Origin of the sequence: Rhodanobacter ginsenosidimutans, assembly GCF_042655685.1 — a bacterium.
GTDB lineage: Bacteria > Pseudomonadota > Gammaproteobacteria > Xanthomonadales > Rhodanobacteraceae > Rhodanobacter > Rhodanobacter ginsenosidimutans.
On the sequence record NZ_JBHSMM010000004.1, the window covers coordinates 111,816 to 193,235 of the forward strand.

The 81,420-nt window shown below is 66.8% G+C and carries 61 protein-coding genes (1 of these 61 cut by a window edge); 41 read left to right on the forward strand and 20 right to left on the reverse strand.

From position 1 onward, the window contains the following. Positions 1-233 carry the 5' portion of a glycoside hydrolase family 17 protein gene (locus tag ACFPK0_RS14145; RefSeq protein ID WP_377341642.1) on the reverse strand. Its footprint begins 1,363 nt before the window's first position, so only the first 233 of its 1,596 coding nucleotides appear in the window; its start codon is at positions 231-233; the stop codon falls past the left edge of the window. Between the two features lie 122 nt (positions 234-355). On the opposite strand from ACFPK0_RS14145, the gene ACFPK0_RS14150 reads away from it, so the two are divergent. The 5 genes from ACFPK0_RS14150 to ACFPK0_RS14170 all read left to right on the forward strand — a co-directional run bounded on the left by ACFPK0_RS14150 (position 356) and on the right by ACFPK0_RS14170 (position 8,134). Next, positions 356-2,407: a transglycosylase SLT domain-containing protein gene (locus ACFPK0_RS14150; RefSeq protein WP_377341644.1), complete on the forward strand. Its 2,052-nt coding sequence runs from the start codon at positions 356-358 to the stop codon at positions 2,405-2,407. 2 nt (positions 2,408-2,409) lie between these two features. After that, complete coding sequence (locus ACFPK0_RS14155; protein ID WP_377341646.1) at positions 2,410-3,348, forward strand: complex I NDUFA9 subunit family protein; 939 nt, start codon at positions 2,410-2,412, stop codon at positions 3,346-3,348. An 89-nt stretch (positions 3,349-3,437) separates the two neighbouring features. Next, the gene (locus ACFPK0_RS14160) at positions 3,438-4,604 is read left to right on the forward strand and encodes a beta-alanine-activating enzyme beta-propeller domain-containing protein (protein ID WP_377341648.1); all 1,167 of its coding nucleotides are present in this window, start codon (positions 3,438-3,440) and stop codon (positions 4,602-4,604) included. Positions 4,605-4,648: 44 nt separating this feature from the next. Beyond that, positions 4,649-5,884 (forward strand): multifunctional CCA addition/repair protein, encoded by a 1,236-nt coding sequence (locus ACFPK0_RS14165; protein WP_377341650.1) that lies wholly within the window; start codon positions 4,649-4,651, stop codon positions 5,882-5,884. 72 nt (positions 5,885-5,956) lie between these two features. Next, complete coding sequence (locus tag ACFPK0_RS14170) at positions 5,957-8,134, forward strand: LTA synthase family protein (RefSeq protein WP_377341654.1); 2,178 nt, start codon at positions 5,957-5,959, stop codon at positions 8,132-8,134. A gap of 27 nt (positions 8,135-8,161) precedes the next feature. Here the strand turns inward: ACFPK0_RS14170 and ACFPK0_RS14175 are convergent, their stop codons facing one another. The 3 genes from ACFPK0_RS14175 to ACFPK0_RS14185 all read right to left on the reverse strand — a co-directional run bounded on the left by ACFPK0_RS14175 (position 8,162) and on the right by ACFPK0_RS14185 (position 12,003). Beyond that, on the reverse strand, positions 8,162-8,572 hold the full coding sequence (locus ACFPK0_RS14175; RefSeq protein WP_377341656.1) for a VanZ family protein: 411 nt from the start codon (positions 8,570-8,572) through the stop codon (positions 8,162-8,164). An 8-nt stretch (positions 8,573-8,580) separates the two neighbouring features. Further along, positions 8,581-9,774, reverse strand: a complete 1,194-nt coding sequence (locus tag ACFPK0_RS14180) for a class I SAM-dependent methyltransferase (protein WP_377341658.1) — start codon at positions 9,772-9,774, stop codon at positions 8,581-8,583. Between the two features lie 93 nt (positions 9,775-9,867). Further along, positions 9,868-12,003 carry a TonB-dependent receptor gene (locus tag ACFPK0_RS14185; RefSeq protein WP_377341660.1) on the reverse strand — a complete coding sequence of 712 codons (2,136 nt, stop codon included), beginning with the start codon at positions 12,001-12,003 and terminating at the stop codon, positions 9,868-9,870. Between the two features lie 265 nt (positions 12,004-12,268). On the opposite strand from ACFPK0_RS14185, the gene ACFPK0_RS14190 reads away from it, so the two are divergent. Then, positions 12,269-13,099: a hypothetical protein gene (locus tag ACFPK0_RS14190; RefSeq protein WP_377341662.1), complete on the forward strand. Its 831-nt coding sequence runs from the start codon at positions 12,269-12,271 to the stop codon at positions 13,097-13,099. A gap of 77 nt (positions 13,100-13,176) precedes the next feature. Beyond that, positions 13,177-13,923, forward strand: coding sequence for a pteridine reductase (locus ACFPK0_RS14195; RefSeq protein ID WP_377341664.1), 747 nt, complete (start codon positions 13,177-13,179; stop codon positions 13,921-13,923). Between the two features lie 161 nt (positions 13,924-14,084). On the opposite strand, the gene ACFPK0_RS14200 is transcribed toward ACFPK0_RS14195, so the two are convergent. Then, the gene (locus ACFPK0_RS14200; RefSeq protein WP_377341666.1) at positions 14,085-15,983 is read right to left on the reverse strand and encodes a M61 family metallopeptidase; all 1,899 of its coding nucleotides are present in this window, start codon (positions 15,981-15,983) and stop codon (positions 14,085-14,087) included. 280 nt (positions 15,984-16,263) lie between these two features. Here ACFPK0_RS14200 and ACFPK0_RS14205 point away from each other — a divergent pair, with 280 nt between their 5' ends. Then, the gene (locus ACFPK0_RS14205; RefSeq protein ID WP_377341668.1) at positions 16,264-17,361 is read left to right on the forward strand and encodes a GGDEF domain-containing protein; all 1,098 of its coding nucleotides are present in this window, start codon (positions 16,264-16,266) and stop codon (positions 17,359-17,361) included. 40 nt (positions 17,362-17,401) lie between these two features. Here the strand turns inward: ACFPK0_RS14205 and ACFPK0_RS14210 are convergent, their stop codons facing one another. The 3 genes from ACFPK0_RS14210 to ACFPK0_RS14220 form a co-directional block, all read right to left on the reverse strand. Then, positions 17,402-18,889, reverse strand: coding sequence for an amino acid permease (locus ACFPK0_RS14210; protein ID WP_056084421.1), 1,488 nt, complete (start codon positions 18,887-18,889; stop codon positions 17,402-17,404). Positions 18,890-18,956: 67 nt separating this feature from the next. Continuing rightward, on the reverse strand, positions 18,957-20,000 hold the full coding sequence (locus ACFPK0_RS14215; protein ID WP_377341670.1) for a glycerophosphodiester phosphodiesterase: 1,044 nt from the start codon (positions 19,998-20,000) through the stop codon (positions 18,957-18,959). Further along, complete coding sequence (locus ACFPK0_RS14220) at positions 19,997-21,745, reverse strand: alkaline phosphatase (protein WP_377341672.1); 1,749 nt, start codon at positions 21,743-21,745, stop codon at positions 19,997-19,999. The genes ACFPK0_RS14215 and ACFPK0_RS14220 overlap by 4 nt, the downstream gene beginning before the upstream one ends. A gap of 163 nt (positions 21,746-21,908) precedes the next feature. On the opposite strand from ACFPK0_RS14220, the gene ACFPK0_RS14225 reads away from it, so the two are divergent. From ACFPK0_RS14225 to ilvA, 15 genes are all read left to right on the forward strand, one after another. Next, positions 21,909-23,894: a bifunctional 2',3'-cyclic-nucleotide 2'-phosphodiesterase/3'-nucleotidase gene (locus ACFPK0_RS14225; RefSeq protein WP_377341674.1), complete on the forward strand. Its 1,986-nt coding sequence runs from the start codon at positions 21,909-21,911 to the stop codon at positions 23,892-23,894. A gap of 407 nt (positions 23,895-24,301) precedes the next feature. Continuing rightward, positions 24,302-25,471 (forward strand): homoserine dehydrogenase family protein, encoded by a 1,170-nt coding sequence (locus ACFPK0_RS14230; RefSeq protein WP_377341676.1) that lies wholly within the window; start codon positions 24,302-24,304, stop codon positions 25,469-25,471. After that, positions 25,468-26,448, forward strand: coding sequence for a homoserine kinase (locus ACFPK0_RS14235; protein ID WP_377341678.1), 981 nt, complete (start codon positions 25,468-25,470; stop codon positions 26,446-26,448). The genes ACFPK0_RS14230 and ACFPK0_RS14235 overlap by 4 nt, the downstream gene beginning before the upstream one ends. Beyond that, positions 26,445-27,767, forward strand: a complete 1,323-nt coding sequence (gene thrC, locus ACFPK0_RS14240) for a threonine synthase (protein WP_377341680.1) — start codon at positions 26,445-26,447, stop codon at positions 27,765-27,767. The genes ACFPK0_RS14235 and thrC overlap by 4 nt, the downstream gene beginning before the upstream one ends. A gap of 421 nt (positions 27,768-28,188) precedes the next feature. Further along, positions 28,189-29,796 carry a 2-isopropylmalate synthase gene (locus ACFPK0_RS14245; RefSeq protein WP_056084407.1) on the forward strand — a complete coding sequence of 536 codons (1,608 nt, stop codon included), beginning with the start codon at positions 28,189-28,191 and terminating at the stop codon, positions 29,794-29,796. Then, entirely contained in the window at positions 29,793-30,782 is a 990-nt protein-coding gene (locus ACFPK0_RS14250; protein ID WP_056084406.1) for a branched-chain amino acid transaminase, read from the forward strand. Before ACFPK0_RS14245 ends, ACFPK0_RS14250 begins: the two co-directional genes overlap by 4 nt. Further along, a complete protein-coding gene (gene leuC / locus ACFPK0_RS14255) occupies positions 30,779-32,191 on the forward strand; it encodes a 3-isopropylmalate dehydratase large subunit (protein WP_377341683.1) in 1,413 nt (470 codons plus the stop codon). The genes ACFPK0_RS14250 and leuC overlap by 4 nt, the downstream gene beginning before the upstream one ends. Then, positions 32,188-32,769 carry a 3-isopropylmalate dehydratase small subunit gene (gene leuD / locus ACFPK0_RS14260; RefSeq protein WP_377341685.1) on the forward strand — a complete coding sequence of 194 codons (582 nt, stop codon included), beginning with the start codon at positions 32,188-32,190 and terminating at the stop codon, positions 32,767-32,769. The genes leuC and leuD overlap by 4 nt, the downstream gene beginning before the upstream one ends. Then, positions 32,766-33,851, forward strand: a complete 1,086-nt coding sequence (gene leuB, locus ACFPK0_RS14265; RefSeq protein WP_377341687.1) for a 3-isopropylmalate dehydrogenase — start codon at positions 32,766-32,768, stop codon at positions 33,849-33,851. The genes leuD and leuB overlap by 4 nt, the downstream gene beginning before the upstream one ends. A 37-nt stretch (positions 33,852-33,888) precedes the next feature. Further along, positions 33,889-35,610: a dihydroxy-acid dehydratase gene (ilvD, locus tag ACFPK0_RS14270; RefSeq protein ID WP_377341689.1), complete on the forward strand. Its 1,722-nt coding sequence runs from the start codon at positions 33,889-33,891 to the stop codon at positions 35,608-35,610. Next, the gene (ilvC, locus tag ACFPK0_RS14275; protein WP_056084392.1) at positions 35,607-36,596 is read left to right on the forward strand and encodes a ketol-acid reductoisomerase; all 990 of its coding nucleotides are present in this window, start codon (positions 35,607-35,609) and stop codon (positions 36,594-36,596) included. Before ilvD ends, ilvC begins: the two co-directional genes overlap by 4 nt. Positions 36,597-36,661: 65 nt before the next feature. Beyond that, positions 36,662-37,009 (forward strand): VOC family protein, encoded by a 348-nt coding sequence (locus ACFPK0_RS14280; protein WP_377341691.1) that lies wholly within the window; start codon positions 36,662-36,664, stop codon positions 37,007-37,009. A gap of 107 nt (positions 37,010-37,116) precedes the next feature. Next, entirely contained in the window at positions 37,117-38,982 is a 1,866-nt protein-coding gene (ilvB, locus tag ACFPK0_RS14285; RefSeq protein WP_056085132.1) for a biosynthetic-type acetolactate synthase large subunit, read from the forward strand. A 10-nt stretch (positions 38,983-38,992) separates the two neighbouring features. After that, entirely contained in the window at positions 38,993-39,247 is a 255-nt protein-coding gene (gene ilvN / locus ACFPK0_RS14290; protein ID WP_007081402.1) for an acetolactate synthase small subunit, read from the forward strand. A gap of 2 nt (positions 39,248-39,249) precedes the next feature. Then, complete coding sequence (gene ilvA / locus ACFPK0_RS14295) at positions 39,250-40,839, forward strand: threonine ammonia-lyase, biosynthetic (protein WP_056084385.1); 1,590 nt, start codon at positions 39,250-39,252, stop codon at positions 40,837-40,839. Between the two features lie 42 nt (positions 40,840-40,881). On the opposite strand, the gene ACFPK0_RS14300 is transcribed toward ilvA, so the two are convergent. Further along, the gene (locus ACFPK0_RS14300; RefSeq protein ID WP_377341694.1) at positions 40,882-42,003 is read right to left on the reverse strand and encodes a GGDEF domain-containing protein; all 1,122 of its coding nucleotides are present in this window, start codon (positions 42,001-42,003) and stop codon (positions 40,882-40,884) included. A 219-nt stretch (positions 42,004-42,222) separates the two neighbouring features. On the opposite strand from ACFPK0_RS14300, the gene ubiA reads away from it, so the two are divergent. Further along, positions 42,223-43,248, forward strand: a complete 1,026-nt coding sequence (gene ubiA, locus ACFPK0_RS14305; protein ID WP_235577639.1) for a 4-hydroxybenzoate octaprenyltransferase — start codon at positions 42,223-42,225, stop codon at positions 43,246-43,248. A gap of 85 nt (positions 43,249-43,333) precedes the next feature. Here the strand turns inward: ubiA and ACFPK0_RS14310 are convergent, their stop codons facing one another. Beyond that, complete coding sequence (locus tag ACFPK0_RS14310) at positions 43,334-44,047, reverse strand: ComF family protein (protein WP_377341696.1); 714 nt, start codon at positions 44,045-44,047, stop codon at positions 43,334-43,336. 137 nt (positions 44,048-44,184) lie between these two features. On the opposite strand from ACFPK0_RS14310, the gene ACFPK0_RS14315 reads away from it, so the two are divergent. The 8 genes from ACFPK0_RS14315 (at position 44,185) to treF (ending at position 53,686) form a co-directional block, all read left to right on the forward strand. Continuing rightward, the gene (locus ACFPK0_RS14315) at positions 44,185-46,167 is read left to right on the forward strand and encodes a multicopper oxidase domain-containing protein (protein ID WP_056084377.1); all 1,983 of its coding nucleotides are present in this window, start codon (positions 44,185-44,187) and stop codon (positions 46,165-46,167) included. Between the two features lie 99 nt (positions 46,168-46,266). Further along, positions 46,267-47,307 (forward strand): biotin synthase BioB, encoded by a 1,041-nt coding sequence (gene bioB, locus ACFPK0_RS14320; RefSeq protein WP_377341698.1) that lies wholly within the window; start codon positions 46,267-46,269, stop codon positions 47,305-47,307. A gap of 117 nt (positions 47,308-47,424) precedes the next feature. Continuing rightward, entirely contained in the window at positions 47,425-48,618 is a 1,194-nt protein-coding gene (gene bioF, locus ACFPK0_RS14325; RefSeq protein ID WP_377341700.1) for an 8-amino-7-oxononanoate synthase, read from the forward strand. A gap of 26 nt (positions 48,619-48,644) precedes the next feature. Then, positions 48,645-49,568: a sulfurtransferase gene (locus ACFPK0_RS14330; RefSeq protein WP_377341702.1), complete on the forward strand. Its 924-nt coding sequence runs from the start codon at positions 48,645-48,647 to the stop codon at positions 49,566-49,568. Continuing rightward, positions 49,565-50,338, forward strand: a complete 774-nt coding sequence (bioH, locus tag ACFPK0_RS14335; RefSeq protein ID WP_377341704.1) for a pimeloyl-ACP methyl ester esterase BioH — start codon at positions 49,565-49,567, stop codon at positions 50,336-50,338. The genes ACFPK0_RS14330 and bioH overlap by 4 nt, the downstream gene beginning before the upstream one ends. A 10-nt stretch (positions 50,339-50,348) precedes the next feature. Beyond that, a complete protein-coding gene (bioC, locus tag ACFPK0_RS14340; protein ID WP_056084364.1) occupies positions 50,349-51,227 on the forward strand; it encodes a malonyl-ACP O-methyltransferase BioC in 879 nt (292 codons plus the stop codon). A gap of 88 nt (positions 51,228-51,315) precedes the next feature. Further along, positions 51,316-52,083, forward strand: coding sequence for an SDR family NAD(P)-dependent oxidoreductase (locus ACFPK0_RS14345; protein ID WP_377341707.1), 768 nt, complete (start codon positions 51,316-51,318; stop codon positions 52,081-52,083). A 7-nt stretch (positions 52,084-52,090) separates the two neighbouring features. Next, on the forward strand, positions 52,091-53,686 hold the full coding sequence (gene treF / locus ACFPK0_RS14350) for an alpha,alpha-trehalase TreF (protein ID WP_377341709.1): 1,596 nt from the start codon (positions 52,091-52,093) through the stop codon (positions 53,684-53,686). A gap of 10 nt (positions 53,687-53,696) precedes the next feature. Here treF and ACFPK0_RS14355 read toward each other — a convergent pair whose 3' ends face one another. Both ACFPK0_RS14355 and pyrC read right to left on the reverse strand, forming a co-directional pair. Further along, positions 53,697-54,287, reverse strand: coding sequence for a DNA-3-methyladenine glycosylase I (locus ACFPK0_RS14355; RefSeq protein WP_377341711.1), 591 nt, complete (start codon positions 54,285-54,287; stop codon positions 53,697-53,699). 57 nt (positions 54,288-54,344) lie between these two features. Beyond that, positions 54,345-55,397, reverse strand: coding sequence for a dihydroorotase (pyrC, locus tag ACFPK0_RS14360; RefSeq protein ID WP_377341713.1), 1,053 nt, complete (start codon positions 55,395-55,397; stop codon positions 54,345-54,347). A gap of 324 nt (positions 55,398-55,721) precedes the next feature. On the opposite strand from pyrC, the gene ACFPK0_RS14365 reads away from it, so the two are divergent. Beyond that, the gene (locus tag ACFPK0_RS14365; protein WP_377341751.1) at positions 55,722-56,606 is read left to right on the forward strand and encodes a DMT family transporter; all 885 of its coding nucleotides are present in this window, start codon (positions 55,722-55,724) and stop codon (positions 56,604-56,606) included. A gap of 90 nt (positions 56,607-56,696) precedes the next feature. On the opposite strand, the gene ACFPK0_RS14370 is transcribed toward ACFPK0_RS14365, so the two are convergent. Continuing rightward, a complete protein-coding gene (locus tag ACFPK0_RS14370) occupies positions 56,697-57,650 on the reverse strand; it encodes a pyridoxal-phosphate dependent enzyme (protein ID WP_377341715.1) in 954 nt (317 codons plus the stop codon). Beyond that, the gene (locus tag ACFPK0_RS14375) at positions 57,647-58,660 is read right to left on the reverse strand and encodes an aldose 1-epimerase (RefSeq protein ID WP_377341717.1); all 1,014 of its coding nucleotides are present in this window, start codon (positions 58,658-58,660) and stop codon (positions 57,647-57,649) included. The genes ACFPK0_RS14370 and ACFPK0_RS14375 overlap by 4 nt, the downstream gene beginning before the upstream one ends. 66 nt (positions 58,661-58,726) lie before the next feature. Here ACFPK0_RS14375 and pepN point away from each other — a divergent pair, with 66 nt between their 5' ends. Then, complete coding sequence (gene pepN / locus ACFPK0_RS14380) at positions 58,727-61,378, forward strand: aminopeptidase N (RefSeq protein ID WP_377341719.1); 2,652 nt, start codon at positions 58,727-58,729, stop codon at positions 61,376-61,378. A 19-nt stretch (positions 61,379-61,397) separates the two neighbouring features. Here pepN and ACFPK0_RS14385 read toward each other — a convergent pair whose 3' ends face one another. Further along, a complete protein-coding gene (locus ACFPK0_RS14385) occupies positions 61,398-61,577 on the reverse strand; it encodes a hypothetical protein (protein WP_235577638.1) in 180 nt (59 codons plus the stop codon). Between the two features lie 650 nt (positions 61,578-62,227). Between ACFPK0_RS14385 and mnmG the strand changes: the two genes are divergently transcribed. The 4 genes from mnmG (at position 62,228) to ACFPK0_RS14405 (ending at position 69,520) form a co-directional block, all read left to right on the forward strand. Next, positions 62,228-64,105: a tRNA uridine-5-carboxymethylaminomethyl(34) synthesis enzyme MnmG gene (gene mnmG / locus ACFPK0_RS14390; protein ID WP_377341721.1), complete on the forward strand. Its 1,878-nt coding sequence runs from the start codon at positions 62,228-62,230 to the stop codon at positions 64,103-64,105. A gap of 77 nt (positions 64,106-64,182) precedes the next feature. After that, positions 64,183-64,932, forward strand: a complete 750-nt coding sequence (locus ACFPK0_RS14395; RefSeq protein ID WP_056608038.1) for an RDD family protein — start codon at positions 64,183-64,185, stop codon at positions 64,930-64,932. Between the two features lie 173 nt (positions 64,933-65,105). Beyond that, positions 65,106-67,454 carry a Tex family protein gene (locus ACFPK0_RS14400; protein WP_377341723.1) on the forward strand — a complete coding sequence of 783 codons (2,349 nt, stop codon included), beginning with the start codon at positions 65,106-65,108 and terminating at the stop codon, positions 67,452-67,454. Positions 67,455-67,552: 98 nt separating this feature from the next. Then, on the forward strand, positions 67,553-69,520 hold the full coding sequence (locus tag ACFPK0_RS14405; RefSeq protein ID WP_377341725.1) for an autotransporter domain-containing protein: 1,968 nt from the start codon (positions 67,553-67,555) through the stop codon (positions 69,518-69,520). 76 nt (positions 69,521-69,596) lie between these two features. Here the strand turns inward: ACFPK0_RS14405 and ACFPK0_RS14410 are convergent, their stop codons facing one another. Next, a complete protein-coding gene (locus ACFPK0_RS14410; protein ID WP_377341727.1) occupies positions 69,597-70,610 on the reverse strand; it encodes a YbaY family lipoprotein in 1,014 nt (337 codons plus the stop codon). A 337-nt stretch (positions 70,611-70,947) separates the two neighbouring features. Continuing rightward, entirely contained in the window at positions 70,948-73,977 is a 3,030-nt protein-coding gene (locus ACFPK0_RS14415; RefSeq protein WP_377341729.1) for a TonB-dependent receptor, read from the reverse strand. Between the two features lie 366 nt (positions 73,978-74,343). Between ACFPK0_RS14415 and ACFPK0_RS14420 the strand changes: the two genes are divergently transcribed. Continuing rightward, entirely contained in the window at positions 74,344-74,550 is a 207-nt protein-coding gene (locus ACFPK0_RS14420) for an EF-hand domain-containing protein (protein WP_377341731.1), read from the forward strand. A 155-nt stretch (positions 74,551-74,705) separates the two neighbouring features. Here ACFPK0_RS14420 and glyS read toward each other — a convergent pair whose 3' ends face one another. Beyond that, positions 74,706-76,844 (reverse strand): glycine--tRNA ligase subunit beta, encoded by a 2,139-nt coding sequence (gene glyS / locus ACFPK0_RS14425; RefSeq protein ID WP_377341733.1) that lies wholly within the window; start codon positions 76,842-76,844, stop codon positions 74,706-74,708. Further along, on the reverse strand, positions 76,837-77,769 hold the full coding sequence (glyQ, locus tag ACFPK0_RS14430) for a glycine--tRNA ligase subunit alpha (RefSeq protein WP_377341753.1): 933 nt from the start codon (positions 77,767-77,769) through the stop codon (positions 76,837-76,839). The genes glyS and glyQ overlap by 8 nt, the downstream gene beginning before the upstream one ends. A gap of 74 nt (positions 77,770-77,843) precedes the next feature. Between glyQ and tfpB the strand changes: the two genes are divergently transcribed. Both tfpB and ACFPK0_RS14440 read left to right on the forward strand, forming a co-directional pair. Then, entirely contained in the window at positions 77,844-79,664 is a 1,821-nt protein-coding gene (gene tfpB / locus ACFPK0_RS14435; protein ID WP_056608049.1) for a type IV pilus assembly ATPase TfpB, read from the forward strand. Positions 79,665-79,696: 32 nt separating this feature from the next. Further along, on the forward strand, positions 79,697-80,470 hold the full coding sequence (locus ACFPK0_RS14440; protein ID WP_377341736.1) for a glutamine amidotransferase: 774 nt from the start codon (positions 79,697-79,699) through the stop codon (positions 80,468-80,470). On the opposite strand, the gene ACFPK0_RS14445 is transcribed toward ACFPK0_RS14440, so the two are convergent. Further along, positions 80,464-81,147 carry a rhomboid family intramembrane serine protease gene (locus tag ACFPK0_RS14445; RefSeq protein WP_377341738.1) on the reverse strand — a complete coding sequence of 228 codons (684 nt, stop codon included), beginning with the start codon at positions 81,145-81,147 and terminating at the stop codon, positions 80,464-80,466. The genes ACFPK0_RS14440 and ACFPK0_RS14445 overlap by 7 nt on opposite strands. Positions 81,148-81,420: the final 273 nt, after the last annotated feature.

The window sequence follows — 81,420 nt, forward strand, 5'->3', positions numbered from 1 at the left end:
AGATCGGCATCGATCCGCTGCGGGCTGATGAAGGCGTTGGGATCGAGCGGGGTCTCCCCCGCTTCGCGGAACGGTGCGTAGGACACGCAGGAAATCCGCGCCGACGGCGCATCCGGCAGCGCCACCGGCCGCCCTTCAACCCACCAGCCCAGGGCAACCGCCAACGCGGCGAGCAACAAACCCAGCCAGACGAACACCTGCGGGCGGTAGCGGGGCAACGATGGGGACGGCATGCCGGTCCTTGGTGGGTTGAAGCGTGGGAGCGCGCCAGTTTAGCAGCGCCGGCACCACGGCCTTCACGGCGGCGGTACGGGACGCATCCACTACACTGGGGATCGGCCAAAGAGGAGCTTCCATGTTTTTGAGTGCAGCGCCACGGCGCTTTATCTGCGGGTTGCTGGCGGCGGCCGGTGCTTTGCTGGCCATGCCTCAGGCGCAGGCCGCGGCTTCCATCGATGCGCAGCGCACCGCGTTCAAGCAGGCCTACGCCGCCGCCAGTCAGGGCGATCCCGGTTGGCGCACGCTGGCGGCCGGCCTGCATGACTACCCGCTGTACCCGTACCTGCCGGCCGCGGCGCTGGAACACGACATCCGCCTGATCGACCGCACCGCAGTCGAGGATTATCTGGCGAGCTACCCCGACCTCATCCCCGCCGCCGACCTGCGCCGCAATTTCCTGCGCGAGCTGGCGCGACGCGAGGACTGGGCCGACTTTACCGCGCTGTACCAGCCCGGCCTGGGCGACGCGCTGGCCTGCAACGCGCTGCAGGCCAGCCTGGCCGGCGGCGGCACGCTCGATTTCCAGCGCGACCTGGCCGCGTTGTGGGCCAAGCCCGACCTGCCCGGCGCCTGCGATCCGGTGCTGAGCGCCGCGCACGACCAGGGCCTGCTGACCACGGCGCGCTTGTGGGATCGGATCGATCGCGCCGCCGACGCCGGCAAGGCCGGCACCGTCGCCAGCCTGGCATCCTGGCTGCCTGCCGCCGATCAGCCCACCGCGCTGCACCTGGCGCAGGCCTGGCGCGACCCGGCCGCCGCCGTGGCGGCCGCATCCGGCTGGACCAGCAGTGAGCGCAACACCCGGGCCGCGACGCTGGCCCTGACCCGGCTGGCACGACGCCAGTCCACCAGTGCCGACGCTGGCTGGCAGACGCTGCAGGGCCGCTTGCCGTTCAGCGAGGCCCAGCGCAACCACATTCTCGCCACGCTGGCGCTGTTCCACGCCACCGATTTCGACGACCGCGCGCTGGCACGGCTGATCGCCCTGCCGCCCGCCGCGCAAACCGATGCCACCTTCGAGTGGCGCGCCCGCGTGGCGCTGGCGCGACAGAACTGGCCGGCGGTGATCGCGGCGATCGAGGCGATGCCGGCGACGCTGCGCCAGGACGGCGAATGGCGCTATTTCCATGGCCGCGCACTGGCCGCACAAGGCGATGCCGCCGAGGCGAAAAATCAGTTCAAGACGTTGGCGGACGAAGCGACCTTCTTCGGTTTCCTGGCCGCCGACGAGCTGGGCCAGCCGTACGCCATCTGCCCGCTGACGCTGGCCGACGATCCCGCGCAGCAGGCCTCGCTGCTGGCACGGCCGGGGCTGCAACGCGCGCTGGAGCTGTTCGCGGTCGACCTGCCGAAACCGGCGCGACGCGAATGGAACCGTGCCCTGCAAGGCGCCGATCAGGCCACCGTGCGGGTTGCCGCCGCGCTCGCCAACCAGCGCGGCTGGTACGACCGCGCCGTGTTCGCCTTCAGCAGTGGTGACGCCTTGCGCCTGTACGACCTGCGTTTCCCGCTGGCCAGCCAGGATGGCCTGGTGCCCCAGGCCGAAGCGGCCGGGATCGATCCGGCGTGGGCCTACGGCATCCTGCGCGCGGAAAGCGCCTGGATGAGCGATGCCCGCTCCGGCGCCGATGCGCGCGGCCTGATGCAGTTGCTGCCCAGCACCGGCGCGCTGGTGGCACGACGCAACGGCATGAGCTGGGGCGGCGGCGACACCCTCTACGACCCGGTCACCAACATCGCGCTGGGCACGCGTTATCTGGCCCACATGGCGTCGCGTTTCGACGGCTCGCCATGGCTGGCCAGCGCTGCGTACAACGCCGGCCCCAACCGCGTCGACCAGTGGCTGGCCGCGCGCGGCACGCTGGCGCCGGACGTCTTCATCGCCAGCATCCCGTTCAAGGAAACGCGCGAATACGTGGCCCGCGTGATGGCGTTCAGCGTGATCTACGACTGGCGCCTCAACGGCACCGTGATTCCGCTGACGACCCGCCTCAGCACCATCGGCCAGCCGTATGCGACAGCGGCGGCGAACGCCGCGCGCAAGGCCATCAGCTGCCCGGCCAGCACGGCACCGGCGGCGGCAACGTCCGCCGCCGCGCCGGTCGCCACCTCGGCCGACGGGCGTTGAGCATGCCCGCCCAACAACTCGTCGTGCTCGGCGGCACCGGTTTCGTCGGCCGCCACCTGGTGCCGCGACTGGCCGCCGACGGCCACCGCGTCGTGGTGCTGAGCCGCAACCGCGAGCAGCATCGCGAGCTCGGCGTGCTGCCCGGGGTGCAGGTGCGCAGCGCCGACGCGCACGATCCGGCTGTCCTGCAGCGCGAGCTGGCCGGCGCCGATGCCGCGATCAACCTGGTCGGCATCCTCAACCCGCGCGGCATCCACAGCTTCGAGCACGTGCACGTGGAACTGGTCGAGAAAGTGATCGAGGCCTGCCGCGCCAACGGCGTGACCCGGCTGCACCAGATGAGCGCGCTGAAGGCCGGCCAGGGCCTGTCCAACTACCTGAAATCGCGCGGCCAGATGGAGGCGCGCGTGCGCCAGTCCGGCCTGGACTGGACCCTGTACCAGCCCAGCGTGATGTTCGGCGAAGGCGATGGCCTGGTGAACCGGTTCGGCCGTCTGCTGCGTCAGCTGCCGGTGCTGCCGCTGGCGCGCGCCCAGGCGCGGCTGGCGCCGACCTGGGTGGGCGACGTGGCCGCGGCGATCGCCCGCTGCGTCGACAACCCGGCGCTCGGCCGCCAGCGCGGCTTCGAGCTTTACGGGCCGGATGTGTTTTCACTGGGCGAGATCGTGCGACTGATCCGCGACGCCAGCGGGCGCCGTACGCCGATCCTCGAGTTGCCCGACGGCCTCGGCCGGCTGCAGGCGCAACTGGCCGAACTGCTGCCGGGCAAACCCTTCTCGCTGGACAACTTCCGCTCGCTGCGCACCGATTCCGTGGGCAAGAACGACGGCTACGCCATGCTGGGCATCACGCCACAGGCGTTCGCCCCCTGGCTGCCACGGCTGCTGACGGCCTCCGCGCGGCAACGACGGCTGTCGGCCGCGCGTTCGTTGCGCCGCTGAGGCGCCTGCCACACAGTGGGGCACTTTTCGGCAGGCCGTCTGCCGGGAACCACCTGAAGGGGTTTACACGAATGTCATCGAGCTCCTGGATGCGAATGCTGGTGCTGGCCACTGTGGCGTGGGGCGGCGTGCTGTGCACGTCGGCGGCGCGGGCGGGCATGTTCGGCTGCACCCCCGAGCGCAGTGGCGTGTGCGCCACCAGTGGCTGGCGCGATGCGCTGCTGAATGCCGACGCGCCCGAGCTCATCGCGCCGGCGTGGAAGTTCCATACCGGTCGATTGAACCGCTCCAGCCCAGTGGTGGCACACGACACCGTCTACGTCGGCAGCCACGACGGCAACCTGTACGCGCTGGGCGCGGTCGACGGCAAGAAGAAGTGGACGTTCCACACCGACGGCGAACTGACCTCCTCGCCGGCCACCGATGCCACCTCGGTCTACGTCGCCGCCGGCGACGGCACCATCCACGCCGTCGACGCTGCCAGCGGCAAATCGCGCTGGACGTTCCGCACCGGCAAGCCGTTGCCGCCGCCGTACATGGGCTGGGATTTCTACCAGTCCTCGCCCGTCGTGGCCGACGGCGTGGTGTACGTGGGCAGCGCCGATGGCCGCGTGTACGCGCTCGCCGCGGCTGACGGCAAGCCGTTGTGGTCGTTCCAGACCCAGGCCCGCGTGCGCGCTACGCCGGCGGTGGCCGATGGCGTGGTCTACGCCGGCAGCATGGATGGCAAGCTCTACGCGCTGGACGCCCGCAATGGCAAACCGCGCTGGACGTTCAAGACCGCGGGCAATGCCCAGTTCCCGCTGGGCGAACTGCAATCGTCACCCGCAGTGGCCGGCGGCACGGTGTATTTCGGCAGTCGCGATGGCTTTCTCTACGCGCTGGATACCCGCACCGGCACCAAGCGCTGGGCGTTCGACAACCAGGGCTCATGGGTGATCTCCAGCCCCGCGGTGGCCGACGGCGCGGTCTACGTCGGCACCTCCGATGCGCATACCGTGCTGGCCATCGATGCGGCCAGCGGCGAGCAGCAATGGTCGTTCGATGCCCGCGGGCGCGTGTTTTCCTCGCCGGTGGTGGTCGGTAAGACCGTGTACGTGGGCTTGTGCGATGGCGAGCTGGTGGCGCTGGACCGACCCACCGGCAAACTGCTGGGCTACGTGTCCACCGAAGGCACGGTCTACTCGTCGCCCGCGGTGCACGACGGCAGCGTGTATTTCGGTAGCGACGACGGCTTCATCTACGCCGCCCGCTGAACACCATGACGATGCGCATGCGCGGCGCGTGGCAAGATCGCGGCATGCGTATCTATCTTGTCGGCGGCGCCGTCCGCGATGCCCTGCTGGACCGACCGGTGGTGGACCATGACCACGTGGTGGTCGGGGCCACGCCGGACGACCTGCTGGCGCTGGGTTACCGGCCGGTGGGCAAGGACTTTCCCGTGTTTCTGCACCCGGACACGGGCGAGGAATACGCGCTGGCGCGCACCGAGCGCAAGACCGGCCGCGGCTATCACGGCTTCGTGTTCCAGGCTGATGCCACGGTGACGCTGGAGCAGGATCTGGCGCGCCGCGACCTCACCATCAACGCCATCGCCCGCGACGAGCACGGCGTGCTGACCGATCCGTTCGATGGCGTGCGCGATATCGAGGCGCGGGTGCTGCGCCACGTGTCGCCGGCGTTCGTGGAAGACCCGGTGCGGGTGCTGCGGGTGGCCCGTTTCGCTGCCCGCTTCGCGCCGCTGGGTTTCACGGTGGCCGCCGAAACCATGGCCCTGATGCAGCAGATGGTGCGCGATGGCGAGGTCGATCACCTGGTGCCGGAGCGCGTGTGGGCGGAAACGCGCAAGGCGCTGACCGAGCCGCGACCTTCGGCCTTCCTGCGCGTGCTGCGCGAAGCCGGCGCGCTGCGCGTGCTGTTTCCCGAGGTGGATGCGTTGTATGGCGTGCCGCAGCGCGCCGAGTTCCACCCCGAGATCGATACCGGCGTGCACGTGGAAATGGTGCTGGATGCCGCCGCGAAACTGGCGCCGCGCAACGACCTGGTCGGCTTCTGCGCGCTCACCCACGACCTGGGCAAGGCGCTGACGCCGGCCGACACCTTGCCCCGCCACATCGGCCACGAACAACGCGGGTTGGCCCCGCTGCGCCAGCTGGCGGCGCGATTGAAGGTGCCCACCGAACATGCGGCGCTGGCCGAGGCGGTGTGCCGCGAGCATCTGAATGCGCACCGCGCGTTCGAACTGAAACCGGCCACCGTGGCCAAGCTGCTGTCCTCGCTGGATGCCTTGCGGCGCCCGGCGCGACTGGACGCTTTCCTGGCCGCCTGCATGGCCGACAAGCGCGGCCGCCTCGGTCATCAGGACGACGCTTACCCGCAAGCGGATTACCTGCGCGAGGCCTGCGCCGCGGCCGCCGCCGTCAATGCTTCCGCGTTCGTGGCGCAAGGCCTGGCCGGGCCGGCCATCGGCGCGGCGATGGAGCGGGCGCGCATCGACGCCATCGCCACGGTGAAAACTAAGCTTCCAGCAAGCTGATCGCGCTATAAAGCCGCAACACTGATCGCCCGCCCGGGACGCCGATCAACCCCACGCTTGCTGGAGCTGCCCGTGTCGCGCACCTACCCGCCCTCTTCAACGTTGCGCCAGCGTTTCCGCCCGCTGCTGTGGCTGGGCATCGTCTTCCTGGCGATCGCGTTCGTCACCCGGGTGGTGTTGCTGGTGATGTCCGGCGCGGAAGTGCCGCACACGCCGGGCAACCTGCTCTACGCCTTCGGCGTCGGGCTGGGCTACGACCTGATCACCTTCATCTACGTGGCCTGGCCGATGGTGCTGTTCCTGTGGCTGGTGCCGACGCGGACCGGACGCATGCACGGGCTGCGGCGCTGGCTGCTGTGCGCCGCCGCGCTGGTGCTGACCTGCGCCCTCTGCCTGGTGGTGCTGCACCTGATGTACCACGCCACCTTGAGGACCACCTGGCCGGCGATCCTGCCGTTCCTGTTCGTGCTGCCACTGACCGCGTTCACCTATACCTCGCGTGCCGGCCAGTGGGTGCTGTACGGCTTCGCCCTGCTGCTTTTATACGGGCTGCTGTTCGTGGCGGCGTCCGAACTGGTGTTCTGGAACGAGTTCAGCGTGCGCTTCAATTTCATCGCGGTGGACTATCTGGTCTACACCACCGAGGTGATCGGCAATATCCGCGAGTCGTACCCGATCGACCGCTGGCTGGCCCTGCTGGTGGTCGGCGCGCTGGTGCTGTTCGCGATCAGCCGGCGCGGCCTGCGCGCGCGCGATGACGGCAGCCGCTTCTGGCAGCGCGGCAAGGTGGCGCTGCTGTGGCTGGTGCTGACCATCATCTCGGTCGCCGCTGTGAACGGCGGCATGAAGGACCGCACCGGCAACAACTACGTCAACGAACTGGCCGGCAACGGCATCTACCAGTTCTTCAACGCGTTCCGCAGCAGCCATCTCGACTACGCGAAGTTCTACCGCACCCTGCCGGAGGACGAAGCGTTCCGCCGCGTACGCGAGATGCTGAAGACGCCCGACGCCACCTATGTCAGCGACGACCCGCGCGACCTCACCCGCGCGATCCGCCATGCCGGGCCGGAGCGGCACCTCAACGTGGTGCTGATCAGCGTGGAAAGCCTGTCCGGCGATTACCTGGCCACGTTCGGTAACAAGGAAGGCATCACGCCGTATCTCGACTCGCTGGTCGGCCAGAGCATGTTCTTCGACAACCTCTACGCCAACGGCACGCGCACCGTGCGCGGGCTGGAAGCGTTGTCGCTGTCGGTGCCGCCCACGCCCGGCGACTCGCTGCTGAAGGAAAAGCACAACGAAAACCTGTTCTCGCTGGCGGACATCTTCAACGACCGCGGCTACCAGTCGGACTTCGTCTACGGCGGTTACGGCGAGTTCGACAACATGAACCAGTTCTTCGGCAGCAACGGCTACCGCACGGTCGACCGTCGCGACATCCCGAAGAGCGCCACGATCCACAGCGAGAACGTGTGGGGCGTGGCCGACGAGGATCTGTACACGCTGGCACTGGGCCAGATGGACCAGATCCACGCGGCGGGAAAATCCTTCTTCCTGCACATCATGACCACCTCCAACCACCGCCCGTACACCTTCCCCGAAGGCCGGGTGAAGCAGGCAGAGCACACCCGCGCCGGTGCGGTGGCGTACACCGACTGGTCGATCGGCGATTTCATCAAGCGGGCGCGGGCGAAGTCGTATTTCAACGACACCGTGTTCGTGATCACCGCCGACCACTGCGCCTCCAGCGCGGGCAAGACCAGCGTGCCGGTGAACCGCTACCACATCCCGCTGTGGATCTACGCGCCCGCGCACATCAAGCCGCAGCGGGTCGAGCGGCTGACCAGCCAGATCGACATCGCCCCCACGTTGCTGGGCCTGCTCGACCTCAGCTACCGCTCGCGCTTCTTCGGCTACGACGTGTTCCAGCTGGAACCGGGCCGCGAACGCGCTTTCCCGGCCACCTACGAAAAGCTGGGCTATCTGCACAATGACGTGCTCACCGTGCTGGAACCCGGCCGCAAGCTGGAGCAGATGAAGCCGGATTACGTCACCGGCGACGGCGCCGCCATCACACCGCAGAACGAGGAGCAGATCGCCCAGACGATCGCCTACTACCAGGTCGCCAGCGACCTGTTCAAACGCGGCAAGCTGGTGCGCCGGCCGGACGACGCCCTACCGGTGCAGCCACTGACACCACCGACCGTCACCGCGCCTGCCGCGGCTGCCAGTAGCGGCAGGCGATGACGCCAGGCGTGTGGGCGCGCTGACCCCTCACCGGGCGCGCCTGCGACCAACAGCCGTTTCGATGCCCGCCAGCACGCGGGCCAATGGCGTGCGCAGCAACGGCAGCGCGACCAGAATGCCGATGACGTCGGCCAGTACGTCCCAGCCGCTGGCGTCGCGTGGCGGATCCAGCCATTGCGCGAATTCGATGAACACACCAAAGGCGAGGCAGCCCAGCGCGATCCAGGCGCGGGTGCGAGGGCTGCGGTAGATGTTGCCCCACCAACCCATCAGGCAGCAGAAAGTGGTGGCGTGCAGCAGCTTGTCGCCGTAGGTGAATGACAACGTGATGCTCGGGTCCGGCGTCAGCGCCATCCATGTCACGAACAGCATGATCGCGCCGCCCAGCACCAACCAAGCCCCATGCCAACGCAACCTTCCGGACGTCTGGACGTCCATCGCCTTGCTCAAAGCCGGCCACCCTGGTCGGCCGCCATCAGCTCGGCCGGCAACGCCAGCACGTCGAGTCCGCGCGCCAGCAGCATCGCCTGGAAGCGCTCGCCCATCTGGTCGGGCAGCATCAAGGTCTTGACCTGCTGCGACAGGCGGTAGCGCGCGTGTTCGTCCGCAGCCTGCGCCTGCTCGTGCTCGAAGATGGCCTGCAGGCCGGCGCCGATCAGGAACTGTGCCTGCGGCAGGTAGGCGGCCACGGAGAAGCCGGCGCTGTTGCCGGCCTCGGCCAGGGCGGTGAAATCGACCGAGGCGGTGAGGTCGTTCAGGCCCGGCAGGTACAGCGGATCGTTGTGCGCGTGGTGGCGGTAATGCGCCATCAACGTGCCGTCGTCGCGCTGCGGCAGGTAGAACTCACGGCGCACGTAGCCGTAGTCGATGAACAGCATCAGCCCCGCCACCAGCGAACCGGCCACGGCCTGGATCCAGTACGGCAGCTGCGGCAGGATTTCCGAGCGGTAGCCGGCGGGGAACTCGTTGCCGATGTCGCGCTCGACATGGCGCACGGCGCCACCTACCAGTGCATCGGCGGGGCGATCGACGCGCATCAGGCGGCCCTCGCCATCCAGCGCCACGTATTCCTCGTACACCTCGCCGTCGCGCAGCGTGAAACGCGTGGCCGGCAGCGCGTCGATCACCTCGTTGGCGAACAGCACGCCGCGCCAATCCTGCTCGGGCGGACGATCCAGCCAGCGCACGCGGGCATTCAGATCGGCCGGCAAGCCGGCGGCGAGGCGTTCGCGCTGGCGCTCGCGCAGGTCGGCGCTGGGCTCAAGAATCAGGTAATGACGCGGCAGCGTGCCGCTGTCCGCGAAGGCCAGCAAGGCCGCTTCGGCAAACGCACCGCTGCCGCCGCCCAGCTCGAGGAAATCCGCCTCGTCGCCCAGCGACGCCAGCGTGGGCTGCAACGCGTGGATCACGCAGCGCGCAAACAACGGCCCCAGCTCGGGCGCGGTGACGAAGTCGCCGGCGGCGCCGAACTTGGTGCGGCCGGCGCTGTAGTAGCCCAGCCCCGGCGCGTACAGGCAGCGCTCCATGTATTGCGAAAACGGCAACGGCCCGTGCGAGGCGATCATCTCGCGCAGCAGCTGCAGCAGATGGTCGGAATGCGCGCGCTCGTCGGCGCTGGGTTCGGGGAGTCGGGAAGGCATCGGCTTTGACGGGTGGTGATAGCGCCGCAAGCATAGTGGATACGGCCCACCGCTCCTGCCATTCCCTCTTCCCCATTCCCTGTTCCCGGCTCCTCAAAAATCCTTCTGCACGCTGAGGTAGACGCCACGGCGCGGGGCGAACTGCGGGGCGCCGACACCGATGCCACTGCCATCGCGCAGCGCGTAACTGCGGTCGAGCGCGTTGAGCAGCGCCAGTTGCGTGTGTAGCTTGCCGCTGTCACCCAGCATGAAGTCATGCGCGACGTTGAGATTCAGCTGGAAATACGCCGGCAGCGAGGCACCGTTCGGCACGTCGCCGTCCTTGCGCAGGCCGCTGCCGAACAGGTAATCGGCGCCGACCTTGGTGCGATCGTTCAACGCGTAGTGGATGCCGCCGGACGAGGTCAGCTTCTGGTCGTGATCCAGCAGGGTCCAGTGATTGTCGATGTAGGCCAGGTCAGCCGGATCGAAGTTGTACTGGCTGGTGATGATGCGCTTGCCGATGGCCTTGCCCAGCGAGGCGTTGAAGTACGCCGACAGCGGCCCCTGCGCGTAATTGGCGGTGAATTCCACACCCTTCACGCGGCCGTCGGCCAGGTTGAAGGTGGAATAGACCAGCGCCGAGCCAAACTGTCCTTCATCCTGCAGCCGCTGCACCTTGCGGTAGTACGCGTCCACACCAATGGTCCAGGCCGTGCCGATGGTCTGCTGGATGCCGGCATCGAAGTAGTCCGAACGCTCGGCCAGCGGGGTGTTGTTGCCGCTGTCGGCCACCGCGTTGGTGGTGCCATCGAACTTGGCGATGTTGCTGCTGGCGATCATCTCGGTGGCCGGCGGCGTGAAGTAGCGCGCGTAGCCGGCATGTACCACGGTGCTGTCGCTGGCCTGCCATACCAGGCCCAGGCGCGGGCTCAACTGGCTCTCGGTGCGGGTCAGCTGGTACTGGTCGCCGCGCAGGCCGTAGTTCAGCGTCCAGTCTTCGCCGAGGCTCCATTCGTCCTGCACGTAGGCGGACCAGGTTTTGGCAATGAGGCGGCTGTTGTCGAGGATGTTGAGCGGCGTGGTGCTGGCCTGGTTGCCGTCGGCATCGGCGGGAAACACCCACGCATCGTTGCCGCTGGCGGCGCGCTCGAAGCTGCCGTAAAGGCCGTAGCGCAAGGTGTGGCTGCTGCCCATCGGCATCGCGAAATCCGCCTGCAGCGTGCTGGCGCGATTGCTGCGGCCGACGTCGGAGGCGACGCCGTTGAACATCAGTTCGCCGATCCGGTCCGGACTGTAGGCCACGCTGGTGTAGCGCTGGCCCAGTGACACCTGATAGTTCGTCGCGCCCACCTTGCCTTGCAGGGCCAGCACGCCGAAACGGGTGTTTTCGCGCTGACGCTCGTTCAGATCGGCCGAATTGAAATCCACCGTATCGAGGTAGCCGAACTCGGGTTGCTGATTCGGGTTGTTGGGGATTTCGAAGCGGTTGTTGCTGACGCCGAACAGGAAGCTGAGGCGGGTGGTGTCGTTGATCAGGTAGCTGATGTCGCCAAAGCCGCGGGCCTGGTTGGTGTGGTCGTGGACGGGCTTGCGGCTGGCGGTGGGGTTTTCGATGCCGGCGTCGTTTTCCATGTAGTTGCCGGTGAAAAACCAGCTCCAGCGATCGGCGTTGCCCCAGATCGAGGCGTTCGGATTGAGCGTGCCGAACGAGCCGCCGGTGATGCCCACGCTGCCGCCGTTGCCAAGGTCATGGCCGCTGCGGGTGGTGATGTCGACCACGGCCGCCGTGCGCAGGCCGTACTGTGCCGGCAGCGCCCCGTCGAGCAGCTTCACGGTCTGGATCGTGCGCGTGTCCAGGGTCTGGCCGAAGCCGGAGATCGACTCGGGGATGATCACACCGTTGATGCGGTATTGCAGGTTGGCGTGATCGCCGCGCACATGCAGGCCGCCGTAGGAATCCTGCACCACGCCGGGCGCCTGCAGCAGCACCTGGTTCATCGGCGTGGACGCGCCCAGCGGCAGTTGCGCGATGGCCTTGTGGTCGATCACGTACTGGCTGCTGCCGGTGTCGGGCGACAGCGCGTTGCGCGCCTGGTCCAGCGCGGCCGACACGTCGATGACGCTGAGATTCTGCGCATTGCTCTCCTGGGGCAGCGCGGTTGCCGCTGGCGCATCGGCCGCAAGGGCGCGGGTGGACGGCACGGCCAGCGCGACGGCAAGGCTCGCGGCGAGCAGGGAAGGGTTCATCAGGGATTCCAGTGGGGCGGGGAGATTTATTGTTATGTTATAACATATCTATTCAATCGCAAGCGCCCCCTGCCGCAAGTCACGGGCCGCTGGAAAGCCCGGCTTTTTGTAGGAGCGACTTCAGTCGCGATGCTTCTGGTTCATCGACGAAAGGCATCGCGACTGAAGTCGCTCCTGCGAACTCGTGGCGCCACCCGCGCTTCACGTCGCGTGCCTACACTGGCGAGTGAGTGCGTCCACACCGGCACGCCGCCACGGAGTCCGCATGCCAAGTCGCAGCGAAAACGTTCCCGCCACCCTCATGCCCACCGACCACGGCCGCATTGCGCAGGCCGTGCTGGACTTCGTCAGCCAGGTACCGGCGAGCCGCATCGGCCACAGCACCGACCCGGACAGCGAGGCGCGCAAGCTCGCCACCCGCGCGGCCCAGCGCGCGGCGCTGGCGGCCGGTTCACTGGCCTTGCCGCCCGGCCCGCTGGGCTGGCTGACCTTGCTGCCGGAGTTGGTGGCGATCTGGAAAATCCAGGGCCAGATGGTCAGCGACATCGCCGCCGCCTACGGCCGGCACGCCACGCTGGGGCGCGAGCAGATGTTGTGGTGCCTGTTCCGGCATACCGCGGCGCAGGCGTTTCGCGACCTGGTGGTGCGCATGGGCGACCGGCTGGTGTTCCGCCGCATGTCGCACAGCGTGGCGCAGCGGGTGGCGCGCCAGGTGGGCGTCAAGATCACCCAGCGCACCTTGAACAAGGGCCTCTCGCGCTGGCTGCCGGTGATCGGTGCACTGGGCGTGGGCGCGTATGCGTACTACGACACGGGACAAGTGGCGCAAACGGCGATCGAGATGTTCGAGAGCGAGATCGCCGTCGAAGGTGACGCCGACGAAGGCGCTGGTGATGGCACCGCGCCGGCCAAGCCGAAAGCGAAACCGTCGCGCAGCAGCGGGGAGAAGTCCGTCGTCGGCGCCGCACGCAAGGTGGCGGGCACCGCGCGCAAGGCGGCCAAAACGGCGCGCAACGTCTTGGGCAGCGCAAGCAAGGCGGCCGGCGCGGCGCACAAGACGGTCAGCCGGAAACCGCGCAAGCCCACGCCGGAATGAGCGTGGCCGCAGCGTGGCGGTGACGCCCGGCCGGGCTTTGCGGCAAGCTGTGGGTCGAATCGCCGTGGAACCGATGCATGAAGTCACCCACTGAACGTCCCGTCGCCCTGATCACCGGCGCCGCCCGCCGCGTAGGTGCGGTGATCGCGCACACGCTGCATGCGGCCGGCTACGACGTGGCGCTGCACTATCGCCACTCCGCCGCCGAGGCCACCGCGCTGGCCGAGACGCTGGAACGTCAACGTGCCGGCAGCACCTTGCTGCTGCAGGGCGAGCTCGCCGATACCGCGGCGCTGCCGGTGCTGATCGAGTCGTTGCTGGCGCATTACGGCCGGCTGGACGCGCTGGTCAACAACGCCTCCGCGTTCTATCCCACACCGTTGGGCGAGGCCACACCGGTGCAATGGAACGAGCTGTTCGCCTCCAACGCGCAGGCGCCGTTCTTCCTCAGCCAGGCGGCCGTGCCTGCGCTGCGCGAGGCACAGGGCGGTATCGTGAATCTGCTGGACATCTATGCCGAGCGACCGTTGGCGAACCACCCCTTGTACTGCATGGCCAAGGCAGCGCTGGCGGCGATGACGCGCTCGCTGGCACTGGATCTGGCGCCGCAGGTGCGCGTCAACGGCGTGGCGCCCGGCGCCGTCATGTGGCCGAGCGACGGCAAACCTTATGACGATCAACAGGCCATGCTGGCGCGCACGCCGATGCAGCGTGCCGGCACGCCCGAAGACGTGGCCGGCGCGGTGTTGTGGCTGCTGCGCGATGCGCCGTTCGTGACCGGGCAGGTGGTGCGCGTGGATGGCGGACGCACGCTGTCGGTGTAGCGACTGCAGCGCGGGAGGCCCCAGCTTTCCCTTCCCCCGTTTACGGGGGAAGGTGCCGAAGGCGGATGGGGGACTCTTGATTTCGCTTTTGCACGGCGAAAAGCGCCCTCATCCACCCTCCGGGCACCTTCCCCCGCAAGCGGGGGAAGGAAAGGCATGAGTCAGCGTGCCTTGAGCAGCTTGCCCAGCGTGTCCGGCTTGCTGTCATCGCGCACCAGGTGCGGGTACTTCAGGCCGCCGTGGTAGTCGATGCGCACGGTCTTGTACTCGTCGAAGTTCTTCACCAGCAATTCCACCGGCTGGTTCTTGTCCTTCGCCGCGGCGGTGACCGCGTCCTTCAGCGCGTCGGCATCGTACTCACGGTTGTTGACCGCCACCACGGTCATGCCGGGGGAAATGCCCGCCTTGAACGCGGGGCTGTCCCACAACACGTCGCCGATGGCGCCGCTCTTGCCGATCGACAGGCCGATCGAATAGGTGAGGTCGGCGGAATGCCGGCGTGCCTCGACGGCCTTCACCATGTCGGACGGCTTGTCGTCGTAGACCAGCTTCCAGCCGTGTGCCTCGACGCCGCCGATGAGCGGGCCGTGGCCGTCCAGCCGCGTGCGCAGGTAGCTGCTCCAGTCGTACGGCTGGATGTCGTTGAGGGTCTTGACCACATCCTCGAACACGTAGGTGTTGACGCTCCAGTCGCCGTCGTTCATGCCGAAGAACGCCTTGGCGAAATCGTCGATGGAGTGCTTGCCGCGGCTGAGGTCGCGCAGCTTGGCGTCCACGTCCAGCCAGATCATCTGGCCGCCGGAGTAGTAATCCTCGCTGGCCTGGTAGTTGCGGTACGGCAGCGGCGCGCGCTGGGCGATGATCGGGTCGTTGGTGGTGTCCTGCAGGTTGCGCCAGCTGGCCAGGCCCGGGCGGCCGCGGTCATAGCGCGCGGCCACTTCGGCCAGCGCATCGCGGGTCTGCACCTCGCTCCACAGGCCCGAGCGCGCTGCCATCACGAAGCCCCAGAACTGGGTCTGGCCTTCGTACACCCACAGCAGCGAGTCCTCCATCGGCACGTTGAAGCTGGGTGTTGTGAGGTCCGCGCCGCGACGGTATTTGCCGTCCCACGAGTGGTTGAACTCGTGCGGCAGCAGGTCGCGGTCCAGCACGTTCTTGTCCCACTCGGTGAAGTAGCCGGTGCCCACGCCGTTTTCGCTGGAGCGGTGGTGCTCCAGGCCGTTGCCACTCATCTTGTCGCTCAGCGAGAACAGGAAATCGTAGTGGTTGTAGTGGCGCGCGCCGTACAGCTTGTACATCTGCTGCACCAGGTTGCGGTGCACTTTCAGCTGCTCCGGCGTGATCTCCAGATACTTCGGCGCATCGGCCACGATGTTGAGGTGCACCGGCACCTTGGCGCCCGGGTCCAGGTCTACGCGCTTGAAATATTTGCCCGCGTAGATCGGCGAATCGACCAGGCTGTTGTAGCTGATCGGCTTGAAGTGCACGGTGTCGCCGTCGCGCGAGGCCACTTCCAGCGCACTGCCGAACTGCCAGCCGGCGGGGAATTTCACGCTGGCCTTGGCGGTGATCCCCTTGGTGGCGTAGCCGGCCGGGTACAGCGAGCTGGCGTTCCATTGCAGGTTCAGCATTTCCGGTGTCATCACCACGCGGCCCTGGTTTCTTTCCTGCGGCGAGAGAAACTGGAAGGCCACCTCCACGCTGCTGGCGCCGGCCGGCACATCGACGTGGAAGGCGTAGACGTTCACCGTGTCGCGCTTCCACGGCAGCGTCTTGCCGTTGGCGGTCACTACCAGGCCGGCCAGCTTGTCGATCGGCCCGGTCGGCGAATGGTTGCCCGGCAGCCACTGCGGGTACAGCAGGGTCAGCGGACCGGGCTGCGCCGGGATGACCTCGTGCACGCGGAAGATGCGATGGGCCACGTCGGTGGCATCCACGTTGATCTGCACGGTGCCTTCGAACGGCACATCGCGCGGCGGTGGCACATCGGCGAAAGCCGCGAAGGAGCTGATCCCGAGGGCAGCGGCGGCGAGGGCTGAAGTGAGGCTGGTGAGTTTCAAAAGCTTCTCCGGGGAAAGGGATCGGATCGGGCGCCCGACAGGCAGCGCCGCACCCGCAGCGCAAACGAAGCCACGCGGCTCGCCTGGAGCGTGTTTCGCAGGCAAAGCTGTCATGACAGAGATACGGCCCGTCGATGCTAGACCGGCGCCCCTGCGCTTAACCCATGCCGAAGGTCACGGCCCCACCCACTGGCGTGGCCTTGGCATCGATCTTGCTGAGTCACCCTCAGTGTCTTTGCGAGTTGATCCGTTCCCGCACCGCTTCACCCACGAGACCTCCATGGCCGCCTTGTTCGAGAGCCGACGACACACCGACGACGCCGACCAGCGCCGCGAATACGTTCGCTATCTGGCGCGGCAGCGTGGCCCGATGATCCATGCGCTGATGCTGGTGGCCACGCTGGCTTATGCCGTGGCGGCCATCGCCAGCACCTTCATCCGCAGCTCGGCCCTGCCGTTGCCGCTGCGATTGGCGCCGCTGCTGCCGCTGCTGCTGGTGGCAATGACGGCACGCCGCGCAAGCGAACCACGACACCTCAGCCTGCTCGCGCTGCTGTGCGTGTTGTTGCTGGAAGGCGGCATCAACCTCAACAGCATCGGCAATGTCCACGGCGCCTCGGGCGTGATGCCGGGGTTGCTGCTGCCGGTGGCTTCGTCGGTGATCTGGCTGGCCCGCTGGGACTTCCTCTGCGCCATGGCGCTATGTGCGCTGGGCCCGCTGCCGATGCTTTTGCTCGGCGACATCGACCACACGCGGCTGGTGCAGTACGTGGTCTACATGTTCATCGCGATCATGCTGTCGACTGTGCTGCGGGCCTTCATGGCACGCACGCTGTTTGCGCAGTTTCAACTGGAGCAGCAACTGCGCGAGCGCGCCAACACCGACGATCTCACCGGATTGCTGTTGCGCAACCGCTTCCTTGAACTGGCCCGACGGGCGCTGCGCGAGCTGCACCAGCAACAGCGGCCGGCATGCCTGCTCTATCTGGATGCCGACCACTTCAAGCTGCTCAATGACAACCACGGCCATGCCGCCGGCGACGCCGCGCTGGTGGCGCTGTCCCGGGTGTTGCGCAGGCAGTCACGCGGCACGGATCTGCTGGCGCGCATCGGCGGCGAGGAGTTTGCCCTGCTGTTGCCCGGCCTCGACCTGGCCCAGGCGTGCCGGCGCGCCGAACTGCTGCGCCAGGCCGTACGCAAGGTCGAACGGCCGGACGGCCCGCTGACCATCAGCGTCGGCGTGGCCGCCTGCCAGCTGCCGCACGAAAGCATCGAAGCCCTGCTGGCCCGCGCCGACCAGGCGATGCGCGAGGCAAAGCGCGAAGGCCGCGACCGGGTCATCAGCAGCCGGCACCGCGCGGCCGAACAGGTCAATTGACGACGCCCGGCGGCACCTTGCCGCCGGGCGCCTCGTCACATCACGGTTCGCGTTCCAGCCGGCTGTGCCGGATGCCGAAGCCGAAATAGATGACCAGGCCCAGCGCCATCCAGATGATGAAGCGCTCGATGGTGATCCACGGCAGGCCGCCCAGCAGGTGGAAGCGGCCATCGCTGAACCATGGCCAGCCGATGATCAGGAACAGCGAAAACAGCATGCCCGCCGGAGCCACCAGCCACAGCGCCGGAGTGCGAAAGCCGCGGGGAAGATCCGGCCTGCGCACGCGCAACAGCAGCACCGAGCCGCAGATGATGATGAACGCGGCCAGCGTACCGATATTCACCAGCTCGGCCACCTCGCCGATCGGCAGCGAACCGGCCACCAGCGCGGTGAACACGCCCAGGATGATGGTCGGGCGCGCCGGCGTGCCGTACTTCGGGTGCACGCTGGCGAACCATTTCGGCAACAGGCCGTCGCGCGCCAGCGCAAACCAGATGCGCGCCGCGCCCAGCATGAAGGCGAACATCACGCTGGTGATGCCAGCCACCGCCGCCACCGAGATGATGCCGCGCACCCAGTGCAGGCCCAGCGCCTTGAACGCCGCATCCACCGGCGCCGGGCCGGCCAGTTGCTGGTACGGCACCATGCCGGTCAGCACCAGCGACACCATCACGTACAGCGCCATCGACACCGCCAGCGACAGCAACACGGCGCGCGGCAGGTCGCGCTGCGGGTTGGTCGATTCCTCCGCCGCCGTGGTCAGCGTGTCATAGCCGAACACCGCGAAGAACACGATGCTGGACGCGGCCAGCACGCCGCCCCAGCCGTACTGGGTCAACCCTTCGCTGGTGATCGCCGCGGGGATGAACGGGTGCCAGTTGTCGGTGTTGACGTAGAACACGCCCACGCCGATCACCAGCGCCACGCCAATCACCTTGATCGCCACGATCACGGTGTTTGCGCGCGCGCCCCATTCGGTCTTCACCGTCAGCATCCAGGCGATCAGCAAGGTGACCGCCGCGGCGATCACGTTGAACACCTTGCCGCTGTCCGGGTTTTGCGGGTCGTAGGCGCCCTGCGCCCAGACCGGCAAGTGCACGCCGAACAGCTGCTCGATCAGTGCCTGCACATAGCCGGACCAGCCGATCGCCACCACGCCCACGATCAGCGCGTATTCGATCAACAGGTCCCAGCCGATGATCCAGGCGAACAACTCGCCCAGCACCGCGTAGCTGTAGGTATAGGCGCTGCCGGTAACCGGGATCAGGCCGGAAAACTCGGCATAGGCCAGCGCGGCGCAGGCGCTGCCCAGGCCGGCGATGAGAAAACTAAGCACGACCGCAGGGCCGGCATTGGCGGCGGCCTGCTGGCCGGCGAGAACGAAAATACCCACGCCGACGATCGCACCCACGCCGATCGCGGTGAGCTGCCACAACCCCAGCACGCGACGGAAATCGCCGCGCTGCCCGGCCTCGGCCTGCAGGTGTTCGATTGATTTGTGACGTACCAGTTTGGCGATAAAACCCATAGAGCTTTTCCCCTTGCGACAATGGGCCAGCATAACAAAGGCTTTTTTTGCCGCATTTGACGCGGTTTCAGCGCTGTTCTAGTGCCTTGCGCCCCAACGCGGGATCGTCGGTGAAGAAGCCATCGATGCCGGTAGCGAGATAGGCGCGGATCTCGGCGATGGAGCCGGCCTCGTTGCATGCTTCCGGTGCTCCGCCGTCGTGAAAATCGGCGGCAATGAAGATGTTTTCCGGGCGAAACGTATACGGCTGCACCTGCAGCCCCGCCTCGTGCGCGTCGCGCACCAGCGTGGTCGGATGCGCCAGCCGGCCATCGGCGCCAAGCGGAATGATCATGCGCGTCGGCGGCGCGATCGCATCGGCATACGTGGCGATCCGGTGCAGACCTGCGGGCGTGAGCATCTGCGCATAGGTCAGCGTGCCATGCGCGGCCAGCACATCCGCCGGTTGCGGATGATCGTCATCGATCAATTGCAGCAGGCTGATGTTGGCGCGTTCCGGTCCCAGCCGGCGACGCAGGTACAACAGGTTGCCGATCTCGAAGGACTGCAGCTCCACCGGCGCATGGCGCGTGTAGCTGTGCGCGGCCAGGATATCCAGCACGCGATCCTCCATCGGCAGACCGAGTCCGCGCGAATAGCTGCCGTGCTTCAGCTCGGGAATGAGACCGATGGTTCGCCCGTGCAGGTTCGCCTGGGCCGCCAGGAAATCGATGATTTCCTCCAGCGTGGGAATCGCGAACATGCCGTCGTAGCGCGTCCCGCGCAGCGGTGGCAGCCGCTCGCGGGCACGCAAGCGTTTCAGCTCGGCCAGGGTGAAATCCTCGACGAACCAGCCCTCGACCAGGTCGCCATCAATGCGCTTGCGCGTGCGGCGGCTGGCGAACGCGCGGTGATCGGCCACGTCGGTGGTACTGCCGATCTCGTTGCCGTGGCGCGCCACCGGGACACCGTCGCGCGTCATCACCAGATCGGGTTCGATGAAATCGGCACCGTCAACAATCGCCTTGGCGTACGACGCCAGCGTGTGTTCCGGCCGCCATGCGCTGGCGCCGCGATGGGCGATCACCCGCACCTGCGCGGCGATCGGCAACTCCGGCGCCGGCGTTGTCACCGGGTGGTGGCGGGTGCGCCCAGCTGCTGCAGCCAGGCCTGCCGCGTGGGTCGATCCACCGGCACGCCATCGCCATTGCAACCGCCCAACCGGCACAGTTCGGCGCGGATCCGCGGCGCATGCTGCACGATGATGTGGAAGATCGCGTTCTGCTCCAGCTCGCCATGGAACGCCGCCGCACCGGGACCGCTGGCGAAAATCGCCACGTCCTCGCCGCCATGCGTTTCGCCGCCCAGCGGCACCACCGCCTCCTGCATGTAATCCGGAGCGGTGGTGTCGACATTGGTGAGGTCAGGCCGCCCCTTGCTGATCGCCGTGAAATGTTTCGGCTGGTGCGGGAAATGTTTCGGCCCCTCGGGCTGCTCGTCGCTGGCACCGGTGTAGCCGGGGCCGTTGGCGAAACCCAGCGTGGTGTACGGCAAGCCGGTCGCGTCGTGCGCCAGAGCGCCCGTGCTTTCCTCGTCGTAACTGTCGGTGGTGCCGCGCACCTTGCCCAGGATCGGGTTGCCACGGCGCGGGTAGCCGGCGAAGGTCAACGTGTGGCTGTGGTCGGCGGTCACCACAATCAGCGTATTGGCCGGGTCGGTGGCGTCCAGCGCGGCCTGCACCGCGTCGGCCAGGCTGATCGTTTCATCCAGCGCGCGGTACGCGTTGCCCGCATGCAGGGCATGGTCGATGCGGCCTCCCTCGACCATCAGGAAGAAGCCGTTCGGGTTCTGCTTGAGCACGGTGATCGCGCTGCGCGTCATCTGCGCCAGGCTGGGTTCGCCGCCGGGGCCTTTCGAGCGGTCGTGTTCGTACTGCATGTGCGACGGCTCGAACAGGCCCAGCAGGCGTGGCGTGTGCGCCAGATCCAGCGCATCGAGCTGGGCGGTGTTCCAGACGTATTTTCCGTCGGGGTGTTTGGCCGTCCATTCATCAATGAGGTTGCGGCCATCGCTGCGCGCGCCCGTTTTCTTCGGGTACTCCGGATCGGCCACGCCGGTGGGCAGGAAATTCCGCCGCCCGCCGCCCATCGCCACGGTGAGTCCGTTGGCGGCGGGAAAGTCGATCAGCTGCGTCGCGAAATCCTTGCAACCTTCGGCGCGTGCCGCGGCCGGCATCGCCGCGTCCACCTCCCAGTTGCGTTCGGGCAGGTGGCCGTACGTGGCCGCGGGCGTGGCGTGGGTGATCCGTGCCGTGCTCACCGCGCCGGTGCTCATGCCCGCGGCGGCGGCCAGCTCCAGCGTGCTCACCAGTTCCTGCCCGCGGCTGGCGGCGCAATCCTGCCGGGTCGGCACCTGCGACACGCCGATGAAGCCGGCGCGCGTCTTCACGCCGCTCATGATCGCGGTCATGGTGCCGGCCGAGTCGGGGGTCTGCTGATCGGTTTCGTAGGTGCGCGACAACGCGCTGAAGGGCAGCTTCTCGAAGCTGAGGCGATAGCTTTCGCCATCCACGCCCTTGCGCTGGCCCGCCATGACGTGCGCGGCCGCGATCGTGGGGATGCTCATGCCGTCGCCCAGGAACACGATGACATTCTTCGCCCGCTGGCCATCGACATGCGCCTGGGCGGAAGCCTGCGCGGCCTGCGCCGCACCGTTGCGGAACCACCACTGCGGCGTCTCGCCCTGCGGCCGCTGGATGGCCGGCACATCGATCGCGGCATGCGCGGATGTCGTGGGTGGCACGCTGGCGCAAGCGCCCAGCAGCGAGAGCGTGATGCCGACGGCAAGGTGGCCGGCGATGGAGGAACAACGGTGCATGGCGGTACTCGGTGGAAGGGCGGAGGCGCGCAAGCGCGGCATGATAGTCGTTGAACATGACAGATCGCGTGATCATCGCCGACCGTGACTGACAGCATTGGCGCCGGCACGGCCGCATGCCTATCCTGCCGCTTTGCGCCCGGACGGCGCACGGACCTCCCCCATGTCGAACCGCGCGCTGCTCCCGCTTGTTTTCGCCACCGCGCTGCTGGCCGGTTGCGCCAGCCAGCCATCGCATCCGGTGGCGGCACCGAATGGTGCGCGCGCCAGCGTGGCGATCCTGGAGACCACCGACGTCCACGCCAACGTGCTCAGCTACGACTATCACAAGCTGAAGGCGGACGACTCGCTGGGCTACGAGCGCACCGCCACGCTGATCCAGCGCGCCCGCGACGAGTTCCCCAACACCTTCCTGTTCGACAGCGGCGACACCATCCAGGGCACGGTGCTGGCCGATTACCAGGCGCTGGTGAAACCGGTGCGCTGCGACCAGGAGCTGGCGATCTACCGGGCGATGGACGCGGTCGGCTACGACGGCGGCACCGCCGGCAACCACGAGTTCAACTACGGGCTGGGCTTCCTGTCGCAGGTCACCGGCACGCCGATGAATGTCGACGGCGGCCACGCCGACCGCTGCGCGGGGCCGCACTTTCCGCTGGTGCTGGCCAACGTATACAGCGCGCGCGATGGCAAGCCGATCTTCCAGCCGTGGACGGTGGTGACCAAGACCATCGAGGTGTACACCGCCGACGGCAGCAAGCTCAATGTGCCGTTGAAAGTGGGCATCATCGGCTTCACGCCGCCGCCGATCATGGACTGGGACAAGCGGAATCTCGCCGGCAAGGTCACCGTCAGCGGCGTGGTCGAGGCGGCGAAAAAATACCTGCCGCAACTGCAGGCGCAGCATCCCGACCTGATCGTGGCGATCCTGCACGGTGGCCTCAACACGGCGCCGTACACCCCGACCATGGAAAACGCCGGCTGGTACCTGGCCGGCGTGCCCGGCATCGACGCACTGTTGCTGGGCCATTCGCACACCGAGTTCCCCGGCCCGCGCTACGCGGGCATGAAGGACGTCGACGCGAAACGCGGCCTGGTGCGCGGCGTGCCCGCCGTGATGGGCGGCTTTTTCGGCAAGGACCTGGGTGTGATCCAGCTGGTGCTGGAGCGCAAGGACGGCCGCTGGGTGGTCAATCGCGACGAGAGCCACAGCGAGGTGCGGCCGATCTGCAAGGCGAAGGATGATTGCGTGCCCGCCGATCCCGCCATCGCACCGCTGGTGCAGAAAGCGCATGAAGCCGCCATCGCCTACATCGACACCCCGATCGGCAAAAGCACGCTGCGCATGAGCAGCTATTTCGCCGACGAAGGCAACCTGACCGCGCTGGCGCCGGTCAATGCGGCACAGGCCGATTACGTGCGCAACCAATTGCCGCGACTGCATCCGGAGCTGGCGAAGGTGCCGGTGCTTTCCGCCGCGGCCGCCTTCCGCACCGGCTTCGGCGGCGTCGACGACTACACCGACGTACCCGCCGGCCCGCTGACCCTGCGCAGCGCCGCCGACCTGTACTTCTACCCCAACACCCTGGCCGCGGTGAAAACCGACGGCGCCGGGGTCAAGGCGTGGCTGGAAAAATCCGCCCAGCGCTTCAACCGGATCGACCCGGCCAAAACCGGCGAGCAGGCGCTGATCAACACGCGTTTCACCGGCTACAACTTCGACCAGATCCAGGGCGGCATTCATTACCTGATCGACGTGTCGAAGCCGGTGGGCCAGCGCATCGTTTCACTGACCTTCCACGGCAAGCCGGTGAGCCCGACCCAGCCGTTCATCGTGGTCACCAACAATTACCGCGCCAACGGTGGCGGCCATTTCCCCGGTCTGGACGGCGGCAGCATCGTGCTCAGCGTGGCGGACGGCAACCGCGAGATCCTGGCCAAGTGGCTGGAACAACGCGGGACCGTCGGCGCCGCCGCGCTGGAACTGGCGACCTGGCGTTTCGCGCCGCTCAAGACCCGCGGCCCGGTGGTGTTCAGCGCACCCGGCGGCAAGCTGCCCGTGGCGCGTGCAGCAGGACTGACGAACATCAGCGTGCTTCGCGACAACGGCGACGGCACCGCGACCTACGCCATCGACCTGGCGCACTGATCGGCGGCGCACCGATCGGCGCAGTACGGCGCAAGCGGCGTTCGTTGCGGCGCCGCATTCCATCCACACAGCGTGTGCAGCACGCCGGAAGCGCCGCCCTGCGCGCCGCATAAAGTTACAAATGAATCTGTTGACTGCAGTGCAGCAACGCCTTTATGGTCGACTTCATGTCGCCGTCATCCACGCCAGCACACATGCATCCCATGCCGCCTGATCGCGGCTCCGTGTCGCCGTCGTTCGACGCCATGATCATTACCGCCACGATTACCCCGATTACCATTACTGGCTTCGGGTGGGTATCCGTGCGCGCATAGAGTTACAGACGCAAACGGCCCCGCCCTCGATGATGCGGGCCGGCACACACCGATCACCGCCAGCGAGCACGGGCCTCTTCCGGAGAGGCAATCGTGAACACCTGCGCACCACCACTCGTCGATCAACTGCAGCCCTTGCCGCTGACCGCGACCACGCCCGGCTCGACCGTGCGCCGTCGCGTACTGGCTGTCGGGCTGATCGGCCCCGGTCGGGTCGGCAGTGCCCTGCTGGCGCAGTTGCGCGCGGCCCAACCGCGGCTGGCTCGCGATGCCGGGCTTGATCTGCGACTGTGCGGCGTGGCCGCCAGCAAACGCATGTGGCTCGATTGCGACGACCCGGAACTGCGCGTCGGCCTCGGTAGCGGCGCCGAGCGCGCCCAGATCTGGCGCCCGGGCAACCTCGACGAATTCGCCGCCCACGTCACCGGCGAGGACGGCCGCCACGCCCTGCTGATCGACTGCAGCGCCAACGACGCCGTAGCCGAGCGCTACGCCGACTGGCTGGCGGCGGGCATCCACGTCGTCACCCCGAACAAGCTGGCCGGCAGTGGACCGCTGGACCGCTGGCACGCGATCCGCGCCGCCTGCGCCAACGGCGGCGCACGTTTCCGCTACGAAGCCACCGTTTGCGCCGGCCTGCCGATCGTGCAGACCTTGCGCGACCTGCTCGATACCGGCGACGAACTGCTGGCCATCGACGGCATGTTCTCCGGCACGCTGGCCTGGCTGTGCAACCGCCACGACGGCAACCATCCGTTTTCCACCCTGGTCCGCGAAGCCCATGCACTGGGCTATACCGAACCGGACCCGCGCAACGACCTGTCCGGCATGGACGTGGCGCGCAAGCTGGTGATCCTGGCGCGCGAGGCCGGCTGGCCGCTGTCGCTGGACGAGGTCGACGTGCAGAGCCTGGTGCCGGCCGAGCTGGCGGCCTTGTCGCCCGAGGCCTTCATGCAGCGCCTGCCCGAACTCGATGCGCCGATGGCCAGCCAGCTGGCCGCGGCCCGCGCCGGCGGTGGCGTGCTGCGTCACGTTGCCAGCCTCGACCGCCACGGCCACGCCAGCGTGAAACTGGTGGTCCTGCCGGCCGATCACACCTTCGCCCACACCCGCCTGACCGACAACATCGTGCAGTTCACCACCCGCCGTTACTGCGACAACCCGCTGGTCGTGCAGGGGCCTGGCGCCGGGCCGGAGGTCACCGCCGCGGGCGTGTTCACCGACCTGCTGCGCATTGCCGAATCGCTGGGGGTGCGCGCATGAACGCGTCCGCCATCGCTCCCGCACGCAACGAAGCCGGCCGAGACGTCGCCTGCGCGGTGGCCTATGCCAGCGTCGGCAACGTGGCGGTGGGTTTCGACATCCTGGGCCACAGCCTGGCCGGCCCCGGTGACCGCGCCGAGGTGCGGCGCATCGAGGCACCCGAAGTACGCATCGACGCGATCCGCGGCTGCGTCACCGCGCTGCCGACCGACCCGCAGAAAAATACCGCCGGCGTGGCCCTGCTCGCATTCCACAAGGCGATGGGGTTGGACCATGGCTTGGAGCTGACCCTGCACAAGGGCATCGCGCTGGGCTCGGGCATGGGTGGCTCGGCCGCTTCCTGCGTGGCCGCGCTGGTGGCCGCCAATGCGTTGCTGCCGCTGCCGCTTTCGCACGAAGCGCTGTATCCGTTCGCGCTGCAGGGCGAGGCGCTGGCCAGCGGCAGTCAGCACGGCGACAACCTCGGCCCGATGCTGCTCGGCGGCCTGGTGCTGGCCACCAAGACCCGGTTGTTGCGCGTGCCGGTGCCGGCAGCGTGGCATTGCGCGCTGGTGCACCCGCACTACGTGCTGGAAACGCGCAAGGCGCGCGCCGCACTGGCGGGCAATTACGCGCTGGGCGAGTTCGTGTCGCAAAGCACGAACCTGGCCCTGCTGCTCACCGGCTGCTACCGCGGCGAGGCCGCGCTGGTGCGCGAAGGCCTGAAGGATGTGCTGGTCGAACCGCGCCGCGCCGCGCTGGTACCCAATTTCGCCAAGGTGAAGCAGGCCGCGCTCGATCACAACGCGCTGGGCGCCAGCATTTCCGGCGGCGGCCCCAGCGTGTTCGGCTGGTATGAATCACGCGCCGAAGCCGAGAGCGCAGCTGCCGCCATGCACGCCGCCTTCGCCGAAGCGGGGCTGGACAGCGACGCCCTGGTGTCGCCGGTGAACGGCCCGGCTGCCGCCGTCATTTCCGCCATCGAGGGCAATCCATGAGCCGCATCGAACCCCTGCTCTACACAAGCACCCGCGCACGCAGCCCCTCGGTGGAGATCAGCCAGGCGATTGCCGCCGGGCTGGCACCGGATGGCGGCCTGTATGTGCCCGAGGTACTTCCCAGGATCGACCCGGCCACGTTCGACCCGCGCGGCAGCATCGCCGACACCGCCGCCACGCTGCTGGCGCCGTTCTTTGCCGGCGACCCGCTGGCCGACGAACTGGCTGCCATCTGCGGGGAGGCGTTCGTGTTCGACGCCCCGCTGCGCCCGCTGCCGCAACATCCGCAGAGCCTGATGCTGGAGCTGTTCCACGGGCCCACCTCGGCGTTCAAGGATTTCGGCGCCCGCTTCCTGGCGGCATGCCTGCAGCGCTTGCCGCGGGCGAGCGGCCAGCCGTTGACGATCCTGGTGGCCACCTCCGGCGACACCGGCGCCGCGGTGGGCGCGGCCTTCCACCAGCGGCCCGGCGTGCGGGTGGTGATCCTCTACCCCGACGGCAAGGTCTCGCCGCGCCAGGCGCACCAGTTGGGCAGCTTCGGCGACAACGTCACCGCGCTGCGGGTGGATGGGCGTTTCGATGATTGCCAGCGGATGGTCAAGGCGGCATTGAACGACGCCGCGTTGCAGGCGCAGGTGCCGATGTCGTCAGCCAACAGCATCAGCCTCGGCCGACTGCTGCCGCAGATGAGCTATTACGCGTACACCGCGCTGCGCTGGTGGCATGCGCACGGCGAGCCGCTGAACTTCATCGTGCCCACCGGCAACCTGGGCAACGCACTGGCCTGCCTGTGGGTGCGCGAGATGGGTCTGCCGATTGGCGAAGTACGCCTGGCATGCAACGCCAACGCCACGCTGGCGGATTATTTCGGCGGTGCCGAGTACACGCCACGCGACGCGGTGGCGACGCTGGCCAACGCGATGGACGTGGGCGCACCGAGCAATTTCGAGCGGCTGCGCTGGACCTACCCCGATCCGTCGGTATTGCGCCACCTGCTGCGGGCCGACTGCGTGGATGACGCAACCATCCGCGAAACCATCGCGCTGCATGCACGCCAGCATGGCGAGGTGTTCTGCCCGCATACGGCCACGGCGATGCATCTGCTCGACCAGTTGCGCGCCGCCGGCGACAGCGCCAGCTGGGCGGTGGTGTCCACGGCCCACGCCGCCAAGTTCGAAAGCGTGGTGGAACCATTGCTCGGCCACCCGCTGGACGTGCCACCGGCACTGGCGGCGATGCTCCAGCGCCCGGCAACCGCGCTGCCGTTGGCGGCCACCGACGCGGCGCTGCACGACTGGCTGCTTGCGCACAAGGCCTGACCAACCGTACGTCGACGAATGGTTGAATCGCCATGATGGCCCGCAAAGTACGCCCCGCGTCGATGGACGTCCGGACTTCTGGACGTCCATACGGTGGCGTGCGTTATCCGTTGTGTTCAATTACAAACGTAAGTGTTGACAAGCCACAGGGTGTGCCGTACGGTCAACGACATGTCGCAGCGCAGCACACATCGCCGCATCACCGGAATGAATCATCCCGCGATGGTTGCTGGTCCGCCGCGATTGCGCGGCGCGCTCATCCTTGTCCTTGTACTCGTACTCCTTATTACCAACGGAGGTGCGGGCTGAGGGCATGTGTCCAGGTAGTTAGAAGATAACCTGATGACTCCCGAAGAACCCCGCACCCGGAAACGAATGCGGGGTTTTTTCATGCCCTTGGCGCCGCCCCGCGGAGCCAGCGATGAATAACCAACCGGCAGCAACGAACGACAGCAGCAACGGCGAAGACACAACGCCCGATCGCGTATTGATCTTCGACACCACCCTGCGCGATGGCGAGCAGGCGCCCGGCTTCTCGATGGATCTGCACGCCAAGCTGAAACTGGCACATGCGCTGGAAGAACTCGGCGTGGACATCCTTGAGGCGGGCTTCCCGCAGGCCTCACCGGATGACTTCAACGCGGTGGCGAAAATCGCCCAGTCGTTGACGAAGACCACCGTTGCCGGCCTGGCCCGCTGCGTTCCCGGCGACATCGACAGCTGCGCCCGCGCGCTGGAAGGCGCGCGTCGCTCGCGCATCCACCTGTTCCTGTCCACCAGCCCGCTGCACCGCGAGCACAAGCTGGGCATGAGCAAGCAGCAGGTCGTGGAAGCCACCGTGCGCTCGGTCGAGCGTGCCCGCCAGCTGTGCCATGAGGTGGAGTTTTCCGCCGAGGACGCGCTGCGCACCGAGCCGGACTTCCTGGTCGAGGTGTTCAACGCCGCCGCCGCCGCCGGCGCCACCACGCTGAACGCCCCCGACACTGTCGGCTACACCACGCCGGCGGAGATGTTCGAGTTGTTCACCTACCTGCGCAAGAACGTGCGCAACGCGGAGAACCTGATCTTCTCCAGCCATTGCCACAACGATCTGGGCATGGCCGTGGCCAACAGCCTGGCGGCGGTCAGCGCGGGCGCGCGACAGATGGAATGCACCATCAACGGCATCGGCGAACGCGCCGGCAATGCCGCGCTGGAGGAACTGGTGATGGCGCTGAAGGTGCGCGCACCGCACTTCGGCGTCAGCACCGGCATCGATACGCGCAAGCTGTACCCCACCTCGCGATTGCTGACCCAATTGACCGGCCAGGGCGTGCCGCGCAACAAGGCGATCGTGGGCGACAATGCATTCGCACACGAATCGGGTATCCACCAGCACGGCATGCTGAAGCATCGCGGCACCTACGAAATCATGCATCCGCAGGACGTCGGCATCGCCGAAACCAGTCTGGTGCTGGGCAAGCATTCCGGCCGCCATGCGCTGCGTGAGCGGCTGCAGAAGCTGGGGCATACGCCGGACGATGCCACCTTGGACGGCATCTTCGCCCGCTTCAAGATGCTGGCCGACCAGCGCCGCGACATCCACGACGACGACCTGCAGGCGCTGGCGCTGGGCCAGGACCCGGACACCACCGGCCCCTGGAGCCTGCTGCAGTTGAACGCCAGCTCGCAGCTGGGTGGCGGCAGCTCCACCGCGGTGACGCTGGTCCACGAGGATGGCCGCGAGGTCGCCGAAACAGGTGCCGGCGACGGCCCGGTCGACGCCGTGCTGCACGCCATCACCCGCGCCACCGGCATCGAACTGGCGCTGACCCAGTTCCAGATCCGCGCGATGGGCGAAGGTGGCGATGCCCAGGGTCGCGCCGAACTCACCGCCCGCCACGGCAGCCTCGACTGGCACGGCAACGGCGTCAGCACCGACATCGTGGAAGCCGCCGCCCTGGCCGCGCTGGCGATCGTCAACCGCATCGAACGGCAGGCTCCGGCCCGCTCGCATTCCGCACCGAAAGCACTGGAATCCACACCATGAGCACGCCTTTCATCTGGCACAACGGTCAGCTCAAGCCCTGGGCCGAGGCCAATGTCCACGTCAGCACCCACGCGCTGCACTACGGCTCCTCCGTGTTCGAGGGTGAGCGCGTGTACGCGACCCACCGCGGGCCGGCGTATTTCCGGCTGGAGGATCACACCCGGCGCCTGTTCGAGTCGGCCAAGGTCTACGAGATCGAGATCGGCTACACCGAGGCGCAGATCAACGCCGCCTGCATCGAGCTGATCCGCGCCAACAAGATGGAATCGGCCTACGTGCGCCCGATCGTGTTTCGTGGCGCCGGCGGCCTGGGCGTGCTGCCCAAGGGCGAGGCACCCGTGGACGTGGCGATCATGGCGCTGGACTGGGGCGCCTACCTCGGCGAGGCGGCCGAACGCGGCGCCGACGTGTGCGTGTCGTCGTGGAACCGGCCCGCACCCAACACCATTCCCAGCTGGGCCAAGGCTGGCGGCAACTACCTCAACAGCCAGCTGATCGGGCTGGAGGCGCGCCGCGGCGGCTACGACGAGGGCATCGCGCTGGGCCACAACGGCCTGCTCAGCGAAGGCGCCGGCGAAAACCTGTTCCTGGTCAAGCGCGGCAAGCTGCTCACGCCGCCGTCCAGCGCCGGCATCCTGGCCGGCATCACCCGCGACACCGTGCTGACGCTGGCGGCCGACCTGGGCCTGAGCGTGGAAGAACGTGACCTGCCGCGCGAGGCGTTGTATACCGCCGATGAGATCTTCATGACCGGCACCGCGGCCGAGGTCACACCGGTGCGCTCGGTCGATCGCAAGAACGTGGGCGACGGCACGCCCGGCCCGATCACCAAGGCCCTGCGCCAGGCATTCTTTGGCCTGTTCGACGGCCGTACCGAAGACCGCTGGAACTGGCTGAATGTTGTCAGTGACCGCGACAATCAAGAACCGGCCACCTACGGTCGGACTCCCCAACAACAGCCAGCGTCGACTGGAGCCAATGCATGACCGCAAGAACCCTGTTTGAAAAAGTGTGGGACGCCCACGTGGTGGCGCCCGAATCCACCGATACGCCCGCCGTCCTGTACGTCGACCTGCATCTGGTGCACGAAGTCACCTCGCCGCAGGCGTTCAGCGAATTGCGCCAACGCGGGCTCACCCTGCGCCGTCCCGATCGCACCCTAGCCACGCTCGACCATTCCACGCCCACGTTGCCCACCGGCGCGGACGGCGTGCGGCCGTACACCAATGCCGCCGCCAAGGCGCAGGTGGAACAGCTGGAAGCCAACTGCGCCGAGTTCGGCGTCACCCTGCATGGCTGGGACAGCGACCAGCGCGGCATCGTGCACGTGATCGGCCCGGAACTGGGCGCCACCCAGCCGGGCATGACCATCGTCTGCGGCGACAGCCACACCTCCACCCATGGCGCGTTCGGCGCGCTGGCGTTCGGCATCGGCACCACCGAGGTGGGCCACGTGCTGGCCACCCAGTGCCTGCTGCAGCGCAAGCCGAAAACCCTGGCCATCCACGTGGACGGCAAGCTGGCCCCCGGCGTGGGCGCCAAGGACCTGATCCTGCACATCATCGGCTCGATCGGCGTCGATGGCGGCACCGGCTACGTGCTGGAATACCGCGGCCCGACCATCGAGGCGTTGTCGATGGAAGAGCGCATGACCATCTGCAACATGTCGATCGAAGCCGGTGCCCGCGCCGGCCTGATCGCACCGGACGAAACCACCTTCGCGTGGCTGAAGGGCCGCCCGATGGCACCGCAGGGCGCCGACTGGGACGCCGCCGTGGCCCGCTGGCGCGCGCTGCGCAGCGACGAGGGCGCCAGCTACGACCGCGAGGTGCATTTCGACGCCAGCAAGATCGGCCCCACCGTCACCTACGGCACCCACCCGGGCATGGCCAGCGCCCTGAGCGCCACCTTGCCGGAACCCACCAACGCGCAGGAGCGCCGCGCCCGCGACTACATGCACTACGAGCCGGGCCAGTCGATGGAAGGCATGGCGGTGGACGTGGTGTTCATCGGCAGCTGCACCAACTCGCGCCTGCCCGACCTGCGCGAAGCCGCCAGCGTGTTGCGCGGTCGCCACGTCGCCGAGGGTGTACGCATGCTGGTGGTGCCCGGCTCCGAGGCGGTGCGCCGCGATGCGGAGCGCGAGGGCCTGCACCAGGTGTTTCTGGATGCCGGCGCCGAATGGCGCGTGCCGGGTTGCTCGATGTGCATCGCCATGAACGGCGATCTGGCGCAGCCGGGCCAGCTGGTGGTGTCCACCTCCAACCGCAATTTCGAAGGCCGCCAGGGCAAGGGCGCCCGCACCGTGCTGGCCAGCCCGGCCACCGCGGCCGCATCGGCCGTGGCCGGCGTGATCGCCGACCCGCGCGTGTACCTGACGGAGGTCGCAGCATGAAACCGATTACCCGCCTGCAGTCACGCACCGCCGTGCTGACCGACGAAAACATCGATACCGACCGCATCATCCCGGCGCGCTTCCTCACCACCACGGTACGTGAGGGCCTGGGCAAGCTGTGCTTCAACGACTGGCGCTACCAGAGCGACGGCTCCGACAACCCCGCCTTCCCGCTCAACCAACCGCAGTCGCAGGGCTGCGAGATCCTGGTGGCCGGGCGCAACTTCGGCTGCGGCTCCTCGCGCGAACACGCGCCGTGGGCGCTGCTCGACTACGGCATCCAGGCCGTGCTGTGCAGCGAGATCGCGGACATCTTCCGCAACAACGCGCTGAAGAACGGCCTGCTGGCGATCGTGATCGCCGAGGCGCAGCACCGCTGGCTGCTGGACAACCCCGGCGTGGAACTGACCATCGACGTGCAGGCGCAGACGATCACCCTGCCCGACGGCAGCCAGGTCGCGTTCACGCTGGAGCCATTCGCCCGCCACTGCCTGCTGAACGGCGTGGATCAGCTCGGCTTCCTGCTGCAGCACACCGACGCCATCGGCCATTTTGAGAAACAGGAGAAAGCGGCATGAAGGCACGCATCGTCACTCTGCCCGGCGACGGCGTGGGTCCGGAAGTCACCGCCGCGGCTGTCGCCGTGCTGCAAGCCGTGGCTGGCCACTACGGCCACGAGTTCACCTTCGACGAACAGCTGATCGGCGGCTGCGCCATCGACGCCACCGGCGAGCCGCTGCCCGCCGCCACGCTGGCCGCCTGCAAGCAGGCCGACGCGGTGCTGCTGGGCGCCGTGGGCGGGCCGAAATGGTCCGATCCGAACGCACCGGTGCGCCCCGAGCAGGGCTTGCTGGGCCTGCGCGCCGCGCTGGGCGTGTACGCCAACCTGCGCCCGCTGCAGGTGCATCCGGCGCTGGCCGACCTGTCGCCGCTGAAGAATGAGCGCCTGCAGGGCGTGGACGTGCTGTTCGTGCGCGAACTCACCGGCGGCGCCTACTTCGGTGCCAAGACCCGCACCGACGACACCGCCACCGACGAATGCAAATACACCGTGGCCGAAGTGGAACGCGTGGCCCGCCGCGCCTTCGCGCTGGCACGCGGCCGCCGCAAGCAGCTCACCTCGGTGGACAAGGCCAACGTGCTGGAAACCTCGCGCCTGTGGCGCAGCACGGTGCAGCGCATCGCCACCGAATTCCCGGACGTGAAGGTCGAGCACCAACTGGTCGATTCGATGGCGATGCTGCTGCTGAGCCAGCCGTCGCGCTACGACGTGGTGGTCACCGAAAACCTGTTCGGCGACATCCTCACCGACGAGGCCGCCGCGCTGGCCGGCTCGCTGGGCCTGTTGCCGTCGGCGTCGCTGGGCGAAAGTCGCGTGGGCCTGTACGAGCCGATCCACGGCTCGGCCCCGGACATCGCCGGCAAGGGCGTGGCCAACCCGGTCGGCACCATCCTCTCCGCCGCACTGCTGCTGCGCCACTCGCTGCAGCTGGAAGCCGAAGCCGTGGCGATCGAAGCCGCCATCGACCGCGTGCTGAGCGACGGCCCGCACAGCCGCGACATCGGCGGCCAGGCCGGCACGCAGGACGTGCTGGACGCGGTGCTGCAGGCCCTGGACGGCTACGCCAGCGCCGCCCCTTCCCTGCGCTCGGCCGGCTGACCGGACGCCCCCTTCCCCATGTCCTACTGGAACCGCCATGCGTAGTGATGCAATCAAGACCGGCGCCGATCGCGCTCCCGCCCGTGCCATGTTGCGCGCCACCGGCATGGATGACGACGCGATCAGGAAGCCGCTGATCGCGGTGGTGCACACCTGGTCCGACGTCAGCCCGTGCAACCTCAACCTGCGCGACTTGGCTGCCGAAGTCGCCAAGGGCATCCGCGCCGCGGGCGGCACGCCAGTGGAGTTCAACACCATCGCGGTCACCGACGGCATCGCCATGGGCACGGCCGGCATGCGCTATTCGCTGGTGAGCCGCGAGGTCATCACCGACTCCATCGAGGCGGCGGTCGAGGGCCACCTGTGCGACGCCATGGTGGTGCTGTGCGGTTGCGACAAGACCATCCCCGCCGCCGCGATGGCGATGGCGCGGCTGGATATCCCGGCGGTGGCGCTGTACGGCGGCACCATCGCGCATGGCCTGCACAAGAACCGCCCGATCACCATCCAGCAGGTGTTCGAGGCGGTCGGCGCGCATGGCGCGGGCAAGATCGACGATGCCGAGCTGCGCTCGGTGGAATGCGATGCCTGCGGCGGCGCCGGTGCCTGCGGCGGCCAGTTCACCGCCAACACCATGGCGATGGTGCTGACCACGCTGGGCCTGTCGCCGATGGGCCTGAACGACATCCCCGCCACGCATCCCGACAAACTCGCCGCCGCGCAGCGCTGCGGTGAGCTGGTGATGGAATGCCTGCGCGAGGATCGCCGCCCCAGCTCGATGTTCAACCGCACCGCGCTGAGCAACGCCGCACGCATGGTCGCCGCCACCGCCGGCTCCACCAATGCCGTGCTGCACCTGCTGGCGATCGCCCGCGAGGCCGGCGTGCCGTGGACGCTGGAGGACTTCCAGCCCGCTTCGGAGAACACCCCGGTGATCTCCGACCTGCTGCCCGGCGGCCAGTACACCGCGGTCGAGCTGTTCGACGCCGGCGGCATTGCCCGCGTGGCGCAGGAGCTGATCGCCGCCGGCATGCTGCAGGACGCGCCCACCGTCACCGGTCGCACACTGTTTGCCGAAGCCGCCGAGGCGCCGCGTTTCGAGGACCAGCAGGTGGTGTTCCCGGTCAGCGCACCGATCAAGCCGCGCGGCGGCTATTCCATCCTCTACGGCAATGTCGCGCCGGAAGGCTGCATCCTGAAGATCCCCGGCAAGAACAGCGCCGGCCATGGCGCCACCCATTTCGAAGGCACCGCCCGTGTGTTCGAAAGCGAGGAAGCGGCCTTCACTGCCGTGCAGGAAGGACGCATCGGCAAGGGCGACGTGGTGGTGATCCGCAACGAAGGCCCCGCCGGCGGCCCGGGCATGCGCGAGATGCTGGGCGTCACCGCCGCACTGATCGGCCGCGGCCTGGGCGACGACGTGGCGCTGATCACCGATGGCCGGTTCTCCGGCGCCACCCACGGTTTCATGGTGGGCCACGTGGCGCCGGAAGCGGCGCGTGGCGGCCCGATCGCGCTGCTGCGTGACGGCGACCACCTGCGCATCGATGCCAACACCCGCGAGCTGGTCACCGATGCCGACCTCGACGGCCGCCGCGCCAGCTGGCAGCCGCCCGAGCCCAAAGTCACCCGCGGCGTACTGGCCAAGTACGCGCGGCTGGTTGGTTCCGCCTCCGACGGCGCCAACACCCATCCCGATACGGCGGTGCAGACGCCCGCCCACACAAACAAACCAACCAAAGCAGGAGTTACCGCATGAGCAACAACGACACCCTGGGCAATGCCCGCATCGCCGTTCTCGGCTACGGCAGCCAGGGCCGCGCCCACGCCCTCAACTTGCGCGACTCCGGCCTCGACGTCGTCGTCGGCCTGCGCAAGGGCGGCCCGTCCTGGGAGAAGGCCAGTGCCGAAGGCTTCAAGGTGGCCGAGCCGGGCGAGGCGGTGAAGGGTGCCGACCTGGTCGCGGTGCTGACGCCCGACATGGTGCAGGCAGACGTCTATACGCAGAGCATCGAGCCGAACATCAAGCCCGGCGCGGCGCTGCTGTTCGCGCACGGCTTCAACGTGCACTTCAAGCGGATCGACCCGCGCAAGGACATCGACGTGATCCTGGTGGCCCCCAAAGGCCCCGGCGCGCTGGTGCGTACCGAGTATGAGCGCGGCCGCGGCGTGCCCAGCATCTGGGCGGTGTACCAGGACGTGTCCGGCCAGGCCGAGGCCAAGGCGCATGCCTATGCCAACGGCATCGGTGGCGGCCGCGCCATGCTGATCAAGACCGACTTCAAGGAAGAGACCGAGACCGATCTGTTCGGCGAGCAGGCCGTGCTGTGCGGCGGCGCCTCGTCGCTGGTGCAGGCCGGCTTCGAGACCCTGGTGGAAGCGGGCTACCAGCCGGAAATCGCCTACTACGAAGTGCTGCACGAACTGAAGCTGATCGTGGACCTGTTCTACGAAGGCGGCATCACCAAGATGCTGCAGTTCGTCTCCGAGACCGCCCAGTACGGCGACTACGTCAGCGGCCCGCGCGTGATCGACGCCGGCGTCAAGGCGCGCATGAAGGATGTGCTGACCGACATCCAGAACGGCACCTTCGCTCGCAACTGGATCGCCGAGTACGAAGCCGGCCTGCCGAATTACAAGAAGTTCAAGCAGGCCGATCTGGAGCATCCGGTCGAGGTGGTCGGTGCCAAGCTGCGCGCCCGCATGCCGTGGCTGCAGCCGGAAACGGCGAAGCAGGCAGGCTGATCGACGTCCCGTTCCCCGGTTCGCCGGGGAACGGAGCGGCAACGTTTTTCCATCGGGGACACGACGTGAAACGTTTTCACATTGCGCTGGCGGTTCGCGACCTGGCCGAGTCGATCGACGACTACAGCCAGCGACTGGATGCCCAGCCGAGCGCCGTCGTCGCCGGCAAGTACGCGATGTGGCGTACCGACCTGCTGAACTTCTCCATCAACCAGATGCCGGAGCGCGCGGGCCAGTTGCGCCACATCGGCTTCGAGGATGACCTCGCCGAAGGATTTTCCAGCACCTCCGACGTCAATGGCCTGGTATGGGAAAGCTTCTGCGCGCAGGAACAGGATCTGAAGATCGCCGAGATCTACGGCGTTCCGGTCAGGTCAGGACGACCACCACGGGAATCGACCTCCCACTCATGACACAAGCGTTGGGGTGACCGGTGCGCCGCACCGTCATCGCATCGCGTCCAAGCACCCGGCGGCTGCCGGCCATGCCAAGGAACCGCAACATCGTGAATGCACAACTGATGAATACCAAGTCCACCCCGGCTCCCGCCGGCGACCTGCACCCGCTGGCGGCGAAGTCGATGAGCGGCGCCGAGGTCATCGTGCAGGTATTGGCGGACGAAGGCGTCGACGTGATGTTCGGCTATTCCGGCGGCGCCATCCTGCCGGTCTACGACGCCGTATTCCGGTACAACGCCACCCATCCGAACGACGACGGCAGCGAGCCGTTGCCGCTGATCGTGCCGGCCAACGAGCAGGGCGCGGGCTTCATGGCCGCCGGCTATGCGCGCGCCTCCGGCAAGGTCGGCGTGGCCGTGGTCACCTCCGGCCCCGGCGCCACCAACATGGTCACCCCGGTGCGTGATTCGATGGCCGACTCGATCCCCATGGTGGTGATCTGCGGCCAGGTCGGCGTGGCCGCCATCGGCAGCGACGCGTTCCAGGAAGCCCCGGTCAGCACGATCATGGGCGCCTGCGCGAAGCACGTGTTCCTGGTGACCGATGCCAGCGTGCTGGAAGCCACCTTGCGTACCGCGTTCGAGATCGCCCGCAGCGGACGGCCCGGCCCGGTGGTGGTGGACGTACCCAAGGATGTGCAGAACACCGCGCTGACCTTTGCCGGCCAGGGCCAGCTGCCGATTCCTGGCTACCGCGCGCGCCTGCGCAACGTGCAGTCGGCCCAGCTGGACGATGCCGGTTGCGCCAGCTTCTTCGACGCGCTGGCCCAGGCCAGGCGTCCGCTGATCTACGCCGGTGGCGGCGTGATCGCCTCCGGTGCCGCCGAGGCCCTGCGTGATTTCGTGGCCGATTTTGGCCTGCCGGTCACCACTACGCTGATGGGGCTGGGCGCGTTCGACACCACCGATCCGCTGGCGCTGCATTTCCTGGGCATGCACGGCACCGCCTACGCCAACTACGCGGTGGAGGATTGCGACTTCGTGCTGACCCTGGGCGCGCGCTTCGACGACCGCGTGGCCGGCGTGCCGGACAAGTTCGCTCCCCGCGCGAAATTCATCGCCCAGGTGGACATCGATCCGGCCGAGATCGGCAAGGTCAAGGCGGTGGACTGGCACCACATCGGCGACCTGCGGCGCACGCTCGAGCGCCTGCGCGAGTACGGCGCGGCGCACGGTATCCACCCGCGGCAGGACGGCCGCTACGCCGCCTGGCACGCGCATATCGCCGAGCTCAAGCGCGTGCACGCGCTGAACTACGACCACGACAGCGAGCTGATCCAGCCGTATGCGGTGATCGAGGCGATCAACCGCATCACCGACGGCCACGCGATCATCAGCACCGGCGTGGGCCAGCACCAGATGTGGGCGGCGCAGTATTTCGATTACCGCGCGCCACGCCACTGGCTCAGCTCCGGCTCGATGGGCACGATGGGTTTCGGCCTGCCCGCGGCCATTGGCGCGCAGTTTGCGCGGCGCGACGCCACCGTCATCGACATCGATGGCGACGGCAGCATTCGCATGAATCTGGGCGAGCTGGAAACCGTCACCACGTATGGCCTGCCGGTGAAGATCGTGCTGCTCAACAACCGCGGCGACGGCATGGTGCGGCAGTGGCAGAAGCTGTTCTTCAAGGGCCGCTTCGCCTCCTCCGACAAGAGCCTGCATACCAAGGATTTCATCAAGGCCGTGCAGGCCGACGGCTTCACCTGGGCGCGCCGGCTGGAGCGCAAGGAGGAACTGGCCGACACCATCGCCGAATTCCTGGCGTTCGAGGGCCCTGCCTTCCTGGAAGTGATGATCGACCCGGACGCCGGCGTCTACCCGATGGTGGGCCCGGGCATGTCGTACGCCCAGATGATCACCGGTGATTTCATCGCCTCGCGGCAGCGCGCCGCCGGCGACGAAACCCTACGCAACGACATGTTTTGAGCGGATGCCCATGAACGCCGTCACGCAACACACGCTTACCATCATGCTGCAGAACGAAACCGGCGCGCTGGTGCGCGTGGCCGGGCTGTTCGCCTCGCGCAGCTACAACATCGACTCGCTCAACGTGGCCGCCACCGCCGACCCCGCCATCTCGAAGCTGGTGCTCAGCATCCGTGGCGACGACCAGGCCGTGGTGCAGATCGTGCGCCAGACGCGCAAGCTGATCGACGTGCTGGAAGTCAGCCACCAGGCAACGGCGGACTGATGATGAATGCCGTCACCAGCAAGGCGCCGGTGCAACCGGACGGGGTGCCCTCGTTGTCCGACGAGGAGTTGCTGCGGCGCATGTACGCCGCGCGCGTCTACGACGTGGCACGCGAGACGGCGTTGCAGCCGGCACCGCTGTTGTCGACCCGCTACGGCCGGTCGGTGGCGTTGAAGCGCGAGGATCAGCAACCGGTCTTTTCGTTCAAGCTGCGCGGCGCCTACAACAAGATGAGCCGCCTCGACCCGCCCCAGCGTGCCTGCGGCGTGATCGCCGCGTCCGCCGGCAACCATGCCCAGGGCGTGGCGCTGGCGGCGGCGAAGCTGGGCATCCACGCGGTCATCGTGATGCCGGTGACGGTACCGAAGGTCAAGCTGGATGCCGTGCGCCGCATCGGCGGCAGTTCCGTCGAAGTGGTGTTGTGCGGCAACTCGTACAGCGAGGCCCAGGCCGAGGCGCTGCGCCTGCAGTACGCCCACAGCTACACCGTGGTGCACCCGTTCGACGACCCGGACGTGATCGCCGGCCAGGCCACCATCGGCCTGGAGATCCTGCGCCAGCACCCAGGCCCGTTGGATGCGGTGTTCGTGCCGGTGGGCGGCGGCGGCCTGCTGGCCGGCGTGGCCGCCTGCATCAAGTCGCTGCGCCCGGAGGTCAAGGTCATCGGCGTGCAGGCGGCCGACTCCGATGCGATGGCCCGCTCGCTGGAAACCGGCGAACGGGTGACGCTGGACGAAGTGGGCCTGTTTTCCGACGGCACCGCAGTGAAGCAGGTCGGCGTACGCACCTATGCCCTGTGCAAGCGTCACGTCGACGCCATGCTGCGGGTCGATACCGATGCGATCTGCGCCGCCATCCGCGACGTGTTCCAGGAAACCCGCAGCGTTCCCGAACCCGCCGGCGCACTGGCGCTGGCCGGGCTCAAGCAATACATCACCGACCAGAAGGCCGCGGGCGAAGAGAGCGAGGGCGCGCTGGTGGCGATCGTCTCCGGCGCCAACATGAATTTCGATCAGCTGCGCTTCGTGGCCGAGCGCGCCGAAGTCGGTGAGCAGCACGAGGCCGTGTTCGCGGTGACCGTGCCCGAGCAACGCGGCAGCTTCCGCCGTTTCTGCGCCACGCTGGGCGATCGCAGCATCACCGAGTTCAACTACCGCGTCGGCGACACCCGGCTGGCGCACATCTTCGTGGGCGTGCAGACCACCGGTCGGAACGAACGCGAGGCCTTGATCGCCGCCTTCCACGCGCAGGATTTCGGCGTGCTCGACCTCACCGACGACGAGTTGGCCAAGTTGCATCTGCGCCACATGGTGGGCGGCCGCTCGCCACTGGCGCAGGACGAGCAGCTGTACCGTTTCGAATTCCCCGAGCGCCCCGGCGCGCTGACCCGCTTCCTGGGCCACATGCACCCGGACTGGAACATCAGCCTGTTCCACTACCGCAACCAGGGCGCCGATTACGGCCGCATCCTGGTCGGCATCCAGGTGCCGCCGGACGAACGCGAACTGTTCCAGCGCTTCCTCGAAACGCTGGGCTATCCGTATCGCAACGAGAGCGACCACAGCGCCTATCGGCTGTTGCTGCAGGGCTGACCCGCGCGGCTCGGCCAGGGTGGCTCGATCAGAACAGGTTGGTCAGAACAGGTCGATGCTTCCCGCCGCCGCGCCGCCGGTGGCCAGCAGGCCCTGCGCCGTCAGCGCCTCGAAGCCCTGCACGCAGTTGCGCCCGTGCTCCTTGGCAAAGTACAGCGCCTTGTCCGCGCGCTCGAGGATGGTCGCGGGGTAGTCGTGCTCGCCGATACGCGCATAGCCGATGCTGACGGTGACGTGCTCCACCTGCGGAAAGACGTACGCGGCCATGCGCAGGCGGAACCGCTCCAGCACGCTGCGCACGGTGGCTTCGTCATGCGCCGCCAGCAGGATCACGAACTCCTCGCCACCGAAGCGGAACAACACGTCGGACTGGCGGAAACAGGCGCGCATCTGCTGCGCCAGCAGCAGGATCACCTCGTCACCGTAGACATGACCGTAGCTGTCGTTGATGCGCTTGAAGTGATCGATGTCGAGGATGGCCAGCCAGACCTCGTCGCGCGCAGACGGCCCACCATGACGGCGCTCGTCAAGCGCTTCGGTGGTGATCGCCGCAGGGTCCGGCTGCAACAGGCGTCGCAGGTGCCGTTCGAACGTGCGGCGGTTGTACAAGCCGGTCAGCTTGTCGCGCTCGCTCTCGTTGAGCAGCGCGGTGTAATTGGCATAGATGCGTGCGAAGCCGGCGACCAGCGGCAGGCTGTCGCCGCAAGGCACGGCGCTTTCCAGTTGCAACGCGCCCACCGCGCGGCCTTCGGAAAGTATCGGCACGATCAGCCGGTGCAGCCCTTCCGCGCCCTGTTCCGCGTGCGCGTCCACCCGCTCCAGTCCCTGGCGCAACAGGTGCAGCGACGGATCATTCGGCGCCGGCTCGAACGCACGCAACTCGTAATGGCCATGGGCGCCCACCGTGCAGCGCACCACGGTGCGCAGCCGGCCATGGCTGTCGGCGGTGTATTTGCCCAGCGACACGCTGTGCGCCGAAGTCAATTCGGCCAGCGACAGCACCAGGCTGTGATCGAGCGCATCGACGTCGCGGTGATGGGTGAACGCCGCCACGGAATCGAGCAGGCGCGAATGCGCCAGCAACCGGGACGCGTCGACAGGCTCGACGTTGGCTGTGCCCGACGCCGCCTGGTTCTCCCGCCCGGAGCATTCACACTCGACCATCACTCCTCCCGAACTCCAAGGCGCCATCCGCCCAAGGCCAGAGGTGGCGGAGGGCCGAAACGGTAGGCCTGAACATGTATCGGCTGTTTGTCATGGCGCTTTAGGGCGACCATGGTCGAAGCCGGCGTGTTTTCCTCGTCGATCCATGCCGCGGGCAGGGCCGCAGCGGGCGTGCGGCGTGGCACAGCCACGGCACCGGGCTCGGGCTAAACTTCGCCCATGGCTCCCACGTCCCGCAAGCGCCGCCCGCAGAAAGCCGCCCCCTCGCCAGCCCCCCGCCCGCGCCCCGGCGCGGCGACGCGGCCACGCGCGAAGGCGCCGCGCCCGGCCGACAGCTCCACCACGGCCACGCGGGTCCTGAACTGGCTGCTGCGCCGCTGGCCGGCGCGCCACCGCGAGAAGGCGCTGGATTACCTGGTGCTGACCCGCATGGACCGCCCGATTGGCGCGCTGCTGCTGCTGTGGCCGACCTGGTGGGCGCTGTGGCTGGCGGCGGGCGATTTCCCGTCCTGGAAGCTGCTGGCCATCTTCACCCTGGGGGTGTTTGCGATGCGCGCCGCCGGCTGCGCCATCAACGATTACGCCGACCGCCACCTCGACCCGCAGGTGGCCCGCACGGCGGGGCGGCCGATTGCCGCCGGCCGGGTCACGCCGCGCGAGGCGCTGCTGGTGGCCGGCGCGCTGCTGGCGGTCGCGTTCGTGCTGGTGTTGTTCACCAACCGGCTGACCATCGAATTGTCCTTCGTGGGCGCGGCGCTGGCGGCGCTGTACCCGTTTACCAAGCGCTACACTTACATGCCGCAGGTGGTGTTGGGCGCGGCGTTCGGCTGGGCGATCCCGATGGCGTTCGCGGCCACGACCGGTACGGTGTCACCGGTGGGCTGGCTGCTGTTCATCGGCAACATCCTGTGGTCGGTGATCTACGACACCGAATACGCGATGGTCGATCGCGAGGACGACCTCAAGGCCGGCGCCAAGTCCACCGCGATCCTGTTTGGCGATGCCGACGTGCCGATTTTGGGCGTGCTGATGGGCACGTTCCTGCTGGCGATGCTGTTCGTGGGCCAGCGCGCCGCGCTGGGCTGGCCGTTCTGGCTGTCCCTGCTGGCAGTGGCCGGCTTGTTCGCCTGGCAGTTGTGGCTGATCCGCGACCGCCAACGCGACGCCTGCCTGGCCGCCTTCCGCCACAACAACTGGGTCGGGCTGGCGCTGTGGATCGGCATCGTGCTGGCACTTGCCATGTAGGAGCGCACCCTGTGCGCGATGCTCTTTGCTCTTGGCCCTTGCGAGTTCCGAATCCCGCAAAAAGCATCGCGCACAGGGTGCGCTCCTACCGGTTGCCGGCCCGCGCCAGCGCCCACACGTCGACCCTCTGCACGCCTGCACGTTTCAGCACGCGGGCGCATTCGGCCAGGGTGGCGCCGGTGGTCATCACGTCGTCGATCACCGCCACGTGCGGCGCCAGCGCCACGCCCTCGCGCAACGCGAAGGCGCCACGCACGTTGCGTCGGCGAGCTACCGCATCGAGCTCGGTCTGCGCCTCGGTGCGGCGCACGCGCTGGATCGCATCGACGCATAGCGACAGGCGCAGTTCGCGCGCCAGCGGCCGTGCCAGTTCCAGCACCTGGTTGTAGCCGCGCTGGCGCAGGCGGCTGCTGTGCAGCGGCACGGTCAGGATCTGCCGGGGCAATGCCATGGGGCGGCTTTCGCGCTGCCACAGGCTGGACAGCACGCGGCCGGCAGCCAGGTCGGCGCCGAATTTGAAGCGTGATTCCAGCCGGTTCAACGGCCAGCCGTAGCGGAACGGCGCCCACGCGGCATCCCATGGTGGCGACCGCCGCTGGCATTCGCCGCACAGCGCGGCGGGCGCGGCCAGCGGCAGGGCGCAGCGGGCGCAACAGCTCCGGTTGCGCGGCAGTTCGTCGCTGCAGTCGGCACACAAGTCCATGCCGTGCGCGCCCGCGCCGCCGCACAGCAGGCAGCGCAGTGGCAACAGCCAGTGCAGCAGCACCGGCCAGGATCGCTGGCGATGGGTCGTGTCCATGTACCTACCGTTCCGGCATCGCTCGATGGTAGTGGCAAAAACCGGTTCGCGCCGATTGCACGTTCACGCTCTACACTCGATGATCGACGGGTACGCCGTGTCGCGTACCCATCGTCTCTTCCCACCAGGAGGCCTGCATGATCTCGTCGCACGACAACCAAGCCGCTCCATCGACCTGGCCGACACTCGCCGGCACCGCGCTGCGCGTGGCCTTCGGCGTGATCTGGGCGGTAAGCGCCGCGCTGACCTGGACCGATGGTTTTGCCGATCACTACGTGGGCTACCTGCACAACGCCGCCACCGGACAGCCGGCGTGGTCGGCGTGGTGGTTCCAGATGTGGATCGCCCTGGTGACACCGAACGTGGGCCTGTTCGTATGGGCCACGCGGATCGCCGAGACCCTGCTGGCGCTGGCCTTGCTGCTGGGTTTCGCGCGCAAGATCACCTATGTCGTGGGCATTCTTTTCAGCCTGCTGATCTGGAGTACGGCCGAGGGCTTCGGTGGGCCGTATTCGGTGGGCGCCAACAACATCGGTGCAGCGATCAGCTTCGTGCTGATTTTCGCCGCCCTGATCGTGATCAACCTGCGCGCCGGCCCCAGCCCATACAGCGTCGACTACCTGATCGAGAGCCGCTGGCCGAGCTGGCGCCGGTTTTCCGAATGGAACAGCCGTGTACCGCTGGAGCAGGTGCAGCACCTGTCCTGGCGCGTGCAGGGTCCGGCGCTGGCTGGCGTGCTGCTGCTGGTGGCGCTGCTGCTGGCCGGTCTGCACAGCGCGTTGAACGTGCGCAGCGCCAGCCCCGCCGCCGCCGCCGCCGCGGTGACGCCGCTGTCGCTGGCTTCCACCCAGCCGATCAAGCAGGCGCGTGATGCACGCCTGCCGCCACTGCAACCGGGCGACAGCGTGGACGTGCAGATCACCTCCAGCGACGACACCGTGGAGATCGCCAGCGGTGTGCAATACCAGGCCTGGACGTTCGGCAAGACCGTACCCGGCCCGGTGATCCATGTGCGCCAGGGGCAGACGGTGAACGTCACCCTCACCAACCGCGGCACCATGCAGCACTCGATCGACTTCCACTCGGCGATCACGCCACCGAGCCTGCATTACGTGGACATCATGCCGGGCGAGTCGATCACCTTCTCGTTCGTGGCCAAGGTGCCGGGCGCGTTCCTCTATCACTGCGGTACGCCGCCGGTATTGCTGCACATCGGCAACGGCATGTATGGCGCGATCATCGTCGACCCGGCCGAACCGCTGCCGCCGGCGGCCGAAAGCTATGTGCTGGTGCAGGGCGAGTGGTACACGCAGCAGGTGTCCGGCACGCTGATGGCGGGCAACTACGAGAAGATGCAGCAGATCCGCCCCGACGAAGTGGTGTTCAACGGCGCCGCCTTCCAGTACGTGCAGCATCCATTGACCGCCAAGCCGGGCGATCTGGTGCGCCTGTACGTGGTCAACGCCGGGCCGAGCCTGTGGAGCGCGTTCCACGTGATCGGCGCGATCTTCGACAAGGTCTACCCCGGCGGCAACCCGGCGCAGGCCATCGACGGCGTCTCCACCTACACGGTGGGGCCGGGCGAGGGCGCGGTGTTCGACCTCACCCTGGACGAGGCGGGCCACTATCCGTTCGTGGATCACTCGATGGCGCACGCCGTGCTGGGCGCGCAGGGCATCCTGGAGATCGCCACGCCGGGCGAGGCGCTGGCCAAGCCGCAAATCACCAAGGCACCGGTGGATGAGAACGCCGCGCCGCCGCCGGCGGCCACCGGGCCGTACACGTTCGATCCGGCCCACGGCGCGCAGCTCTATGGCACGTATTGCGCGGCCTGCCACCAGCCCACCGGTCTGGGCCTGCCCGGCGCGTTTCCGCCACTCAAGGGCAACCCTGCCGTGCTGAACGCGGATCCGACCAAGCAGCTCGACGTGATCCTGCACGGCCTGCATGGCGAGGCCATCGATGGCGTCAGCTATCCCAGCGCGATGCCGCCGTTCGCCGCCAGCCTCAACGACGCGGACATCGCCGACATCGCGAACCACGAGCGCATTTCGTGGGGCAACCAGGCCAAGCAGGTCACTGCCGAACAGGTCAAGGCGGTACGCGACGCCGTTAAATAGCGCGGCGGGCGGCCGCCTCGTCAACCTTGATGATTCATTTCAGGTTGACGAGGCGGCGAGCCCCGCCCACACTTCGCGGCCTCTGCCCTGGAGTCCGCCATGCCTGCTGCCGTCCGTCACGACTGGACCCGCGACGAGGTCGTCGCGCTGTTCGCCCTGCCGTTCAACGACCTGCTGTTCCGTTCGCACGCCGTGCACCGCGAACACCACGACCCGAACGCGGTACAGGTGTCGACCCTGTTGTCGATCAAGACCGGCGGCTGCCCTGAGGACTGCGCCTACTGCCCGCAGGCGGCGCGCTACGACACCGGCGTGCAGGCGCAGAAACTGCTGGAGATCGACGAGGTGCTGCAGCGCGCCCGCGCCGCGAAGGATGCGGGCGCCAGCCGCTTCTGCATGGGCGCGGCGTGGCGCGGGCCCAAGGATCGCGATATCCCCAAGGTTGCCGCGATCGTGCGCGCAGTGAAGGATCTGGGCCTCGAAACCTGCGCCACGCTGGGCCTGCTGGGCGACGGCCACGCGCAGGCGCTGAAGGACGCGGGGCTGGATTACTACAACCACAACATCGACACCGCGCCGGAGTTCTACGGCGAGATCATCCACACCCGCGATTACCAGGATCGCCTGGTCACGCTGGAACAGGTACGCGACGCCGGCCTGAAAACCTGCTGCGGCGGCATCGTGGGCATGGGCGAGACGCGCGAGCAGCGCGCCGGCCTGCTGCAGGCGCTGGCCAACCTGCCCGCGCATCCGCAGTCGGTGCCGATCAACCAGCTGGTACCGGTGCCCGGCACACCGCTGGCCGATGCCGAGCCGCTGGACCCGTTCGAGTTCGTGCGCGCCATCGCGGTGGCGCGCATCCTGATGCCGCGCTCGATCGTGCGCCTGTCCGCCGGTCGCCAGCAGATGGACGACGCGGTGCAGGCGCTGTGCTTCTTCGCCGGCGCCGGCTCGATCTTCCTGGGCGACAAGCTGCTCACCACCGGCAATCCCGACGTGGCCGCCGATCACGCCCTGTTCCGCCGACTCGACCTGCATCCGATGGAAGTCGTCGAACAGGCGGACACGGTGCATGCCGATATCGCCGAGGGCGCGGCGGCGGGTTGCGGGCAAGGTTGCGGTTGCAGTGCGGCAGCTTAAAAGCAGGAGCACCCCTCCCCAACCCTCCCCTGCAAGCAGGGGAGGGAGCAGGGCGGCTTGTCCCCTCCCCCTGCTCGCAGGGGGAGGCTGGGAGGGGGTGCTCTTCCCCCCTGCAGCATGACCCGCCCCGACCTGCTCCAACGCCTGGCCGCCCAGCGCGCCGAACGCGAAGCCGCCCAATTGCTGCGCCGCCTGCGCACGGTCGACCACGCCGACGGCCCCTGGCTGGAAAGCGGCGGCCGGCGCCTGTTGTCGTTCTGCAGCAACGACTACCTGGGCCTGGCGCAACACCCGCAACTGGTCGCCGCGTTCAAGCGCACGGTTGACGCTGAAGGCGTGGGCAGCACCTCGGCCCATCTGATCTGCGGCCACCGGCGCGACCATGCCGCGCTGGAAGAGGCCTTGGCCGCATGGACCGGGCGCGACCGCGCCCTGCTTTTTTCCACCGGCTACATGGCCAACCTGGGCGTGCTGCAGACGCTGCTCATGCGCGGCGACCTGTGCCTGCAGGACAAGCTCAACCATGCCTGCCTGCTGGATGGCGCGCAGCTTTCCGGCGCCGAGTTGAAGCGCTATCCACACGCCGACGTGGCGGCCGCGGCGCGGCAATTCGCCAGCCGGGGCGAGGCCGCTGCGCTGCTGGCCACCGACGGCGTATTCAGCATGGACGGCGACGTGGCGCCGCTGCGCGAGCTGGCCGATCTATGCACGCGCGAACAGGCCACCTTGATGGTCGACGACGCCCACGGCCTGGGCGTAATGGGCACTGACGGCGCCGGCAGCCTCAGCGTGGCGGGTCTGGGCCAGGATGACGTGCCCGTGCTGATGGCCACGCTGGGCAAGGCGCTGGGTTGCGCCGGCGCATTCGTGGCCGGTTCGGCCTCGCTGATCGACGGCCTCACCCAGCTGGCCCGGCCCTACATCTACACCACCGCGATGCCGCCGGCCGTGGCCGCCGCCGCGCGGGTCGCGGTGCAACTGGCGCAGTCCGAAACCTGGCGCCGCGAAAAACTCGCCGCCAACATCGCCCGCTTCCGCCGTGGCGCCGCCGAACTGGGCCTGCCGCTGCTGCCGTCCTCCAGCGCCATCCAGCCGCTGATGCTGGGCGACGCCGACACCGCCATGGCCGCCTCGCACCACCTGGAACAACACGGCCTGCTGGTCGGCGCCATCCGCCCGCCCACCGTGCCCGCCGGCAAGGCGCGCCTGCGCATCACGCTGTCGGCGGCCCATGACGACGCCCACGTCGATCAGTTGCTGGCCGCGCTGGAAACCCTGCCCGCACCGGCCGCTTCGCCCCGCCGCGTATAATTGCGGGCCTGCTTGCGAAGTTTTCCATGTCGATCGTCAACATTGCCGCCTATAAATTCATCCGCCTGGACGACCTTCCCGGGCTGCGCGAACGCCTGCGCGAACGCTGCGAATCGGCCGCGCTGAAGGGCACCGTCCTGCTGGCGCCCGAAGGCATCAACCTGTTCCTGGCCGGCGGCCGCGAGGGAATCGACCAGTTCCTGGCGCACCTGCATGCCGACGCACGCTTTGCCGACATGGCAGTGAAGGAATCGCTCTCCGACAGCGTGCCGTTCGGCCGCCTGCGGGTGCGCCTGAAGCGCGAAATCATCAGCATGCGCCAGCCGACCATCCAGCCCGAGGGCGGCCGCGCGCCCGCCGTCGATGCCCCCACGTTGCAACGCTGGCTGTCGAGCGGTCACGACGACGACGGCCGCGACGTGGTGCTGCTGGATACCCGCAACGATTACGAAATCGCGCTGGGCCGCTTCAGCGGCGCGGTCGATTACGCCCTGGCCAACTTCACCGCCTTCCCCGCCGCCATCGCCGCCGACCGCCAGCGCTACGCCGGCAAGACCGTGGTGTCGTACTGCACCGGCGGCATCCGTTGCGAGAAAGCCGCGCTGCACATGCAGGCGCTGGGGATGGATCACGTCTACCAGCTCGAAGGCGGCATCCTGAAATACCTCGAACAAACCGACGGCGTGCACTGGCAGGGCGACTGCTTCGTGTTCGACGGACGCGTGGCGGTGGACAAGCGGTTGCTGCCTTCGCCGCCGGCCGCCGAACCAGCTGGCGATGAAGCCCTGTCGAAGCCTGATCTGCCCCCTCTCCCCTGCGGGGAGAGGGCTGGGGAGAGGGGACGCGCTGGCGGCCCTGTTGATGCGAAGCGCGCTCCAATCATCCCCCCCGCAAGCCCCGCCCCCTCTCCTCAATCCTCTCCCCGCAGGGGAGAGGAGGCCAACGCGTGAAGCTTTTTGTCGAAAAGGCAGGCCACGGCCCCGTCCCACTGGTGATGCTGCACGGCTGGGCCATGCACGGCGGCGTGCTGGCGCCGTTAGTGGAGGCGCTCGACGACCAGTGCACAATGTATGTGGTCGACCTGCCCGGCCATGGCTATTCGCGCGACAGCGAACTGCCGCTGGAACCGCGCGCCTGCGCCGCCGCGATCGCGGCGCAGACGCCACCGGCGATATGGCTGGGCTGGTCGCTGGGCGGATTGATCGCGCTCACCGCCGCACTGGACATGCCGCGCCAGGTGCGCGGCCTGGCGATGTTGTGCGCCACGCCGAAATTCGCACGCGACGCCAGCTGGCCGCATGGCGCCGACGAGACGCTGGTCCGTCAGCTGGCGACCGATCTGGAAACCGATTACCACGCCACGCTGGAGCGCTTCCTGGCGCTGGAGGCGATGGGCAGCGCCGATCCGCGCGCAGAATTGCGCCATCTGCGCACACTGGTATTCGAGCGTGGCGAACCGGACCGGCGCGTGCTGCAGGAAGGCATCGCGCTGCTGGAAACCAGCGATCGCCGCGCCGCCCTGCCCGACCTCACCGTACCCAGCACGTGGATCTCCGGTCGCCGCGACCGGCTGGTGCCGCCGCAGGCGATGCAGTGGTCGGCCAGCCAGTGCGCCGGGCACTATCACGACATACCGCAAGCCGGCCACGCGCCGTTCTTCGCCCACGCCGATGCCGTGGCGCAGGCATTGCAGCCCTTGCTGGCCACTTTCGAACGATGAAACCGATGCCATGACCGCGTTCCAGCTCGACCCATCCCGCATAGCCCATCAGTTCGGCCGCGCCGCCGGCACCTACGAAAAGCACGACGTGCTGCAGCGCGAAGTGCAGTCGCTGCTGCTCGATCGTCTGGACTTCTATTTGCAGACGCCGCAGCGCGTGGTGGACATCGGCGCCGGCACCGGCCGCGGCAGCGCGTTGCTGAAACAGCGCTATCCCAAGGCGGAAGTGATCGCCATCGACCTCGCGCTGCCGATGTTGCGCGCCGCGAAAAAACACAGCAGCTGGCGCAAGCCGTTCCTGCGCGTCTGCGCCGAAGCGACCGCCTTGCCATTGGCCGACCACAGCGTCGACGTGCTGCATTCCAACCTCTGTTTCCAGTGGGTCGATACACTGCCGCCGCTGTTCGCCGAATGCGTACGCGTGCTGAAACCCGGCGGCATGCTGGTCTTTTCCAGCTTCGGCCCGGACACGCTGAAGGAGCTGCGCGCGGCCTGGGCCGAGGCCGACCAGCAAGCCCACGTCAGCCGCTTCCTGGACATGCACGACGTGGGCGATGCGGTACTGGCCGCGGGCCTGCGCGACCCGGTGCTCGACGTGTGCCGCTACACCCTCACCTACAGCGAACCGCGCAAGCTGCTGCAGGATCTGCAGGGCCTGGGCGCCACCAACGCCGACCGCGCGCGCGAGCGCGGCCTCACCGGCAAGGCGCGCTACCAGCGCATGCTGGAAGCGTACGAGTCCATGCGTTTGGACGGCCATATCCCGGCCACCTGGGAAGTGGTCACCGCGCACGCATGGGGGCCGCCGCAAGGACAGGCGCGGCGCGGCGCAGGCGGTGTCGAGATCGCCAGTTTCTCGGTCGACAGCCTGCGCGGTTCGCGGCGCTGACCTGAGCCCCGCGCGCTCCCCGCTCGCATCGCGTTCACACCACCGCGGCTTATCCTTGAAGACATTGTTTTCGATGCAGGGAGCCGCGATGAAGTTGCAAGGCAAGGTGGCATTGGTGACCGGCGGCGCGCAGGGTATCGGCCGCGCCATCGCCACGCGGCTGGCGCAGGAAGGCGCCGCTGTCATCATCGAGGATCTGTCGGACAACCCGCGCGCCGAGGAGACCCTGCAGGAGCTGCAGGCGATGGGCGCCAAGACGGCACTGCTGGTCGGCGACGTGGGCAAGGTGGCCGATGGCCAGCGTGTGATCCGCGAAGGCGTGGCCGCGATGGGCCGCATCGACATCCTGGTCAACAACGCCGGCGTGGAGCGGCGCGCCGGCTTCCTGGACGCCAGCGAAGCCGATTACGACCTGGTGATGCACGTCAACCTGAAAGGCCCGTTCTTCATCACCCAAGCCTTCGCCAGGCATGTGCGCGAACGCGGTGGCGACGGCCGGGTGATCAACATCAGCTCGGTGCACGAGGAATTGCCGTTTCCGCATTTCGCCAGCTATTGCGCCAGCAAGGGCGGCCTGAAAATGCTGACGCGCGACCTGGCCATCGAGCTGGCGCCGCTGGGCATCACCATCAACAACATCGCGCCGGGCGCGATCAAGACGCCGATCAACGCCGAGCTGATGGACGACCCCGCACTACTGAAGGCGCTGCGCGCGAACATCCCGCTGAAGCGGCTGGGCACGCCGGAGGACGTGGCCGGCGTGGCGGCCTTCCTGGCCAGCGACGATGCGGCGTATATCACCGGCACCACGGTGGGCATCGACGGCGGCCTGCTGTGGAACTACCACGAACAGTGAGCCGGCGATGACCGTACTGGACCCGCATGCCAACGCCGAGCGCGCCGCCCGCGCCGCACCGGCCGACACGCTCACACCAGCCGATCGCTATCAGGAGCTGTTCGTGGCGGTGCAATCGGGCCGCGTGTTCGAAGACAGCAAGACCTTCGTCGATTGCGCGCCGCGCGGCGACCCCGAGAAAATACTGGACGCCTACCGCTGCCAGAGCGACGCGGCGGATTTCGATCTCAAGGCGTTCGTGAAACAGCATTTCTCGCCGCCGGAAGTCCATCACAGCCACTACGTCTCGACACCCGGCCAGCCGCTGCGGGACCACATCGACGGCTTGTGGAACGTGCTCACGCGGCAGCCGCGCGAGCACCCCGCGCACAGCTCCATCCTGCCCCTGCCCAACCCCTACGTGGTGCCGGGCGGGCGCTTCAGCGAGCTGTACTACTGGGATTCCTATTTCACCATGCTGGGCCTGGCCGAAAGTGGGAGGCAGGATCTGCTGCGCGACATGGCCAACAATTTCGCCTACCTGATCGACACCTACGGCCACGTGCCCAACGGCAACCGCAGCTATTACCTCAGCCGCTCGCAACCGCCGGTGTTCGCGTTGATGGTGGAGTTGTTCGAGCACAGCGGCATCTGCGCGGCGATGGAATACCTGCCGCGGCTGCGCAAGGAATACACCTACTGGATGGACGGTGCCGACGACCTGCGCCCCGGCGACGCCCACCGCCACTGCGTGCGGCTGGAGGACGGCAGCCTGCTCAACCGCTACTGGGATGACCGCGACACACCGCGCGAAGAGTCCTACCTGGAAGACGTGACCACGGCCAAACAATCCTCACGTCCGGTGCACGAGGTCTACCGCGAACTGCGTGCCGGCGCCGCCTCCGGCTGGGATTTCAGTGCCCGCTGGTGCGACGACGATGCCAGCCTGGCCAGCATCCGTACCACCTCGATCCTGCCGGTCGATCTGAACGCGCTGCTGTACAAGCTCGAAGGGCAGATCGGCCTGCTCAGCCACGCCAACGGCCAGCGTGAACAGGGCGAAGCCTTCCAGGAAAAGGCCCGCGCCCGACGCGCGGCGATCGACAAGATGTTGTGGAACGAAGAGGCCGGCGCCTACCTCGACTACGACTGGCAGCGGCAGGCACCGCGCACCGCACTGAACGCGGCCACCGCCACACCGCTGTACATCAACATCGCCACCCGCGAGCAGGCCCGGCGCGTGGGCGAAGCGCTTCGCGCGCGATTGCTGCAGGACGGTGGCATCGGCACCAGCGAAAGCATCAGCGGCCAGCAATGGGACCAACCCAACGGCTGGGCGCCACTGCAATGGCTGGCCATCGGCGGCCTGCGCCATTACGACGACCCGCTGGCCGACGAGATCGCCAAACGCTGGCTGCACACGGTCGGCAGCCTGTATCAGCGCGAAAGCAAATTGGTCGAAAAATACGTGGTGATGAAACAGGACGACTGCGCCGTGGGCGGTGGCGGCGGCGAATACCCGCTGCAGGACGGCTTCGGCTGGACCAACGGCGTCACCCGCCGCCTGCTGCGCGAAGACCCGGCCAACGAAGCCAATACCGCGAAAGCCGCCAGCCGGAATTGATCGGCGTTCGCTACGGCTGGCGCGGCCGGGATCCCGGATGCCGGAAACAACCGACCAGATGGTCGTTGATCATGCCCGTCGCCTGCAGCAGCGAGTAGCAGATGGTGCTGCCCACGAAGCGGAAGCCGCGCTTCTTCAGCGCCTTGCTCATGCGGTCGGAAAGCGCGGTGCTGGCGGGCACCTCGGACGGTTCACGCCAGTGGTTCACCAGCGGCTTGCCGTCGACGAAGGACCACAGGTACGCGTCGAGGCTGCCGAACTCGTCAATCACCTCGAGCGCGGCAATCGCGTTGCCGCGGGTGGATGAGACTTTCAGGCGGTTGCGGATGATGCCGGGATCGAGCAGGCGCTTTTCCAGCGCGCGGTCCGTCATCGCGGCGACGCGGGCGATCTCGAAATCGTGGAACGCCTTGCGGTAGTTGTCGCGCTTGGTCAGCACGGTGCGCCAGGACAAGCCGGCTTGGGCGCCTTCGAGGCAGAGGAACTCGAACAGCGCGCGGTCATCGTGCAGCGGCACGCCCCATTCGGTGTCGTGGTAGTCGCGCATCAGCGCGTCGCTGCCGGCCCAGGCGCAACGCACGGGATTCGAGGGGACGCTCATGGAAACAGGCCTGGCGGGAAAGCGATCATGTTGCCACACGCTGCCGCCACCAAAGGCTCAGGCCGCCGCGTTGTCGGTGATCGACCACGCGATCGATTCGCCCGCACGCATCGGCCGGCAGGTGGCGCCGGCCATGGGGAACTCGTCGGGCACCTGCCAGAGCGTGCGCTCAAGCGTGAGCCGATCCAGGTTGCGTGGCAGACGATAGAAATCCGGGCCGTGGAAGCTGGCAAAGGCTTCGAGCTGATCCAGCTTGCCGGCCTGCTCGAACGCTTCGGCGTACAGCTCGATCGCCGCGTGGGCGGTGTAGACGCCGGCGCAGCCGCAGGCCGCTTCCTTCGCTTCGCGGATGTGTGGCGCGCTGTCCGTGCCGAGGAAGAAATGCGGGTTGCCACTGGTGGCCGCCTGCAGCAGCGCCGCGCGATGGGTTTCGCGCTTCAACACCGGCGCGCAGTAGTTGTGCGGCCGGATGCCGCCCTCGAACAGCGCATTGCGATTGAGCAGCAGGTGATGCGCGGTGATGGTGGCGGCCACGTTGGCCGGCGCGGTGCTGATGAAATCGACGGCGTCGCGGGTGGTGATGTGTTCCAGCACCATGCGCAGGGTCGGAAATTTTTCACGCAGCGGCATCAGGTGACGCTCGATGAAGACGCGCTCGCGATCGAAGATGTCAACCGCCGGATCGGTGACCTCGCCGTGCATCAGCAACGGCAGCTGATGTTTCTCCATCGCCTCCAGCACGGGATAGACGTGGGCCAGATCGCGCACACCCGCTTGCGAATTGGTGGTGGCGCCGGCCGGGTAATACTTCACCGCGAAAACGCTGTCGCTGGCGGCGGCGCGGGCAATCTCGTCGACCGTGGTGGTTTCCGTGAGGTACAGCGTCATCAACGGCTGGAAGCGCGAGCCGTTCGGCAGGCTGGCGAGAATGCGCCGGCGGTAATCCTCGGCCTGGGCCACGGTGGTTACCGGCGGCTTGAGGTTGGGCATCACGATGGCGCGGGCGAACCGCTTTGCCGTATGCGCGATGACCGACGCCAGCGCCTCGCCATCGCGCAGGTGCAGGTGCCAGTCGTCGGGGCGGATGATTTCCAGGCGCGTAGGGCTCATGCGTGCGGGCTCGAAACGGGTGAAGGGATGGAAGTCGCCGTGCAACGGACGGCGACGTGATTCCGCCCATGGTATCGCGGCGGGGTGCAACGCCGCTCTGCCGCACTACTGAGGAAGGTCCGAGCAAGTCGTCATCCCAGCGAAAGCTGGGATCCAGTGCCTCGGCAACCTCTTGAGGACACTGGATTCCAGCTTTCGCTGGGATGACGAGCAAACGCTTGTTCAGACCGTCCCTAAAACGGCTCGCACCGATGGCGGGCAGCGCACGCCACTTCGCTGCGGCACGCTACACTGCGCCACCTTCCGTATCGCCCCATCATGACCATTTCCCCCTCTCCGCAACGCGGCGCGCTGTTCGCGTTGATCGGCACCATCCTGATCTGGGCCTACAGCTGGGTGGTGATGAAACAGGTGCTGGCATACGCCGGACCGTTCCACTTCGCGGCGCTGCGCTATCTGCTGGGCGCCGGCGTGTTGTTTACGGCCTTGCTGCTGTTGCGCCAATCGCTGCGGCCGCCACCGTTGCTGCCCACGCTGGCGATCGGCCTGTGCCAGACCGCCGCGTTCCAGGGGCTGGAACAGTGGGCGCTGATGGACGGCGGCGCCGGCCATGTGGCGTTGCTGGCCTACACGATGCCGTTCTGGGCGGTGTTCCTGGCGTGGCTGGTGCTGGGCGACCGCCCCACCGCGCGTCACTGGGTTGGCGTGGCGCTGGCCGCGATCGGCCTGGTCTGCATCATCGAACCCTGGCACGAGCTGGGCAGCGCGCTGAGCACCACGCTGGCGATCGCCGGCGGCGCGGCTTGGGCGGCCGGCACGGTGCTCAGCAAGCGCATGTTCCAGCGCCACGCGCCGTCGGTGCTGAACCTCACGGCATGGCAGATGCTCTTGGGCGGCATGGCGCTGGGCGTGCTGGCACTGGTGACGCCGGAGCGCGACATCGAGTGGAGTGGCGCCTTCATCGCCGGCCTGGCCTACAGCGTGCTGTTGGCGTCCAGCCTGGCGTGGTGGCTGTGGTCCATCGTGCTGCAGCGCCTGCCGACCACCGTGGCCAGCGTCTCCAGCCTGGGCGTGCCCATCGTCAGCGTGGTGCTGGCGTGGCTGATCCTGCACGAACGACCGTCGTTGATGGAGTGGGTCGGCATCGTGCTGGTGCTGCTGGGATTGCTGGCGATCAGCGGTGTCGGCGCACGTCGCGCCGGCCGCTGAAGGTTCTGTGGGAGCGGCTTCAGCCGCGATGCTTTTGCTTTGGAGCTCTGGAGCCAGAGCATCGCGACTGAAGTCGCTCCCACAGCGCATTCACCAAGGCAACGCCGCAAGGTCGATATTGCCGCCGGTAAGCACCACGCCCACGCAGCGGCCTGCGAAGCGTTCGGGCCGCTTCAGTATCGCCGCCAGCACGGTGGCGCTGGACACTTCGACCAGCACTTTCAGCTCGCGCCACAACAGCTGCATCGCGGCCACGGTTTCGTCGTCGGTCACGGTGATGACCTCGACATGGTGCGCGCGCAGCGCCTCCAGGTTGTGCTCGCCCACCAACGCACGCAGGCCGTCGCAAAGCGTGTCGGGTACGACGGTGGTGACCCGCGAACCCTGCGCCAGCGATCGCGCCGCGTCATCGGCACCGGCCGGTTCGGCGCCGAACAGCGCCAGCGTCGGATCCAGCGCATGCGCAGCAATCGCCACGCCGGTGGCCAGCCCCCCACCGCCCACCGGCGTCATCAAGGTGTCGATGTCCGGCACCTGCTGCAACAGCTCCAGCGCCAGCGTGCCCTGCCCCGCCATCACCCGGGTGTCGGCATAGGGGTGCACGAAGACGGCGCCGGTCTGGCGCTGCAATTCGGCGGCCGTCGCCTCGCGCGCAGCCTGCGTGGGGGCGCAGCGATGCACGGTGCCGCCGGCGCGTTCGATCGCCTCGACCTTGGCACGCACCGCGCCCTCGGGAATCACCACGTGCGCCGCGATGCCACGCGTGGCTGCGGCCAGCGCCAGCGCGTTGCCGTGGTTGCCGGACGAATGCGTGATCACGCCGCGCGCGGCCTGATCATCGTCCAGCGCCCACACCGCGTTGCAGGCGCCGCGAAACTTGAAAGCGCCGCTGCGCTGCAGGTTTTCGCACTTGAAATGCAGCCGCGCGCCGGCCAACGTGTCCAGCGCGTCGCTGCGCAGCACCGGTGTGAGCTGCGCATACGGCGCGATGCGCGCAGCGGCGGCACGGATATCGTCGAGGGTGGGGAGTGCGTCGCGATTCATGCCGAGGCCACGGCGTCCATGTCGATTTCCACGCCGCAGCGGAAGCGACGCTCGGCGCCCGGCATCAACCGGATCGTGTCGGCACACTCGGGCCGGTTGAACGCGTTGGCCATGCATTCCATCGGCTCCAGCGCCACCGCGCCGCGCACGTCGCGCGTCACCGTGTCGGCGGTGAAGGCGTGCATCATGCCGCGCTCCTGCCACACCGCAATGCCCACACCACTGGCCGGGTCGCGCAAATAGGTGCGGATGCGCCCGTCCGTTTCCGGCTCCAGGTCGGTGTAGCCCTGGTCGATGATGGCGTCGTCGATGCGCCGCGGCACGCGGAAATCCAGCGCGGGCGCGTCATCCAGCGCCACGTACGCGGGCGCGCCGGGCAACGCGATGAGGTTGGCGTCGGTGTGGATCAGCGTTTGCGCGGGTATCTGCAGCTGCCAGTCGTCCACCTCGCCGGCCGGCAGGCGGAAGTACGGATGCCAGCCGAAAAAGCACGGCGCGGCGCTGTCGCCCACGTTGCGCATGGCCGCTTCCAGCGTGAGCCCCTGCGCGTCCAACGTGTAGGTGATGCTGAGGTCAATCGCGTGCGGGTAACCCGGCTGCGGCCGGATCGACGACGTCGCCAAGGTCAGCTGCGCGCGCTGCTCGTCGGCCGACAAGGCAACGATGTCGAAATCCACGCCGCGCACGAAGCCGTGACGGCTGGCGCGCTGATCGCCCACCACGCCCGGCTGCAGATCCTGCGCCTGGCCATCGAATTCATAGCGCGCGGCGGCAATGCGGCCACCGAACGGCACCATGATGGCGAAACGCGAACTCGGCCGGCTGACGATCTCGGCGGCATCACGATAGCCGTCGGCGAGGTCGTGCAGTACGCCGCTGACCATGATCTTGAAGGTGAGCAAGGCCGCGCCGTGGCGGGCAATCTGCACGTGCCGTTGCTGCGCTTGGTCGGTCAGCACCAGGACGGTTTGCTCGTCCCACAAGACCTCTTCGACGGTATAGCGCGTCATCGGATGCTCCTGTCGCGAAAAGGCCCATGTTAGCCTGATCGCCTCTCACACCCATCTGTTTTCCGCATGAATGCCCGCCCTGAACAACTTGCCGCCCCCACCCGTCTGGACGCTTACCGCGCGCCGGCGTGGCGCGTCGAAACGGTCGAACTGGACTTCGACCTGGCCATCGACACCACCGAAGTCACCGCGCGATTGCACTTGCGTCGCGACCCCGCACAGACGCAACCGCTGCGTCTGGATGGCGAAAACCTAGAGTTGCTGTCGATCACGCTCGACGGCACCACGCTTCCACCCGACGCCTTCCGCTACGCCAGCAACGTGCTGGAGGTGGACGGCGCGCGCGATGGCAGCGTGCTGGAAACCCGCGTACGCCTGCGCCCCGCGGCCAATACCGCGCTGGAGGGGCTCTATCTTTCCGGGTCGGCCGAGGCGGGTTTCCTGCTGACCCAATGCGAGGCCGAAGGGTTTCGGCACATCACGTTCTTCCCTGATCGGCCGGACGTGCAGGCGCGCTACACCGTCACCCTGCGCGCCGATCGCGATCGCTTCCCGGTGCTGCTGGCCGGCGGCAATCCCGATGGCGCCGGCGTACTGGACGATGGCCGGCACTGGGCGCGTTTCGCCGATCCGCACCCGAAACCCAGCTACCTGTTCGCCGTGGTGGCCGGCCGCCTGCAGTCGATCGAACGTGACTACGTCACCGCCGAGGGCCGCGCGGTCACGCTGAAAATCTGGTCGGAGGCCGACGTCATCGATCGCTGCGATTACGCGATGGATGCGCTGGAGCGCTCGATGCGCTGGGACGAGCAGACCTACGGCCGCAACTACGACCTGGATGTTTTCCACGTGGTTGCCACCCACGATTTCAACATGGGCGCGATGGAGAACAAGGGCCTCAACATCTTCAACGCGAAGTACCTGCTGGCCGACCCCGACTCCAGCACGGACGACGAGTACCGCCACGTGGAATCGGTGATCGCGCACGAGTATTTCCACAACTGGAGCGGCAACCGGGTGACCTGCCGCGACTGGTTCCAGCTGTCGCTGAAGGAAGGGCTCACGGTGTTCCGCGAGCAGAGCTTCTCGGCGGACATGAACTCCACGTCGCTGAAGCGCATCGAGGACGTATCGCTGCTGCGCCGCGCCCAGTTCCCCGAGGACGCCGGCCCGCTTGCCCATCCCGTGCGCCCGGCGCAGTACAGCGAGATCAACAATTTCTACACCGCCACGGTGTACGAGAAAGGCGCCGAACTGGTGCGCATGCTGGCCGGCCGCCTGGGTCCCGAGGGTTTCCGACGCGGCATGGACCTGTACTTCGCGCGCAACGATGGCCGCGCCGCCACGCTGGAGGATTTTCTTGGTGCGCTGGGCGAAGCCAACCACACCGACCTCGGCCCCTACCTGGCGTGGTACGGCCAGGCCGGCACGCCCCGCCTGCATGCACACGGCGAGTACGACGAAGCCCGCCGCAGCTATGCGCTGACCTTGCGCCAGCACACACCAGCCACGTCAGGCCAGCCACAAAAACAGGCCCTGCCCATTCCGGTGAAGCTGGCGCTGTTCGACGACGACGGGCGGATGACGGCCTTGCATCTGGACGGCCAGACGGCCAAACCGCAAACCGAGTGCGTGGTGGTGTTGGAGGCGGACGAGCAGACCTTCATCTTCCGGGGCGTGCCGACGGCACCGGTGCCGTCGCTGCTGCGCGGCTTTTCCGCGCCGGTGATCCTGGAGTACGACTACGACGCCACCGAACTGGCGCTGCTACTGCGCCACGACCCTGACGGCTTCAACCGTTGGGAGGCCAGCCAGCAACTGGCCACGCTGGCCTATGTCGAGCTGCGCGATGGCGGCGCCAGCCACGCACTGGAGGCGTGGCTCGACGCGTTGTCTGTCTTGTTCGCCCACAACGATGTCGAGCCCGCCCTGCTGGCCAACCTGCTGACGCCACCGAGCGAAGTGGAGTGGGCCGAGCGGGAGGCCAGCGTCGACCCGGCCCGCATCCACGCCTTGCGCCAGCAACTGCAGCGGCAGCTGGCGGAGCGCATCGGCGCCGAGGCGCTGCATCAGCGTTATCTGGCGCTGGCCGGCGAAGCCAGCCTTTCCCTCGATGCCGCCAGTCAGGCCCGACGCCGGCTGAAACAGCGCGTGCTGGAACTGCTGTGCCTGATCGACCCCGGCGTGGCGCAGCCACTTGCCGCTACCCAATACGCCAGCGCACCTGGCATGACTGATCGGCTTGGCGCGTTGATGGCCTTGTTGCGCAGCGACGCCGCGCAGGCACCGGCGGCGCTGGCGCACTATCGCCAGCGCTATGCCGACAACGCGCTGGCATTGGACAAATGGTTCATGGCGCAGGCACAGGTGCCGGGCGAGACGGCGCTGGATCGCGTGTTGACGCTGGAGCGTGACGCCTCGTTCACCCTGAAGAATCCCAACCGCGTGCAGTCGCTGCTGGGTGCATTCGTGCGCGCCAACCCCAGCGGTTTCCACCGTGCGGATGGCGCGGGTTACCGCTTCCTGGCCGAGCGACTGGTGCAGCTAGATGCGCTCAACCCTCAGGTAGCCGCGCGGCTGGCTACCGCTTTCAACGGCTGGCAACGGCTGGAGCCGGGCCGTCGTGAAGCGGCCCGCAGGGTCATCGAGGACCTGGCCAATCGCGAGGGGTTGTCACGCAACCTGCGCGAAATCGTGGCCAACGTACGGAAGCAGTAGTCCGTCGCAAGGGGCTGGATCAGGCGGGCAGATGGTCCAGCGCCTCGCGCAGGTTGTTCATGCGCGAAACCAGTCGTGGCAGCAGGCTGGAGCTTTCCTCGCCCGCGCGCTCCTCGATATTTTCCATGGCCAGTTCCACCCGGCCCATTTCGATCAACAGATCGTGATGGGCATACACCGGTTCAAAATCGAAGTTCATGGTCAAACGTCCTCCCTGGGTTGCCGTGCCTGCTGCAACCGGCATGCCAAAAAGAGGGGGAGATCCGCTCACGAGCGGAAATGTAGGCCTCGGCTGCCGTGGAGTGTCAGCTGTTGCCGCTATTGGACACAAACTCCCGCGCCAGTCACTGCGTGTTCACGCGCGCGGAGTAAATATCGACTGAAGCTTCAAGACCGCCGCTTGGCCTTGAACGCGCCAGTTTTCACGGCTTCTGGCGTCCGGCAACACGGTCATCCTGGATTCCCCCTGTTCCTGAGACCGCCGGACGCCAGATCTAAGCAGCCCCCAGACCCCGCGCTTGCGCGGGGTCTGGCTTTTCCGGCTCCGCAACCCGCGCTTGCGCGGGGTCTGGCTTTTCCAGCTCCGCAACCCGCGCTTGTCGCGGGTCTGGTTTTTCCGGCTCCGCAAAAGGCGACGGCACCCCAAAGGGTGCCGTCTAGGCTTCCTTTCCCGGTACGCGATCAAACCCCTGTCGTTCGATCTCGGCGCGCCGGGCGCAGCGTCTGCCCGGGAAAGTGCAGCCCGGGAAAAGCAGGATGCGTGCCAGCACAGCCAACTCCTGCCGCAACGGGTTGATGGCAGTACCATTGCGCGTATTTCGTCACCTTTTGCACGACCAGGGCAGTTTCATGCGTCATCCCACCCACTACGACGTCATCGTGATCGGCGGCGGCCATGCCGGCACCGAAGCAGCGCTTGCCGCCGCGCGCACCGGCGCGCGCACGCTGTTGCTCAGCCACAACATCGAGACGATCGGGCAGATGAGCTGCAACCCTGCCATCGGCGGGATCGGCAAAGGCCACCTGGTGAAGGAGGTCGATGCGCTGGGCGGTGCGATGGCGCACGCCGCCGACCGTGCCGGCATCCAGTGGCGCACCCTGAATGCGTCGAAAGGCCCCGCCGTGCGCGCCACCCGCTGCCAGGCCGATCGTGGGCTGTACAAGGCGGCGATCCGCCACATTGTGGAAACCCAGCCCAACCTGGATCTGTTCCAGCAGGCGGTGGACGACCTCATCATCGAGAACGGCCGCGTCTGCGGCGTGGTCACGCAGATGGGCTTGTCGTTTGGCGCGCGGGCGGTGGTGCTTACCGCCGGCACCTTCCTCGCCGGCAAGATCCACATCGGGCCGGCGCAATACGCCGGCGGCCGCGCTGGCGATCCACCTTCCAGCGCATTGGCCGCGAAACTGCGCGAGTTGCCGATCGCCACGGACCGCCTGAAGACCGGCACGCCGCCGCGCATCGACCAGCGCAGCATCGATTTCAGCACGCTGCAGGAACAGCCCGGCGACTCTCCGGCACCTGTATTTTCCTACCTCGGCACCCGCGACGAACACCCGCGCCAGGTCAGCTGCTGGATCACCCACACGTCCGAGCACACCCACGAACTGATCCGCGGCGCGCTGGACCGCTCACCGCTGTACACCGGCCAGATCGAGGGTATCGGCCCGCGCTATTGCCCGTCGATCGAGGACAAGGTGGTGCGCTTCGCGGAGAAGTCCTCGCACCAGATCTTCATCGAGCCCGAAGGGCTGGACACCTTCGAGATCTACCCCAACGGCATCTCCACCTCGCTGCCGTTCGACGTGCAGCTGGCGCTGGTGCGCTCGATCAAGGGTTTCGAGAACGCGCACATCACCCGTCCGGGCTACGCCATCGAATACGATTATTTCGACCCGCGCGGACTCAACCCGTGGCTGGAGACCAAGACGATCCCCGGCCTGTACTTCGCCGGCCAGATCAACGGCACCACCGGCTACGAGGAAGCGGCCGCGCAAGGGCTGATCGCCGGCATGAACGCTGCGCTGGCCGTGCAAGGCAAGGCGCCGTGGTATCCGCGCCGCGACGAGGCCTACATCGGCGTGCTGATCGACGACCTCACCAGCAATGGCACCATCGAGCCGTACCGCATGTTCACCTCGCGCGCGGAATACCGGCTGCACCTGCGCGAGGACAACGCCGACCTGCGCCTCACCGAAACCGGCCACGCGCTGGGCGTGGTGCCGCAGGCGCGCTTCGATGCGCTGCGCGCCAAACGCGAGGCCGTCGAGCGCGAAATGCAGCGGCTGGGCGGTTTGTGGGCCGGCCCCAACAATGGATTCGGGGCGGCCGTCGAACGCGAACTTGGCATTGCGGTGAGCCGCGAAACCAGCGCCGCGGATCTGCTGCGCCGGCCGGAAATCGACTACGCCCAGCTCACTGCCATCACCGAATTCGGCCCTGCCGTGGCGCGCGACGACGTGGCCGCGCAGGTCGAGGTGCAGATCAAGTACGCTGGCTACCTCGAACGCCAGCGCGAGGAGATCGAGCGCCAGCGGCGCCACGAGCACACCGCCATTCCCGCCAGCTTCGACTACGACAAGGTGCGCGGGCTGTCCGCCGAAGTGCTGCTGAAGCTGAAGCGCACGCTGCCCGCCACCGTCGGCCAGGCGGCCCGCGTCAGCGGCGTGACTCCCGCCGCCATTTCGTTGCTGCTGGTGCATCTGAAACGTCGCGACGCGGCCTGACTTCCGGAGTTTCCGGTCACATCGCCTCCGCCTGCGCATGGCATCATGGCCGGCATCACCAAGCAGGAACATGCACGATGGAAGTCTGGATCGGTCGGGACGGTGAGCGCCACGGCCCGTATACGGAAGCCGATATCCGCCAATGGCTGGCCAGCGGGGAAGTCAGCCCCGCCGACCTGGGCTGGTACGAAGGGCTGGCCGACTGGCAACCGCTGTCGGTGCTTTTCCCCCAGGCGCAACCCGAAACCTCCGACGCCCCGCGGGTGCCGCCGCTGCCGACCATCAACGACAGCGCACTGGAGGACGTGGCCAGTTTCTGGAAGCGCCTCGGCGCCTGGATCATCGACTATCTCATCCTGTTGCTGCCCACCGCCCTGATCGCCCTGTCGATGGGTGCGCCGGCCGCGTTCGAGCACTTCATGAGCCAGGTGGAAAGCGGCATCGCCCCGATGGTGGCAATGGCCGACTATTCCCGCACGGTGCGGCCGGCGGCGATGTGGTCGCTGCTGGTGGGCTTCCTCTATTACGCGTTTTTCGAGTGCTCACGGTGGCAAGCCACGCCGGGCAAGCTGGCGCTCGGACTGCGCGTTACCGACATGGATGGCCAGCGCCTCGGCTTCGCCCGCAGCGCGCTGCGCAATGCGGTCCGGCTGGCCAACGCGATTACCGCGCTGATTCCGCTGATCAGCTATCTGACGGTCGCCTGGACCTCGCGTCACCAGGGCCTGCACGACATGCTGGCAAAAACCCTGGTGTTGAACGGCCGCGCCAGCGACGCAGGCAACCCCTCATCGCCGCCCGGCAACAGCAACACGTTCAGTGCCTGACCGGCATCGGCGCCGTCGCCCTGAAGCACGGCGCCCGAGCGAGACCCCTCGAATCCGCGGCCGAACTGATCCGCGCGCCGCGCGCTGAACAGCGTTGGCCTGCTTGTTATCATCGGCGGTTCGACCACAGTGAACCGACGCCACGCGCCGTCGCCAGGAATTGAAAGCCACCCATGCTCAGCATCGAACAACGCATCGCCAACGATATCGCCGCCAGGACCGAACAGGTTCGCGCCGCCGTGGATCTGCTCGATGGCGGCGCCACCGTGCCGTTCATCGCGCGCTATCGCAAGGAAGTCACCGGCGGGCTCGACGACACGCAACTGCGCCTGCTGGAAGATCGCCTGCACTACCTGCGCGAGATGGAAGACCGGCGCGCGGCGATCCTGGCCAGCATCGAGGAACAGGGCAAGCTCACCGACGCGCTGAAAAGCGACTTGCTCGCGGCCGACACCAAGGCGCGGCTGGAAGATCTGTACCTGCCGTACAAACCCAAGCGCCGCACCAAGGCGCAGATCGCCCGTGAAGCCGGGCTGGAACCGCTGGCGCTGGGCCTGCGCAACGACCCCACGCAAACGCCGGAAGCCTTCGCCGAGGCCTTCGTCGATACGGAAAAAGGTGTGGCCGACGTACGCGCGGCGCTGGACGGCGCCCGCGCCATCCTGATGGAAAGCATCGCCGAGGATGCCGCGCTGGTCGGCGAGCTGCGCGACTGGCTGTGGAGCAAGGGCCAGATCCGCGCCAAGCTGGTTGAAGGCAAGGAGGCGGCAGGCGCGAAATTCCGCGACTACTTCGATCACGTCGAACCGATCGGCAAGATCCCCTCGCATCGTCTGCTGGCGTTGATGCGTGCGCGCAATGAAGGCGTGCTGGAGCTGGAACTGGCGCCCGATACCGACGCCGACCAGGGCCACGCCGAGGCCGAAGGCCGCGTGGCCGCCCGCGCCGACATCCACAACCGCGGCCGCGCTGCCGATGCCTGGCTACGCGAAACCGTGCGCCTGACCTGGCGCGTGAAACTGCATCTGCACCTGACCCTGGACCTGTTCGGCCGCGTGCGCGAAGGCGCCGAGGACGAAGCGATCCGTGTCTTCGGCGACAACCTGAAAGACCTGATGCTGGCCGCACCGGCCGGCGCCAAAACCGTGATGGGCCTGGACCCGGGCATCCGCACCGGCTGCAAGGTGGCCGTGGTCGATCCCACCGGCAAACTGCTGGCCACCGACACCATCTATCCGCTGGAGCCGCGACGACAGTGGACCGAATCGCTGGCCGCGCTGGCGCGGCTGTGCAAGCAGCACGGCGTGGACCTGATCGCCATCGGCAACGGCACCGCCTCGCGCGAAACCGACAAGCTGGCCGCCGAACTCATCAAGGGCCTCGCCAAGACCCACCCGGAGCACAAGCTGTCGAAGGTGGTGGTGAGCGAGGCCGGCGCCTCGGTGTATTCCGCCTCGGAAACCGCGGCAAAGGAATTCCCCAACCTCGACGTGAGCCTGCGCGGCGCCGTGTCGATCGCGCGCCGGCTGCAGGATCCGCTGGCCGAACTGGTGAAGATCGAACCCAAGGCCATCGGCGTGGGCCAGTATCAACACGACGTGAACCAGATCAAGCTGGCGCGCGCACTGGACGCCCGCGTGGAGGATTGCGTCAACGCGGTCGGCGTGGACGTGAACACCGCTTCGGCCGCGCTGCTGTCGCGGGTAGCCGGCCTTTCCGCCAGCGTGGCTGAAAACGTGGTGAAGCACCGCGACGGCAACGGCCCGTTCGCCAACCGCAAGGCGCTGCTGAAAGTGCCGCGGCTGGGCGACAAGGCGTTCGAGCAGTGCGCCGGCTTCCTGCGCGTATCCAACGGCGACAATCCGCTGGACGCCAGCGCGGTGCATCCGGAGGCCTACCCGGTGGTCGAGCGCATCATCGCGCAGTGCGGCCGCGAGGTGAGAAGCGTCATCGGCGACGCCAGCTTCCTGCGCGCGCTGAAGCCCGAACAGTTCACCGACGAAAAGTTTGGCGTGCCCACCGTGCGCGACATCCTGAAGGAGCTGGAAAAGCCCGGCCGCGATCCGCGCCCCGAATTCGTGGCGCCTACTTTCGCCGAAGGCGTGGAGGACGTGAAGGATCTCAAGCCCGGCATGATCCTCGAAGGCCGCGTCACCAACGTGGCCGCCTTCGGCGCATTCGTCGACATCGGCGTGCACCAGGACGGGCTGGTCCATGTGTCGGCGCTGTCGCACACCTTCGTCAAGGATCCGCGTGATGCGGTGAAGGCCGGCGACATCGTCAAGGTCAAGGTTATGGAAGTCGACCTGCCGCGCCAGCGCATCGGGCTGAGCATGCGACTGGATGACGAACCGGGCCAGGCGCGCGGCGGCAAACCGGCGGGCAATGGCGAGCCGTCGTCACGTGGCGGCGCCCGCGATGGGCGCGGCGGCACACGCTCCGGCGGCGGTGTGCCCAAGCCGACCACCCCTCCCGCGAACAGCGCTTTTGCCGATGCGTTGGCCAAGGCGCGCGAGCGCTGACGCCGCGCCCCGGCCGCCGTGCACCGCAGCATGCGCTTCCGTATGGATTGGATTAACGTAACTCGGACATAACAAGTTTTCCGATCAGGAGTGCTTCCATGCCGCGTTCTCGTTATCTCGCCGGGGCCATTTCCGCAGCACTGCTATTCAGCGCCAGTGCCAGCGCCGCCCAGTTCAGCAACGTCGTCGTTTTTGGTGACAGCCTCAGCGACAGCGGCAACCTTTCCATGTTCGCGCAATCGCCGGTGCCCATGCGGTTCACCACCAACCCTGGCACCACCACGATCGAAAACGTGGCGACGGATCTGGGCTTCCAGCTGGCACCCTCTCTTGCCGGCGGCAGCGACTACGCGTGGGGCGGCGCCGGCGTCAACACCAACTCGCCGGGTACGCCTGCAGGCGTACCGACGCTTACATCGCAAATCGATGGCTATCTGGCGGCCGGCGCAGTGGATGGCAAGGCGCTTTATTCGGTCTGGGGTGGTGCCAACGATATTTTCTATCACGCCACCGCCGCAGGTGCCGGCGCGACCGCGCAGCAGTTGATCGCTGCCAATACAGCGGGCTTGCCGGCCACGACGGCCGCACAGGTGGCCGCACAGATCAGTTCGCAGGTCATGGCGACCGCCGGCGTCAGTTCGTTCGAAACGGCCGAGCAGGTGCAGGCCAATGTCGCCGCCGCCGCGCAGCAGGAGGTCAAGCTGATCGGCGAGCTGCAGGCCGCGGGCGCCACCAACATCCTGGTGTTCAACCTGCCCAACGTGGGCATCACGCCCTCGGCCAGGTCGCAGGGCGCGGAAGCGGCCGCCTCGCTGAGCGGCTTGAGCCTGATCTTCAACGGCCAGCTCAACGCCGGTATTTCGCGGTTGGGCACCGGCATCATCCCGATCAACACCTACAGCCTGTTGAACGAAGTGGTGGCCAACCCGCAGATGTACGGCTTCAGCAATGTCACTGACCCGGCCTGCACCGGCGGCAGCGGCAGCTCGGTGGCGTGCGCGCCGCAAGGCACGCCGGGCGCCACGGTCACTTATGCGCCGGGTACGGAAAACAGCTACCTGTTCGCCGATGGCGTGCATCCCACGACCGCGGCCCACGCCATGCTGGGCCAATACGTGCTGTCGGTACTGCGCGCGCCGGAACAGGTATCGCTGCTGGGCGAAGCCCCGCTGGCCGCCAACAACGCGCAGACCCGCGCGATCCGCAACGAGATGCTGGCCGACAGCGCCGGCAGCGACACGCGCGCCTTCGTCAACATCGATTACGGCCGCCAGCGCTTCAAGGCCGTCAACGGCGCACCGAAAACCGACAGCAACAACGTCAACCTGACGCTGGGCGCCGACGTGCGCGCCACCGATCATGTTTCCGCCGGCATGGCGCTGGGCGTGGGCCAGCACACCGCCGATTTCGCCGGCGGTGGCGGCTACAAGCTGCAGGACATCAGCGGCCAGGCTTATGTCACCTACCATGCCGGCGGCGGCTACGTGGGCGGTTACGCGAACTTCGGACAATCCAACTTCAAGGACATCGAGCGTCGCGTGGCGATCGGCGCCGCCCATCGGAGCGAAACGGGCAAGGCTGACGGCTCGCATCTGGGCGGCGGGCTGACCGGTGGCTGGTGGTTCGATTTCAATGACCTGCGTACCGGGCCGTTCGCCACCGTGGAATGGCAGACCGTCAAGATCAATGGCTACACCGAAAACGGCAACGACAGCACCGCGATGTGGTTTGGTCGGCAGCAGCGCGACGCGCTGGTGGCTACCGCCGGCTGGCGCCTGCAAGGCCATTGGCAGGCCGGCAACACCGTGCTGTCGCCTTACGCCGAAGTGGCCTGGAACCACGACAGCAAGGCCGATCCGCGCACCGTCAGCGCCGGCCTCAACAGCATGAGCGGCACCTTCGCCCTGACCGGCTTCATCCCCGACGACAGCTGGGGCACCGCCGACGTGGGCCTATCGGCGCAGCTGACGTCCAACATCAGCAGCTGGATCGGCTACAGCGGCCGCTTCAGCGACAACAGCCAGAAGTACAACAGCGTCAACATCGGCATGAAGATCGGCTTCTGATGATCTGATCGCCATGAAAAAAGCCGCCAGTTTGCGCTGGCGGCCTTTTTTTATCTGCTGCAGGGGAAGCCTGCTGCTACTTGTTCTTGCCGCCCGTCGCCAGGCTCAGGATGTTCACGGCCTGCTGGTGCAAGCTCGACGCCGTATCGGAATCCAGCGTCTCGGTCTTGCCATCCGCCTCGTGCAGTTTCAGCACCAGGGTGCCGTTCTCGGCCCAGCTCGCGCTGTCGGTGGACGTCGGCTTGGCGGTCCGGCTGGCCTTCTTCTGCTGCACCGCCGCCCACGGCTTGCCATCCCGGTAGGCGAAATCGGTGCTGGTAAAGCCCTTGTCGCCGTAATCCACCAGCTCGCGGATGAACTTGATATCACCGGCCTGACGGAAAATCTGCCACCCGCGGGAGACGCCGTCACCCAGCTTGGTGCCGCTCTTGACCATCATGCCGCCGATCTGCTGCTCCAGTGAATTGAACGCAGCCAGGTCCTTCTCTGCCGCAGTCTGCTCGGCCACCAGTTGGATCGACACTTCGTTCTTGGCGCCATTGGTCAGCACGGGAGCCTGCAGCGGCATGGTGTACTGGCGTTCGCCATCGGTCAGCTGCGCCTTGACCACATACAGGTCCGACGGATTGACTTTGGCGGGATCGAAAGTGAGCTCGAACGACTGAGGAAACGTCGTCGCGGGCGACACCGTCTTGCTGGCCAGCGGCGCCGTGCCGGTCTGCGCCGTCGACGACACGTTGACAAGGCTGATCACCAGGTTCGCCTTCGGCGACAACTGCGCCGGCTCGCGCAAAGCAACCGTGCCGCTCACCACGTTGGCCACGACGTCGGAAGCCGCGCTGCCCGACGCGGCAACGCCCGCTCCGTTCTGCTGCGACGAAGGGGATGCATTGCACCCGGCCAAAACCAACGCCGCAAGTGACGTCAGCAACAAAACCAGCTTGCGCATGGGGAAACCTCGAATTCTGCGTTCAACGGACACGAACCTGTCAGACGTCGTAACGCCACAGTCATTCGCGGGGGAAACCCGGAGCATAGCGGAAACAGTCCGGCTGGAAAAGTCAACCGGACTCGTGCGGATACCGCTCATTTCAACACCTGCCGCCCCTTGGGGCTGCGCCCGCGCCGCTTGGCAATCGCCGGCCCCGGGCAGGGGCCGGCCATACCGATGTCGCCACACGTGCGGTTCCACGTCCAGTCGCTCATGACAGATACCGAAGTCGCCCGCAATCGCAACGACATCAAACCCAGATGCGAAACCCGTGCCGTTCGGCCAATCTTCCCCTCACCAAGCGAGCATGAGGACTTTTACGCCCTACTAGCGCCGACCGGACGCGCCAAACAAAAAAAGTCGCTGGTTTCCCAGCGACTTTTTTTTCGAACGAAACAAGTGGCGCTCTGCCCACGTGCTTATCTTGATGCAACGATCAGAAATCGTAGCTCACGCCTACGCGCACATACCTTGGCGTCTCGCGCGAAATAACGCGCTTGTAGCCCGAGTAGTAATTTCCGATACCGGGTGAGGTGTTGTAAATCGAGTATGCCTGGGTCGTCTTTTGTTCGTTCAACGCATTCAGGACATCCAGCGAAATCGCCATCTTGCCATCCGCGAAGGCGGGACTGTATTGCACGCCCAAGTCCAAACGACGCGTCCACGGATAGCGTGTCTTACCCGGCGACGACGGCTCGCCACCACACCAGTGGTACCACGGAGAGTAACCCGACGGATCGCCACTGGCATCAGGGCCCGTCATGCCCAAGCAGCTGATCGGAGCACCTGACATGACAGTCAAATTGGCCGACACCAGCCATTCCGGTGCAATCTGGTAATAACCATACATCTTTATCTGATGCGGACGGTCGGAAGACTGCGGGCCGTTCGCATATTCCATGACAGCAGCGTTATCCCAGTCGATGGTTTGCGAGACGTCATCCTGGCCATCCGGTACGCCGCCGGTTTTGGTCTGGCCTTCCGTGTTGCCATAACTGCGCGAGAACACGTAGTCAATACGTCCGAACCATTTACCGTCGAACGGATGCTCGAGGTAGAGGTTCACCGCATAATAACTTCTCTTCAACGGCGGGAACCCGTAATCTTTCCAGCTCACCGGGACGTTGATATAGCTGCCATCATCCTGTTTGACAAGGTAATTATTGGTACGACCCGGGTTAAACAAGTAGCAGCCATTCATCTCCGCGAATTGGCTTTCGTCGTATCCGAGCGACACGCCCTTCGCGATGATGCTGTCTGGATCGCAAACATCATCCACTGCGGTACGCAATTTGCGATAAGTGGCCTTTGCACCATACAGCCAATCTGAATTGAACTGCTTGTCAAATCCGAGGATGTACTCATCCTGGTATTCGGCCTTGATGTCGTTGGTAGCCACCGTCTTGGGATCCGGCGCCTGGCCGTATTCATTGTTTGTCGACACCGGTGTGGCATTGATCGGGGTCAGGCCGATCGGTGCACCCGTGGTGGGGTCAACCCCTTCGTAGGTGAAGTACTGATCGGTGAACAAGCTACCCGACGCGCCGCGAACCGCCACGTTGTTCGGCAGTGCAAGATAATAACGGCCCGCATTACCATAGACCTTGAAGGTGGAATCACCAAGCACGTCCCAACTGAATCCGATACGTGGTGCCCACTGCGGCTTGGTCAGGCGAATATAGGCCTCGCCCTGGCTGTTGTAGTTGGTAAATTGATCGTTACGCAGACCGAGCTTGACCAGCCAACGATCATTGATCTGCCAATCATCCTGAATGTACTGGGCATGCTGCACCGTGCGCACCGAAGCCGCATTGGAAATGTAGATTTGGTCGACGTAGAAATTCTCACCAGGCGCACCAACTCCCAGCCCATCGGAAATGGGCGTATTGATGTCCTTGTCTTCTACGTGATAGTACGTCCAACGGTACCCAGGGCCGGTTGTCGTATCACCAACGAAATTGGAGCGCGCAGTCTGGTTATCGATACCGGCCGCCAGCGTGTGGGAGCCTAACTTGTAGCTCAAGTCCAGGCGAAAGCTGCTGATCTTGTTGTTGTTGCGTGGATCACTGATTGAATCGGTGGTCTGCGTACCCTTGTAACCCGGGCCGCCACTGTTGAATGCATCGCGTTGTAGTTCCGGACTGGAAACATAAGCATCGGTGCTGGGATTACCCAAACCCGTATATTCGCGCGTCGTCATTTTACCGTACAACGCACTAACCGTGAAATCGTCAGTGATGTAACTCGTGTATTTCGCAATGTACGCGTCGCCACCGGTCTTGGTGGGGTTGTCGGGCGTCAGGAAGTCGCCGCGCGAATGGCTCTCGTAATCGTAATCGTAGATGTTGGCCTGATAGCTCCGCTTATCAGACATTCCGGTCAATTCGATGGTATTGCTGTCGTTGATGTTCCAATCCAACTTGGCGTACCAACGCGGCATCTGGTAGCTGTACTTCGTGTTCGGCGTTGAGGTAGCTGTCGTCGCGCTGCCCGCGACCGACTGGCCCATCTGGCGTTCCACATCTGCCGAAGCGAAAAGAAACAGACGATCTTCAATCAACGGACCGCCGGCATAGATGCTGCCTTCTACCGTCGTGCTCTTGTCGTCGTTGTTGTAGTTGTACATCTTGCCGGCATTCGGCCCATATACGGAATAGACGTTCTTCGGACTCGCCTTCAATGAGGACGGTGTCCACTGGAAGTTACCGCCAAAATGCCACTGATTGGTGCCGCGTTTGCCGACGATGCTCATTACGCCACCATCAGAACGACCGTACTGCGCACCATAGCCACCAGTGAGTACTTCCATCTGGTCGATGGCGCCATACGGGAGCGTGATACCGCCGAGATTCTTCAGGGGATCGGTAGTAGCAAAGCCGTTGACATAATAGGCGTTCTCTGTCACCGCGGAGCCGCCAAAGGAGTTCAAGGTTTTGCCGGACGCGGCGCTGGTATAGATGTTGTTGTCAATTACGCCCGGAGCCAACCGTGCAATCGCCTCGGCGTTTCGAGCCAAGGGAAGCTTCGAAAGCTGTTCCGCCGTAATGACAGTACGCGAATCCACGCCGGTCACGTCGATAGTGGGCAGCGCGTTGGCCTGCACCGTTACCGCAGAGAGAGTCTGCGTGTTCGCGGCACCGAAAGAAACATCGGTGCTCGAGCCCACGCGAAGCGTGACGTTCGAGCGCGAGTCTACCGTTTTCCCATCGTTCTGCAGGGTGACCGTGTATTTGCCTAATGGCAACGAGCCAACCGTATAACGGCCAGTCGAGTCAATCGCAACCTCGCGAGTGATACCCGTGGTCCCACTCACTACCACAGTATCCGCCGTGCCGGCGGGAACCGTGCCAGTAATTGCGCCGGTGGTCGCCTGACCAAACGCCACGCCGCTAAGGGTTAGCCCAAGAGCTATGGCGAGCGCAGTACGAGGAAGCTGGCGCGCGATGGATGTATTTCGCGAATTCATAGTTGGTGACTCCAAGGTTCTACCCGGTACCCGGGCGCATGAAACTTACTGTTGAGACCCTAAACTGCCGCCTTTGCGGTTGCCCAAGGTGGTGTCGATAGACTGGCGTTGTTGCGGAGTTCGCCCGACGTTAATTCATGGAATCATGGCGGTCAACACTTTGCTAACACACCTGCACGGAATATTAACACTTGAAACGGAAACCTGGCCCCTTGAGCTTTGGCCTCCTTCGTGGTAGCGCTTTGGATCGGCTAAGACGTTAAGTAATAGTCACGCGGCCGGTGAACAACGCAACGATGGTTTCCTCAGCAACTTTGACGTACAAGCCACCCGCGAAGCGCTGGAGCGCGCTCACCGCAAGCCGTGATGACGCCGATGGAATCGACGGACGCCTTCCTTTCGCTGGACCGCAACGGTGACATGGGGCTGTCGCGGTCGGAGGTGCCGTCGGGGATGCCGCTGCTTCGGGCGCGGTTCGGCCGATACGATCTCGATGGCGACCATCGGCTGACGTATAGCGAATTTGCGAATTACACCGACCTCGTGCCGAGCGAGCTGGCGCGCAGCCCCTGACAGCCGGGCGGGTCGCCGACCCCGGATTGGGTGCCAGAGAAACGCAGCAGAAGTTCGAAACGAGCCGTTTCGGTCATCCCCGATGCTGTGAATGGCCAAGTGGCGCCGTACGGGGCGCAGATCGCTCGCCCCTCGTCCTGCCGACGGTCAGCTGATTACAGCCTGGCGATATCCGCGATGGCGGTGAACTGGTCTTGCAGTTGGCGCAGCAAGCCCATCCGATTGGCACGAACGGCCGGGTCTTCCGCGTTAACCAGTACGCTGTCGAAGAAGCGGTCCACCGGCGCCTGCAGTTGGGCCAGACGGCTCAACACCGCGGTGTAATCGCCCTGGACCAGGGCTTCGGCGGTGTCGTCGCGAGCGCTGTCCAGTTCGCTGGCCAGCTGGCGCTCGGCGTCGTTCTCGAAAAGCGCGAAGTCCAAGGCAGTTGGCGCCGGTGATCCGTCAGTCTCGGATTTGCGCAGGATGTTGGCCACACGTTTGTTGGCGGCAGCCAGGCTGGTGGCCTCGGGGCGGCGGCCAAATTCCGCCACGGCACGCAGGCGGCGGTCGAAGTCGATGAGGCTGCGCGGCTGCACGGCCAGGACGGCCTCGAACTGGTTGGTGTCGAAGCCCTGCTCGGCGTAGTAGCCGCGCAGGCGGTCGAACACGAAATCACACAGTTCAGCCGCCAGGACGGCGCGGCGGCCGGGCTTCAGCGCAGGTACGACGCCATCTTTGCCGGGTTTCAGCGCTGCCGACAGCGCGCTGTCGGGTATGAGTTCCAGCGCTTCCAGGAAGCTGCCATGCAGATCGAGGTCCATGCTCGCCTCGATCAAGGTACGCGCCAGGCCGAGCGCGGCGCGGCGCAGGGCGAAGGGATCCTTGTTGCCGCCGGGTTTCATGCCGATCGCGAAGATGCCGGCCAGCGTATCGAGTCGTTCGGCAACCGCCAGCACCTGGCCGATCGCGTCGCTGGCGATGGCGTCGCCGCCGAAACGCGGCTGGTAATAGCTGTCCAGCGCGTTCGCCACCTGGGCCGGTTCGCCATGGCGATTGGCGTAATAGCGGCCCATCACGCCCTGCAGTTCCGGGAATTCGCCGACCATGCGGGTCAGCAGGTCGCATTTGCTCAGGCTTGCGGAACGCGTGGCGAGCCCGGCGTCGGCGCCGACGCGGTTGGCGACGATGCGCGCCAGTTCCGCCACCCGCACGCTCTTGTCCCACAGACTGCCCAGCGCCTGCTGATAGGTGACGCTCTTGAGCAACTCCTGGTTGTCGGCGAGTGGCGTCTTGAGGTCTTCATCCCAGAAGAACTTGGCGTCGGCGAAACGCGGCCGGATCACCCGCTCGTACCCCTTGCGGATCTCGGCTGGCTCCTTGCTCTGGATATTCGCGATGCCGATGAAGTGTTCGGTGAGCGCGCCGTTGGCGTCGAATACCGGGACGAATTTCTGGTTGGCGACCATGGTGGTCACCAGCGCCTCGGGCGGCACTTCGAGAAAGTCGCGCTCGAACGTGCAGGCAATCGCCACGGGCCATTCGGTGAGGTTGGCCAGTTCGTCCAGCAGGGCGTCATCCATGCGCGGCACGCCGCCGGTTTCGAGCGCGGCCTGCCCAACCTGCTGGTGGATCCGCTGGCGGCGCTCGACCGGGTCGGCCAGCACGTGCGCGGCGCGCAGCGTGTCCAGCCAGCTGTCGGCATCGGCGATCGTCACCGGCTCGGGATGCATGAAACGGTGCCCGTGCGAGATGCGGCCGCTCTTCAGGCCCAGCACTTCGCCGGGAACGACCTCGGCCCCGTGCAGGATCACCAGCCAATGCGCGGGGCGCACGAAGCTGTAGTCGTGATCGGCCCAACGCATCGCCTTGGGAATCGGCAGATGGCCCAGGGCCTCGTTGATGACCTCGGACAGCAGCGCCGAAACCGGCTGGCCCGGGTTGACCGTGCGCCAGACAAACCAGGCGCCCTTGTCGGTCTCGAGTTTCTCCAACTGGTCAACACCGACGCCGCAGGAATGGGCAAAGCCCAGCAGCGCTTTCGAGGGCTGGCCGTCGCTGCCGTGTGCGGCCGCCAGTGCCGGGCCCCGGCGTTCGATCGATTGCGGCGGCTGATGGGTGGCCACGTGCGGGATATGCACGGCGAGCCGCCGGGGCGACGCATAAAGGATGGCGTGATCCAGATCGGCGCCGATGCCGCGTTTGGCCAGGCCGTCACAGATGCCGCGCAGGAAGGCCGCGGCGAGATCATCCAGCGCCTTGGGCGGCAGCTCTTCGGTGCCCAGTTCGATCAACAGCGATTCATGCTCAGCCACGGGCCTGCTCCTTTGCCTGTTTCAGCCCCGGAAAACCGAGTTTCTCCCGTTGCGCCACGTAGGTTTCAGCCACGGCGCGCGACAAGGTGCGCACGCGCAGGATGTAGCGCTGGCGTTCGGTGACGCTGATGGCGCGACGGGCGTCGAGCAGGTTGAAGGTGTGGCTGGCTTTCATGACTTGTTCGTAGGCGGGCAGCGGCAGGTTGGCGGCCACCAGTTTGTTCGCCTCGCTTTCGCAGACGTCGAACCAGTGCAGCAGTTCGGCCACGTTGGCGTGCTCGAAGTTGTAGGTGCTCTGCTCCACTTCGTTCTGGTGGAACACGTCGCCGTAGGTCACCGTGCCGCGCGGGCCGTCGGTCCAAACCAGGTCGTAGACGTTGTCCACGTTCTGCAAGTACATCGCCAGGCGTTCCAGGCCGTAGGTGATTTCGCCGGCAACGGGTCGGCACTCGAGTCCGCCGGCCTGCTGGAAGTACGTGAACTGGGTCACTTCCATGCCGTTCAACCACACTTCCCAACCCAAGCCCCAAGCGCCGAGCGTGGGCGATTCCCAGTTGTCCTCGACGAAGCGCAGGTCGTGCACCAGCGGATCGAGGCCCAGCTCTTTCAGCGAACCGATGTACAACTCCAGGATGTTTTCCGGATTGGGCTTGAGCACCACCTGGTACTGGTAGTAGTGCTGCAAGCGATTGGGGTTGTCGCCATAACGGCCGTCGGTGGGTCGGCGCGAAGGCTGCACGTACGCCGCCGCCCAAGGCTCCGGGCCCAGCGCGCGCAGGAAGGTTGCGGGATGAAAAGTGCCGGCGCCGACTTCGGTATCGAGCGGCTGCAGCAACACGCAACCCTGCGCCGCCCAATAGCGGCTGAGGGTCTGGATGATGTCCTGGAACGTGCGGGCGGACATGGTTCTCCGTGACCTTGCAATAAAGCGCGTTAGTATAGCGGCAGCTTGCCTCGACGCTGGTTGCGGCCAGCCGGGGCTCACGGGAATTCATTCGGATGGCCATGTCACCGCCAATCGCGTCGCTGCTCGGCCGTCGCGGCCGACTGCAACTGGACGATCTGCTGGCTTCGCTGGTGGTGGACGGCTTTCTGCTGGGTGACGATGCGAAACGGGTGCGCATGGGTATCCGCGCCGGACGCGCCACGGTGGAACTGCACCCGTTGGTGCTCGTGGCCAACGCCAAGTTGCCCAATCAGCGCGACCCCGGCCGGCCGCTCAGTCTGGAAACGCTGACCGAATGGCTGGCGGCGAAAGCCGACCTGCCGTACCTGAAAATCGATCCGATGAAGATCAACGCTGGCGCGGTCACCCAGGTGGTCAGCCACGCGTATGCGCAAAGGCACCGCATCCTTCCGGTCGCCGCCGCCCCTGATTCGGTGACGTTCGCCACCTGCGAACCGTTCGATGCGGCATGGGCCGGCGACCTGTCGCAGATGCTGCGGCGCGACGTGAAGCGGGTGGTGTCCAGCCCGCTGGACATCAATCGCTACCTGCAGGAGTTCTACGGCGTACAGCGCTCGATCCAGATGGCGCAGGATGCCAAGGGCAATGGCTACGACACGTCCGCCCTGCTCAACTTCGAGCAACTGGTGGAACTGGGCAAGACGGGGGAAGTGGGCGCGGACGATCGCCATGTGGTGCATATCGTCGATTGGTTGCTGCAGTACGCGTTCGAACAGCGTGCATCGGATATCCATCTGGAACCACGCCGCGAGGCCGGCCAGATCCGTTTCCGCATCGACGGCGTCATGCACAAGGTGTTCGAGCTGCCGCCACCGGTGATGACGGCGGTCACCGCGCGCATCAAGATCCTCGCCCGCATGGACGTGGCCGAGAAGCGCCGCCCGCAGGACGGCCGCATCAAGACACGCTCGTCGGCCGGGCGCGAAGTGGAACTGCGCATCTCGAACATGCCCACCGCGTTCGGCGAGAAAGTGGTGATGCGTATCTTCGACCCCGACCTGGTGGTGAAGGATTTCGCGCAGCTCGGCTTTTCCGCCTCGGAGGGTACCCAGTGGCGCAGCATGGTGGAGCGTCCGCACGGCATCGTGCTGGTCACCGGCCCCACCGGTTCGGGCAAGACCACGACGCTCTATTCCACCCTCAAGCATCTGGCCACGCCGGCACTCAACGTATGCACGGTGGAAGACCCGATCGAGATGGTGGCGACCGAGTTCAACCAGATGCAGGTGCAGGCATCGATCGATCTCGATTTCGCCGCCGGCGTGCGCACGCTGCTGCGGCAAGATCCCGATATCATCATGATCGGGGAAATCCGCGATCTGGAAACCGCGCAAATGGCGGTGCAGGCGTCGCTCACCGGCCACCTGGTGTTGTCCACGCTGCACACGAACGACGCGCCCAGCGCCATCACCCGCCTGCTCGATCTGGGCGTACCGCATTACCTGCTGCAATCCACGCTCACCGGCGTAGTGGCGCAACGGCTGGTGCGAACGCTGTGCGTCCACTGCAAGGAAGCCACCTCACAGGATCCCCACACGTGGGCCGTGCTGACCCACGGCTGGTCGATGCCCGTGCCGGAGCAGGTGTTCCGCCCGGTGGGCTGCCTGGAGTGTCGCAACACCGGTTTCATGGGTCGCACCGGCATTTACGAAATGATGATGCTGTCCCCGCACTTGCGGGCGCTTGTGTCGGCGCAACTGGATCTTGGCAAGTTCGGCCAGGCCGCACTGGATGAAGGGATGCGCCCGTTGCGGATCTCGGCGGCCGACCAGGTCGCCAAAGGCCTCACCACCGTGCAGGAAATCCTCACCGTATTGCCCCCGATCGACGCGCTTGGCGACAGCGCACCGTAACCCGCCTCTTTCCACCTGCCCTTCCAGCCCGCATGAAATTTCCACCCAACCGTTTTCCGCCGTCCAAACCCGTTCTGGTGATTCGCACCGGTCACGCGCCCAAACCCATCCGCGCCCGACATGGCGACTTCGCCCACTGGTTCTGTCTCGCGGCGCGGTTGCCGTCCAGCCAGGTTCGCGTCATCGACGTGACCGCCGGCGAACGCCTACCGGCGCCCAATGAGGTGGCGGGAGCGCTCATTACCGGTTCGGCCGCGATGGTTACCGAGCGCGCCGCATGGAGCGAGCTCACTGCCGGCTGGATCCGCAACGCCATGGACGCCGAACTGCCGATGTTCGGCATCTGCTTTGGCCATCAGCTGATGGCGCACGCCTTGGGCGGCCGTGTCGATTATTTGCCCGGGGGGCGCGAGATTGGCACCTTGCCGATCGACTTCCTGGCCGACGCCCCGCTTGACGCCCTCACCGAGGGAATGCCGACCAGCTTTCGTGCCCACACCACGCACGAACAAAGCGTTGTGGAAATTCCACCCGAAGCCACCGTGCTCGCCCGTTCCGAGCGCGACCCCAACCACCTGGTGCGCTATGGCAAGCAGGCCTATAGCGCGCAATTCCACCCGGAATTCAATGCCGAGGTCATGCGTGCCTATATCCGGCGCAAACATGCCGACATGCAGCGGGAGGGGTCCGACCCGCGCCAGATCTTCCGCGAGGTGGCGGCTACGCCGGTGGCCCGCGGGTTGTTCCGTCGGTTCGTCCATCTCCACATGGGGCAGAAGGCGGCGCCCCCCCCACCGACTCAATAACGCAAGCGGCGCGCCACGGCATTGCGTGAGAACAGCGCGAACACCAGGCCGACCATGAATCCGCCGATGTGCGCCCACCACACATAGGCGCCGTAGCTGGGGCCTGCATAGCTGAAAAGCAACTGCAGCAGCACCCAGATACCGATCAACAGATAGGCCGGCACGCGGACGAATTCCAGATAGAGCCCCAACGGCAACACCAGCCCGAGCTTGGCCCGCGGAAACAACGCGACATACGTGCCCACCACCGCCGAGACCGCGCCGCTGCAACCGATGATCGGCAACCGCACGCCGGCAAGGGACAAAGCACCGATCAGGTTGGCCACGATCCCGCCGATCACGAACAACGCCAGGAACCGCAGCGACCCCAACGCCCGCTCGCCCGGCAGACCGAAAATAAGCAAAAACAACAGGTTGCTCATCAGGTGCAACCACGTGACGTGAATGAACAGCGCGGTAAACAGACGCAGCAACGCAGGGTCCACCAACTGCGGCAACCATGCCTCGTGGGTATCGAAGATATTGGCGGGCACCGTGCCCCATTCCAGCAACAGCGCGATGCGCGTCGGCACAGGCGTCAACGCCAGGCCCACGAAACACATGACGCAAAGACACACGATCAACGCGGTCGCCCAATGCCACCGGGCGCGTCGACGCGTTTCGACATGGACAAACAAGTGCGCACTCCTCAGGTGCGCGACATGGCGCGCCTTCCCCATCATAGATGAGCATCAGCTTGTCCATATCGCGCGCACTGTGCGCGGCGCTGGTCCATCGCATCGACTCGACGGACAAACCAGGCCAGATATCGACGGAAGCCGTTCTCAAAAGCGCTATCCAGTGCCTGGACGGTGCGCTTCGTCAGCCGGATAAAAAGAAGCCGTGCAAAAGAAAAACCCCCACCGTTTCCGGTGAGGGTTGATCAGGATAAAGCCCCTGGCGGTGACCTA

Coding starts and splice junctions, on each gene's coding strand:
- ACFPK0_RS14440 (WP_377341736.1), top strand. CDS start 79,697: ATGAAATTTCCACCCAACCGTTTTCCGCCGTCCAAACCCGTTCTGGTG.
- ACFPK0_RS14415 (WP_377341729.1), bottom strand. CDS start 73,977: ATGAATTCGCGAAATACATCCATCGCGCGCCAGCTTCCTCGTACTGCG.
- leuB (WP_377341687.1), top strand. CDS start 32,766: ATGAAGGCACGCATCGTCACTCTGCCCGGCGACGGCGTGGGTCCGGAA.
- ACFPK0_RS14250 (WP_056084406.1), top strand. CDS start 29,793: ATGAGCACGCCTTTCATCTGGCACAACGGTCAGCTCAAGCCCTGGGCC.
- ACFPK0_RS14410 (WP_377341727.1), bottom strand. CDS start 70,610: ATGAGCGGTATCCGCACGAGTCCGGTTGACTTTTCCAGCCGGACTGTT.
- ilvN (WP_007081402.1), top strand. CDS start 38,993: ATGAACGCCGTCACGCAACACACGCTTACCATCATGCTGCAGAACGAA.
- ACFPK0_RS14180 (WP_377341658.1), bottom strand. CDS start 9,774: ATGCCTTCCCGACTCCCCGAACCCAGCGCCGACGAGCGCGCGCATTCC.
- ACFPK0_RS14345 (WP_377341707.1), top strand. CDS start 51,316: ATGAAGTTGCAAGGCAAGGTGGCATTGGTGACCGGCGGCGCGCAGGGT.
- ACFPK0_RS14405 (WP_377341725.1), top strand. CDS start 67,553: ATGCCGCGTTCTCGTTATCTCGCCGGGGCCATTTCCGCAGCACTGCTA.
- ACFPK0_RS14420 (WP_377341731.1), top strand. CDS start 74,344: ATGACGCCGATGGAATCGACGGACGCCTTCCTTTCGCTGGACCGCAAC.
- ACFPK0_RS14150 (WP_377341644.1), top strand. CDS start 356: ATGTTTTTGAGTGCAGCGCCACGGCGCTTTATCTGCGGGTTGCTGGCG.
- ACFPK0_RS14205 (WP_377341668.1), top strand. CDS start 16,264: ATGGCCGCCTTGTTCGAGAGCCGACGACACACCGACGACGCCGACCAG.
- ubiA (WP_235577639.1), top strand. CDS start 42,223: ATGGCTCCCACGTCCCGCAAGCGCCGCCCGCAGAAAGCCGCCCCCTCG.
- ACFPK0_RS14210 (WP_056084421.1), bottom strand. CDS start 18,889: ATGGGTTTTATCGCCAAACTGGTACGTCACAAATCAATCGAACACCTG.
- leuD (WP_377341685.1), top strand. CDS start 32,188: ATGAAACCGATTACCCGCCTGCAGTCACGCACCGCCGTGCTGACCGAC.
- ACFPK0_RS14155 (WP_377341646.1), top strand. CDS start 2,410: ATGCCCGCCCAACAACTCGTCGTGCTCGGCGGCACCGGTTTCGTCGGC.
- treF (WP_377341709.1), top strand. CDS start 52,091: ATGACCGTACTGGACCCGCATGCCAACGCCGAGCGCGCCGCCCGCGCC.
- thrC (WP_377341680.1), top strand. CDS start 26,445: ATGAGCCGCATCGAACCCCTGCTCTACACAAGCACCCGCGCACGCAGC.
- tfpB (WP_056608049.1), top strand. CDS start 77,844: ATGGCCATGTCACCGCCAATCGCGTCGCTGCTCGGCCGTCGCGGCCGA.
- ACFPK0_RS14355 (WP_377341711.1), bottom strand. CDS start 54,287: ATGAGCGTCCCCTCGAATCCCGTGCGTTGCGCCTGGGCCGGCAGCGAC.
- bioF (WP_377341700.1), top strand. CDS start 47,425: ATGACCCGCCCCGACCTGCTCCAACGCCTGGCCGCCCAGCGCGCCGAA.
- ACFPK0_RS14370 (WP_377341715.1), bottom strand. CDS start 57,650: ATGAATCGCGACGCACTCCCCACCCTCGACGATATCCGTGCCGCCGCT.
- pepN (WP_377341719.1), top strand. CDS start 58,727: ATGAATGCCCGCCCTGAACAACTTGCCGCCCCCACCCGTCTGGACGCT.
- ACFPK0_RS14245 (WP_056084407.1), top strand. CDS start 28,189: ATGAATAACCAACCGGCAGCAACGAACGACAGCAGCAACGGCGAAGAC.
- ilvB (WP_056085132.1), top strand. CDS start 37,117: ATGAATACCAAGTCCACCCCGGCTCCCGCCGGCGACCTGCACCCGCTG.
- ACFPK0_RS14160 (WP_377341648.1), top strand. CDS start 3,438: ATGCGAATGCTGGTGCTGGCCACTGTGGCGTGGGGCGGCGTGCTGTGC.
- ACFPK0_RS14185 (WP_377341660.1), bottom strand. CDS start 12,003: ATGAACCCTTCCCTGCTCGCCGCGAGCCTTGCCGTCGCGCTGGCCGTG.
- ACFPK0_RS14330 (WP_377341702.1), top strand. CDS start 48,645: ATGTCGATCGTCAACATTGCCGCCTATAAATTCATCCGCCTGGACGAC.
- ACFPK0_RS14300 (WP_377341694.1), bottom strand. CDS start 42,003: ATGGTCGAGTGTGAATGCTCCGGGCGGGAGAACCAGGCGGCGTCGGGC.
- ACFPK0_RS14395 (WP_056608038.1), top strand. CDS start 64,183: ATGGAAGTCTGGATCGGTCGGGACGGTGAGCGCCACGGCCCGTATACG.
- ACFPK0_RS14375 (WP_377341717.1), bottom strand. CDS start 58,660: ATGACGCGCTATACCGTCGAAGAGGTCTTGTGGGACGAGCAAACCGTC.
- ACFPK0_RS14220 (WP_377341672.1), bottom strand. CDS start 21,745: ATGCACCGTTGTTCCTCCATCGCCGGCCACCTTGCCGTCGGCATCACG.
- ACFPK0_RS14400 (WP_377341723.1), top strand. CDS start 65,106: ATGCTCAGCATCGAACAACGCATCGCCAACGATATCGCCGCCAGGACC.
- ACFPK0_RS14190 (WP_377341662.1), top strand. CDS start 12,269: ATGCCAAGTCGCAGCGAAAACGTTCCCGCCACCCTCATGCCCACCGAC.
- bioB (WP_377341698.1), top strand. CDS start 46,267: ATGCCTGCTGCCGTCCGTCACGACTGGACCCGCGACGAGGTCGTCGCG.
- bioC (WP_056084364.1), top strand. CDS start 50,349: ATGACCGCGTTCCAGCTCGACCCATCCCGCATAGCCCATCAGTTCGGC.
- ilvC (WP_056084392.1), top strand. CDS start 35,607: ATGAGCAACAACGACACCCTGGGCAATGCCCGCATCGCCGTTCTCGGC.
- ACFPK0_RS14235 (WP_377341678.1), top strand. CDS start 25,468: ATGAACGCGTCCGCCATCGCTCCCGCACGCAACGAAGCCGGCCGAGAC.
- mnmG (WP_377341721.1), top strand. CDS start 62,228: ATGCGTCATCCCACCCACTACGACGTCATCGTGATCGGCGGCGGCCAT.
- pyrC (WP_377341713.1), bottom strand. CDS start 55,397: ATGAGCCCTACGCGCCTGGAAATCATCCGCCCCGACGACTGGCACCTG.
- ilvA (WP_056084385.1), top strand. CDS start 39,250: ATGAATGCCGTCACCAGCAAGGCGCCGGTGCAACCGGACGGGGTGCCC.
- ACFPK0_RS14165 (WP_377341650.1), top strand. CDS start 4,649: ATGCGTATCTATCTTGTCGGCGGCGCCGTCCGCGATGCCCTGCTGGAC.
- ACFPK0_RS14310 (WP_377341696.1), bottom strand. CDS start 44,047: ATGGACACGACCCATCGCCAGCGATCCTGGCCGGTGCTGCTGCACTGG.
- ACFPK0_RS14225 (WP_377341674.1), top strand. CDS start 21,909: ATGTCGAACCGCGCGCTGCTCCCGCTTGTTTTCGCCACCGCGCTGCTG.
- ACFPK0_RS14315 (WP_056084377.1), top strand. CDS start 44,185: ATGATCTCGTCGCACGACAACCAAGCCGCTCCATCGACCTGGCCGACA.
- ACFPK0_RS14195 (WP_377341664.1), top strand. CDS start 13,177: ATGAAGTCACCCACTGAACGTCCCGTCGCCCTGATCACCGGCGCCGCC.
- ilvD (WP_377341689.1), top strand. CDS start 33,889: ATGCGTAGTGATGCAATCAAGACCGGCGCCGATCGCGCTCCCGCCCGT.
- ACFPK0_RS14385 (WP_235577638.1), bottom strand. CDS start 61,577: ATGAACTTCGATTTTGAACCGGTGTATGCCCATCACGATCTGTTGATC.
- leuC (WP_377341683.1), top strand. CDS start 30,779: ATGACCGCAAGAACCCTGTTTGAAAAAGTGTGGGACGCCCACGTGGTG.
- ACFPK0_RS14175 (WP_377341656.1), bottom strand. CDS start 8,572: ATGGACGTCCAGACGTCCGGAAGGTTGCGTTGGCATGGGGCTTGGTTG.